The organism is Nocardia sp. NPDC050175, assembly GCF_044459885.1.
In the GTDB taxonomy this organism is placed as follows: Bacteria; Actinomycetota; Actinomycetes; order Mycobacteriales; family Mycobacteriaceae; genus Nocardia.
Window position 1 is genome coordinate 567369 of record NZ_JBITJI010000004.1, and the last position, 113832, is coordinate 681200.

Below are 113832 nucleotides of genomic sequence, written 5' to 3' on the forward strand. Positions count from 1 at the left end.
CGGGGGTGGATCGCATAGGCTCCTGGCGTGAGCTTGCCCTCCCCTACTTCTGAGAATCGTGCGGTTGTTACCGGTGCCTCGTCTGGCATCGGGATGGCGCTGGCCGCTGAACTTGCCGCGCGCGGGTATTCGTTGATCCTGGTGGCGCGGCGGGGTGAGGTGCTCACCGAGTTGGCGCAGCGGTTGACGTTGGCGCATGGGATCGCGGCTGAGGTGCGGGCGGTGGATTTGGCCGATCGGGCGCAGCGGGGGGCGCTGGTGGAGGAGTTGTCGGCGCGGGATATCGCGATTTTGTGCAACAACGCGGGGATTGCCACGTTCGGGGCGGTCGCCGAATTGGATCCGAGTTATGAGCGCTCCCAGATGGAGCTGAATGCTGTTGCGGTGCATGATCTTACGCTTGCGGTGCTGCCGGGGATGATCGCTCGTGGGGGTGGCGGCATCTTGATCAGCGGGTCGGCGGCGGGGAACATGCCGATTCCGAACAATGCCACGTACGCGGCCAGTAAGGCGTTCGCCAATACCTTCTCCGAGTCGCTGCGCGGTGAACTCAAGGGCTCCGGCGTCAATGTCACGCTGCTCGCTCCAGGCCCGGTGCGCACCGATGTGCCGGATCCGGCCGACGCGTCGATCGTGGACCGGCTGGTGCCCGACTTCATGTGGGTGTCCTCGGAGTACACCGCGAAGGTGTCCATCGACGCGCTGGCCCGCAACAAGATGCGGATCGTTCCGGGCCTGATCAGCAAGGGAATGAGCGTGGCGGGCCAGTACGGTCCGCGCGCGGTCACCGCGCCGATCGCGGGCGCCTTCTACAAGAAGCTCGGCGGCTAGGTCGTGTTTCTTAATGCCTGCCGGTAGGGTCTCGTTGTTGTCGGTGGCTGGTGGGATGCTGCTGGGTGTGGTGCGGCACACATCATTCCGGTTCTGCTTGGACCCGCCGGTCGAGCAGCAGGTGGTGCTGTCACGGCATGCAGGGGCGGCACGGTTCGCATTCAATCAATGCTTGGGCGCGGTCAAGTTGGCGTTGACCGCCCGTCAAGCTGATCCGGCGGTGTCGGTGCCGTGGTCAGGGTTCGATCTGATCAATCATTTCAATCGGTGGAAGAAGACCGAGGACGCCGGACGGGTCTTTACCGTCAATGGGGCCGGTACAGTCGTCGTCGCGGTGACCGGGCTCGTCTGGCGGGGTCGGGTATGCCAGCAGGTGTTCGAGGAAGCAGCCCTCGATTGCGCGCGTGCGTTGGCAGCGTGGTCGGACTCACGTCGCGGCACCCGTAAGGGGCGTCGGGTCGGGTTTCCCCGATTCAAGCGGAAAGCCACGACAGGCCGCTCGTTCCGGGTGCGTAACAAGGGTTCTCAGGGCAGACGAGTCTCAATCCGGGTCGGCGACAACGACTGTGCGCGGTCGGTGACCTTGCCCGGCATCGGGCTGGTCAGAGTGCACGACGACACACGACGGTTACGGCGGATGCTGGGTTCGGGTCGGGCGAAGATCTTGTTCGCCACGATCAGTCAGCGGGCCGGGCGGTGGTGGGTCACGGTCAATGTGGAGGCGGCCGAGTTGCCTCCGCAGATGTGTCATCGGACCCACAAAGCCGCCGACCGCGGTGGCTGGGTCGGGGTGGACCGAGGGCTATCGGCGTTCGTGGTCACCGCGACCGTTGATGGTCGTGAGGTCGACCGGATCGTTGACCCGCCGAAAGCGTTGGTGGCCGGGCTTGGTAAGCAGCGCCGTCTCGCCAGGTCGGTGTCGCGGAAGGTGAAGGACTCCAACAACAGACGTGCGGCGACTGCTCGGTTGGGCCGTCATCACGCACGTGTCCGTAATATCCGACAGCATTTCCTACATCAGGTCTCCACCGAGTTGGTCAAAACCCACGACCGACTTGTTCTCGAAGACTTGAACGTCGCAGGGATGCTGCGCAACCGGTGTCTGGCGCGGGCGATCAGCGACGCGGGCTGGGCTGAATTCGCACGCATGGTCATCTATAAGCAGACCTGGCGCGGCGGGACAGTGGTTGTGGCTGATCGCTGGTATCCGTCTAGTCAGCTCTGTTCACGCTGCGGCACTCCCAACAGCACACTGACTCTCACCGACCGGGTTTTCCGGTGCGGATGTGGACACGAACTCGACCGCGACCGTAATGCCGCGGTCAACCTCGCCGCCTGGGGCGAGCAACATCATGTATCCCAGGTCCGGGAGCGCGAAGCACGAGCCCCGGTCACCAACGTCCGCCGACGGGAAGGCACTGGCCCACACATCTGTGTGGGTGAAACCGGCCCGGATGACGCGGAAACCAACGCTCGCGCTGTACTAGCGTGAGCCGAGGACGTCGGAGAACGACGGTGACTGCCAATCTCACAGATTGGGAGACACGCTGCAGGGAGACCCCCGTCACGACCGGGTCAGGGATCCGTCAAGATCGGGCCCCCGGTCGTCAAGCACTCGTAAGCTGGACGTTTGCCCAAGAGGAAAGCGGCGTAGTCCTGACAGCGGCCCCGCATACGGAATAGCGGGGGCGCACACAGGAGACACCGTGACGCTGCTGGAAATCTTCCCGTCGCTGAAGTCGGGGATGCCCTCACGCCTCGACTCGGCCGTATGGCCGCGCGACACGCATTACGACGACGCGGGCCGGATCACGATCGGCGGGGTAGCACTGGCCGACATCGCAGATCAGTACGGCACTCCGACCTATGTCCTGGACGAGCGCGAGGTAAGGGAGCGCTGCCGGGCCTACCGCAAGGCTTTCCCCGAGGCCGAGATCATCTACGCGGGTAAGGCGTTGATGATCCGCGCGGTCGCCAACTGGGTTTCCCAGGAGGGCCTGTCGGTGGACGTGTGCTCGTCCGGCGAACTGGCCATCGCGCTGGCCGCCGGCGTCGCCCCGCGCCGAATCATCATGCACGGCAACGGAAAATCCTTCGACGAACTGACCGCCGCGATCAAGGCCGGGGTCGGCCGGATCGTGGTCGACTCGCTGGCCGAGATCACGCTGCTCTCCGCGTTGGTCACCGACTCGCAGAATGTGCTGCTTCGCCTGTCCCCCGGCATCGACGTGCACGGGCATCCCGCGGTGCGCACCGGCGTCACCGATCAGAAGTTCGGCTTCCCGATCGGCGGCGACACCGCCGCGGAGGCGGTCGCGCGGATCATGCGGCAGCCGAAGCTGAACCTGATCGGCTTCCACTGCCACCTCGGCTCGCAGATCAGCGACCCGGACTACTACGGCGAGGCGGTGCGCCGAGTGATCGCCGAGATGGCGCGGGTCCGCCAGGACCACGGACACCTGCTCACCGAGCTCGACCTCGGCGGCGGCCACGCGGTCGCCTACCGCACCGGCGACGCCGAGATGAACCTCGGCGAACTCGCCGCCATCATCGAGGACGCCCTCGACGCGGCCTGCGCGCGCCAGCACTTCCCGCGCCCGAACATCTCGCTGGAGCCCGGTCGCGCCATCGTCGCGCACGCGGGCGTGACGCTGTACCGGGTGCTGTCGGTCAAGCACATCGAGGGCGGCCACACCTATGTCACCGTCGACGGCGGCATGAGCGACAACCCGCGGGTCGCGCTGTACGGCGCGCGCTACAGCGTCGTCGTGGCGAACCGGCACCCGACCTGCACGAGCATGACCGCGACCGTGGCGGGCCGCTTCTGCGAGTCCGGCGACATCCTGGCCACCGACGTGCAGCTGCCGGTCGACCTGCGGCCCGGCGAGGTGCTCGCGATGCCGTGCACCGGCGCGTACCACCACAGCCTGGCCTCGTCCTACAACAGCGTCGGCCGGCCGCCGATCGTCGCGGTGTACCACGGGCAGTGCCGGGAGCTGGTGCGCCGGGAGACCGTCGCGGACCTGATGTGCCGCGACATCGGCTGCTGAGCTGACCGACCCACCCCGGACCGCGCGGCATGCCCGCCGCGCGGCCGGCGTGTCAGCGATTCGTCAAGATCAGGTCGGGGGTGGTCAATGTTGCGCTAAGCGCCCTTTCCGCGCCCGGTTCCGGGGCGTAGTTCTTGGTAGGCCCCGCAGATGGAGAAAGCGGGGAGCGGATCAGGAGAGCACCCGTGACGCTTGTGGACTTCTTCGCGCCGACGCGGTCGGGCACGGCCGCGCACCTGGATTCCGCGGTATGGCCCTCCGATGCGCGCTATGACGCCGAGGGTCGGATCGTCGTCGGTGGCGTCGCGCTGACCGACATCGCCGAAACCTATGGCACCGCCGCGCGGGTGCTCGACGAGCGGGAGGTGCGACAGCGCTGCCGCGCGTATCGCAAGACCTTCCCCGAGGCCGAGATCGCCTACGCCGCAACGGCCTTGTTGATCGGCGCGGTGGCCGACTGGATCACCAACGAGGGGCTCTCGGTGGTCGTGTGCTCGCCCGGCGAGCTGGTCGCCGCGTTCGACGCGGGCGTCGATCCGCGGCGAATCATCCTGCACGCCAACGGCGTATCCCGGGAGACGCTGGAGATCGCGGTCGCCCGGCGGGTCGGCCGGATCGTGGTCGGCTCGCGCACCGAGCTCGACCTGCTCGCCGCCGTCGCCGACCGGCCGCAGCGGGTGCTGTTGCGGGTTTCGCCCGGCATCGAACGGGACTCGGCGCAGGACAACCCGGCGGGCTTCCCGCTCGGCGACGCCACCGCCACGGCCGTAGCGCAGGTGCTCGGCACGCCGATGCTCGATCTGATCGGCTTCCACTGCCACCTCGGCTCGCAGATCTACAACCCCGATCACTACGGCGAGGCGATCCGCCGGATGGTCGCGGAGATGGCGCTGGTCCGGCACGACCACGACCGCATCCTGACCGATCTCGATCTCGGCGGCGGGCACGCGATCGCCTACCGCAACGGCGACGCCGAAATGAATCTCACCGAGCTGTCCGCCATCATCGAGGACGCCCTCGACGCGGCGTGTGCGCGGCAGCACTTCCCGCGACCGAACGTCGCGCTCGAACCGGGGCGTGGGATCGTGGCGCGGGCCGGGGTCACCCTGTATCGGGTGCTGTCGGTCAAGTACAGCGACGGCGGGCACGTCTCCGTCGTCATCGACAGCGAGACCCGCACCAGGACAGGCGATTTCGCGGGCATGGTGGTGGCGAACCGGCGGGCGAGCGGCCCACTGGTGACCGCGACCGTCGCGGGCCGCGCGGGGGATGTCATCCTCGCCACCGACGCCCGGCTGCCCGCCGACCTGCGGATGGGCGAACTGCTCGCCGTGCCGTGCACCGGCGCCTATCAGCACGGGTCCCCGCGCACCCGCGTCATCGCGGTGCGCGAGGGCCACTACGCGCAACTCGTGCGCCGCGAGCCGGACCTGCTCGACCGCGACGCGAGCTGACCACCGCCGCACGCCTGCTGATTTCCCGCACCTCGAATTGCATGCGATTCCAGGTGCGGGAAATCGAGAAACGTGCGGCTGTCAGCGCTTCCGCGTGCCGAAAATGCTGCGGCTGATCTCACGGCCCGCGGCGGTCGCCGCGGAGCGCAGGAAGCTCTTGACGGCAGGGTTCTTCATGATGCGCTCGGCGGTGGAGTCCTCTTCCTTCGGCGAGCGACCCGGAGCCGGGGCGGACTGCGGGCTCTGGTCTGCCGCAGCGACTTTCGCGGCCAGGATCTCGTAGGCCGATTCGCGATCGATGGTCTGGCCGTACTTGCTGTGCAGTGAACTGGACAGTGCGCGCGACTTGATCGCGTCGTCGCCGATGGTGTCCATCAGTGAGCGCGGCGGCTGAATCCTGGTCCACGCCACCGGAGTCGGCGCGCCTTTCTCCGAAAGTACTGTCACGACAGCCTCACCGGTGCCGAGCGAAGTGAGCGCCTTCTCCAGGTCATAGGTGCTGGTCTTGGGATAGGTGCGCACCGTCTTGGACAACGCCTTCTGATCGTCCGGGGTGAAGGCGCGCAGCGCGTGCTGGATGCGCGCACCCAGTTGGGACAGCACCTGATTCGGGATGTCGGTGGGCAGCTGGGTGCAGAAGAACACGCCGACACCCTTGGAGCGGATCAGCTTGACGGTCTGCTCCACCTGATCCAGGAACGCCTTCGACGCATCCGCGAACAACAGGTGCGCCTCGTCGAAGATGAAAACCAGCTTGGGCTTGTCCACGTCACCCACCTCGGGCAGCGTCTGGAACAGGTCGGCGAGCACCCACATCAGGAAGGTGGAGAACATCACCGGGCGGGCCGCCTGCGCGCCGAGCTCGAACAGCGTGATGACGCCCTGGCCGCCCGCGACGCGCACCAGATCGCTCGGATCCAGTTCCGGCTCACCGAAGAACGTGTCGCCGCCGTCGGCCTCCAGGTTCACCAGCGACCGCAGGATGACACCCGCGGTGGCCGCGGAGACGCCGCCGATGCCCTTCAGGTCCTCCTTGCCCTCGGCGCTGGTGAGGTGCGTGATCACCGCGCGCAGGTCCTTGAGGTCGAGCAGCGCGAGGCCGTTCTTGTCCGCCCAGTGGAAGATCAGGCCGAGCGTGGATTCCTGAGTCTCGTTGAGGCCGAGCACCTTACTGAGCAGCACCGGGCCGAACGAGGTGATGGTGGCGCGGATCGGGACGCCGATGCCGTTGGTGCCGAGCGAGACGAATTCGGTCGGGAAGCCGGTCGGCTTCCAGTTCTCCGCGCCGGTTTCGGCGGCCCGCGCACTCAGCTTGTCGTTCTCCGCGCCCGGCTGCGACAGACCCGACAGGTCGCCCTTGATGTCGGCGAGCACCACGGGAACGCCTGCGGCCGAAAGCTGTTCGGCGATGCCCTGCAGCGTCTTCGTCTTGCCGGTGCCGGTCGCGCCTGCCACCAGGCCGTGCCGGTTCATGGTGCGCATCGGAATGCGCACGCGCGCAGCGGGATCCACCTCGCCGTCGACCACAACGGTGCCCAGCTCCAGTGCCACCCCGTCGAACGCGTACCCGGCGGCGATCTCCCGCGCGGCGGCCGACCCCCCGCTCGGCTGGTCCGCCGCGTCGGCGTCGGCCGTCTTCTGGTCGGCCTTGCTCGCGGCTTCGGCGGCCGCAGCGGCGGTCTGGTCGGCCTTGGCCGCCGCGCTCTCGGCCTTCGCTTTCGCCTTCGCCCCGCTCTCGCCCTCTTGCTCGGCAAGCTCGCGTTCCGCAGCTTCAGCGGCAGCCGCCGCCTCCGCCGCGACCTTTGCCGCCGCCTCCGCGGCCTTACGCGCCGCGGCCGCTTTCTCCTGGGGGCTAGTCATCGCACGTCCTCCGTCTGGTCTGACTCGAACTGCTAACGCAGTGTTTGCTGTCGTACCGAAAACGCCTGTGCCGATCTGCAGAAACTGTATCCCCGTCAGCGCCCGGTGTGGGCTTGCGACCCAGTAAGAGGGCCGCAAACACGCGGTGTCGCAGGCACCGCAAAAACAACAGAGCTAGTGTTGCTGCCGTGTCGGATAAATACGTGGTGTGGATGGATTGTGAAATGACGGGCCTGCGCCTGGACAGCGACAAGCTGATCGAGGTGGCGGTGCTCGTCACCGACAGCGATCTCAACATCATGGGTGAGGGCGTCGACGTGGTCATCCACGCCGACGACGCGGCGCTGGCCGCGATGCCGCAGGTGGTCGTCGACATGCACGCGCGCTCCGGGCTGACCGAAGAGGTGCGCCGCTCCACCGTCACCATGGCCGAGGCCGAGCAGCAGGTGCTCGACTACATCAAGCAGTACGTGCCGACCCCGGGCACCGTGCCGCTGGCCGGTAACTCGATCGCCACCGACCGCGGCTTCATCGCCCGCGACATGCCCGCGGTGGACGCCCATCTGCACTACCGGATGATCGACGTGAGCTCGATCAAGGAGCTGTGCCGCCGCTGGTACCCGCGCATCTACTTCGGCCAGCCGGAGAAGGGCCTGGCCCATCGCGCGCTGGCCGACATCAAGGAATCCATCCGCGAGCTGGAGTACTACCGCCGCACCGCGTTCGTCGCGCCCCCCGGACCGTCCACCACCGAGATCGCCGCGGTCGCCGCAGAGATCGGCAATGCCGCGACACCCGCCGAATCGGCCCAGGTCAACGCCGCGTCGGAAACCGATTAGGGACTCGACGGGGTGACACGCTAATATCGACGGCGCCGGTGTTCAAGCCGGTGATGGTGACCGTAGTTCAGTTGGTAGAGCACCAGGTTGTGATCCTGGCTGTCGCGGGTTCGAGTCCCGTCGGTCACCCTGAGAGGCCCAGGTTGTGGAGAAATCCCCAACCTGGGCCTTTTCATTTGCCCGTTCGACGCCAGGTCACAATGTGAAACACGCTTCTTCCGATTGCGGGACGGATCGGCTGACCCGTCCGTAGACTCCGGCGCGTGGGCGGTGTCGCTGGGACACCACCTCGGTTTGACCAGAGAGACAACAGGTCGTGATGCGTTCCGCGGTTATCGCAGCTTTCTTCGGCGCCAGCCTTTTCACCGCAGCTACCGGGACCGCGACCGCGGGTATCGGGCTGCCGGGGATGCCGGACTCCGGTTCGGCCTCGAGCGGGTCGGCGGGCGGGCTCGTCGGCACCGGGTCGGCGGGCAGTGGGTCCAGCGGCAAGCTGGCGTGTGTCGCTACCGGTAGCGCGATGGCCATCATCGGCGACGCGCATCTGGGCTGCAACATGCTCCCCTGAGCGAAGACGACGAACGGGCCACCAGTTTCGCACTGGTGGCCCGTTTCCGTTGTCGCTCAACGCGGGTCGGCGTTACCCGCCTTCCACTGCGGCCACGGGATGTTCCAGTCGCCCAAACCGTCTACGCCGGAAAGGGTTCCGCCGACGGTGTTCTTGACGATGGTGATGTCACCGCGCTTGGCGTTCTGATAGACCCACAGTGCGTTCGCGGGGCTCAGGTTCAGGCAACCGTGACTGGTGTTGCTGTATCCCTGCTGCCCGACCGACCACGGCGCGGAGTGAAAGAAGATGCCGCTGTAAGAGATTCGGGTGGCGTAGTCGACCGGCGTCTTGTATCCGGCCGGCGAGTTCACCGGCACGCCGTAGGTCGAGGAGTCCATGATGATCTTGTCGAACCGGTCGCTGACGATGTAGACGCCATTGTCGGTGGGCGTGCTGTCCTTGCCCATCGAGGTGGGCATGGTCCGCACCACCTGACCGTTCTGCTCGACGACCACCTCTTTGGTGTTGTCGTCGGCGGTGAAGACCATGGCGTCGCCGACGGTGAAGAACGACTGCAGATTGTCCTGACCGAACAGTCCGTTGCCGAGATCACGGCCATACACGTTCACGTTGATGGTGACCTTCGTCCCGGGCGCCCAGAAGTGCTCCGGGCGCCAGCGCACCTCACGGTTGTTCACCCAGTAGAACGCGCCTTCGACGGCAGGCTCCGTAGTGATCTTGATCGCATCCTGGGCGGCTTGGCGGTCGGGAATGGTCTCGTCGAACGAGATCGCGACCGGCTGGCCGACACCGACCACCTCGCCCTCGCCGGGCAACAGGTAGGGATGGGTCTGGCCCTTCGGCGAGCTGGTGGTGAAGTTCACGGTCGCGGAGCTCGCACCGCCGAGGCCGATCGCCTCCGCCTGCAGCCGATACGCCTTGCCGTACCCGAGCACCTCGGTGTTCTCCCACGACTGTCCGTCGGCGGCCAGCCTGCCGCCCACCGGCTGGTTCTGCGCGTTCACCAGCGTGACGTTCGTGAACTTGCCGTCCTCGACCCGGAACATCAACGGCAGGCCCGGCGAGACCCCCATCGCGCCATCCTTGATCGGGGACAACAACTTCGGCTTGATCAGCTCCAACAGCGGGTTACGGTCGATGACGACCGACGACGTATCCGGCGCTTTCGACGACGAGCACCCCGACAAGGCCAGCGCGGCCACCGCGAATACAACAACAGGTCCGGCGATATGTCGGACCCACCGACGCCGACCTCGACCAACGCTCATCTCAACCCCGTTTCAAGTCCCGGCGCACCAGAAGCACACCGATGGCTTCGGATCCCAACCGCTTACAGCTCAACGCGCCGTGCCCGCGGCGTGATCGAAACCACGTTCGGTCATTCTGCCAGCGCGAGGTCCTCGCACCAACGCGAATGCCGCGTCGACACAGACGTGTTACACGGGATAGATCCGAACTGCCGGGTTCGGCGTTAACACCCCGCCCGACCCGCTCATCAGCCCCGGTCAGGAGGCGATTTCACAACTGCCGCCTCGGCCTGTTAAGGTTTGTCCCGCACCGGAACACGGAGCAAGCGCCATTAGCTCAATTGGCAGAGCAGCTGACTCTTAATCAGCGGGTTCGGGGTTCGAGTCCCTGATGGCGCACCTTCTACCTGCGAAAGCAGGGAATCTTCACCACCGGAATTGCCCGGTTCGTGCCGTGAGCGACACGGAAACGACACGCTTTCAGCTAGCGAGTTTGTTGAGCGCGGCCGTGAAATCAGGAGCGACGTTCGGCTCATCGATATAGTGCCGCTTGGTTGTGGTGTCGTCTGAGTGACCCAACTGCTGTTGCGCGGCCCGCCGGTCGTGCCGGAGAATATGAGTCGCGGCGGGGTGGCATCCAATTCCACATCGCACCACCTGAGCGCCAGTGCCTCACCGGGACCCGGACCCGTACCGAGCTCGACGTCGGCCACATCCAGCACACGCTGGTTCCGCCGCGGGCCGTGGTATCCCCGGGTGCCGTCGCCGTCCTCCCCCGCCAGCCACTTCCTCAACTGCGCACGCAGCGCGGCCAGCGTCTCCAGGTCAGCTGCTCGCGGCTTCTCGGTCTTACGCGGAAGCCGCGCAACTTCTCGCACAGGGTTCTGGTCGATGGCGTCATGACGAACAGCCATGCCCATCATCTCCGACAGGATCACCCGCTGGCGGCGAGCTTTAGATCGATGCCCGTTCAGCAGGATCCGTTTGAGGTGAGCGTCGAGCCGCGAGGTTGTCGCTTCCCACACCCGCAGGCCACCCAGCGCCGACTTGATCTTGATGGCGTCCTTGCTGGCGCGGCAGTCGGCCGAGACCTCGATCTCGAACCGGTACAGGTCGAGCGACTGCTGTGTCACCCCCTCCTGTAGGGCCAGTGCTTCATCGAGGACACGCCCGACCAGCGCCGTGGTCAGACCGGTGGCTGAGGCGGGTCCTTCCATCGATAGCGCGATCAAGGTGTCTCTTGAATATGTTGCGCTCGCCGATGACAGTCGCCGAGATCGCCCGCCAGAACCACATGTCCGAGCGATCGCTGTACCGGCGCTGATCGAATCACTCCGAGCAATACGAGATTTCACCGCACAGCACGAACTCGACCGGCTCAGTACGGCGGTCACGACAAGCGAATGGACAACGTCACCGCAAACCGTCAACGCCTTCTACACCCCGACCTCGAACGAAGTCGTCTTTCCCGCAGCCTTCCTGCAGCCACCGTACTTCGACACAGATGCCGACCTGGCAACGAATTACGGCGCGATCGGTGCAATCATCGGTCACGAGATCGGCCATGCGGTCGACGACCAGGGTTCCAAGTACGATGGAGACGGCAATCTACACGACTGGTGGACACCCGATGATCGGGCGCCCTTCGAGACGAAGATCAGGCAACTGATCGACCAATACGAAGTGCTGGTCCCTGATGGCTTCGATGCCCCACGCCACGTCGATGGTCGGCTCACGGTCAGCGAGAACATGGCGGATCTGAGCGGCCTGCGGATTGCGATCGCCGCATACCGCGGCGCCGCGCAGCGGCGAGGAGAAGTTGCGGACCTCCGTACCCTATTTCTGTCGTGGGCACGCTGCTGGCGGATGCAACAGACACCGCAGTTCGCCGAGGCCGCACTCGCCGGCAACACGCACGCACCCAGCGAGTTCCGCACTAATCAGGTTGTGCGGAACATCGCTGAGTTCTGCTCGACGTTCGGCGTCACAGCGGACGACCGGCTGTTCCTCCCGGAGGAACAGCGGCTCGAACTGTGAAGGTTCGTGTTCCGTCTTTGGCTTCGGGGAGGACGGAGAGCTGATCGGCATCGAACTGCTCGATGCAAGCGTGCAGTTGAGTGCTGTGCTGAAAGCGATCGCCAGCGCCAGCGCCAACGCGGCGAACAATTGAGGCTGGCGGACGCGGTGAACCGCAACGCCTTCGGCCGCTACGTACCTGAACAGACCGACCGAATCGAGGAGAACCATGGCCACCACTGCAACGCACCGGGGAGCTGGCACCCGAACCCGGCGTGACCAGCCGACCCTATGGGACGTCACCGCAACCGAGCTGGCCAGGATGCGGCGTGGGTTCATCGGCTGGTTCGTCGTCCTGGTACCCGCCGTTCTCACCGTTCCGCTGTATCCGATGTCGCTGGCCTCCCCTGAGGGGAAGTCCGGGCAGACCTGGACTGTCTTCCGTGACGTCGTTCTCGAGGGATGGGGTGCGTTGATTCCGATGACGGCGGCACTGCTGGCCGCGCTGTCGGTGCGAGCCGATCACGATGCCTGGCGGCTGCTGTTGTCCTACGCCGTTCCTCGTCCGAGATATCTACTCGGAAAGTATCTGGCGCTGGCCACTCTGTCCGCAGTGTCGACTGTGCTGCTGGCCGCGTTGCTGTGTTTCGGCGCGCTGCTCAACGGTCGGCTCGGTGCCAGTGTCGCCACGATCCTCGGCGCCAGCTTCTTACCATGGCTGGCCGGATTGGGCTGCGCCGCTGTGGCTCTCGTCGTCTCGGCTATTTGGGGCCTCGGGCCGACGATTGCGATCGGCGTGGTCGGCATGATGAGCGGGATGCTAATCGCGGACAAGACCTGGTGGCTGGCGGTGCCGTTCGCCTGGCCGATGCGTGTCATTCTCCCACTCGCCGGGATCGGACCGAACGGTGTCCCGTTACCGACGGACAGCCCGATCCGCGATCACGGCGTCATTGTGCCCGCCATTGCGCTGTCGTTGGGGTTGGCCGTGCTGGCCCTCGTGCTGGGTTCGATTCATATGAAGCGCAAGGAGATATGAGCATGTTCGCACTGGAAGTGTCACGGCTGCACAAGCATTACAAGACCCACCGTGCCCTCGATGGAGTCGATCTGTCGGTTCGTGCCGGCGAGGTCTACGGGCTGCTCGGGCCGAACGGCGCCGGGAAGACCACCGTTATGAAGACGGTCCTCGGCCTGCAACGGCCGACAAGTGGCGGGATCCGCCTGTTCGGGCAGGACTACGATCGGGCACTGCTCGTCGATGTCGGCGCGTTGATCGAGACGCCCGGTCTGTGGCCCAAGCTGGATGCGTTGACGCACTTGCGCATTCACGCGAAGCTGCGCGGGGTTCCCGGAGCATGGATCGATGACGCTTTGGCTCTGGTGCAGCTGACCGATGTGCGAGAGCGCAAGGTGCAGGCCTTCTCTCTCGGAATGCGATGGCGCCTCGGCATCGCCATCGCATTGCTGGCGCGGCCGAAGCTGATTCTGCTCGACGAACCCACGAATGGTCTCGACCCGGTCGGTATTCGCGAGATGCGCGGCATCATCCGATCTCTCGCTGCCAACGGAACCACGGTTTTCATCTCCAGCCACCAACTCTCGGAAATCGCCCAGGTATGCGACCGGGTAGCGGTGCTGGTGGCGGGCAAGACCCGCTACGAGGGCGATCTTCAGGGCATCGCAGGTGACGGCGATCTGGAGGAGGGGTTCTTCCGCATCCTCGAATCCTCCGGCTCGCAGATACGCTGAAGCGCCGCAGCACAATTGCGGGTGAGGTAGATCCGGACTTCGACCTCGGATCTTTCCTCGCTTCTGCCGGCGAAACCGAACCCGCCATCGGTCTGCTGCTGTGCGACGAGGAACCCTACTGCACGAACATGTATCGGACGCGCCGACAACCCCAGTTCTGCACTTGCTTGCAGCAGGGTGGCCAGCGCGTCGAGATCGTAGCGGCGGACCGCCAGTACGAGCAATGAATCGAGCACGCCGCCCCATTCTGACGTGGCTTGGCCGGCCTCGACAGTGCTCAATCTGCGCCACAGCAACGGATCGGCAGCCAGAATGCTCATTGGCTCGAGTACCGGCGACTGCAGTTTCGCCGATTCGGATTCCCTGCTGCGGGTTGTGGTGGCGACCGACGGCGCGGCCGAGGCGAGCCAGGCAAGGGCGGCGGCCAGCGACTGGTGCACGAGCGTCCTGCCCGAATCGGTGAATTCAGCGAGCATGGTGGTGTTCTCGTTCCGCCGCAGCCATTGCCGCGACCATCGTGGTGTGGTGGCAGGTGCCGAACGCATACGCCTCGGCAAGCTCACCGTGCAATGTCGACCAACGAGCCGGGTCGTACAGTGGGCCGGGAACGGATCCATCTGCCCGTCGATGCCGTGCTAGCGCACGCCACCCGTGCGTCGTGATGGCGCAATCATCCGAACGTATCGTCAGCGTGCACAGCAGTAATTCACCCGCGAGGTCCATATTGCCGAGGGCGAGATACATCCCTAATAGCGTCCGTACCGTGTCGACCAAACCCGGCTCGTCCGACATCGGCCGAGCGGCGAAATCCGTTGCGTAGAAGACAACATGGGTGAGCGCGTATACCTCGTCGTCGCGCACGTAGAGCGGGTCCGGCGCGGCACCGACGATTGTCTGACCGACCAGGGCGTTGACCGGCGGCAGGGCGCTGACGAACCCGCCGAGTTCAAGTGCGTACTGGAGTTCCAATCGGGCGAGCGGCGTGTGCCACCCACCCATCCAGGCGCCACATCCGGTCGCGAGAACTGTGTGTACCCGGTCGGCAGCGCTCGGCACCGGATAGCCGAGGTCGGCCAACAGCGCCACCAAATATGTTCGGTAGGGGAACTTTTCGTCACCTCGGCCTATGTCGGCACGGAACGGCTCCGAGGCGACCAGCGTGAGCGCCAGTTCAATTGCACCGCTGATAAGTGGATGGTCGCGAAATCGTCCGCGGCGCAGAATCCGGCACAGCACCAGCAATTCCAGCACGGTACCCTCCGGAAACTGCCTGGCCGGCAGGAACCGATCCCATTGCTCGCGATCGAACCACCGAAGGTTGGCCGTGAGCCATTCAATCGCAGCGCCCAGAACAGGCGCGTCAAGATCGGCGTCGATCCGTGGGCCTTGCGGCCACTTCGGAAAGCCGCCGATCTGTCCACGTAACTCCTCGCCGGGGTGAAGACCGTGCACCGGCGCCTACCGTCCGACCTTCAACCGGATACCCACGGTGAAGAAGCCCGCGAGCACCAATAGCACCAACACGTCGACGCCGAGCGGGACCAGCCCGTGATCGCCACCCATCAATACCTGCCTCCCCAGATCCACCAGATAGGTCATCGGATTGATCCGGATCAGCACCGCCAGCCACGCAGGGACGTTCTCCGGCTGGAAAACCGATCCGGAAAGGAACAGCATGGGCAGCATCGTCAGCTGAACGCTCGCCTGCAGTGTCTGCATCTGCCGGAGCATGGTGGCAAGAAACAGCCCGAGCAGGCTGAAGACCACAGACCCGAACAGATAGGCCACGGTGGCGCCGGCAATCTGCCCGAGCGAAGGTGACAATCCGAATACCGGTGCACACAACAACAGCACCGAACTCTGGGCACCGACGATGACGCCGGTACCGACCACCTTCCCCGCGGGCAGGCACATTCGAGGCACCGGAGCGACGGCCATCTCTCGCAGCACCCCGAACTCGCGGTCCCAGGCGTAGGACAGCCCGGTGGCAACACCGACTGTCGCCACCGGTATGGCGATGATCCCGGGCAAAATGTAAGCGCTGAATGGAACTGAGCCGACGGTACCGACCATCGAATCGAAACCGACCGCATAGATCACGATGAAGAACAACAGCTGCGCTGCATTGCTGATCAGCATGCCTGGCCTGCGGATCTGACGCCGCAGATCCCTGCCAGCGACCACGCCGACCGCTCGGACGGCGCCGACAACCAGGCGCTCCTGCGTGGGCGCCGCACTGCCGGGCTCGCCCGCGAGTCTGTCCAGCATCGTCACGATCTTTCCTCCGCAATGAGAGTGGTCGCCGCGATGTAGACATCGTCCATCGACGGTTGGTGCACGGTAATGCTCAGTACGGGCACACCGACAGCACGAACGATGTCGGCGACTCGCCGATCCGGTTCGGCGCAGCGGATTTCGAGCTCCTCGAACCCCCTGACCACGTCGAACCCTTGGGTGAGTAAGTGCTCAGCGGCCGCAGTGTCGTCGGAAGTCCGCAGCCGCACGCAGGCGGCGTGGAGCTCGTCCTTGAGATCGACCGGCGAGCCTGATCGACCGATTCTGCCGTTGGCCATGATCACAATTTCGTCCGCGAATTCGGCTTCGTCCATGTAGTGCGTGGAGTAGAAAGTGGTGACGCCGAGTTCATCGCGCATGCGCAACAGATCACGCCAAACGACGCGACGCGAATGTGGATCGAGGCCCGTCGTCGGCTCGTCCAGAATCAAAAGTCCCGGACGATGCAGTAGGGCGCGCACAACTTCCACGCGCCTCGCGGTGCCACCCGACAGTCGCTCTACCGCCGTCCGTCGGTATTCGGTCAGCTCGAGCATCGCGAGTAGACGATCGATCTGCTCGGCCGCGTCAGCACGACGCATGCCGAAAAGTCGTGCGTGAAACCACAGGTTCTGCTCGACAGTTAGCTCTTTGTCCAGCGTCCGTTCCTGGAATACGAGGCCGAGCTGGGCGCGGGCGAGCGTCGGTGCGGTCCGAACATCGTTGCCGAAGATGTGCACGGTGCCCGATTCGGGCTTTGACGCGGTCGACAACACGCTGAGTAGACTCGATTTACCTGCACCATTCGGCCCGAGTAGCGCTGTCAAACGGCCAGGGGCCGAGCTCAGTGACACCGAGTCGACAGCCAACGTGCTGCCGTAGCGTACGACGATCTCGGCGAGTTCAAAAGCCTTGTGAGACATGAATCCTCCCTCAGCTCAATGCGAGCGTACGGTCCCAAGATCGTGACGGTGCCGACGCGTCGGGTTCGGGGCCGAGCAGCCCGGCGGGAATCACCGACATCAGCGCACACGCGACACCGGCGGATCCTTCGAGGATTCCCGCGACATCGAGCATCTTGAACTTCGAGGGACCTGGGTCCGCACGGGAGTATCGCATCGGATGACGAAAGACGAAGGGTGCGTTCGGATCTACCATCGCGAGGATCGCCTCGGTAAGCCGCGTCCGAGCATCGAGCAGCACCTCGTCCTGCTCGGCGGTGCCTATGCGATGGATCACCTGAAGCAGGCCGGCGTAGCCGTGGCATACGGTCGGCCCTGCGAGCGTCCATTTGGATTCATCCCGCGCCAGGGCGTCGTGCAGCGCACGGACCGCATGTGCACGCCATTCCGGAATATTGAGCGTGCAGCCGGCGTGATGCACGACGGCCGCGACGCCAGGCGCCCCGTAACACCATGCGGTCCTGGTGAATATCGACTCCGGTGGCGCCATTGCGATCTCGTCGTCGAAACCGACGCGACAGGGCCAGTACGTGCCTTGATCGTCAGTACGAATCCAGCGAACAAGCCACTCGACTATGCGCACCAGTGCCTCGCGTTGTCCGGTCACCTCGTACCCGCGGCGCAGCGCCAGCGAAAGAACCAATGCCGGGCCGGGAATCCCGTGCGCTAAACCGAGATTGAAGTCCCCGCGAGGGTATTCGACGCGATCCTGCTCGACAGACTGCAGATGCGCGGGGACCCACCAACCCGGCACGGTGTGACCGTCGACAGTGATCGGCTCGCTCACCGCCACCAGATGCCGCAGCGTCGCCAGCAGTGCCTGTTCAACCCGAGCGTCGTTCTCTACTGGGTCATCAACCGAATCAAGCAATAGCCGTGCCGTACCCGCCAGACCGTTGATGATGTCATAGGACTCCCAGCAAACGCCCTCTCCGTGCTGTACAGACAACCGGTCTAAGCGGGTCAGCTGGTCCTCTGCCACCCAGGCGGCCAGACGACGTCGCAGACCGGGATAGTGATCGCCACAGGTCTGTGTGGCGGCTAGCAGCGAGGCAGGCCCTGCGTGTAGTCCACGGCTCGGCTGGCTCGTCATCGCCGAGCCAGCTGCTTGCACGTGCCGATGTGTGGTGGGCGACCATGCCGGCGCTCTTCTCGCTAGCTCGGCATAGAACATCGCAGTGCCCGGCAGACCGTTGGACAACGTCATCGGCCCCCACATCATCGCGCCGTAGATGGGGTCACGGTTGTCCGGGCGACCCGCGGTATCCGCGACAACGGCGGGGTCGGCGAGCCGCTCGGCAACAAGAAGTACGATCTCCGCCGCACGGTCGACCACCGAAACCTGTTGGTGCTGCGTAACAGTGCTCATCGTGCGTGCTTTCTCTTGTTGAAGTTGTCCTGTACAGCGCCGCGGGCGATAGCGACGACTGCCCGCTCCCGGTCGGAGTCGCCGCCGAACAGCCGATTGCAGGTCATGTGCATGAGGCTGCCGATCAACCGTCGGTGTCTGGTACGGGAGCCAGCCAAGGCCGACCGCAACTCACGAACAGCCGTATCGCGGGAACGCAGTGCCTCGATGGCCGCCGCGCCGTGTTGGTCGGCGCGTAGCACGCTCCACCCGTCGTAGGGATCGATTCTGCTGCGCCATCGCTGCGCATCCACCCGGTACGCGTCCGGCAGATCGTCGCGGGATCCCGTCATCGAAAGCCACGCCATGGCCGCGTCGTCGCCCCACCGGTTATCGCCGCCAGTGTCGGAATCCGGAGGGCCGAAGGCATACGCAAGGGCCGCAACGGAAACCGCTGCGAAGGTATCAAGAGAATAGGCGCAAGACCGGTCCTCGATCAGATTCAAGAATCGGATCGCGGCGTGACTGTCCGCCTCGAAGACCCGCTCGGCCGCCGCCATCCCGGCGTCGCCACCGTAACGTTCGACTTCGGCGTCGTACTGACCGATCCGATGAGTCCTGATCAACCCTGCCTGCTGCCAGCTGTCGAGTCTCTCACCGAGTGCCCGCGCGCCGGCACCCCACAGGTCCTGGGCGGCTCCGTGGAACCGAACGCGCAAATGTGCTCCGTCTGGACCGGTATAGCGGATGAAGAACCAACAATCGCAACCGTGTTCGCGCGCCTTCTCGACCAACGCAGGTAGTTCGCTGCGAATAAAATCGCTCTGGCACGAGTAAGGCAGGTACAGCTCGAGGAAGAGCCAGTCGCTACCGAGTCCGGCGGGTGCCCGACTCGTTTCGGCATAGCCGCCGTGTGCGGACCGCAGCGGACGGGTATCGCGGCGCGACATCGGTACGACCACCTCCATCGCGTGTCCGTTGATGCCGTCGTAGCAAGTGTCTTCGCCTGGTACCTCGTGCGCAACGATCGCAGGATCCTTGCGCAGCTCGTCCCACAACAATTCGAGGTGTGCCGGATCGGTCAGGTCGAACAGCAACCGCTGATCCCTCTGTACGACAAGGATTCGATTAGGTACACGCCACTCGCGACGCCACGCACCGACCGCGGCGACAAAATCTCTCTCGGGCAAGCCGATCAGCACATCCATACGCCAGACCGCGGGCGCAAGCACGAAACGGCCGTAACGGATGCGTGGCACAAATGGCATGTCCGCGAGCCCCGCCCAAGACCACGGTTCCCACAGTCGTTGGCCCTCCAGTCCAATCTCCCACAGCAGTCGAGAAATGTTGGGCGCCTGCGTCATCGGGCTGATCATGTTGTTGAGCGCCGGAACGATTTCGCGGCCAGTCGGCAGGTGTATCGCGCACATTCGCTCGGTCGTCGCGCCTACAGCGACGTCGGCGAGCGCAATCTCCTCGATGTCAGCGGCTTCGGGCAAGCCGACGCTGATCCGCTTGCCGCTATGCACGGCGGTGTGCGTCAGGTTCGCGGCCTTGCCCGATCGCGGCATGAAGGACAAGTCGACCCGGAATGCGTCGGTGACGTGCAGAGGAGTCGCCGCGGCCTCCGCCGAGATAACCTCCTGGACGTCCGGCGACAGCAGGTCAGCGAAGCGCGCCAGCGTCGCACCTGCCTGGTGGGATCCCGGGCTCGGGGCCAGCACGACCCGGAAATCTCCCGCAGACAGGGAATCCAGCGACGGTGCAAGGACATGAAAGGCAATCTCGCACGAATTCGGCACATCGGTCGCCTCCGAATCGTCGGTGATCAGCTCACCGAGCATCACGTCGGTCAACTCTACTTCCCGGACACCGTCCCGCAGCGCGATCCCTATCAGCCTGTGCATCAACAGGATTCGAGAAGTATCGCGGGCGATCGACAAATCCAGCGTCGCTTCGTCGCTGATCGGCCAGCTGTATCCGGCCGGTGCGCCCAGTCCACGCGCGGGATCGAGTAGCTCATGGATGCCGACCAGCCGATCGGTACCGTAACGTTCCAGGAATTTCTTGTGGTACTCCCGCAATGCTCTCAGGCCTAGCTTGTTCGCTGACATCCGCCACATCAGCTCGGCCGCCCGCTCGATCTCGACGCGAACCTCGTTCGGGAGCTTGGCTTCGATATCCAGTGCGGTATCGATGTGCAGCGGGGTTTCATATTCGTATAGGTCGCGAGCGATCTTGATGGTCTCCGTCAGCCCAGCGGTACCGAGCCCGAACGGCATCAGATCGCTCGAACAGCGGCGATCATCGATCTCGCGCAGCGTGCGCAACGCCCGCGCGACCGGTTCAACCTGACAGTCGGCAGCGGTAAGAGTTCCGATCAGATGCCGGAGTGGATCCCCACCGTCCAACGGCGGCCGAAGGTCGCTCAACAAGAACTCCTGTTCGACCAACGTCCGTAGCAACTCGGCGACCCGATGTTCCGGGACGCCGAACTGCGCCGCCGTCGCCGCGATCAGTTCGGTCACCGGGACGGTCTGCACAGCCGCCCGCAGCACCACATCGACCACCGGAGAATTGCGCATCGTGACGACGGCTCTGGTCTCGCTGCCGAGAGGCGCGCCCAGCGGTGAGGGGCAATCGAGCACCACTCGTTCACCACGGCGCAGTAGTGCCGGGTGTGTCCGAACCCGCAGCTGAGACAACAGCTCTGGGATCACCTGCAGTTCTTGCGCGACACCGAGCAGCCACTGCATATCGACGTGCGTCCTGGTGCGGTGCTGCGATCCGAGATCAAGCTTGGCCGACGAGTCGAAGCGCCCGGCGGCTACTCCGGACAAAACCCCAAATGGGGTAGGCCGTGTGCGCATCCTGATGTCGTATCGCAGCACGGCCAAGGCGGCGCGGCGCAGCTGGGTGGCTTTGATCCCATTGGTCTCGCCACGCTCGACCCGGTCGAGCATCTTGCCCAAGCTAGGGGTGGCCAGCGTGATCGCAGCGCGCAACTTGGGGTCCGCCACCGCAGCACGCAGCACATCGAGATGATTCCGTTTCGGCGGCAGGCCGCTCGCTCCGACTGCTAGTGGAGCCCGGAGCAGGAAGACATCCCATGCCCGGAAGATCGAATCCGACACCAGCACAATCCTTTGCGTTTTCGACGACGTGGTGTCCGGGCTGGGCAACATTGCCCAGCCCGGACGTCCGACTCAACAGCAGTGGCTGCAACCGCTGCCGCCGCCGGCGCTTTCGCACCCTGGGGTGCAGTACGACCAGCTGGTTATGGCTGCATTGCCCTGGATGTTCCCAACGCCGACGCGGATGTCGAGATCGAACAGGTCGAGTGTTTCGACCGTGTCGGCCCGTTCCGCTGTCACAGTGCTCACGGGTGTTCTCCCTTCTGAGGATGTGCATGGCCGGTCGAACGACTCAGCCCGGGGAGTCCGGCGTCCGGCCGGACTCGCCGACCGGTGCTGTTCCCCCGTAATGAGGAAAACAGCGCGCATCCACGCAGACAACCGTCCGACCGAAATCTGGCAGCATCACGAAACTGCCAACAGCGCACCGATTACGAACCGGCGTATAGATTTCCCGCGATTCGGGTTGAACCGTTTGGGGCGCACCCGCTACACACAACTGTGTGGACTCAGACGAAGCGTTGCTGGCGGCGGTGGCCAGGGGGGACCAGGCATGCTTACGTCTGCTCTACGACCGGCATGCCACGGCAATGCTGCGGGTGGTGCGGCGGATGACGGCACAAAGCGGGGTGGCCGAAGAGATCCTGCAGGAGACCTGGCTGGCGGTATGGCGTTCGGCGGACAGCTTCCGCGGTGAATCGTCCGCGCGCGGCTGGCTGTTCGGCGTCACCAAACGTCAAGCACACAACTACCTGCGAAAACCAGTGCCGCGAGCGACCGATCTGGACGAAGCCGAGGAGATCGCCGACCCAACCGGCACTGTGGAGGACATCGTCCTTGCCAACGCTGCCCGCGGCGATCTTGCCTCGGCCGTCCGTGACTTGCCCGAGCACCTTCGCGACGTCCTGTTGCTCGTGCTGGTCGATGACCTGGCCTATTCGGACGTCGCGGCGATACTTGATATTCCGACCGGTACGGTGAAGAGCCGAATGTCCCATGCGCGCAAGCGGCTTGCCCTCGCTCTGGCCGGGACCACCGCCGACCTGTCTACCAGATACGGAGGCGCGAAATGACCACTCCGGCCCCTATCGGCCCCCACCTCACGGACCATCAATTGGCGCATCGCTGGGACGCCGCCGTCGAATCCCACTTGAACCGCTGCGCAGATTGTCAGGCTCGCGCCGCCGGGTGGAAGAGGATGGCAGTCGCGGCCGGGCAGGTTTCATCAGACCTGTCGGGCGAGTTCCGCACACCGTCCTTCGACAATCTGCTCGGCGATGCCGCAGGGATGCCGTGGGCCACCCCTGCCGAGGCGCCGCGGCCGACCCTACGCGCCGCTGGCGTTCTGGCCGGGGCGCTAGCGCGGGCGCAACTGCGGTTGCTGCCGAGGCCACTCGTTCCACTCACCGTGATCGGCTTCGTCGGCTGCGTCTTATTGGCCCTAATAACAACGCGAAGCGGTTCGCCGCCAGCGATTTTCGGGCTCGCGGTCACCCTGGTGTTCCAGCTCGGGACGCTGGCCGCCTGTATGCCGGAGACCGATCCGCGGCTGGAGCTGTTCAGCACCCTGCCTATTGCCCCGGCCGTGGTATTCGCGGGCCGACTGGCGGTGGTCTTCGCTGCCGATACCGCGCTCGCGGTCCTCACCTCGATCGTAGCCAGTGAGGTGGGAGGGGCAGCTGCCTTCCCCGCTATGGTCGCGGGATGGCTCGGCCCAGCGATGTTCGCATCCGCCGCAGGCATAGTGTGCGCTGTCTGGCGTTCCACTGCGGTCGGCGCGGTGGTGGGCGCAGCGATATGGCTGCTCGGCGTGGCGGAGTCCTCCTCGGCCGCAGGGCCGGTGCACCGCATCGGTGCACTCATCGAGCCCTTGTGGTCCACATCGACGGCCACCCTGGTGATCACTGCGCTACTCCTGATCGCCGCGGTGGCCGGGATGCGCAGGCCTCGGTACAACGTCGCCGCCGCATGAACCGATCATTGCCTACTGGCTACCAGACTGGTGTGAACTCGATGTGGCTGTACGAAATTCGTCGCTGCGGACCGAGCGTCCTGGCAACCCCGATCGCGGTCGCCGCAGCAGCGGGCCTAGTGTCGCCCGCACTCGGCGTAGACACGACCATCCAGGTCATCGCAGGTAACACAGTTGCACTCGTCGCCGGGCTGGCCGCAGCCGCGGCATTGGGCGGCGAGCAGATGGTCGAACTCCAGCTGACGGTGCGGACGCCATACTCGCTGACCGTAGCGCGCCGATTGGCGCTTGTCCTCGCCGCGACCAGTTGCGCCGTACTGCTTTTCAGTGCGCTGGCGTCGAGTGCGGCGAACGCCTGGACGGGCACACTGCTTGTTGGCAACACGGCCTTCGCGCTCGCGTTGATCGGTGTCGCCACTTACATGGCGGCCGGCCACGGTTCCACGGCAGGTGCATCCACGATGGTCGTTACGGTGTGGCTGGGGAAGCTGCTCGTGCTGGACAACTTTGTCCGAGCGGTGCCGACGCAAGCAGCGGTGCTCCTCACTGTCGCGGCACCCTGTGTCTGGCTGGCCGTCCAGCGCCTCATGGACAGCGAGACCCAGATGCACGGAGCGGGCGGATGAAGCGACTGCCGGTCGCGCTAGCCGCAACCATCCATTACGAGGCACTACTGACGACCAGGCAGCGTGTGCTGTGGTTGTCGCTACTTCCACTGTGTGCGCTGATCATGCTGCTCGTTGAATTTCCACACGGCCACAACAGGACCGACGACATCGCCGCCATCGGCGACACCGCACTACTGATCAATTTCCTGGGATCGATAGGAATCGCGATAGCGCTCGCGGATAGGCTTGCCGTGCAATGCCGACCCGGGGTGCGTGAGCTGTTCGGCGCGACCCCTGCAGGACGGCATATGCGGTCGGCTGGAATCCTGCTCGGCCCATGGCTGATCGTCTCGGCACCCACCAGTCTGGTCCTGATGGTGATGGGACTGTGGCTGTCTGTGACGGGAAGCTCCGTGCGGCCGCTGGCCGCGGCGGCGATCGGATTGACGACGATAGTGCTGCCCGGCTCGCTGTTGCTCACTGCACTTGCCAACCTGATGAGCCTGCTGCTGCCTGGTGCCGTCGCGCGCGTGCTGATCGTGCCGTTCTGGTATTGGGCAACCGCGCTGACACCACTGATTCCCGTCCCGACGGTCGCGCGAACAGTGCTGTCCCCGCTCGGGGACTACCAAGCGGCGCAGTGGCTGAATGTCGCCTTGCCACAGGCAACTGGCGGTTGGCCGCACCCCACAGCAGGCCCCACCGCCGCCCTAGTATCACTCTCGATCACCATCGGTACCACCGTGCTCGCCTTTCTGATCGGCCACCAACTGTTGGCCAAGAGCCGTTGAACCGGAACGGAGTCCGATGACCATTACGCTACGGAACTTGACCAAGGCCTTCCGCGGACGCACCGTCGCCCTGGACGGGATCGACTTGACCATGACCGAGGGCATGACCGGCCTGCTCGGCACGAACGGCGCGGGCAAGACCACGCTCATCCGAATCCTTACCGGAACGCTCCGCCCGACGTCAGGCACAGTATCCGTGTGCGGTCACGATATGGCCACGACCGCAGGCCGGACCGCGGTGCAACGGCTACTCGGCTACCTCCCACAGGAACTCACTCTCTATCCGGATCTCACCGGTCGAGAATTCCTCGACTACATCGCCCTACTCAAGGGGATCGATGACAAACGGGCCAGGAGAGCTCAAATCGAGAGCTTGCTCACCCGGATCGGACTGGATTCCGTTGCCAAGCAACGGGTCGGGAGCTATTCGGGCGGTATGAAACGCAGGCTCGGCATCGCCCAGACCTTGCTCGGCGATCCGAGGCTGATCATCGTTGATGAACCGACAGCCGGCCTTGATCCCGAAGAACGGATCCGCTTTCGCACTCTGCTCGGCCAACTCGGCGGCGATAGGGTCGTCGTCCTGTCGACACATATCCTCGATGATGTGGCACACAGCTGCCCAAAGGTCGCGGTCCTGACCGGGGGCGCCCTGGCGTACCACGGCACGACCACCGGATTGGTCGAAATGGCCGAAGGGCAGACGCATGTAGTTCGCGCCACATCCGAGCCGCACGGCGATTTCACCGTCGTCAACGTGACGAGCACGGCGGAGGGGACGGAGTACCGGGTGATCAGTCCGGTGCCGCCGCCCGAATCACAGCCGGTGGCACCAACATTGGACGACGGATATATCGCGCTGTTGAGATCCACTCGAGCATCGGCGCCCTGATCAGCCGGTCTGAGTTTGCCCGATCAGCTCGGCCAGATACGCGTACTGGCCGGGGAATCGGTCACGCAGGACACAGCCGATCGCGTGCGCGTGTTCACCGGTGGTGCACCACAGCGGGAGCAGCAATGCCCACCGCTCGCTTGTCCGTGCGAAACTCAATTCCTCCAGCAGACAAGGCTTCTCGTGCGTCGCGACGTACCGGCGCAGATCGGTCTCGACTAGGTCGGGGACAACCTCGGCAGCAGCACGAAAACGACTGGTATCGACCAAAGACGCATACCAGCTGAGGATTTCGACAAGGTAGGAGGCGCGGGCAGCGGTTCGATGCGCGTCCGAGGATATGGCGTGCAGGACAAGTTCCGCAGCTGCAGAACTGTCCACATAGCCCATCACCACCGCCTGTGCCGCGCGCAGCCCGTTGCGCCGGGTGTCGGAACCCATAGTGAGCACCGCAGTGTGGGCGGCGGAGATGTTGAAATCGTGGCCGTAGCGGGCTGAGCGAAACCACAGATCCCAGTCCTCGTATCCGGCGTGCGTGGTAGTCCAGCCGCCGACATCGGCCAAGAGGGTTCGCATATGGCCGACCCGAGAAGGCTCGAACATCGCGTTGATAGTCTGCACTTCGGGGTGCCAGATCAGATCAACGAATCCGCTCCGATCCAGCTCCTTGCCTGCCTCGTTGACCCGGACACAACCGGTTGCGGCGAGTGCAGAGCCGCCTTCGAGCAAGTCGAGCAACACAGCTAGGTGTGTTGGGAGCCAACGATCATCGTGGTCGATGTAGGCGACGAACGGTGCTGTCGCCGCAGCAACCCCCATATTGCGCGGACCCCCGGGATGCCCATACCGCCCTACCCGTAGTAGCCGGACCCGCGGATCGCGATATCCCCGGACGATGTCGTCGGTATCGTCGGTGGATCCGTCTGACACGACAAGCAGCGTCCAGTCCTCGACCGTTTGCGCCAGCACGCTGTCGATCGTAGATCGGATCGCCGACGATCGGTTGAACGTCGGGCAGACTATGTCGATTCGCGCTGACCGGTAAACGGGCACAACATCTCCAGTGGATATCGGGTGGATTCCTGATCGACACTATCGACCAGCACCGCCATTCGACCTGCCAGCAGCTCACGTGAACCGAAAGTTGGCAGTACGCCACATAACTGATGATAGGGAATGCCGATGTGGTTGGAGGAAAGATGATCCCGCAGATTCGTGGGCTACTGTTCGTCGGTGCCTCGGTCGCCGGTGCTATCGCGCTCAGCGCGTGCGGCGGTGGCTCAGCGCCGAAGAGCCCGGCGTATCCAAGTCCGGTGCCCCTGCCCGAACCGACATCGACCAGCCAGGCAGTAGCCAGCGAGAACCTCGGCTATCTGTGGCCGCTCACAATAGATCGGGGCACTATCGAGTGTCGGTCCGGCGAGCAGGCGGTGTTCGTAGCACCGGACGGCAAAACATACGCACTCAACGACAAAGCCGAACAGGCCGGCACGCCCAGCGTCGACCCACTGCGCGCCACAGGCTCCGGCGACGACAAGATCAGTCTCGGATCCCTGCGCAGCCGGGCATTGCAGTTGTGCAAGTTCAGGAGTTGACGAGCGGCATTGGTTCAGCTGCAAGGGAAGTCGGCGCTGCCATGTTCCGACCACACCGTTGACTCGTTCAGAGATCCGTGTCAGCGTCGCTGCATGACATCACGTCCGGCGGATGCTGATCGCGACCTCGAACGACTCGTGTATGCGGCAGGCGCGGGGGAAGGGGCCCTCTCAGAGTCCGTCGAGCTCGTTGGCGCAGAGTCGGTCGCCCAGATCGTCATGGCGGAAGTGGCCGACCGCACCGACTTGCGCGGCTGTCCACCCGTCGCCGTGTTGTTCCGGCTACGCGCTGGTCTGTCGGTCACAGAAACCATTGTGCGCATGTCCGACAACGGCACCATGACGCTCATGCCTTCCCTAGATGGATCGGCGATACGCTTTGAGGCCACTGTCGAACAATCGCTGACCGAAGTTGTTCGCGGTGTATTCGGGCCGCGGGGCGCGGTCTCCAATTCGACGAGAGTGCTCCGCTGGCGCGATATCGGAGCTCCGGGTTCCTTCGGAAAGCCTTTGCCCGCGTTCGAACCTGTTCGGCGACTGTTGGATTCGATCGATCGGACCTATCAGGCGAGTCTCACCGAGTGGTGTGTGCGATCAGGCTCGGACAAGTGGGGTGTTCATCAGTACCCGCAACACTACGAAAGGCATTTCGACCCGATTCGGGATCGCCCGTTGACCATCCTGGAGATCGGCGTCGGTGGCTACGACGATCTGCGGCGCGGTGGCGAGTCCCTGCGAATGTGGAAGCGTTATTTCCCGCGTGCCACGATCTATGGCCTGGACATCATCGACAAGACCACGCTCTCGGAGCCCCGCCTGACGGTCCTTCAGGGAGACCAGTCCTCGCCGGCCGATCTGGAACGGGTGATCCGAGCCACCGGGCCCCTCGACATCATCATCGATGACGGCAGTCATGTCAGCGCGCACGTGATCACCGCGTTCAACACCCTATTCCCCGTGCTCCGCGACGGCGGTGTCTATGTCGTGGAAGATCTGCAGACGTCCTACTGGCCGCACTTCGGCGGACAAACCAGCGCCTACGACGACACCTCGACCAGTATGGGTTTCCTCAAGAACATGGTCGACGGCCTGAACTTCGAGGAAATCGGCGGCAGGGACCCCGCGCGCACCGACGCGAGCATCAAAGGCATGCACTTCTACCACAACATGGCATTCATCGAGAAGGCTGAGAACCGCGACGGCGGTGCGCCTTCGTGGCTCAGCCGGATCTGAGCTAGCGGCTGTCGGGGTTGTACGGATAGTCCTGCACTCAATGAAAGCCGCGGCCCAACAGCGGCAGCGAATCCAGGTCGAGTTGTTGCAGCCAGATGTCCACACGGTGCCCATCCAGCGTTCCGGACAGCTTCACGCTGTCCACTGAAACCGTATCCAGCGCCAGCGTGGAGACGGCACCCAACTGGTCGTATCGGGTCAGTTCCAGCCGGTGGCTTGGGACGTCGACCGTCGCTCTGTAGAAGCCGATCGTATCGTCCATCCGCTGGTACTTGAATTCGCCGGGATATTCGAAGAACACGCGACGCCAACGATGCGCATCCGAGACGACTGGCGCCACCTCCTGGCCATCCGATACCAGTCGCTCGACGTTCCACATGCCATACAACGGCGGTTTCGGACGCCCTCCCCCATGCTCGTTCCAGGCGGTCGCGCAGTCCAAAATAATCGGAACCGCGATCCAGATGCCAAAGGCAACCTGGGCAACCAGCGCGAGCTTGTTCGCTCGGCGGGTGCTGAACAATTGGAGCTGCCGCGAGAGACCGACTTGCCGGCGCGACAGTATTACGTCCCGCAGGCGGCCAAGTTCGGGCGCAAGCAGGAAGACACTCAACAGCAACAGATGGAACGACATGATCTTGACTGGGACGTCGTAGGTGAGGTTCAGTACAAAGACCTGACTGAGGCCGATGGTGCCGAGTAGCGCCCCCAATGTCGCAGTCCGGGGAAGGATTAGGAGCAGCCCACCGGCGGCCTCGAACCCTCCGATCATGATCTCGTAGGCGGGTGCGGCTCCTATCGAAGACCAGAGCACGCCCATCGGTGTCAGCTCACCGAACGGCGTTACCAACGTGGTCAGCGGCGGCGACGGCATTTGGGTCAGCAGTATCTTGGCAACTCCATACAGGAGGAGCTGTCCGGTCAGATTGAATCTGAGGAATACTCTGAACCACGCCAGTAGCGTCGAATAGTTCGCCCGACGACGATCCAGGATGGACCACATCAGCGTGCCTGTGGCGCCGATAACCAGCAGACAGAACAGCAGTATCCAATCAGCGGTCCGGTCGCTGCTCGCGGTCTCTACGTGTATCAGCGGCTCGCTGATGCCGAAGACGTGAGCCGCAATCCAATCCACCAGAGGATTCATCAGCTTCGCAGCACTCACCCCGGAGGATGGTCTACTCAGCATCCCGAGCAGAGTGCCGACGATCTGCGTCACAAAGCAGTAGAGGCCGAGATATAGGAAGCAGAAGCGAAAGGCAATACGGGTCAGCAGATTCCAAGTGTCAAGCGTTGGCCCGTCGCGCTGCGCGCGGTCCGGCTTCGTCGGAGTTGCCACTGTCATTCGGCGTCATCAATCCTTGGTCAAGCCGACGACGCCGAATCTGGACATCATTTGGGTCACCGACGAATTAATTTGACAGGGCCGAGGATCCAGCCCAACGGTCTAGTTCAGCGCAAGGGCCCGGGACCAGCGCGAGAATCTGATGGCAGGTCGATCACTGCTTACTGCCTTCAGGACACCCAACGCTGGTCTCCGTTGCGGTCTCCGGCATGGAGCGCCGACGGTCCAGCGCCACCACCGCTCAGAACGCCGAGCCGCTGCGAGTACATCCTGCCCCGCTGTGCCGTCTATTTTCTTGGCCCACAGCATCTTTGGCACTCAAGTGGCAGAGCTGTGGCAGTCGGTTCGCGCACGGTTCCTGACCACTGGGCTCGGCTGCCTCGGGCGATGCCCAACATGCTCACGAGTTCAATCCGCTGGACGCAAATTGTCGTTTGAATGATCCCAGGTGCGGAGAATCATCTCGGCAGGGCGCTTTCGCGCCCGTTTGATTCTGCTGTTCCCAGCCCGAATATGGTCGGCACAGCCGCGAGCTGCTGAACGATGACCGCAAGAGGCGCCTCGGCGGATCTCGCAGCCTGGTGCGATGCTGTTATCGGGATCGTCGGTGGCGATCAGGTGCCGCAGATACGATTCGTCCTAGGCAAAGACTATCTCGACCAGGCCGTCTTGCCGCTATCGTTTCGCCCACCAGGAAGGGCAGCCCCGCCGTCAGCGATCGTTGCAGCTGTCGCTCTGCGGACAGGTCATTTGGGGACACGACACGATATGAGCCCAGGCTGAACCGGGTCCGACGTAGATTCAGCCCGCCTCACCGACGCCGCTCTGGCTCATCGCGGCAGAGCCCAGACACGGCACTGGCTCGCAATCGTCGGGTCGCCGTCGGCCGCAATGCGGCCGACATCGATCAGGTCGATCAGTCGCTGCTGCAGCACATAATCCATAACCGGATACGACTGAACTGCCATAGTCTCGGCGATGACCAAACCTATCGGCGTCGGATGAGCATGGATATGGTCCAGCAGATCGCGGTCGAAATAGTCGAGGGGCACTGATCGCAACCCGGCCGCGGACATAACCCGGAACGCAGCGTTGTCCGCCTGGAGCGCAGTCCACGATCGTGCCAGTTCGTCGCGCTCGTCACCCGCAACCGGGCGCTCGGTCCCCAGCAGTCCCGCAAGGCCGACCGCCGACAACTCCGCAACAGATCCGACAGGATGGGTCCCTGTCCCTGTTGCCATCGCAGACACCGGAATTCGGGCAGCAGCAGTTCCGCCACTCCCCGCGGAGCGAAGATCCGGTTCGGTCACATCGACAACGTAGAACGCGCGCTGACCCATCTGCGCGGCGAACCATAGAAGAAACGCAACCTCCCGCGCACTCCGCCGACCGACCCATACAACTGACCGAACGTCGCCCGCTACCCGCTGCCACCAGCCTTCGGCTACGACACCATCTTCTTCCTCACGCAGCATCCGTGCGTAGTCACCCACGTATGCGGTGGCCCACCACTCCGTACGCCGCAACAGAGCGGCCGTGTCAATCGGACCGCAACTGAGGTCATCGTGGTAGGCCAGCACCTCGGCATCGTCACCGGCTACACGCAGAGCGGCCCGGATCCCATCGGCTGCAATGGCGCTGGGCGCCACATGGACGGTGCTCATGAATGTCTCACTCTCAACGGTAGTCGCGTGCAGTGCAGGCACAACGAGGCAGGCACCACCGCAGCCCCCTTCGGGACTGCGCCCTTTCAACCTAGTACGCCGCGGTTCGGCTAACCGGCGGTTACATCCTCTGACACACTGCGACCACTGCCATACCGTCTCCGGATAAACTTCGGCAGTGGTCGCAATGTCAATGCCGTCGCTCCTGTATGGCTATGAACACCGACTATTGGAGCCGACACAAGTTACATCGCGAAGTGTTACTGGGGAGGGCTAGTAATCCTTGACCAGCACCCATGTTCCGTTATGCGCGTCCTCACAATGCGTGGGATAGTGAAGGGCTTGCTTCCCCCAGTCACATTCCTGATACGAGTTGAACACCCTCACCACCTTGTCCCAATCAATGTCCGCACGCATCCGGCCCGTAATGTCACTCAGCACAGGATCCTGATGCTGCACTGCATTCGACATCAACTGATCAGAGGCGAGCAGGGGCTGCGCAGATGCGGCACCTCCGCCTATCAGGACCGCGCCCCAGATGGCACATAAAGTAACAAGAATTCTCTTCAGCATAGCTTATTGGCCTTTCTTTGGCAGTATCTGTTTTTCTTTACGCCGCGACCTATAGAGTTGGATGTATAGGTCGCTGAAATAATCTCTCCCTCTTGCGCCCCCTCGAAATGAATCGGAATTCTGATGCAACTCCATCAAAATCGGACGACTGTAGTATCACATGACCAAATCGTTTCCCGTAGGTATGAAATGTCGAATTGGCAGTACATTGTCAGACACTCCGCCGGAGTGCCCAGTGCTGCCATCGGCAGCTCGAATATTGCCCCGCTGTCCAAACCCCGCGATCTGCCGTCGAAAGGTCTAGCCCTGCCCGTCGCAGGATGGCGAGGAAGGAGGCATCCGGTGGCGGCGGGCCAAAGCGGCGGTTTGCGCCGAAGTACAAGCTGACGATAGTGGCCGCGTACGATCCGGTTGACCGAGCCGGGTGCCGCACAAGCCCTCGGAAATGCCTTCCAAGAGCGGGGCTTCGAGATCAGCCGAGCGAAGCTATCGATGCAGCATTGGCCGAGCTGAAGGTTGGTGATCCGTATCGCTGCCTAGCGGATGCTTCCAGGCGTTCGCAACGGTTCGCTCGTCCCAGAGGCCGAATGCTCTGCCAGCACTCTTCTGCTACCAAACACGGCTTTCCGGTATCGGATTGCTCACTCCCACAACCGTTAACGACGGCACTGCCGGCATTCCTCCCGCGATCGGTTGGCAGTCAGGGCATTACCCGGGCGTTCGTTGCAACCGCCCGGGTAGGGATTGGTGCGGGCACCAGCAACAGGCCGAACGCGAGTTACCGGACAGTGCCGAAGGGCCCTCGCCGCAATATTTTTAGGCAATTAGCAAACCAGCCGGTTGCCACCGCATTGTTGCGGGACAGCGGTGAAGCAACCAACAGTCCGGTATTTGCTGGGCTTTTCGCGCCGTTCTGGCCGGTAGGGGTCGTTGGTCCCTAGCGGGGCATTCCCATTCCTGCCAGAGTGATTCGCGATCGAGGTAGCCGTGAGCGAAAGGTGTGTGGAAAGTGTCCGCGCTGATATGGATCATGTTGCCCTACAGCGCTTTCCTCTCCTTCGTCCTAGGCCACGTGTGGCGGCTACAGCACGACGGATTCCGTCGCTACACCAGCGGAACGGGGTTGGATCGGGCCGAACGCTTCGGGGCGACAGCATTCGGGCTCGCGGTCGGTCTGCTCGTGGTTGCGCGGCTCACTGATCTGGCGGCGTCGGGACCCCACACCTATCCAGCCGGCACCGTCCGTCTCGCCATCACCGTCATTGAGATTCTCGCTGTTGCTCCCGCGATCATCGGGGCCACGTTACTGCTGGTCCCGAATTTGATCACAGCCACCGCTGGATCACCGATCACACCGCTCGACCGCGTGACGTTCCCGCTGCTGACCGCAGGCCTGCTGTCCAGGGTCGCTATCCACGTGGACCCGAACTCCGACGACAGCCGATATCGCAGCGCCGAAACGCTGTTCACCTGGTTCCGTTCCTTGTTCACCGCCCACCCACACGTCGAAATGATGCAGCACGCTCCGCTGCTCTACCAGACACGCGCACTGATCCTGTTACTACTCATAGCGATCTGGCCCTACACTCGCCTCGCCGGCACCTTCGCCCGACCGATCTGCCGCACGATCAAACACCTCGCCTCGCACCCGACCCACCCAGCACGGGCCGCTGCGGCACCGGGTGGTTACCGACTTACTCAAGCCAGCACACCGCAGCGCAGCGAATAAACACCATCGAGATCCCGACGGAAAGGTGCCAACGGATCGGGTGTGCGCCTTCAGATCCGCAAACCCCTGGCTTCTCTCACCGAAGCCGTTGCGCTGCAAGACCTTCCGCACAGCCACGCTCGAATCTCAGGTACGTCCAGGAAGAGCGGCGAGTCTGAACCGCAACAGGATTCGTGGCGGGTTTCACTTCACGCGGTGTCCGGCTGGGCAGGGACTTTTGCACTGCTGGCGCGACCGTCCAGCCACCGGCGGCGCGTGGCCTCTAGAGTGTTTGAGTCGGTTCGAACAGCCAGCACTGATTCACGCCGCTGTACTGCTTCCACAGCTGTATCGGTGTGCCTGGGGTGGGATTTCCCTGGTCCGAGAGCTCGGCGTTGTAGGTGGTGCCGGGAACGAAAAGGCGATAGGACCCCGGATCCCGTTCGTCACGTCGCAGGGCCCATCTGAACGGGGAAGACCCCACGACGATGCGGGATCCGTAATCTTGAACCACCCCAGGCCGGTCCTGTTCCGCCGATCAGACCGGTCACTGGACCGAATTCGAATGAGCCCTTCGGGCTCCGAGGTGGTCGGCTGGAGCCGATGCCATTGACCTCCGCTGGCCGAGTGCCCGTCGTCTACGGGTCGGTATTGCTCAATCCTGCCGGGCGCTTCGCCGAGCGCGCGCTGCTCTCGTCATTGGGTTGGGCAACTACCAGCAGATCTACGACTTCATCGACTCCGACCTGGATCCCGCACAGATTTGCCATGCGCTGGGCATATCCGAATAGCTCCGGATAGCGAACAGCCCCAGCGGATCTTGGCCGCTGGGGCTGTTCGCATCCGTGCGCCGAAACCTCGACGTGCGGCGTCCCGCGCATACGAACATCCGCTACGCCGCCGAGCGCGCGTTCCGAGCGGACAGTGGCGGCCTCCGACCGGTCGGCCACCAACGCTTCTGGAACGTCCGGATCACCGCATGCCGCGCGTTGGTCAGTCGCCCAGATCCGTTGGTCGACAAGACTTCCCAACGCGCTCTTATGCTGATGAGCGCGCCCGTACCATTGCGTCGTCGGCCTAGAGGAGGAAGCCGTTGGATCACACGGATCGGCTGGCGGCAGTCACGACGCTTTTCGAGGCCCACAACGAGGCGCCGTTCCCGAGCCGGTGGCGAGGTGCCGACGTGGCAGGCTGGTCGAGATGGTCGCTCAGGTCCAGCAGATCCGGGCTCTGCTCGAGTGCGTGTGGCCGGCCGCGCTCGAGGCCGCTGCGCAGCAGTTCAAGTCCCGGACCTGGATTGCGGCATTGCGGGTGATCTGCGGCCGTGATGGTGGCAATCTTGTGCGCAGCCGTTGCCGTCACTCAGATAGCCCGCGCCATCGAAGACTGACCGCCCCGGAAAACCGAACACCCGCATTCCGCCGTCGTCGGTGATGCCACCGGAGAGGGTAGCGTCCGCGCGGCCCAGGCCACTTGATCTCCACCCGCAGACTCCTGCGAGCTTCTTCTGCTAGAGATGCTTGCACTCTCCTGCCTAGAGTGCTAGAACAAATATGTGCCAGCGGGCACAGGTTATCTAATCTCACTGATGAAGAATGGAGTGTGTTGGAGGTGGCGACCATGCTGATGCGTACCGATCCATTCCGTGATCTGGACCGTCTCACGCAGCAGGTGTTCGGCACGGCAGCCCGTCCCACGGTGATGCCGATGGACGCCTGGCGCGAGGGCGATGAGTTCCTTGTCGAGCTCGATCTGCCCGGGATCGACCCGAAATCCCTCGACCTGGATATCGAACGCAATGTGGTGACCGTGAAAGCGACACGCCCTGAACTGGATTCAGGTCGGTCGATGATCGCGGCGGAACGCTCCCGCGGCGTGTTCAGCCGCCAGCTGTTCCTCGGCGAGGGCCTCGACACGGACCACATTCGCGCCGACTACACCGATGGTGTACTGCGTCTGGCGATTCCGGTCGCGGAGAGGGCCAAACCGCGCAAGATCGACATCGAACACGGCAACAGCAACCGACACCAGGCCATCAACGCCTGACCCCACTCGGCCCGGCGCTTCTCTCAGGAGGCAGCGTCATGACTACGAACACCATCCCCGCGGGATCATTCGACACCCTGCACACACAGCTGCTCGTGCTCGACCCCGACCTCGAGCCGTTGTTCGCCGAGGTCGAGGAGATCCTGCAGAAGCGAGGTGATGCTCTTATCCGAACAGTCGCACTGCACTCCGCTGATGGCGATGCCGTCACTCCTTGCCTCGGGCGCGGTCGAGAACAGCGATAACCAGTTGTACGCGCACCACTACACCGGTAGCCCACCGGGTTAGGACGTCATCGCCACCGCGGTATATCTCGAATGTCACGTCACTCTTCCTCAACCCTGGGGTGGGCCCGGACCGGCAACCGGGCCCACCCCACTCACAACGACGCCGACTACCTCGAACAACTCACCGTCGTCCACGACGCCGACCACGAGACCGGTTGGGATACCGAGATATCGGCCCCGCCGGCCGAGCGCTTTCGCGCCGCACTCGACGCCGTCGACACCACCGACCGATTCGAACAATCCCTGATCACTGCGATACCCGATGACGACTACTCCTTCGCTCACTGACACCGCCGCCACTCAGACGCTGTCATCGCAGTGTCACCAACGAGCCGGTAAGTCCGACTCGGAACCGCTACGAGTACGTACCCGCGCCCCTGGTCGGCAAAATGGGCTCCGGTGGCCATCACACCCCGACAACGATCGAGTGGGGAGACCAGACCGTGCGGCCGGTTGTGTCCACCACGTACGGCAAAATCATCCGGCGATGAAGTGTGGGTCCGACGGGCAATGCCATTGGGACCCTACGTAGTTCGTGCCGAAGATCAGCGAATGGCCGGTGCAAGGCAGCATCCGATACATCGGGGCGGGGCCGACCCGAGAGAAACGGCGCGCCGACCTTCCCCACTCGCGAATCTTGACCGGGCAAGCGGCCGAGCCGCAGATTTGGTTTCCGAGAAACGAAACACCGTTTCTCACAGTGAAACACCGGAGTTACGTTGAGCATCCAACGCCTGCTGGTCGCCCTCGGCTTGATCGCCGCCGCCACCGCATTCACCCTTCCCACCGCGACCGCCGATACCGCGATTACCAAGGTGGAGAACACCGTCGAGATCCGCTGTGCGTTCACCACATTGCGGCAGAGCAGCGACTGGTACTTCCCCGCGGAGACACCAAAAGCACTGCTGTGGCTGCAACACGGCTTCGCCAGCTCCAACGACTCGGTCGAGGACACCGCGAAAAAGTTTGCCGCACAGGGCTTTCTGGTATTCGCACCCACCCTTCCGACGGCGAACGCTCTCGGCTGCACCCTGGAGAACCTCGGCAACAACACCAACTTCCTGCACAACGTGGCCGATCTGTTCGGCAAGGCCGCCGACCCCGGCGACAAGCTCGGCCGCAGCTTCGCCGATGCGAAGAACAAGGCGAAACGCCCGGAGCTCACCCTCCCGAAAGCCATGGTCTTCGCCGGACATTCGGCCGGCGGTGAGGCCGTTCCCTACGTCACCCAGGCGCTGCGCGCCGATTACTCCGCGGCATTCGCCTCGGTGCGTGGCCTGATCCTGTTCGATCCGGTCAAAAGCTTCGTCGGCAACAACCTCGGCAGCGCACTCAACCACCTCAGCAACACCACACTGCCGATTCTGGCCATCTCCTCTCCGCCCTACACCTGCAACCGCAACGCCAGCGGCACCAACGAACTGATCGGACAAATCTCCCGGCCGTTCCTTGGGGTCCGGCTCACCAGCGGATCGCACATCGATGTCGAAGCATCGAGCGCACCGGCCCCGGACAAGGTCGCCTGCGGTACACCGCAGGCGAAGAATGTCTCGGCACTACAAACATTGTCGGTCACCTGGGCCGGTGATTTCGTCACCGGAACAACCAGCGCCGACTACTACCCTGGCGGCGCCTATTACGAAGCCCAACGGTCGGCCGGCACCGTGCAAACTCTGCCTTGATCACCCCGGATACGTGGCGGCCATCGGATCTCCGATGGCCGTTGCCATGTGCGGTCAGTGCGCGCCCAGCAGTCGCCCGGCTCCCTCGACTCGGTCATCGAACCCGTGCTCACGCAGCGCATGCCAGAGTGTGGCGGCGTTGATCGCGATGACGGGTTTGCCGAGTTCACTTTCCAGTTGGTCGGCCAGTCTGACGAACGACAGGTTGGTGCCGACCTGGACGATCGCTTCGACGTCCGGTCCGTCGATCGCGGCGACGATCTCCCGCAACCGGTCGTCGCCGACCCGGGCGATGTCCATGGCGGTCGGGCAGCGCAGTCCGGTGATCGCGGCGACGTCGAAGCCCGCCTCGGTGAAGAACCGGCCCACCTCGACGTCGGCGACCGGCTGATATGGCGAAAAGACCGCGATGCGACGGCAGCCGAGTTCGTGCAAGGCGGCGCGGCAGGAACTAGCGCCCGTGGTCACGGGCAATCCGGTGCGGTCCCGGAGTCGCTGCTCGAAGACCGCGTTGCCGGCGACCCCGCCCCAGAATGTCTCGGCGGACATGCCCATGACCATTCGATCGGGTTCGGCGGTGAGCACATCGCGCACCGCGGTGTCGATCGAGGCGCGGATCTGTCCCAGCAGAGCGCGGAAGTCGTCGTCGTTGCCCATCACCGGATCCTGGATGTACATCGAGCCAGCGCGATAGGCCACCCCGGACAATCCGGCCCGCCAATAGTCGTGTTCGACAACGGTATTCGTGCTCGGCACGATCACACCGAAGACAGCTCGGGGGCCGACCGCGTTGGTCATCGGATCGAGCTCACCAGCCGGGCCAGCACATCGTCGACCGCGCGGTGGGCTCGTTCCCGCCCGGCGGCTCGGTCGAGCAACAGCGTGTCGACGAGCAGCGGCGAAACGATGGCCATGGCCGCCTCATCGATGTCGTCTTCGCCGGTGAGGCCTACCGCGCGAACCGATCTGCGGATCGGTTCGAGGAGATCCAAGACATAGCGCTGACGCAACGGCACACATTCCGCATCGGTCGACGAGGCCGTCACCAGTGCACGCAGAAATGCGCCAACCGGCTTGTCCCGCAGTCGATCACACAGCAGATCCACTTCGGCGCGCAGGTCGGCGACCGGATCACCGCTCGGCTCCGCCGCCTGATGCGGAGCGACCGAGATGAGGGCCGCGAGAACGTCGCGCGGCGTCGGCCAGTGCCGGTAGATCGTCGTCCGGGCGACGCCGGTGACCGCATGCAATCGCTGTGGCGTCAACGCCGACCCCCCTTCGCTCAGTACGAGTTCCAAGGCAGCGGTCAACACGATCTCCTCGGTGTCGGCGGCGGGGCCGACGGGGCGTCCGGGCTTGCTCACCCAATAAACGATACATCTTGTTTTGGATATTAATAATCAGTACATTTTGTATCGGTATTACCGCTCGCCCAAGGAGGACCCATGCGTCCACATGTCGAACTCATCGACGAACGCGATCTGATCCAGCACACCGCCGAGTTCCAGCACGCCACCGGCAGCGCCGAACAGCGCAACCTCAGCTACGACGAGGAGGACGGATCCGCCTCACTCAAGGTTCGTTTCACCAGCGATTGGTCGCGGCCGGCCGGCGTGCACCACGCCGAGACCGAATGGTTCGTCCTGTCCGGGCAGGTCACCATCGGCGACACCGAACTCGGCCCCGAAGGCTTCTGGATGGCGCCGAAAGGTGTCTGGACACCGCCGATTTCGGTCACCGCCGACACCGAGATCCTGCTGTTCCGGGAAGGCGGAGCCTACGGGTTCGAGCCGGCCGACGGTGACCGTGACTTCGTCCGCGACGACCAGCAACTGGTCGTGCTCGACACCGCGACCATGCCGTGGATCGACGTCAAGGACGGCAGCCCGATGCGCTTCGATCTCGGCGGTACTCCGGTCCCCGGGCTCTATATCAAGCTCCTGCACCGCGACCAGCAGACCGGCTTCTACACCCGGCTCATCAAGGCCAAGCCAGGGTGGCGCGAAGAACCCTTGGCTCATCACCCGTGCAGCGAGGAGGCCTATTGCCTCGACGGCGGATTCGACTACAACTTCGGAAAGATGTGGCCCGGCACCTACTTCTGGCGGCCCGCGCGCATTCGCCACGGCGACTTCACCGCCCACGCGGAGCAGGGCTGCACCTGGATCGTTCGGTCCGATGCCGACCTGGTGGACTGGTATACCGACAACGCCAAGATCGAGGTCTCCGGCACCCCGACGAACTGGGGCCCGGACCTGCCGCACAGCCTCGCACCGCGCCCCGTCGAACCGGTCCGCTCCCGCTCGATCGGGCAGTGGGCCGACCCCACCTATCAGTAGTCGTTGCCCGCGCTCACGGCCGGCCGCGGCGCAGGTACCGGCCGTGCGCGCCATCTTGCACTTCGCCGTCCCGGAGAACGTGGTTGCCGCGCAGGAACACGTCGGTGACCGCGGCATTCATCTCGAAGCCTTCGAAAGGTGTGTATTCCTGCGCGGATTCGGAGTCCGCTGCCCGCACCGTCCATCGCGCGGCCGGGTCGACCAGCACGATATCGGCGTCGAACCCCACCGCGAGGGCTCCTTTGCGTGCCAGTCCATAGCGCCGGGCCGGGTTCGCCGCGGTCAGTTCGGCGATCCGGCCCAGCGGCAGGCCGCGTTTCATTCCCTCGCCGACCAATCCGGGCAGCAGATACTCCGCGCCGCCGAAACCGGATCTAGCCAGGAACACGTCGTCGCGGTCGGCGCCGAACTTCTGCTCGTCTCGGCAACACGCGTGATCGCTGACCACCCAGTCGATATCGCCGGCCAGCAGATGCCGCCACAGCGCCTCCACGTCGGCGCGCTCGCGCAAGGGTGGATTCACTTTGCCGCCGACGCCGTGCGCGGTGTCGACGTCGGCGAGCAGATGACCGATGGTGACCTCTCGGCGAAAGTTCACTCGCGGGAAGGCTTTTGCCATCGTCAACGCGGCTTCGACCGCCTTGGCCGAGGACAGGTGGAGCAGGTTGATGTCGGCCAGGCCGGTCTCGTGCGCGAGATAGGACGCGATGGTGATCGCGAGACCCTCGGAATGCGGCGGACGGGAGTCGCTGTAGGCGCGCAGCCCGCTCCTGGTGCCGTCCTGTTCTACCAGCGTCGTGTAGGCGGCCATGATCTCGGCGGTCTCGCAATGCAGCGACAACGAGAGGTGATCACCGAACCGCTCGCGGGCACGCTGGATGCCGCGCATCACGAACTCGAAATGGGCCAGGTCGTAGCGTTCGTCCGGCGGGATCATCAGGAACTCGGACTGGTTCGATGACCGGCCGTGCAGGCCGTGGCCGCCGTAGAACATGAAAATCTTGAACGACGTGACACCGAATTCCTCGACCAGGTACGGAATTTCGGCGATGTGCTCGGCCGTCATCGGCGCCAGATGCAGGCCGTAGTCCACCAGCGACCGTCCCGCCATCCGATCGAGGACCTCGGGCACGAAATCCCGATACGAACCACCACGATTGAGGTAGTAGCGGCCGGTCCGTAGATAACTCAGCGACGTCGTCACGCCCCCCTGCGCACAGGCGCGGCTTTCGCTCGCGGTGTCGGCGGCGAGGTCACCGTAGATGCCCCAATGCTGATGCGCGTCGACGACACCAGGAAAGGCGAGCAGACCGGCCGCGTCTACCACCTCCGTCCGTTCGCCGGCGGGCAGAGCGGGGCCGATCGCCTCGATCGCACCCGCCGAGACAGCGATGTCGAGTAGTTCGCGGCTGTTCGGCGAAGCGTCACTCGCACGGACGACACGGGCATTGCGAATCAGGAGTTCGGGCACGACACGCTCCAGTTTCTCTGTACGAAACACTGTTTCCAATTTTGCGATCTTCGCAGTACGATGCCCTGGTAGTCAACGCCGCGAGTCCACACCAACGTTTCGGTGCGGGAAACACATTGCGGCGCAAGGGAGGACCGATGACGCCACAGCCATTGGCCGGAATCCGCGTACTCGACATCGCGACACTGTTCGCCGGCCCATTGGCGGCCACACTGCTCGCCGACTTCGGCGCCGAGGTCGTCAAGATCGAGCATCCGGCGGGCGACCCGGTCCGCGGCCACGGCGCCCAGCGGGCCGGGGTCGGCCTATGGTGGAAGCTACTCGGCCGCGGCAAGAAGTCGGTGACGCTGTATCTCGGTGAACCACGCGGGCAGGAGATCTTCCGGCGCATGGTCGCCGACGCCGACGTCGTGATCGAGAACTTCCGTCCCGGCACCCTGGAACGGTGGGGCCTGGGCTATCCCGAACTGCGCGCGCTCAATCCGCGGCTGGTCCTGGCCAGGGTCACTGGATTCGGCCAGTTCGGACCGTATGCCCGGCGTCCCGGCTTCGGCACTCTGGCCGAGGCGATGAGCGGATTCGCGGCCGTGACCGGCGAACCGGACGGGCCGCCGACCCTGCCTCCGTTCGGCCTCGCCGACGGAATCGCCGCATTGACAACCGCTTTCGCGATCATGGCGGCCTTACGGGCACGCGAACGCGACGGCACCGGACAGCAGATCGATCTGGCCATCATCGAACCGATCCTCACCCTGCTCGGCCCGCAGATCATCGCCTATGACCAACTCGGCGAACTCCAGCCGCGCATGGGCAACCGATCCTCGAACAACGCCCCGCGCAACACCTACCGCACCGCCGACGGCGACTGGGTCGCGGTTTCGACCAGCGCGCAATCGGTGGCCGAGCGGGTGCTGTGGCTGGTCGGACGCCCCGACCTGATCGAGCAACCCTGGTTCGCCACCGGCGCCGAACGGGCAGCGCACGCCGACGAATTGGATGCCGCGGTCGGCGCCTGGATCGGCAGGCACAGCACCAAGGAGGTGCTGACCGCGTTCGACAAGGCCGAGGCCGCGGTAGCGCCGATATACACGGCCGCCGACGTATTCACCGACCCCCAGTTCCAGGCCCTCGGCTCGATCATCGCCCTGCCCGATGCCGAACTCGGCCAGGTGCGCATGCAGAATATCCTGTTCCGGCTATCGGACACTCCAGGCGAAATACGGTGGACCGGGCCCCCTTTGGGCGCCCATACCGACGAAGTACTCGAGCATTACGGTGTCGACGAGGCCGGGCTGGCCGAACTGCGGGCCGCCGGAGTGATTCGATGACCGGCACCGAACCCACGCAGGAGCAGAACACACCCGATCTCGACGCGGACGACCGTGATCCGTTGATCACCGCGGTCCGCGGCAACCTGCGGTTGATCGAATTGGGTCAGCCCTTCTTCACCGGCATGCCGTGCTCGCCGAATCATCCTGGCTTCCGAATGACGCTGGCGCGCAGGCACGGTGACACCGTGCGTCCGGACGGCGGTTCGGCGGCCAACGAGATCATCGTCACCGGCGGGCATGTCGGCACCCACATCGACGCCCTCAGCCATGTCAGCCAGAACGGTGCACTGTACGGCGGGGTTGACGCGCACGAGGCCCAGCGCGGCGGCGGGTTCAGCACGTACGGCGCTGAGCACCTGCCGGGCCTGCTGCGCCGCGGCGTGCTGCTCGATATCGCCCGGCTGCACGAGGTCGACACGCTTCCCGGCGGTTACGAGATCACCCCGCACGATCTGGAAGCGGCAGTCAGGCAGGCGGGCGTCCGGGTGGGAATCGGCGACGTCGTGCTCATCCGAACGGGCTGGTCGCGACTGTTCGACGATCCGAACGCGTACCTGGGCGCCGAAACGGGCGTGCCGGGGCTCGGTGTCCAAGCGGCGCACTGGCTGGCCGTTCGCGATGTGATCGCGACCGGGTCGGATACCACTGCCTACGAGTGCATTCCGCCTGGCGACGGTCACCGCGTTTTGCCGGTGCACCGGGTTCTGCTGGTCGAGTTCGGCATCTACATCATCGAACATCTCGCGCTCGAAGATCTCGCCGCGAGCGGCCTTTGCGAGTTCGCCTTTCTGCTCGCTCCATTGCGCATCGTCGGCGGCACCGGCTCCCCCGTGCGTCCGCTCGCGGCGGTGAGTCGATGAGCCAGGCCACGATCGTCCAGCGGCTGGCTGCCTTCGCCGCATCCGCCCGCGACAGCGGCCTCGACGACGAGCTACGTGCCGACGCCGCACGCCGAATCCTGGACGTGCTGGGCAACAGCGTGGCCGCGTTCGGCACACCGACCGCCGCCGCGGTGGCCGCTGTGGTCGAGGAGTGGGGCGGCAAACCACAGTCGACAGCACTCGGACTGACCGGGCGATGGCCTGCCGCCAGCGCCGCGCTACTCGGCGGAACCCTCGCGCATGCCCTGGATTTCGACGACACACACCTGCCGTCGGTATTGCACCCGTCGGCGACGGTGGTTCCGGCCGCGCTCGCCGTCGCCGAGTCGAGAAACGCCAGCGGCGCCGCCCTGCTCGACGCCGTCGCGGTAGGGGTCGAGATCGCGGTCCGAGTCGGTATGGCTGGTTATGACGCCACACTGGGCAATTCGATCTTCTTCGAACGTGGCCTGCACGCGACCGCGATCTGCGGCACGCTCGGCGGAGCCGCCGCGGCGGCGATGCTGGCCGGCGCCGATGCGGCGGTCATCGGGCACGCGCTCGGTATCGCGGCGAGCATGGGTTCGGGACTGCTGGAGGCGAACCGAACCGGCGGGACCGTGAAACGGGTGCATTGCGGGTGGGCCGCACACGCCGCGGTGGTCGCGGCCCAGCTCGCGTGCGCCGGACTGACCGGGCCGCCGACCGTGTTCGAGGGGAGATTCGGTCTACTCCAGGCGTTCTGCGGTGAGCGGAGCAATTCGGCCGCGATTGTCGATGGCCTCGGTGCGCGGTGGGAGTTGCCGACGGTGTTCTTCAAGCCCTATCCCTGCAACCATTTCACCCACGCGGGCATCGATGCGGCGCTGCGGATGCGGGCCGGTGGCATCGCCGCCGAGGACATCGAGCGGCTCGAACTCGGCGCCCCGACCGTCGTGCTGCGCACCATCGGCGAACCGCGTGCGGACAAGATCCATCCGGAATCCGGTTACCACGCGGCGTTTTCCGGTCCGTACACGGTGGCCGCCGCATTGCTCGGTGGCGGTGGTCTGGGCGTATTCCATCAGGACTTCACCGACCGGGCTGCCGCCGCCCCGGAGCGGCTGGCCTTGGCCGACCGCGTCACCTGTGTCGCGGACGCTCGATGCGACACGATATTCCCGCATCAGTTCCCCGCCGTGCTCACCGCGTGGCTGCGCGACGGGCGGGTGCGTACGGAACGAGTGGAGGTGAACCGCGGCGGTCCGGGAAATCCGCTGTCCGCCGACGAGCTCGCCACCAAATTCCGGCTGAACACCGAGCAGGCGCTGTCCGGGGGCCGAATCGATCGGATCACCGAGGTCATGCTGGATCTCGCCGGACAACCACACCTGGTCGAGCTGATGTCGCTGCTGCGGACCTGAACGATCAGCGAGGCGGGAACAGACCCGCCCGGCCGAGCAGCGCGGGCGCCGGCTTGCCGAGCAATTCGCCCAGCCACACACCTGTTTCGATCACCGGCTCGATCCGCACGCCGGTCTCGACGCCCATCCGGTTCAGGGTGTACAGGACGTCCTCGGTCGCGATATTGCCGGTCGCCAGCGGCGCGAAGGGGCAACCGCCGATACCCCCGGTGCTGGAGTCGAGCACCCGGACTCCGGACTCCAGCGCGGCTATCGCATTGGCGTAGCCAGTATTTCGCGTGTTGTGGAAGTGGCATCGCAGGGTCGCCTCCGGCGCGATCCGCGCCGCGCCGACAACGAGCGCCCGGACCTGATCCGGCGTGCCGACGCCGATCGTGTCGGCCAGCGCGATCTCGTCCGGTTCCGCCGCGGCGACGCGGCGGATCAGTTCCAGGACAGTAGCTTCAGGCACTTCCCCGGCGAACGGACATCCGAATGCCGCCGCGATCGTCACCGTGCGGAACAGCCCCGCCGCCCGCGCCCTGGCCGCCAACTTCGCCCACCGCTCGACTCCCTGCGCGGTCGAACACCCTTGATTGCGCAGGCTGAACGAATCCGTCGCCACCACAACGACATTGATCTCGTCGACGCCGGCCTCCAACGCCCGGTCCAGGCCGCGGTCGTTGAAGATCAGGCCCGCGTAGGACACACCATCGACACGTGGAACACCGGCCATGACCGCCTCCGCGTCCGCCATCTGTGGCACTCGCCGCGGATCGACGAAGCTGACCGCCTCGATCCGGCGCAAACCCGCGTCGACGCTGCGGTGTACCAGTCGAATCTTGTCGGTCGCGGACACGATCTCGGATTCGTTCTGTAAGCCGTCTCTTGGTGCGACCTCGACCAACGTGACCTTCACTGCCCCTCCATCGTTGGGCTCGTCTTGCGCCTTTGTTTCACTGAGGGATACATTGTATCCAATTTCGCTGATCGTGATCCGCCCATCGCGGAATCGACAAGGGCGTCCGGGTGCGCAACAGGATGGAGACTGCGAGATGGCAGCCGAAGCGACGAAATCGACAGGGCCGCTTACCGATCTGCGAGTGGTCGAAATGGGACAACTACTCGCCGGCCCGTTCTGCGGTCAGTTACTCGGCGATCTCGGCGCCGAGGTGATCAAGCTGGAATCCCCCGGCACCGGTGATCCGATGCGTCAGTGGGGCCGCGACCAGTCGCAGGGCAAGTCGCTGTGGTGGCCGGTCGTGGCCAGGAACAAGAAATCGGTGACCTGCAACCTGCGCGAAGCCGCCGGGCAGCGGCTGGCGCGACTGCTGATCGGGCACGCCGACATCGTCATCGAGAACTTCCGGCCCGGCACCATGGAACGCTGGGGTCTCGGATTCGATCAGCTGCGCGCGGACAATCCCGGACTGATCATGACCCGCGTCACCGGCTACGGCCAGACCGGACCATACGCACCGCGCGCCGGATACGGCTCGATCGGCGAGGCCATGGGCGGAATACGCTATGTCACCGGCGATCCCGATCACGCACCGGCCAGAGCCGGAATCTCCCTCGGCGATTCGCTCGCCGCGGTGTTCGCCACCATCGGCACCCTCGCGGCGGTGCACCATCGAACCAATACCGGACGCGGCCAGATGGTGGACTCGGCCATCTACGAGGCGGTACTGGCCATGATGGAATCACTGCTGCCCGAATGGGCCATCACCGGCTATCAGCGCGAACGCACCGGACCGGTGCTGCCGAATGTCGCCCCCAGCAACGTCTATCCCACGGCGGGCGGCGAGATGATCCTGGTCGCCGCCAACCAGGACACCGTCTTCGCCCGGTTGGCCGGGGTCATGGGCCGCCCCGAACTCGCAAGCGACGCACGATATTCCACCCATATCGCCCGCGGTGCGCGGATGGCCGAACTCGACGACCTGATCGGCGCGTGGACCGCGACCATCGAGACCGACCGGCTGCTCGATCAGTTGCACACCGCAGGCGTGCCCGCCGGACGGATCTTCACCGCACGAGACATGTTCGCCGACCCGCATTTCGCCGCACGCGAGGCCATCGTCCGGCTCGCCCACCCGGAGTTCGGTGAGCTGCCGATGCACAACGTGTTCCCGAAGCTGAGCGAAACCCCCGGAGCCATCCGGCATCCCGGCCCCGAGCTCGGCGAGCACAACCAGAACGTCTACGGCGGACTGCTCGGACTCGACGCCGACGCCATCGGGCAGCTCGCCGCCGACGGCATCCTCTGAGGAGACGATCACCGATGACCGAGCGCGCCGCCGACTACCGCCGTTCCGGCTACAGCGCCCGCCTCGGCGCGGGACGCTCCCCCGCCGTTCTGGTGGTAGACATCTGCGCGGCCTATCTCACCGATGGCTCGCCGCTGCGCGCGCCGGTCGATGCCGCCGTGCGGGCCGCCGCCGAAATCGTGGCACAGGCAAGGCATTCCGGCCTGCCGGTGATCTTCACCCGGGTGCGCTTCGAGCGCGGCGGCCCCGACGGCGGGCTGTTCCGCCGCAAGGTGCCCGCGCTGCGGGTGTTCGAGGCGGGTGATCCGCTCGGCGACTTCCTCGACGACCCCGCCCCGGCACCCGGCGACACCGTGATCACCAAGCAGTACGCCAGCGCCTTTCACGCCACCCCACTTGCCGCGATGCTGGCCGCCGACCGCATCGACACGCTCGTCATCGTCGGCCTCACTACCAGCGGATGCGTGCGCGCGTCCGCGACCGACGCGTTGCAGCACGGTTTCCGGCCCCTGGTCGTCGCCGACGCCTGCGGCGATCGGGCCGCCTCGCTGCACGAAGCCAGCCTGCTCGATCTGGACATCAAATACGCCGACGTGCTGAGCCTGGACGAGGGCCTCGCGGTCTTGCGTTCGGCCGCCACCGACAACAACACACCACTGACCGCCGAGACCGCCGCGAACGCGGAACTCGCTTAGCGACAAGAGGATTCCATGGGTCAACACCCGCACGGTTGGTGGATCGTGCTGCATCTGGTGCTGTTCGTGTTCTGGCTCGGCGGCGACCTCGGTGTGTTCTATTCCAGCCGGTTCGTGATCGATGCCGAGCTCAGCGCCTCGGCCCGAGCGACGGCGCTGGCGATCATGAGCGGCTTGGATCTCGGACCCAAAGTCTGCCTGGTCCTGTTCCTGCCCAGCGGCGTCACGCTGATGGCGTTAGCGCCGCACGGTGCGACGTTGTTCGGAATCGACTTGTTCCCTTGGTGGTTCGTCGTCCTGGTATGGATCTTCGGTGCCGGATGGCTGGCCCTGACCGTGCTCACGCACCGCACGCACGGTCGGCTCGCCGCGGTCCGGCGAGCCGATCTCTTCATTCGGGTCGCGGTCATCGCCGCGCTGGCCGGTACCGGCGGATACGCCCTGCTGGCCCACGACCCGTTCGGCGTGACGACCAACCCACGCTGGCTCGGTGCCAAGATCCTGCTATACACGGTCGCCATTGCGGCTGGACTCGGTATTCGAATGACGTTGCGCCCCTTCGGTCCCGCGTTCGGCACCTTGATGACCGAAGGCTCCAGCGAACCCGTCGAGCGCACCCTGCGGCGCAGCGTCGACGGCTGTCTGCCGTACGTGTGGCTGATCTGGGGCAGCGTGCTCGCTGCCGCGACACTGGGCGTGCTCAAACCCGGGGCTCAGCTATGAGTCCCGGTCGCGATTACGGCGTGTAACCCAACTGAGCCGATACCGCCCCGACCGCTTTCAGCAGCATCGGGACACACTCGTCCATCCGGGGCTGGAAACGCGACAGCGGCCCGCACACACTGATCGCGGCAACGACCCCGCCGTCGTGGTCGAGGATCGGCGCGGCGATGGAGGCCGCCCCGATCTGCCGCTCCCCCAGCGAAATCGCGTAACCACGTTTCTTGGTCGCGTTCAGCTCGGTGCGCAATTTCCGCACCGAGGTGATCGTCGCGTCGGTGAACGCGGTCAATTCGTGCCGGCCCAGGTACTCGTCGATCTCTTCCTTGCGCAGCAGCGCCAGGATCACCTTGGAGGAGCTGCCGGCGTACAGCGGATACGGCACGCCGAGGGCGACCTCCATCCGCAATTCCTGTTCCGGCACAACCTGATCCACGTACATCCGGGTGTCGCCGCGGCGGATCGACAGCGTCGCGGTCTCCCCCGTCACCGAGGCCAGCCTGCGCAGCTCCGGCGCGGCCATCACCCGAAGGTCGGTGCGCGCCAGGTACGCCCGGCCGAGCGCGATGGCCGCATGCCCGAGCGCGTAACGGCGCGTGGCGGGTTCGAACGCGATGAGGTCACGATTGCGCAGCGCGGTGAGGATGCGGTGCACCGCGGCCTTGGTGATGCCCAGCTCGGTGGCGATCTCGGTGACGCCGAGATCGGCTCGGCCGCTGCGGCCGAACAACAACAGCACGTCCATGGCCCGTTCGACCGCGGCGATCGACCGGCTCTGGTTGTCGGATTCGGTTTCGGACACGTCCCGAGTGTAAGCGGTGAATTTCCCCATGGGAAACACCATCGCCATCCGCGCTCCGCTTGCGTCACGCCGTCGCCGGGCGTTACGGTGTGCGTAACAGTGTTTCCACTATCGAAACGGATGTCACGGTGGAGCCCAACTATCTCCGCACGGTATTGGCGCAGTGGGCCAGCGGGGTCGTGGTCGTCACCACGGTCCGGGCGGACGGTGGCAGGCACGGCATGACGGCCAGCTCGTTCACCAGTGTGGCGCTGGATCCGCCGCTCATCTCGGTCTGCCTGGTTTCCACGAGCACGACGTGCCGAATGATCCGTGGGAGTGGCGTTTTCGCGGCGAACGTGCTCGGGCACGATCAGCAGAACATCGGCCGGCGTTTCGCGTCCCCCGTCTGGAACGCGGCGACCGATCGCTTCACCACCGGACAGTGGGACACCGCGAGCACCGGCGCCGCCGTCCTGACCGATGCCGTCGCCTGGCTCGACTGCGTGCTCACCGCCTGCCACCCCGCCGGTGACCACACCATCATCGTCGGCGCGGTGCAGGATGCCGCCACCCCGCGGCCCATCGCGCCGCTGATCTACCACGACCGCACGTACCACGAGGGGATAGTCCGATGATCGGTGAACGACTCGTCGAGGACATGACCGACGCCGAACGCGAACGCGCCCAACGGGTCGACGCGATACTGCCCGCGCTGCGCGCGGCAGCCGAGGAAGCCGACCGGCTCGGCGCCTTTCCACCAAGCCATGTCGAGCTGCTCCGCGACGCCGGCCTGCTGGGGCTGGTGGTGCCGGAGAAATTCGGCGGGCTGGGCGGCACGCTGCGCGATCTGGCCGCGGCCACCTTTGCCATGGGCACCGCATGCCCGTCCACCGCGCTGGCGTTCTTCTTCCACAACACCAGCGCCTCGCGCGGGCTGCTGCCGCTGGAGGCGATCGACGCCGGACTGTTCGCCGACGACGAGATTCCGGTCGTGCGCGCCTTCGCCGAAAAGGTGCTCACCCGGATGGCCGAGGGCAGCTGGCTGGCGAACTTCGCCTCCGAAGCGGTCAAGACCGCCGCCGCGAACATCACCATCGCCACCACCGCACGCAAGGTCGACGGTGGCTGGATCCTGCAGGGCGAGAAGTCATTCGGCTGCGCGACCGGCGTCGCCGACTTCTATCTCACCTCGGCCAAACTCGACGGATACGACACTGCGGAAGGACTCGCGACCTTCTTCGTCCCCCGGGAAGCGCCCGGCGTCAGCGTGCGCGCCCCGTGGGACGGACTCGGGATGCGCGCCACCGCCAACAACGGCATCCGCCTGGACGAGGTGTTCATCCAGGAGGACGAAGCGTTGGCCGTACCGGGCGCATTCACCAAGATGCTCACCATGAGCAGAGGCAGTTTCGTCGGCAACCAGCTCGCCATCGCGGCGGTCTACACCGGCTGCGCACAGCACGTCTACGACGAAACACTGGCCGCGACCACCACGAAAACCTTCGCCGACACCGGCGACCCGATCGCCTCCTCGCCGGTACACCAGGTGCTCATCGGCGAGATGACCAAACAGTTGCAGACCGCCTACCTGTGGTTGCGCTATCAGCTGATGATCGAGACCACCGAACCACCGATCAAACCCAAACCCGAGGTGTTCACCCAATGGCGCTTGGGCAAGGGCGCGGTCACCGAGGCCTGCTTCCAAGTAGCGCTCGGCGCGTTCAAAGCCGGCGGGACCTCCGCCGCGGCCATGAGCGGCGTGGCGGGGCGTGCGCTGCGTGATCTGGCGATGGGCCTGGTGATGACCTTCCCCGCCGAGCGGGGCATGCTAGAAGTGGCTCGTATCGTCACCGACGCCAAGGCGAACGAATTGTTCGCCACCGCACCGGCGAGCGCGGACCGATGAGCGCCGAACTGCCTGCGGTCACCGATCTGATCGATGACGCATGGGGCACGCCGCAGATCGATCTCGGTATCGCACTACAGGATCCGGCCACCGGCCGGCCCGTCGCCCGTGCCGTCGCCACGGCCGCCGAACGGGTCGAGCGTGCGCTCGCGGTCGCCGACGCCGCCACGGGCCGGATCGACGCGAACACGCTCGACGCGATCGCCGCCGATCTGGACGCACGCTTGCCCTGGATCGCCGAACTCGACGCCCGCGCGACCGGCGTACCGATCACCCAAACGGTTCCGCTCGCCGCGATCGTGTCCGGCTCGTTCCGGCTCGCGGCCGAACAACTGCGCACCGGAGCCCTGCGCCAGGACCAAGACGGCGTCGAGGTGCATCGGCTACCGCTCGGCCCGGCCCTGTGCCTGGTTCCGTGGAACGCGCCCGCGCCCATGGCCGCGCACAAAGTGGCCAACGCCCTCGCCGCAGGCTGCCCGGTGATCCTGAAAGTCAGCGAACTGGCGCCCTACAGCTCGGTGGTGCTGGCCGAGGCGATCGCCGAGCACGTGCCCGCCGGGATGTTCCAGCTGGTGCAGGGCGGTGCGCAGGTCGGCGCGCAACTGGTCGCCTCGCCCCTGATCAAAGCCGTCTCGTTCACCGGCGGACTCACCGGCGGGCGCTCGGTCGCGACCGCGTCGGCCGCGCTGTTGCGTCCGTGTCAACTCGAACTCGGCGGGAACAATCCGCTGGTAGTCCTGCCCGACGCCGATTTCGACACCGCTACCCGGATCGCCGCCGAATTGCTGACCACGTTGAACGGCCAATGGTGCCGTGCGCTGGGCAGATTGATCCTGCCGGCCGAGCGCGCGGGCGATCTGGTGGAGGGGATCGGAAAGCGACTCGCGGCCTTGCGGGTCGGGGCGCCGATGGATCCGCTGACCGAGTTCGGGCCGCTGCTGCACGCCAACCACCTACAGACCGTGCTGGCGTCGTTCGGGGGTCGCACCGCACGCACCTTCGGCGACCCGCCGGCGGTCGGAAACTATCTCGCCCCAACACTTCTGGACGGCGACCTGACCGAGGAGGTCTTCGGCCCGGTAGCCGGCGTCGTCACCTATCGCGACCTCGAGGAGGCGGTGGCATCGGCCAACGCGGTGCCTTACGGATTGGAGGGCTACGTGTGCGGCGCCGACGAACAACAAGCGCTCGGCGTCGCGCGCCGGATCCGCGCCGGGGAGGTGAAGGTGAACGGTTCTTCGATCATGAGCCTGCACCTGATGACCCCGCGACCGGCCTGGGGATTGTCCGGACTCGGCGAGGAGGGCACCGCGGAGACACTGCGCTTCTTCACCGGCGCCCGCGTTGTCGGCGTCGAAGGCCGCTTCGCCCTGCACACGTCATGACCACCCCGGCGATTGTGGTGGTCGGCGCCGGGCCGGTCGGACTCACCGCCGCACTGACCCTGTCCCGGCGCGGCATTCCGGTCACCGTGCTCGAGCAAGGCGACGAGCTCGCCACCGAATCGCGGGCCTCCACCTTCCATCCGCCGACCCTCGAGATGCTGCGCGACCTCGGCGTCCTGGATGCGCTGCTGCACAAGGGAATCGTCGCATCGACCTTCCAATACCGCGACCGTCGCGGCGGGGAGATCGCCACCCTCGATCTCGCCGTGCTGTCCGAGGACACCCCGTTTCCGTTCCGGGTGCAGTGCGAGCAGAGCAAGCTCACCCCGATCCTGCTCGACGCCCTCGATACCGCCGACGTGCGCTTCGGCTGCCGGGTGGACGGATTGCTCAGCACCGACAATTCAGTGGTGTTGCGCACCGTACAGGGCCCGATTCGCGCGGACTGGGTGATCGGCGCGGACGGTGCGCACTCCGCGGTCCGGCACGGCTCGGGCGTCGAATTCGAGGGCAGCACCTATCCGGAGCGGTTCCTGGTTGCCTCCGTCGAAGAGGATCTCGAGCGCGCGCTGCCCGGCATCGCGCCGATCAACTACCTCTTCGACCCGGACGAATGGCTGGTGCTGCTCCGCACCCCGCACCATTGGCGGGTGCTGCTGCCGACTCCCGCCGACACCGACGACGAGTACGAATTGCGCAGACTGCCGACACGTTTGGATGCAGTCGCCGACCTGGGCCGGCCGTGGAAGGTAGCGCACGCCTCGCTGTATCGGGTGCACCAGCGAGTCGCCGACCGATTCCGGCACGGCCGGGTCCTGTTGACGGGTGACGCCGCACACCTCAACAACCCGCTCGGCGGAATGGGGATGAACAGCGGCATCCACGACGCCGTCCAACTCGCCTCCACCCTTGCCGATGTCATCGGCGGCGCCCCGGACGAACGGCTCGACGAGGTTGCGGCCCAACGCCGTATCGTCGCTGTCGAACACGTGCAACGGACCAGCCATGACAACTGGAACCGGCTGCGGGAGTCCGGCGGCAATCACCGTCAACAGCTGAAGGCACTGGCCGCCGATCCCGTCGCCGCCCGGACATACCTGCGTCGCGCCTGCTTGCTCGACTCACTCGAGCCGCGACCATGAGAATCGAGCGGGAGAACCCCGCCCACCCACGCGAGATCGTCGGCGCGGTGACCCCGACGCCGCCGGAAGCAGTCGATGCTGTAGTCCGGAATGCGCACAACACCTTTCACGAGTGGTCGCACCAGCCGACGGCGACTCGGCTCGCTGCGCTCGGCCACGCAGCGGACGCACTCGATGCCCGCAAGGTCGAGCTGGCCGCGCTGCTCGCGCGCGAATCCGGTAAGCCGGTTTCGGACTGCCGCGGTGAAATCGGCTTCGCCGCAATCTATCTGCGCTGGGTTCGCGATCGCGCGACCGATGTCCTGCAGACTTGCGGTACGGACAACTCGCAAGGTCGAATCACGCTGGCCCGCAGACCTTTCGGCGTGGTCGCCGCGATCACGCCGTGGAACGCGCCCATCATTCTCTCGATGCTCAAGCTCGGGCCCGCACTCGCCGCAGGGAACGCGGTGATCCTGAAACCGTCGCCGCTTGCGCCGCTCACCGTGTCCGTGGCGGCCGGACTCCTGCCCGCGACCACAGTTGTGCACGGCGGCCCGGATACCGTGCGGGCGCTGGTCACCCACTCGCTGGTGCGCAAGGTCGCCTTCACCGGTGGCGAGCAGGCCGGGTGTGCGATCGCGGCAGCCGCGGGCGGCGCGCTCACGCCGGTACTGCTCGAACTCGGCGGCAACGACCCCGCCATATTTCTCGACGACTTCGCGCTGACGCCAGACGATTTCGAGCGACTCGTCCTCGCCTCCTTCGCCACCGCGGGTCAGGTATGTATGGCCGCGAAACGCCTATACGTACCCGAAACCAGGCTTGCCGAGTTCGTCGAGTCGTATATCGCCGCCGCCCAGCGAATCCTGACCGTCGGTGAACCGATAGACGAAAACACCACCATGGGCCCGGTGGTCACCCGGACCGCCGCCCAGCGCGTGACCGGACTCGTCACCGACGCCAGGAACCGGGGCGCGCGCATCATCCCGCTCGCCACGGCGCCGCCCAGCGATGGCTACTTCCTGGACCCGGTGCTCGCGCTCGACGCACCCGACGACGCCGACCTGGTCCGCTTGGAACAATTCGGCCCCGCCGTCCCGATCCTCACCTATCGCGACGAGACCGAAGTCCTCACTCGCGCAAACGCTTCCGAACTCGGCCTGGCCGCGTCGGTCTGGTCCGCCGACGAAGAGCGCGCCGTCGCCGTCGCCGCCCGCCTCGAAGCCGGCTTCACCTTCATCAACACCCACAACCGCACCGGCATGTCCCTGCACGCCCCCTTCGGCGGCACCAAGAACAGCGGTTTCGGCCGCGAATACGCCGAAGAAGGTCTGCTCGAATACGTCCAGACCACGGTCACTCATGCACCCGGTGCCTTTCGCGCGGGCGGTGCCGGCCTACCCGCGGGTGCCTATCCCGACGCAACCCAAGCCAACTCGGTGTCGCGCTGACTGTGGCTATCCTCGACAGGACAGCCCGGCACTCGTCGCCGAGGTCCGGCGACTGCGAGCCGCAAAGAGCTGACAACCCGCGACCGCGCCTTCACCGGAACCGACCGAAGGATGGCTGCACCCAGACCCCACCGTGCTCATCCCGCCGTCGTACCGAAATAGTCCACCACGGCTCGGGCCACGAGCCGGGGCACCAGCCACTGTGCCAGCTCTCGGTGGGCTGGATGCTGCTGGTAGGCGGTCAGTTCCGCTTCCGAAACGTGTGTGGTGATCATGCACAGGTCATAGGAGACGGGCGTGTCGAGTTCGTCGAGCGCGACGGTCAGCGAAAGAATCTGCGGCACTGCGCCATCGAGCGCGGCCAACAGTTCGCCGGCTTGTTTCGCGTCGGCCCGATTATGGAACTTCATCAGCACCACGTGGGTGAGCCGGGGGTTATCGGTGGGCATCGGGACATAGCTCCGTCCGTGGGGTCGGGTGAACGGTCCGGGGTGGCGGGCACCCCGGACCATCCGTGACCTCAGTTGTTCCGGCTGCGGCGCCGTGCCACGAAAAAGACGGCGGCCGCGATGATCACCACTGCGGCGACGCCGAGGCCAACCACCACGGCGGTATTGTCGTCCGAGTCATCGGCGTCCACCGCATTGTTCGGTGCCGCAGCGGGTTTCGACGGTTCCGCGGCCGGTCCGAAGGTCAGCGGAACCGAGGCGATGATCTCGGTGGCGTTGGTCAGACTGGTGACGCTGATCGTGCACGCGCCGGGTGCGGCGGTGCAGTCGGTGCCACCGACGTTGGCTACCAAAGCAATCGACCGCTTATCGCCGTTGGGTTGCCACTTGCCTTGCCCGTCGGCGGTCCCGAGCATCGAACCCGGCAGGTTGCAGTCACCCGGGCTGGTGATCTGCGGTTTGCATTGGCCGACCGCCACCGCGGCCATGTTCGCGGGCAGACCGTCCAGGGTCACCGTGATCGTCTGCCCTGCAGTGAGTCCGGTGGATTGGCTCACCTGTAATGCGGGCGCGGCCAGTGCTGCGGGGGTTCCCCCGATCACGGCGATCGTGGTGAATGTTGCTAGGGCCGCAGTGTGAATTCCGGTGAGTTTCATGGTTTCCTACCCGAATGTGAGTGGAGTGGCGAGCAGGATGTTCGTGGGATTGTTCAGGCTGGTGACCGCGATGATGCACGCACCAGCCGCGGCCGTGCAGTCGACGCCGCCGATCGAACCGACCAGGGTGATTGCGTTGCTTCCGCCGTTGGACTGCCAGCGGCCCTGCTCATCGGCCTTGCCGAGCAAGGAGCCCGCGAGGTTGCAGTCCGCAGGACCGGCGACCTGCGCCTTGCACTGCCCTACCGCTACCGAACCGAGGCCCGCGCCCAATCCGTCGACTGTCGCCGAGATCGTCTGTCCCACAGATACTCCTGTCGTTTGGCTGAGCTGCAAAACAGGCGTCGCCGCGGCGAGTCCCGCACCGAACACGGTGGCGACCGATAGGACGGCGAGGATCCCGAGCCGGGTACCGATGAGCTTCATATTTTCCTCCTGATGGATTTCACAGTCGCCGCCGATCGGCGAGCGCGGAGCCGGCGACGAGCACAAGTAGGCCCGCGGTGACCGCCCACAGCACCGTGGACGGCCCCTCGGTGTCGGCCTCGGATTGCACCGCCGCGGTCGAGATCGGCGCCGTGGTCGCCGTCGGTAGCCGTGAACCCGCGAAAACCACTGATACCGCAGCGGAATTGGCGGCGATGATCGCGGGCGGCTCGGTGCCGGGCAAGGGCGCGGCGGCGATCACGCACTGCCGCTCGGCGCAGTCGATGTCGTGGAATCGGTGGTGCGCGGTCAAGGTCAGTGGGCCGAAGGTACCGTCGCCGCCGATGTTGACGAAGGTCGCGCCGCCGTCCAGGTCGCAATCCTTCAGCCCGTTGCTGAAACCCTGTTTGCACATGCCGACCGCGACCGCAGCGAGGCCGGCCTGAAAGCCACGACCGCGCACGGTGATTTGCTGCCCCTCGGTCAGGTCGGTGGCCATGCTGACCTGGATTTCGGCCTGCTCGTCAGCGGTGGCGGTGCCCGGCGACATCACCAAATATCCGCTGAGCACTCCGATTACGGCCGCACGGAGCACACCGGCGAGAATTCTCATGACACGCCTCTTTCGATTGCCGCGGGCCTCCGCCGTCGTGCACTGCGCCGGACCGACAACCACACCGCGACGAGCACGCCGAGCGCCGAAACGGTCAGCGCGGAGCCGGTTCCGATCAGCCGGCCGAGTAGATCGACCGATCCGAGCCCGGTCAACCCTGAGATCACCGCGACCGCGGCGGTGGCGCCCGCGGCGGCACTTCGATCGGCGCTTGTCGTATTGCGGCGCACGCCTTCGTCGAGCGCTGCCACCGCCCGGGAACTCGCCGAAAGAGTCAGCGCGAGACCGATAGTCAGCGTCACCGGTCCCGGCGCGACTGCGACGAGCAACGTCCCGCCTGCCGCCAGGATCATCAACATGGGCACGGCTTCCGCTCGATGCCCAGGCGCGATGACCGCGCCGACTGCCGGTGCGGCGGCGAAGGACAACCACAGGCATTGCTCGGCGCCGAATTCGTTCCAGCGGAACAGCAACAGGTGCAGTGCGGGCAGCGTAGTGCCGCCGATCGCGAGTCCGGCTGCGAGATAGTGGGGTAAGGCCGACCGGACGCCGGCACCGAGGGCGGCGAGCCGTCCAGGCGGGAGGGTCGCGGGGCCGGGCAAGGCAAGCAATCCCGTCACCAGCCCGAGGAGGGCGGTGAGCGCACCGGCGATGATCAGTCCCCCGGCGGGGTCCTCGTAATAACGACTGGCCAGCCACGCGGCGGCGGCCATCCCCACCACGACCGCCGCGCACGTGCACACCAGACCCCTACGCCCCAGCTCGAACGCGAGCGCTCGACCTATGGCAAGCAACGGCCCAGCTGCCACACCGGCCACCAGGACCGCGATCGTGAACGACACGACGCCATCGACCGAACCCGCGACAATACTTGCGCTGCCCGCGAGAACCCCACACCCACTTGCCATTCCGGCAACCGCTCCCCACCGCCATAGCCATAGTCCCGCGATGAGCAGACCGAGAACGGCGGCGGTGACGACGATGTAGCCGACCACCGCGCCGGGCAGGCCGACCACGCCGCCCAGCGGTTTTCCGAGCAAGACGAGCTGTCCACCGGCCACTGGACCGGCTGCGATCGCACAGAGCGCGGCCGCTCCGGCACCAGCGGACTCTCGCATACCGTTTCGAGTCCCGTTGGCGTGGTGTTCGATTCGATCCGATGGAGTGCGTGACGAGCGACCGCTCTCGGTGTTTCCCAGGGATGCGCGATGTCTCGTCATCCTCAACCTCCACTCGCGTTTCACTGAGGGAAACGCAGTTTCACGATTGCCATATTGAACCCGCGGCGCCGACCAGTGTCAAGGCACGCGAAAAAGGCGACGTTTCCGGGAATTACGGCCGCGTGAAATGTCGGACCAGCCCTGGACAGATCCTTCGCCGGGGTACAGAATCGAGACACCGATGGAAACATCGTTTCGTTCTACGAAACACAGCTTCGAGTGGAAGGGTCCTGGTTGATGACCCGAGTCGCGGCCGCACAACTCGCCGCCGGAACCGACGTCGCGGTCAACCTCGACGCCTGTCTCCGGATGATCGACGAGGCCGCAGGCGCGGCGGCCGAACTGGTTGTTCTTCCCGAATTCTGTAACCATCTATCTTGGTACGCGGACCGCGCACACGCGCACCGAATGGCGTGCACCGCCGGCGACTCGTTCCTCACCGCGATCGCGCAGCGCGCACGCAGGCACCGGATGTACGTGAAGATCGGTGTGACGCTGGCCCGCGCCGGCGGCCGCACCACCGGCACCGGCCTGCTGTTCGGACCCGACGGCGATCTGCTCGGCGAGTCCGACAAACAGATCCTGATGGGTGCGGAGAACGACTATCTCGACGCCGGCCGAAGCGAATCACCGGTCATCGCAACACCACTGGGCCGCATCGGCATGTACGCCTGCATGGAAGGCGTGATCAACGAGGTCACCCGGTCGCTGGCGCTGCGCGGTGCGCAGCTGCTGCTCAACAGCCTCAACTCGTTCGCCATCGACGAAGCGAGCCTGCACATCCCGGTACGCGCCGCCGAGAACAAGGTGTGGGTGGTCGCGGCGAACAAGGTAGGTCCACTCCTTCCGGCCGAGCAGCTCCCCGCGATCGCCGCCCGGCTCGGCGTGCCGCAGGACCGGCTGCACGGCGCCGGCGAAAGCCAGATCGTCGGCCCGGACGGCATTCCGGTCGCCATGGCGCCGGTCACCGGCGAAGCGATCGTGGTCGCCGATATCGAGGTCGCGACCGCCGACGACAAGCACCGCCGTGACGGCACTGACATCCTGGCCGCACGCAGGCCGGAGCTCTACGCTCCGTTGTCCGGCGCATCGGGTGAACGCCACGCACCCGCCGGGGCCTCGACGCTGTCGACCGCTGTGTCGGTCGCCGACACCACAGTGCTGGCCGGCCTCGCCGCCGACGGCGTCGACCTCATCGTGCTGCCGGAACTCGCGAACCTGCCCATTCCGGAAGTCGTTCGCGCACTGCATGACACGACGGCGCACGCGGTGCTCAGCGTGCGGGACGCCGATGCGCATCGCGGTGTGCTGGTCAACGCGGACGGGGTGGTCGGCTACCAGTCGCAGCTGCACCCGACCGAACGCCATTCGTGGCTCACGGACCTGGGCGATGATCTGACTGTCTTCGAGTTGCCTTGGGGCCGAATGATCATCGTCGTCGGGGACGACGCACTGTTTCCGGAAACGTTCCGCCTGGCCGCGATTCAGGATGCGGACGTCGTCGCGGTCCCCTGCTCCCCCACCGAACTGTGGGAACTGCGGCTCGGACTGACGGAGCGAGCGGCGGAAAACAGGCTGAATGTGGTAGCGGCGGGCACTGCCGAATCCGGCGGACTCGTCGGCGCAATATACGCGCTCAGCCCGGATTTCACCCTGTGGACCGCGTGGAGCGGACCATTCACCGGTGTGATCAGCCACCCGATCGTGACCGGCGTGCCACCGGGCTCGACGAATGTACGTGGCGTCGTACGCCCCGCCGAAGCCGTGAATCGCAACGTATCCAAAGGCACCGACCTAGTGGCCGACCGCCCGTCGTGGCGGCTGGACACCATGACGAAAGAAGCTCAGTGACAACACAACCCGGAGCGACGATGAGTGAAACCGTGCAGCATGTCGAGCAGATGGTCGACACGACTGCCAGGACAGATGTCACCGAAACCTTCCAGGAATGGCGAGAGTTGTTGAGCGGGTTGCAATCCCGGATCGCCGAGCGCTTCGAACTCACCCGGGATCCGTCCACCGAAGACCTGGACAGCTACGGCGACCCGGCCGCGGGACCTTCGGGCAGCCTGGCCGCCTACACCGGCCCCGACATCGATTGGCTCGTGCATTCCTGGATCGGCGACCCCGCAACCGGTTTCGTCAACCTGCACCTCACCGCCTGGCTCGGACCGCGGATCAGCGTCCCGCATCTCGGCATCGCATTGCTGCTGTGGCCGCAGGGCTGGTTCTACGTCGACGCGATCCCGCGCGGCGACCTGGTCGGCGACGGAGCCTACTTCGACCGCTACTACGCCGAGAACGATCCGCCGTGGTTGGCGTTCAAGGAAGACCATCCCGATTTCACCTGGTTCACCAGCCGCACCGGGTTCATCCGGGCGAGCCTGTCCCCCACCGCGTACTGCTACTCCTTCCCGGCGAACCGGGACAACCGCGATACCGTTGCCGAGCTGCTCACCGCCCGGGTCGACCAGTGGCTCGGCTGGGTCGATGCCGCCGAACCCGTCCCGGCCGAGCAGCGGGCGGCACTCGCCGACCGAGATCTGGCGATCCGGCGCAACATCGCCGAACGCGATCCGGCCAACGTCATGGGCGAGCGGATGTTCGGGCCCGACGTGACCCAGCGTCTGGTACGTGCCCTGTGGGGCGGCGATCGTGTCCTGCCGAGGCCGGTCGCATGAGTATTGTTCGTTCGCTCTGGTGGTCGGCGCGTACGGCGGGCGACGCACCCTTCGACACCGCGCACCTGAAGGTCTACTACCCCGCGATCACCACCGGTTCCGACACCGAACGACTCTCCGGAGTTTTCACGCCCGATCCGGCGACCGCACCGTATCCGGTGGTGCTGTTCCTGTCCGGAGTCAACGTCGGCCAGGATTCCTATCGCCGATTCGCAACTGCGATCGCCGAAACTGGTTTCGTGGTGGTCACTTTCGACCGGGTCGCCGAATTGTTCGGCGGCCAGCGCGGATTGACCGTCGGCGTCGACCTCGACGCGGCCCGCCCCGATGCCTACGGCACCCGCCCGACCTGTCCGACCATCGGCGCGATCCTGGCCGCGGTCACGGAATTGAACGAACAGGGTCCGCTGGCCGGCGCGCTCGACCTGAACCGCGTCGGGCTGGGCGGGCACTCCGCGGGCGGCACCGTCGTGCTCCAGTCCGCACGTTTCTTCCCCTCGGTCCGTGCGGTTTTCGCCTGGGGTGCGCACACGATGGTGGCGACCATGCTCGGCTGGCCCGCCGGTACCGTGCTGCCCGCTCAGGTCGACTGCCCCGTGCTGCTCGGGGTCGGCACCAACGACGGCGTGATCAAGGGCAGTGCCGACCGGTACGGCGAAGACGGTGATCATCGCCGTGATCCGGTGGCCAGGACGTTCGACGAAGCCTTGCCACCGGGCGATCACCTGTTCGCGGTCGTGCCGGAGGCCAACCATTTCGGCATCGCCGACGTCGACCCGACCGCGGCCCGGGCCTTCCTCGACGGCCCGGACGATGCGGACGCGCTCGCGCCGTTCGCTCGACTGAGCTCAGTGTTCCTGCGAACCCACCTCGGTGGTTCGGCGGCGGCCCGCGCCGAACTCGCCGAATTCACCGATGCGGGTGTGCTGCGACCCCAACGATCGGAGCGCGAACAATGTTGAAAAACTTTTGGTATGCACTGGAATTCGCCGATCAGGTCGGTCGAACGCCGAAAAAGGTGACCTGCCTCGGTCAAGACTTCGTGCTGTACCGCACCACGACAGGCACGGCGGTGTGTCTATCGGATCTGTGCGTACATCGCGGCGGTGCGCTCTCGATGGGCACTCTGACCGGGGACTGTATCGCCTGTCCGTACCACGGCTGGCAGTACGACGCCGAGGGCGCCTGTGTGCGCATCCCGGCGAACTCCGAGGACCGGCTCATCCCGAAGAAGGCCAGGGTCGACGCCTACCCCACCCAGGAGCGTTACGGCATGGTCTGGGCTTTCCTCGGCGACCTGCCCGAACCGCAACGCCCACCGATACCGGATATCCCGGTGCACGACGATCCGGCGTTCCGGATGGTGCAGTTCGAGATGGAGGTCGAGGCCAACTACGAACGGACCTTCGAGAACGTGGTCGACGCCTCACACACGCCCTTTGTCCACGGCACCAGGTTCGGCAACCCGGACAAGCCCGAGATCCCGAATTTCACTATCCGCAAGGATGATTGGTCCGCCGAGGCCGACATCCAGCTCAGTCCACCGCCGCCGAGTGGACTGTGGGGACTGCTGTTCCGGAACAAGCCCCGGCCCGAATTCGTGACGGTCACCAATGGCTGGTATCTGCCCAACGTGGTCAAGCTGCATATCCGGCTGCCCATCGGCGATCTGCTGCTCTACGACTTCAACATCCCGCTCGCGCAGGACCGCACCCTGGTCAAGATCCTCGGCTACCGCAACTTCTTCACCGGCCGCTGGGCCGACGCCGACACCCGCAGGAGAATCAAAGACATTCTGCTGCAGGACAAACCGGTGGTCGAATCGCAGCGACCGGAGTTGCTCCCGTTCGACCTCGCCGACGAGCTGCACGTGCGCAGCGACGCACTCCAGATCGCCTACCGGCGCAGGCGAACCCAACTGATCAAAGACGGTTGGTGGCTCGGCGACGACGACATCATCACCGGCGATGCACCGCGCCGCACCGCCACCGTCATCGCCTCACCGGCCCGCCGGGAAAACCCCGAACTCGATCAGGCCTGGGTGCACAAGGCCCGCACTGGAGGAATACCGCAATGAGCCTGCCCACCGAGCTCAGCGAGCGCACCTTGCAGCGGCTGAGCACCGCTCTGGAACTTGTTCCGGCCGAAGACATCTCGTTGACCAGCGCGATGTCGCCGGAGCCGGTCGGCAGGCTGCGGGTGTTGCGCGGTGATCCGATCGACAAGCTGGTCACCGTCGATCTCGTGGTCCCCGCGATCGGCTTGGACAGCCATATGATCTTCGCCTTCGCGCCGGCCGATTCCGCGGTCCCGCACTTCACGCTGGACTCGGTGCGGTCGGCGGAATACCACGCCATGCATCTCGATCTCATCCCTCGCGCCGATCTCGCGGTGCATCTCGACTATCTCGATGCCGCGTTCCTGCCACTGACCCCGTTGCTGGACGCGGCCTGGCAGATCGACGGGGTGTCGGCGGCGGCGGTCGGTCCGCGGCAGCGGGCGATGATGTCGCCGTGGATGGTCGTCTGCCGTGCCACCGAGCCCGCCTTCCGCGCCCTCGGCGCCACGGTTGACGACTATCTCCAGCACTGGCTCACCTTGGTGGACAAGGGGGTTCCCGCAGTAGACAGCGATGTCGCCGTCCGCGACCGCGCCAACCGGGCGAATCTGTTCAGCCCGCAGGTGGATCCGGTGTGGGCGCAGGTGACTCGACTGCTCGGCGACGAACAAGCCGAGCGGGTACGAACGGAGCTGCTGCGATGACCGCCGCCGAAGCGCCGAGCCAATGGCAGCAGCGCATCGCCGGTGAATGGGTCGGCAGGCCATCACTGTTCGCCGCGGACGGGATCTGGCGTGGCTTCGAGGACATCCGCCGGTCCTCGGTTTTCGCCGACGGGACAACGACGTACTACATGGACGGCAGCCTCACCGGCGGTGGAGAACTCGCCGGACGGTTCACTCTCGGTGCGCCGTTCGCCTTCGGAGTGGTCGACTCCGACAACGATCGGCTCTACACCGGCCCCGACTTCTACGGCGCGGGCCAGCCCTACGGCGGATTCGTCGACGCCCACTACTACGGTCCCGGCTGGCAAGTCGGCTTGAACACCTGGAATCAGACACTCGGCGATACTCAGGTGTATTCCTCGGTGCTGTACCAAGGGCCGGCCATCGTCGGCGTGTTCAACGGCGTCTACACGCGCGACCACGATCTGGCCGACGAACTCGTCGAGCACGAAACACGCTGCGGTGCAGCACCATTTATCTTGCCAACCAAGGACGAGTGCTCCTATTTAGGCGACTGCGAGCTGTGGGGCGCCGATCAGCAACGCCGCGGCACTGTGCGGATCAGCCTCGAGATCACTCCGCTGAGCCTGTTGACCGCCGAGCATCGCGTGACCTGGAGCGGGGCGCTCGACCGCACCTACGAGGCCACCGTGCGCCGCGACGGCGTCCGCTCCTTCCACGAGGGACCCGGTGCCTGGGGCAACGCGACCGCTTACGGCCGTGCCAACTATCCGATACTGCACCTGCCCGACGGCGGCAAGATCAACGGGCGAGAATTCATGGTGGACGCCGCACCCGGGATGGGTGCGGGTACCGAGCTGGCCGTGGTCTATGAACTGTTCGAGCACAACAGCCTCAGCGCCGTGCTGCACGGCGTGCTGGTCCGCCGATGAGCCGGGCTCAGTCCACCAGCACCGTCGTCGTGACCGGCGGCACCCGCGGCATCGGACTCGGCATCACCCGCGCGCTACTCGACCGCGGTCATCGAGTCGCATTGTGCGGCACCGATATCGAGCGAATGGATCGGCTGCGCGACGATCTGCCCGACACCGCGTTGCTGATGTCCGCCGACGTCACCGATCGCGCTGAGCTGCAAGCGCTCTGGGATGCGGCCACGGCCCGCTTCGGCCGGATCGATGTGTGGATCAACAACGCGGGCATCTCCCACGTCCGCGCCCCGGTCTGGGAACTATCCGCCGACGAGGCTCGAAAAGTGGTCGCTACCAACCTGGTCGGCGCGATCAACGGCTCCGCCGTCGCCATCGCGGGCATGATGGGGGCCGGCGGCGGGCACATCTGGAACATGGAAGGCCTCGGCAGCGACGGCCGAGCCGTTCCCGGGCTGTCGGTGTACGGCGCCAGCAAGCGAGCACTCACCTACCTGACCAAGGCGCTGGTCAAAGAAGTCCCATCCGGCGTCTCGGTCGGTCTGCTCAGCCCGGGCATGGTGGTCACCGATCTGCTGACCCATGGCTACACCGATCCGGCGGAACTGGCCAAGGCGCGCAAGATATTCAACATTCTCGCCGACCGGGTCGACACCGTCGCACCCTGGCTGGCCGAACGCGCGATCGCACCCGCCCGCAACGGGGCCCATGTCCGCTGGCTGACCACACCGAAAGTGATCGGCCGCTTCGCCACTGCGCCGCTTCGGCGGCGCGACCTGTTCACCGAATGACCAGTGCGGCGCGGGCTCCGCCACCGACGCGGCAACCGACACTGCATCGAGAACCAGGAGAAGAAACCGTGCCTGACGTATTGGGCTGGAGAGCGAAGTTCGGGGTACTCGCCCCCTCGACTAATACCGTCGTGGAACCCGATTTCGCTCGAATGGGCGTGCCGGGAGTGACGACACACTTCGGCCGTATCCACATCCGCGACCAGAACATGAGCGACGACGCGGGCATGGACCGCCTGCTCGACCAGATCCGCGCCGAAATGGACGCGACTTGCGCCCGCGTGCTCACCTGCGAGCCCGACTACATGGTCATGGGCATGTCGGCCGAGACCTTCTGGGGCGGCGTCGAGGGCAACCAGAAGTTCGTGCGGCAAATCCACGACGCGACCGGGCTACAGGTAGCCACCGGGGCAGAGGCATGCCGACGAGCACTGACACTGAGTGGCGCCAAGCGGATCGGCGTCGTGACGCCGTATCAACCGATCGGCGACGAAAACGTGGTCCGATTCTTCGGCGAGCTAGGTTTCGAGGTCGCCACGATCAGAGGATTACGGTGCCCCACCGCGGTTTCCATCGCCCACGTCACCGAGACACAGCTGCGCGACGCGCTGCGCGAGATCGACAGCGACGGCATCGACGCGCTCGTGCAATGCGGCACCAACCTGTCCATGGTTGGTCTCGCCGACACGGCAGAGCGCTGGCTCGACAAGCCGGTCATCGCGATCAACGCGGCGACCTGGTGGATGGCACTGCGCGACAACGATATCCACGATCGCATCGACGGCGCGGGTTCGCTCCTGCGCGATCATTGATCCCTCCACAGCGGCGCGACACTCACGGCCGAGGTCACCAGGGAACGACGCCGTCGTCGTCGAATGCGGCGCTTGCTCCGATGTCCGCGTTCCGTTCAAGCCATTGACGTCGGTTCAGCTGGGAACCCGTGCTCGACCGACCGGGAACTGAATTGTGACCTCGTCGCCGAGGCGGTGACTCTCGATGCTGTCGAGGTGCTCCTGCATCCCGGCCGGCCCGGTGCGGCGCCCTTGCCCGTAGGGCGCGCCCGCGAGCAGCATCTCGACCGCACAGTCGGCGACGTGATCGGTCGGCAATGAGCGGTCCAAGGCCACCACGATCGTGGTGATCGGCTCGAACCCGCGGCCGAGATAGTCCTGACCGAGATCCGACGGTGGGAAATCCAGGTGAGTGCTTCCGGGCCCGAACACGTTCTAAGCTGAATTTGTCAACAAGCGTCGAGCCCGCCTGATCACTGCCAAATCCACCATGCGGCCCGCGTCGTCGAGCGCGACCCCGCCCGCGGCGTCGAACCGGGCCACTAATGCTCGCGCCTGTTCGACTTCTGCCGGGTCGGGGGTGAACACCTCGTTCACGATCGCGACCTGGGCGGGGTGGATGCAGGCGCGGCCGCGAAAACCCATGCGCGCCAAGGCCATCGTCGAGGCGCGCAGCGCATCGAGGTCACCGAAATCGGTACGGACCGGGCCGAGCGGGGGCGCGATACCGGCAGCGGCGCTGGCCAGCACCACCTGCGAGCGCACGGCCCACAGCTCTCGATCGTCGGGGCTGGGGTCGACGCCGATATCGGCACACAGGTCTGCCTCGCCGAGTTGCAATCGATCAACACGCGGCACGGCCGCGATCTCACGAGCAGCCAGCACAGCCGTCGCACTTTCCAGTATCGGGCAAATCCGGATGCCACCGGGACACGGCTCGAACTCGCGCAAGATCGAGCCTGCCGTGTGGACCTGAGCGGCGGACTCGGTCTTGGCGAGACACACCGCGGACACACCCGCGAGCGCCACCGCCGCCAGATCGGTCTCGCCGATCGCGCCAGGGTTCACTCGCACCCAGATCCGTGGTCCGCCCGCGCGAATCGCGCCCAACCAGGCGGCAACCGCTGCCCGAGCCCTGTCCTTGGCGACCGGGGGAACGGAGTCCTCGAGATCAATGAGCACCACATCGGCACAACTCGACATCGCCTTGTCGAAGAGTTCGGGGCGACTGCCCGGCACATACAACGCCGATCTCACCCGGCACACCTTCCGTCCGTTGGGCATACACGTCATCCGGTGGCTCCCCCGCCGGCACGGCGACTGCACCTCACGCTAGCCAGACGGTACCCATAGGATCAACATCTTGGCAACAGTGTTTCCCTGAAAGAAACATCGGACCGAGAAGACCTTGGACCACCCAGAGCCGACCCCTCTCGAAAAATCTCCGACAGAGCAGTTGACAGCCCCCGGCGCTCGAGCGCTAATTGACTCCAGGTAAGAAACGCTATTTCGCATCAGGAAACGGCGTGCTCGTCACTGGAGTCACGATGAACCTCCGAAGTCCGGCCACGGCCGCCATCGCCCTGTGTCTCGCTCTCGCCGCCGGCCCCACTGCCCGCGCCGAACCCGCGACGATGCATGAGACCGTCCCTATCCCCTGCGCTGGAACAACTTTGCCGGTTCCGGTGGACTGGCATCTGCCCATCGGCGCACCCAAAGGCCTGATCTGGCTGCAGCACGGATTTGCCCGCAGCAGTACCAATATCGCCGGTCTCGGAACCGCTTTCGCCGAAGCGGGCTATCTGGTGTTCACCCCGAGCCTGCCGTTCATCGACTTCGCGGGTTGCACCCTGCAGAACCTCACCGGCAACACGGGGTTCCTCGGCGCGATCGCCACGCTCTTCGCCACCGCCCAGCGCCCCAACAGCGCACTCGCCCAAAGCCTTTCCCGGGCAGCAGCGCACGCGGGCCGACCGGAGCTCAGGTTGCCCGAGCAGTACACCTTCGTCGGCCACTCGGCGGGGGGCGAGGCCGTCGAGTATGTCGCCCACCGGTTGCGTATGGATCATCCCGACAACTGGACCGGGTTACGAGGGCTGGTGCTACTCGACCCGGTCAAGTCGTTCGTTGGCGACAACACCGATCGCGCTCTCGCGGACCTGGACAACACGTCGCTGCCGATACTCACCATCTCCGGTCCGCCATCGCTGTGCAACGCTTTCGGCAGCGGCACCAGCGCACTGCAGTCCCTCCTGCATCGCTCGTACGTCGGTATCCGCATCAGCACTGGTGTACACACCGACGCCGAAGGAAGCAGCGTCGACACGCTCGGCAGCTTACTTTGCGGCACACCGGAATCCGTGAATATCACCACCTTGCGCACCCTTGCCCTCGGCTGGATCGGCGACTATTTCACCAGCAGCCGCTCCGCCGACTACTACCCACCCGACGCGCCGCTCACCGACGCACAGACCGCCCAAGCCGCTGTCGCCCAGGTCGCGGCAGCGCCCGATGCCCAGATCCTGTCGGGCTCTTCCTGATCGCGCGGACAACAATCACGCGGGTCAGCAGAGTTGGACTGTCGCGGTGGCCCGACCGAAGATCTTGGATCCGTCCTGCGACGCGTGGTTGCGGTCGGGCGCAGCGCATTTCGCCGATCGGAGTGTAGGTGCTCATCGGCCCGGCGGCGGAAACGACATCGCCGCGCACCAACGCGGTCAAGGCGCCGGCGATCGCGTGGTCACGTTCGGTGGGGGCCGAGCGGGCGATGAGGCCGGTGTCCGCGACCAGCACCTGCGCACCGTGCTGGTCGGTGACCGTGTTGCGCACGACCATGAGGTCGCCGCCGAAGGCTTGCCGGAAGGACCGTAGCGAGAGGTTGCTGGTCAGTCGATCACCGGCTGGGACTCGGTAGCGTTCTGCAGCGCGTAGGCGCTCGTGACAGCGATGTCGGCGTAGCGCAGGGTCCAGGCTATCGGGAAGGCTGCGAACGGTGGCTGGTAGGGAGGTTTGTCCACCTGCTGATACCAGGTGGATCGCGATCCGGCCGCGGCCGAACCGACCAATGCAGTGGCCGCGACGCCCGCTCCGGTGCGTAACAAATATCGTGCCGACGGCCATGGCCTATTCGAAACAGCGGTCGGAGAAGTATTGTTCGACAACATATTTGGTTCACTTCCGCCCGAGGGGCACGGCGGCGTGCCCCGGATGGGCGGCGCTCAGCACGTGTCCGCCGACTCGATCGCTGGCACCACTCAGCGGGGCGAAACGGGCGATCATGCGCCCCCAGTCCAGATCTTCGATCTCGTCGAAACCGAATCCGCTGAGTTTCCCGGCGATCTCGTCGGAGGTGAACAGCGACAGCCATGGCTCGCCGAGCCGATCCATGACGTCTGCGAGCGCTTCCACGATCGCCTTGTTTTGCGGCGGTAGGGCCGAGACCGGTTCGCTGTAGTCGAGGATCAGCCGCGCGGGCGCGGGCAGTTCGGCGATGAAACGCAGCGTGGTGTCGACCGCAGCTGCGGTGAGGTACTGCACCACACCCAGCCAGAGGAAGAATGTGGGCGCGGAGTCATCGAAACCTGCCGATGCCAGTTGTTCACCGAGACTGTCGGTTTCGAAGTCCACCGGTACGAACCGCAGCGACGCCGGCACCGGAATACCCGCATCGGCGATGCGTGCGCGCTTCCATGCTTGAGTGTCGGGATGGTCCACCTCGAAGACGGACATGCCGGGGAAAGGGTTGCGCGGGCCGAAGGTATCCAATCCGGCGCCGAGCACCACCACCTGGCGAACCGTGTCGACGTGGGCCGACAGTTCGTCCTCGGCGTACCGATGCCGAATAGCGAGGAAAAGCCTTGCCTCCATGGGTATTCCGTCGTCGGCCGGCCCTTCGTCGACCACTGCGTCGACGGCCTTGGCTATCAGGACGGCGAGGGGATCCTCGAAGATCCGCGGTTCGTCCGCGTCTTGATGGAACGCTCGCGCCCGCGCGGCGCCCAACGCGGTCCGGCTCGGCTGACCCAGCTGCATGAACATCCTTCCTGAGCGGCGTACGACAGAACCAACTCTCTCAGAAACTTAACCAATTGACAATGTGCCGGGAGCGCGAGATTGGCGTTCAGCGTCGAGGACACCTGGTCGACCTGGGCGGGGACAGAATCCGACACGCCCGATACAGGACTATCGGGGCGCGATCACCTGGTCGAAATGCTCGCGCAGCGAGGCGATCACCGCGGTGAGCACACGGTGGGCAGCTTGCAGATCCTGGTCCGGGAGTTCGGCCATTGCTGAGCGGGTGCTGGCCCCCACCGGGAGAAAGAAGTCGCGCGCGGCAGCCATGCCTTGCTCGTCGTGATAGAGGATGACCCGGCGGCGGTCCGTCGCGTCGATCTCGCGGCGCAGATGGCCGGACTGGATCATTCGCTCGACCAGGTAGGTCACCGCGGCAGAGGTCATGCCCATCAAGCGGCCCAGCTGGCCGGAGGTGAGGGGTCGCCCGGCGAACTCAGCCGTGGCAATGTGCAGCAGCGCCCGGAAGTCATTGGGGCGCAAATCGTTCGATCGAGCGAAGACATGGCCGAGCTGGTCAGAGATCGCGGTCAAGGCGCGGATGTCACTCGCGATCTCGGTCTCCAGCGACTCGCGCTGCTCGTCTCGCGCGGACGCGGAGCCATGCACCGTCCAGTCAGGTTCCGTCACACCGGTAAGACTAACCCTGCCGGTTACCTCCATTGCTTAACAATTAAGTTTCTGAGAGAGTTGGCAAGCGTACCGCGTGGATTCTCCCGACGCTACCCCCGTTGACCTCGAGCTCCGGCCGACTCCCGCGGCCCATACCAATCCAGCTTTTGCATCGATTTTGCATCGTTTGTTCGCTACGGTGATGGAGGTACCGCGCCGGGATGCGCCGCCGCGGTAATCCTCAACCGCACACTAGATTTCGGTGTGCCCGTCGGGCCGGACTCCCGTATCAGCCCAGTGAAACTCGGCGGCCACACCGCAGGAGAACGCCATGAACATCTCATTCACTCGCCGCAGCGCGGCAGCCCTCCTCGGAGCAGGCACAGCAGTGTGCGCGCTCTCGCTGGCCGCACCACAAGCCGTGGCAGCCGACACCGCGTGCCCGGCACCGGGAGCAAGCACAAGTTCGGTAACGGCTGCGGGCGCACAATGCTCCGCAACCAGTGCCGGTGGCGGAGCTGCCGCAGCTTATGGCCTCGGCGGCTCGGCGTCCGCAGACGCAGCGCCGACCAGCCTGTCGCTTGCCATCGCGCAGAACGGCGGATCCGCGACATCGAGCTCCGCGCAGCTTTCCGGCCCCGCCGCGATCGCAGTAGGACCGGGCGCAACCGTGACCACGATCGGAGTACGGCCCGGCTTGGCCATCGGTATCGCCGGACCAGGCGCCACTGTGACCGTCAACGGCGTCACCGGCCCCACCTGCACCGGCGGACTCGGCTTCGCGGGCGACTTCCAAACCTTCCAGGGTTGCCTGTCGCTCGGCTGACACGCGACAACAAGTTGCCGGTGGTCCTCGTTGCCACCGGCAACTTCGTCTCCACAGGTGTAACTTGCCGCCTCGTGCGCGGGCCGGCTCCGCTGCTTCGGCTGAAGCCTTACCGCTCAACCCGTTCCGCACGAGGATCTTCCGCCTTGGCCCCTGCGAGATTGCCGACCCGGGCCAAGGGGCTCGGCCACCAGATACGAGGGCCGACCAACCGAAACAGCGCAGGGATGATCACCGTCCGCACCACCACAGTATCGAGCAGGATGCCCAGACCGACCACTATGCCCAGTTGGGTCAGGGTGATCAGCGGCAGCACACCTAGCACACAGAACACCGCGGCAAGCACGAACCCGGCGCTGGTGATCACGGCGCCGGTCGACGACACCGCCCGGACGATGCCCCGCGTCACGCCGTACGCGGGAGTTTCCTCCCGTGCCCTGCTCACCAGGAAGATCGTGTAGTCGACACCGAGCGCAACCAAGAAGAGAAAGGCGAACAGCGGCACATTGGTGTCTATCGCGGGAAAGCCGAAGAGGTGCACGCTCATCCAGCTGCCCAGGCCGAGCGCGGCCAGCGCGCTCAGCACTGTTACTGCGACCAGCAGCAGCGCCGCCGGTATCGCGCGCAGCAACGCGAGCAGGATCGCGCACACGACAACAAGGATGAGCGGGATGATCACTGTCCGGTCTCGGCTTGCGGCGGTGCGAGTATCCAACGCCTGCGCGTCACTGCCACCGACGAGCGCGTCCGCTCCGGGGACCCGTCCGAGATCGGACCGGATCGCCTCGATCACAGCGAACGAGCGATCGGACCCTGGCGCGGCATCGAGCACCACCGACCACCGCGCCAGGCCCGACAGCGAGGTACCGGTCCTGGTCGCCCGTACCACGCCCGGTGTCGCGGTGAGGGACTCGTCGACGAGCGAGGCGAGCGCAGCGCGGGCGATCACCACTGTGGGGTCGGCCGTGCCGGGCGGGAAATGCGCTGCCAATGTGTCGAAGCCGACGACCGATTCGGCGCGGACCCGGAACTGCTCGGTCTGCGACAAACCGACATCGACCGTCCACAGCCCGGCCGCACAGATCGCGAGCAAACCGGACGCGACGATCGTCACCGTCGCAGGCCTGCTGACCACCCGGGTGGCGATCGCGTGCCAGATTCCTTGCTCGGCAAGGTCTCGCTCATCCAGGCGAGGCACGAAGGGCCAGAACACATTCCGCCCGCACAGCGCGAGTGCTGCGGGCAGAGCGACCAGCACGAATAACACCGCGACCAGTAGTCCGGCCGCGGCCAGGGCACCAAGGCTCCTGGTGCTCGGCACTGAACCCAGGAGGAGCACCAGGAGCGCCGTGACCACGGTCAGATTGCTTGCCAGGATTGCCGGGCCGGCTCGGCGCACCGCGCGGCGCAACGCTTGCCGATGGTCTGGCTCGCGATGTAGTTCGTCGCGATATCGTGAAACGAGCAGCAGTGCGTAGTTGGTTCCGGCGCCGAAGACCAGCACGCTGGTGATACCGGCGGTAGAGCCGTCGAAGGTCAATCCGGTCAGCCGGGCGACGGCGGTGCCAACGCCGGTGGCGGCCCGATCTGCCGATCCGATGATCAGCAGCGGAATCAGCCACAGCACCGGCGATCGATAGGTCAGGATCAACAGCACTGCGACGACGGCGGCCGTCACCGCCAGCAGTGTGGTATTCGCGCCGGAGAACGAGTCGGCGATGTCGGCCGCGAACGCGGGCCCGCCGGTCGCCTGCAGCACCAGACCTGGAGGGAGACCATCGTCAGCGGCCTGCCGCAGGCGGTCGATGTGGTCGGTGAGTTCGGCCCCGCTCAGGTCCGCGACCACCGGAACCTGGGCGATCACCGCGGCCTGGTCGGGGGCCGCCACGAGAGGCGCCGCCGAGTCCACTCCCCCCGCCGCGCGAGTCACCGCCGCGGCTGCCGCGGCCCGGTCCGGCTCGTCGAGGAGTGCGCCGTCAGCGCGGCTCACCACAATGATCGCTGCGGCTGTCCCAGAGTCCGGGAACTGCGACAACGCTTTGTCCGCAGCCGCCGACTCGGCGATATCCGGAAGGGACCTCGGCGCTTCGCCCGCCGTGTCGTTGCTACCCATGCCGCCGATCAACAGCCCAGCGGCGGCCATGAGCGTCACTAGGAGAACCCACGACAGACGCGCGGTAACGACAGCTGCATATCGATCCCAGAGTCTCACCCCGCCAACTATTTCATTTTCTTAACTATTAAACAACTGAAAGATCAAGGGATGTGCCCGGACCGGCCACACCGCGCGGGCGTGCACCACGAAGTACAAGGTATGCAGGCTTCATCGACCGGCTTCCCTCACCGGGATCGGCGCGCTGTTATCGATGCCGGGTTCGCAGCTGATACCGCCGTTCGGCGTAGGCGAGATCGTCGCGCCACAAACGGGTAGCGGCATGGTTCATCAGCGGGCGCAGCAGGGGAAGGGTGTGATGGGTGAATCGGAAGCCGGGACGATCCGAGTTCGCGATCACGGCCTCGATCACCGCTGTGCGGGCTTGCCCGTCCGGCCCGGGACCCAATGGGGTGGCATGGGTTTCGACAACGCTGCCCGCGCCCTCGCCCGAGACGATCCGCATGATGATGGTGCGCGGGTCCGGACAGCGGAACTCCGCTTCGACGGGGACTCCGAGACGGCGGGTCAACCGGAAGGTGACGGTGAGCAGGAAGCGGTGATTTTCCTCGGTGATGCCGTCGAGCGGTGGTGACTGGGTTACGTCGAGGTGTGCGAAAGAGTAGGGGTGGAACCACGATCCATGCCAGGGGTCGAGTCGATTGGCCATGATGTCACGGGGTTCGCAGGTACCGATCAGCCCGGTCACGGAGTGCACGGTAGTATCGGCGGGTCGGCGGCCGAGAATCGGTGCGTCCGTGGGTGTCTCACCACCGACAGGATCGAGCCGGACCCAGGCCAGCACACCGTCGTCGTGGCTGGGAAACGGGCACCAGCGCGCGGCGGTGTCGGCGTCACCGACGCGTAAACCGTGCCAGCGGCAGACCAGTGCGCCATCGTCGACCTGTGCGGTGTCGAGTGGTGCGCCCAGATGCGGACATGCTCCAGGACCTATCCGCAGCGCGCCTTGCCGATCTCGCCACGCGACGATCTCGACGCCACCTATTGTGGTGCCGAAGGGCCGGTCGCGGCGGATATCGCGGCTCGCGGCGAACGCATACCAGTTGCCGCTCGGCAGCTGTTGTGACCAGCGCAGCGCCGCCGCGATCACCCGGGGATCGGCGTCCTGGTATGTGGGCCGTTGCCGCGACCACTTTTCCGGTGAAAACCGTTGCAGCGGTGAAATATTACTCATCAAAATCGCCTCTCGCGGGTGGCGAAGGTGCGCAGTAGGGCCGATCGCCCTCGGCTGGGTACGGTCTGAAGTGCGTGTCCGGCACCGTTCCATTCGCGCGACAGCAGGTCGGCGGCGAGCCAGCCGGTGGTCGCGGCGCGCTCCATCAGCGCGACCGGTAGGTCCACTCGAATCCCGTCGCCGGCCAGCATCAGCCGTCGGTGCGGCGTCTCGACACCCGGGCGCCGAGCGAAGTCGCCGGGGGCAAAGCGCGGACAGTCCTGACGCCACAGCATGTGCTCACCGACGATCCGCGCTGCGGCGGTCTCGGGATAGATCTCATGCAGCCGCGCCAGTAGCTTTCCGCGCAACGCTCGCTGCTCGGCGGGTGCGGGCGTTTCCTCGGCCGCTGCGTAAGCGTGCAGTTCCACGACGCTGCCGCCGTGCTTGTTCGCCCAGACCGCGGCTGTGTGCTCGTACCGGTCGAGAATGCTGATGTTGTCCAGCGGATCCAGATTGCCGGTTCCCAGGAAGCTCGGCCGATCAGCGCGCAGTCGACGATCCAGCCACAGCCGAAGCACGGCGAAGGCGGGAGCGCTGCCTAATTCGCCTATGCGCGTTCGCCATTCGGAGTCTCCCAGGGTCGGTGACCGTCCGACGATCGTGCGCAACCCGGTCACGTCGACGGCCAGTACCACGGCGTCGGCCTCGAGTGTCGCCCCGGTGTCGTCCCTCAGTACGAAACCGTCTGCGCTGGAATCGATCTCGGCGATGGTCACCCCGGTGTGGAATTCGACGCCGCCGGGTCGGGTGGGCGTCGCGGGTGCGGTGAGGTGATCCGCGAGCGGTGTCCAGAGGCTGACATCGAAGTTGTCTTGCGCCACATCGAATACCAGGCCTTCACTGGAGCCGAGGAAGTAGATGTGGAACATGGCCGCAAGTTCGGCCGCGGACATCTGCTGAGGTTCGACGAAAAAGCTCCGGGAGAATACCTCGAACGCAAGGTGGCGCGCGGCCTCCGGAAAGTTGATGCGGCGCAGGAACGTCTCGGCGTCGAGGTGGTCGAGCTGGTGATAGATATCTGGGACGGACACCGCCGCCAGCGGGGCGGCAGCGCGCGCATCCATGCGGACCAGATCGCGCATCCGGAAGGTAGGACTGCGCATGGCGAAGGCGAGCGCGTTCCACGGTGGTGTGCGCGGCAGGTTGCGGAAGGTGTCGCGATGGCCTGCGGCGTCGATGAGCGGATAGTCGTCGAGCCTGCGCAGTCGCGACAACCCGGGATCGCTGCGGGACAACAACTTACGCAGGTTGTAGTACTGGGCGAAGAAGGCGTGGAAGCCGCGGTTCATGCCCACCGGGGTGCCGTCGGTGAGCTGCTCGGTCCAGCCGCCGACCCGGCCGCCCAGGTGGTGCTCGCGTTCGACCACCTCGACGCGGAAGCCGCGTTCGGCCAGTCCGGTGGCCGCGGCCAGCCCCGCGATTCCCGCGCCGACCACCACGGCCGTCGGCCGATACCCGTGCTGCCCGACGTCCATCCGGCCCGGACGCGCCGGATACCGTACGCGGCGCCGGTCCCGGCCCAGCGGTGCCGCTACCGCGCCCCTCATCGCCGCGCTCCGTCCTGGCGCTGCCTGGCGCGTTCCCAGCCGAGTAACACCGCGGTCACGAGCGCGAAGCCGAACAGGAAGTCCTCGATCGGGATATTCCATGGAAAGCGAAGTCCGAGAATGTGATCCGGGTTGTATCGGACGATCTGCGCCTCGGGTCTGGTCAACCATCCATCCACCGGGATCTGGAACCCGAGGACGATGATCATCGACAACCAGTACGCGGGCCGACGCAGCAAGCCGGTACGTAACACCGACAGCTCGAGCAGGCACACGCCCGCGACCGCCGCAACGGCGGGCACGGTGTATCCGATTCCATCGATACTCATCGACCACCCTCGTCGGTACGCGCAACAAGGCCGGCGCGGCGTTTACCGCCGAGCAGCGTCTCGACCGCGACGAAGGTCAACAGCCCGCAGAGGGGGACCACGAGGAAGAACAGAAACTCCTCCAGGGGCATCGCCCCGGGGAGCCGGACGCCGAGAATATACCGCTGATCGAAACTCCAGACGCCGCCGGCGATGGCGAGCAGATCCCACGCGATGAAGACGATGATGGCGGGCAGCAGTGCGGCCAGCAGCAGGCATGGCCTGCGATACACACCGGGCCCGAGGAATTCCAGGGGTGCGGTCAGCACCAGGCAGGCGATCAAGACGAGTAGATACTGCCAATGGGCCATTTCGACTCCTAGGTCCGCTCACGCGGTTGCGAAATATCCGATGCCCGTGCGGTTTCCGGTATCTGTGCCGGCCTGCGGCGGGCCGACCAGGCCCGTAGCAGACCTGCCGCACCGATGCGCATCCGACGGCCGGTGCCGACCCGGGCCCGCTGACCGAAGACTTCGAAGTCGTTGTCCTCGATGCGGTCGAGGATCTCCGAGTACAGGGTCAGCGCGGTCGCTACGCACGGCCGCGAGCGCGGCGCGAGTCGCTCGATCCCGCCGCCCGCGTAATCGTAGATTTCCCTGGTGATTTCATGTTGCGCCGCCAGTGCCCGGCGAACTCGGGGCTCCGTTTGCCTGCGTCGGCTGCACCACGCCAGCAGGTCCCGATCGACGCCGTAGGCGGCCAGTTCGTCGGCCGGTAGGTAGACGCGGTCGCGTGCCAGATCCTCATCGACGTCGCGCAGAAAGTTGGTCAGCTGGAACGCTTTACCCAAGGCTGCCGCGTAGGGAGCTGCGGCGGAGATGGTTTCGGTCGCGCCGAGGATGGGGAGCAGTTGCAGGCCGATCACCTCGGCTGAGCCGTAGACGTAGCGGTCCAGTGCGGCGCGGTCCGGATAGTCGGTGATGGTCAGATCCATTCGCATCGAGGTCAGGAACGCGTCGAACAGATGATCATCGATGTTGTAGCGGTCCGCCGTGTGCAGCACGGCGGCGAGCACCGGATCGCCACCACTGTCGCCGACGGCGAATTGCTGTGCCAGCCCATCCAATCGGGCCGCGCGTTCGTCCATGGTGAGTATCGGATCGAAGTCATCGAGAATGTCATCCGCCCGCCGGGCGAATCCGTAGAGCGCGTGCACGGCGGGGCGTTGATCGGGAGCGAGGAGTCTGGTTGCGAGGAAAAACGTCTTGCCGTGGCGGGCGTTGAGTTCGCGACAACACCGATACGATTCGCGCAGCAGCGGGTCAGTGATGCCTGCGGCGGCTAGTTCCGTGCGCGTCATCGTCCTCCGATCAGAATGAGGTGTGCGGGGCCGGGGCGGCAGCGGCGCCGCGCCGAACGTGCGTGTGGCCGGTGATCCGGTCGGCCGCGAGCCGGCCCGAGATCAGCACCGGCGGGATCCCGACCCCCGGCACGGTGGATCCGCCCGCGAGCACCACATTGTCGATGCCACGGATCATGTTGGCCGGGCGGAACGGGCCGGTCTGGGCGAACGTGTGCGCCAGTGCGAACGGACTGCCCGCGAGCATGTCCTTGCGCGCCCAGTCGTCCGGGGTGACGATCTGCAGCAGATCGAGGTTGTGCCAGCCACGAGAACCCATCCGGCGCTGCGCGATATCGAGGATCTGCTCCGCGTAGGTCGTCCGGAACGTCGGCCAATCGATATGCCCGCGTGCCAGATTCGGTGCCGGAGCCAGCAGATAGAGCAGGTCGCGCCCGGCCGGAGCGAGGCTCACATCACCCGCCGTCGCCCGGGTCAGCAGCAAGGATGGATCGGACATGACTCGGCCGCCGTCGATGATCTCCCGAAAGGAACTCTCCCACTCGGTACCGAACAACAGCGAATGGTGCGGCAAATCCGGCCGGCCGCGGTCACAACCGATGTGCAGGACAACCGCGGACGGCGCGGCCTTGATCCCGATCGGACGTCGCGTCCGGTGCCTGAGCAGCTCATAGGTGCGATGCAGTTCGGTCGTCAAAACCACTGCGTCGCAATCGATCTGCTCGTCCTTATCAGTGTGTACAGCCGTCACCCTGCCACCAGAGCGGACCAACTCCGTGACCGTGCTCTGATAACGGAACCGCACCCCGGCGGCGGTCGCCGCGGCGGCCAGCGCGTCCGGGACCGCGCGCATACCGCCGCGCGGAAAGTAGACCCCCGACATGGTGTCCATATGCGCGATGACCGCATAAGCGGCGAGGGCTCGGTCCGGCGCGACTCCGGCGTAGAGCGACTGGAAGGTGAACACCCGGCGCAGGTCGGGATCCGAGATGAATTGGGCGACTTTGTGATCCCAGTGGCGGAATCCGCCAAGCGCCGTCAGCCGCGCCAATGCCGGCGTCAGCATCGAGAGCGGCGATTCGAAGTTCGACGCGATGAATCCGTCGAATTCGGCTCGGTACAACCGGGCCAGCCAGTCCCGCAGCCGCCGATACCCCGCTGCCTGCTCGCTACCCGCGAACTCGGTGACCGCGTGCACCATCGCGTCCTCGTCGCTGTGCACCTCGAGGGTGCGCCCGTCGGCATAGAACGCGTGGTAGGCAGGCGTGACCGGATGCAGGTCCAGCCGATCCTGGGTCCGCTCCCCCACCGCGTCGAAAACGTCGTCGAGCAGCTCCGGCATCGTCAAGACCGTCGGACCGGTATCGAGTCGATAGCCGTCGAGGTCGAGTCGGCCCATCCGGCCGCCCGGCACATCCTCACGTTCGACCACCGTGACTTGGCGGCCCCGTCCCGCGAGGTGGATGGCTGTGGTCAGGCCGGCCAGTCCGGCGCCCACCACCACTACGTGGTCGCTACGTCCGGTCACCGTGCGCATTACTTCCTCCTCATCACAGCTGCCGTGCGGTGCACAGCAGCGCCATCTGATCCAGCGCAGCGCGTCGATCTCGGTCGAGCCCGGCGGCGTCGAGTGCGGCGCGCGCCTCAGCCACCCGGTCCGCGATCATTTCTTCGATACGTTCCGGCGCCCCGGATGCCGCGATCAACTCCCGGCACCGGTCGATCGCGGCGGCATCGAGCTCAGCGAGACTGAGCAATTCGGTCAGCTGCTGCCGGATCGCGGTGTCCCCGGTCGCCAACGCGGCCACTACGACGCTGGTTGCCTTGTGCTGTCCCAGGTCGCTGTCCTCGAGCTTGCCGGTGATGGCGGCCGAACCGAAGATCCCGAGCAGGTCGTCGCGTAGCTGAAAGGCTTCGCCGATCCGAGTTCCGTAGCGGGCCAACATCATCGACGTCTGTTCCGGGCATCCGGCCATGGCGGCCCCGAGCTCCAGCGGTCGCAACACGGTGTAGTTACCGGATTTCGCGCGCGCGATGTTCAGCACGGAGTCCATGGACGGCGCGGTGCGGACATCGTTGGCCAGGTCGTGGAATTGGCCGATCGCCAGCTCGATTCGCATCGAGTCGTAGCTCGTCCACACTCGCGCCAGTGCGGCGTCGGCTATTCCACTGTCGCGCAGCATCTGCTCGGCCCACACCAGGCACATATCACCGAGCAACGTCGCTGCCGACTTGCCGAAGCGCGACGCCGATCCAGGCAGGCCGCGCTCGCGGTGTCGGTCGGTGAGCTGCACGTGTGCGGCCGGCGAGCCTCGGCGCAACAGGCCGTCATCCATCACATCGTCTTGCAGCAAAGCGAACCCGTGCAGCAGCTCTAGCGAGGCGGCCGCGCGCAAGGCCGCCGGATCAGGTTCGGCACCGCACAACCAACCCAGATACATGAACGTCGATCGCACACATTTACCGCCGACGGCATACTGGCGCAGGATCGCTTCGACACCGGCGTCACGCAGCTCCGCTATCTCCACCTTCCGCAGGAAAGTGGAGAGCTCATGCAGCACCTGGGTACGAACACCCGTATGCCAGTCCCCGAACTCCACCCCGGGACCAAGACTGGTCGAGTTCGGCCATGAGGACGGTCGCGGATCGGAAAACACTGTACTCATGCCGAACCCCCTCGCTGTCCGATCGAGATGCCGTTGTCCGGCGAGACCTCACGCACGGACGCTGCGGGCGACCGGACGATGTCGTCGAGCACTTCGGCGATGGTCTCGAACGGCGATCGCTGTGCCATCTCGCGGGCAATTCGGCCTGCCGCTTCGCTAAAGCTGTTGTCGCGCAACACGCGATCCACTGCGGCGGCTACCGCTGCGGGTCGTGGTCGGGCACCGAGGTTTATACCCGCGCCGGTATAAGCCACCCGTGCGGCGACTTCCGGCTTGTCCGCGGTCTCGCCCGCCACGATCAAGGGAATCCCGTGACCCAGCGCCTGCTGCACCCCGCCGTAGCCACCATTGGTGATCATCACGTCGACGTACGGCAGCAATCTGGAGTACGGGACGAAGTCACAAATGCGGGCGTTGGCTGGTATCTGCCCGAGCGCCGCGGGTGAACCACCCGTACTGACTACGATCAGGACATCCGAGCGATCGCCCAACGCGGACAGAGCGGGCCGGAGCAACTGATCGAAATCGTCGTTGTCCCAGGTCCCTTGGGTAACGTGCACGATCCGTTGTGGGCCATGGAGACTGTTCCACCACGGCGGGAGTCCCCGATCGGCGCAGACCGGACCCGGTATCGGTCCGGTGAACACAAGCGACGGCGGCAGGTCGCGCCGGGGGTACTCGAAGGCGGGCACCGTGAGCTGCAACAGCCGGTCAGCCAACGCCGGCCAGTCGAGCAGGTAAACCGGCGCGGTCGGGAGGTCGTGCGCGCGCAAAAGGGCGTCCAGTCGGGACTGTTCGGTGCGGAACAGGACGTGCCGCACAAACCTGTTCATCGTTGTGTAGTCGCGCTCTCGGCGCGGCTGCCACCCGATGCCGAAGGGTGGGCAGTCGGTGCTGGACAGAGTCAACGGCCCCACTCCGAATACCAGAACCGGTGGCCGGTGGCGACCGGACAACAACAGTGGGATCGTGCCGGTGAACATCGAATCCACCAGCACCGCATCGAAATTCGTGCGGGTCAGCTCGGCTGCCAACGCCGCGTGCTGCGCAGCCAGCGGCGCCAAGAACACCGACCTCAGTTCGGCCCGACCAATTCGCCAGCGCCGCAGTAAACATGGGCCTCGCTGCGATGCAACCGGGGCGACCGCCGCACCGGCCGGCAGTGTCGACATCCGAAGACCGAGATCGACAACGTTCTTCCGATACCGCGCGCCGGTCAGCACATGGACCTGATGCCCACGTCGGCGCAGCTCACTTGCCACGCTGAGCATCGGTGCGACGTGCCCAGGTATCGGACTCGCGGCGACCAAATATCGAGCCATCCTCAGAGTCCTTCGCTGTTCTGCGGTCACAGGACCGGTATCGACAACTCGTACGCGACAGGCTCGACGTTGAGCGAGAGGGGCCGGCGCACACTAAGCCACCGTCGACCGACTGTGTCGCTTCGGCCGTTTGGCTGGATGCGCTGGTGACGTATCACCACTCGTTTGCACGCAGCGGACTCGATCGGGAACACCTCTGCGGGCTGAACCCACGTCGACTCCTTCCGACTGCGCTACCGACATGATACGCGAAACGATGCACTAACGGTGCAAACCGTTGAGTCAACTCTCTCAGAAACTTAACAAAACGACAAGTGTCAAACGCCCTGGACCGAGCATCGGATTGCACCTGGAGTTGATTCGCTAGTCGGCAGCGACCGCCCGCATCAGGTATTCGACGGCGTCCTCGAGCGAATTGACATGCCGTACCCCGACTGGCAGATCACCGCCGTACCAGCCCGGTCCGGCAAGCAATACCCCCGGCGAACCACCCCACACAGCGTGGATCGCCGCGACCGGCGCCGTCGCCGCAGACTGCGACCACAACACAACAAACGGCGGCCGATCATGTCTCGACAACGCATCCGTCAGCGCATCATCGGGCACCGATGGCCCCAGGAATACCGCAAGCACACCTTGCTCTGCCAAAGCAGCCCGCAGCACCTCGAGCGGCAGCGCGTGATTCTCCGCAGCAGTGCACGCCAGCACAATCGGCGTTTGCTCAGCACGCGAAGGCGGCAACGGCACCATCCGATGCAGACCGGTCGCGACCGCCCACGACAGCAGATGCTCGACGTCGATGAACCGGTCACCACGTTCTTGACGGCCGACGATCTCGGCAAAAGCCGGACGGCACAGTCGGTTCCATGTCGCGACGACCCCGAAACGAGCGAAATGAGCGGAAACTACGGAGAGCAACTCCGTCGCGTCGAGACGCTCGGCTGCCGACAGCACCGGTGAGACCTCGCCGAGTGCCGGAGCAACCGCCATCCGCGCTGCCCGCGCCGCGCTGGCTGGACTGGCGCCCGCACGGACCAGCTCGACCATTCGCCTGATCACCGCCAGGTCGGCCTGCGCGTAATGCCGATGTCGGCCACGCTGATGCCCCGACGGTCCCAGCCCGTAGCGTCGATTCCAGCTCCGCAGAGTCGCCAGCGGAATCCCGAGTTTGCGTGCCACCACACCGACGGTGAATTCGGTCTCCGCTTCGTCGAAATCGTCGAGGCCGCTCACGTAGTGCTCACGCGGTCATTCACCATGTGTGACAACTGCTCGCCAGCACGACCGCTATGCCGATGCGCCGCTGTTGCCCGACCGTCGAACGCCACTCGCTGTGGGTGGTCGGGACAGCCGACGATCACCGTCATCCAGCCATCCTCGATCGCGCCATATACTAAGAGTAGTAGCGATGCAAAATTGATGCGCCACCCCTCGGTTTGCATAGCCTGACGAAGCGCGGTTCACCCTCCCTGGCGACCCCAATCCACGCTCAATCTACCGACAGGATGCTCCGATGACAGTGCTCGTCGCGGGATCGACCGGCTTCGTCGGCAGGCGACTATGCCCCGAACTGACCGATGCGGGCCATGAGGTCCGCGCCATGACCAGACACCCCGAGTCCTACCAAGGCAGCGGCACCCCGATCGGCGCAGACGTCGCCGATATCGGCTCGCTGCGCATCGCTTTGGCTGACTGCACCGCCGCCTACTATCTGGTCCATTCACTGGCCGAAACAGATTTCGAGCGCCGGGACGCCGACGCGGCCCGTAACTTCGGCCGCGCCGCCGCCGACGCAGGCGTGCAACGGATCATCTACCTCGGAGGCCTCGGCGAAGACAACGACGACCTGTCCGCGCATCTGCGCAGCCGGCGCGAGGTCGAGGGCTTACTCGCCGCGGCAGGCGTGCCGGTGACCACGCTGCGCGCCGGAATCATCGTCGGCCACGGCGGTATCTCCTGGGAGATCACCCGCCAACTCGTGGAACACCTGCCCGCCATGATCACACCCCGGTGGGTGCGCACCCGTACCCAGCCGATCGCGGTCGACGACGTGGTCCGTTATCTGGTCGGCGTGCTGGACAACCCCGAAACCGCCGGGCGCACCTTCGAGATCGGCGGCCCCGACATCCTCGAGTACGTCGACATGCTGCGCCGGGTCGCCAAGATCGAAGGACGCCCGTTGGCCGTGGTGCCGGTACCGCTGCTCTCACCGCGGCTTTCCTCGCTGTGGCTGTCGCTGGTGACCGATGTCGACACCACGACCGGGCGTACGCTCGTCGACTCGATGTCCAACGAAGTTGTGGTCCGGGACAACAGCATTCGCGATCTGGTGCCCTTCGAACCGCTGAGTTACGAGGACGCAGTCCGGCGGGCCCTCGGCGAGCGCGCCGAAGCCAGCCGCATTTCATGACCCGCAAACCCGCCCCAGTTCGAGCCCTGTCTGCACGTCGAGGCCGGGTTGCCGCCGTCGCGGTCGCGGGCACCGGACTACTCGGGGCCTCCTTTGCCGCCGAACCGGATTCCGCCGAGTTCTACCGCCTCACCGTCGCCACCGCGGCGACCTGGGCCTTGGGCGGCGGTACACCAGACACCAGGGCCGACAAAACGGAACACCCCGTCCTCGCTCCCATCCTGATCGGCGCCGGAACGTTCGCCGTCTTCTACGGGTGCGCCCTGATTGCCCGTCGAATCCCCTTCCTGCGCAAAGCAATCACCAGCGTCCTGCGCTACGCCGAACAAGGACCGACCCCTCAGGTGCTGCTGGTCACCCTGGCCAACGGCGCCGCCGAAGAGATCTTCTTCCGCGGCGCCGTTTACTCGGTCGCCGGCCGACACCCCGTTCTCGTCTCGACCGGTGTCTACGCCTGCACCACCGTCGCGACCCGCAACCCGGCCCTGGTCCTGGCCTCGATACTCATGGGCACCCTGTTCGGTCTGCAACGCCGAACCACCGGCAGCATCCAAGCGCCCATACTGACCCACCTGACCTGGTCAACCCTGATGCTGCGGTACCTGCCACGCGCGTTCCGCTGAGCCATCGACAGTCAGGGCCTCGCCGACCAGACAATGCCACCACCGACGATCAAGTGGCGTTTATCGTGGACGACCGTCCCTCGATGCTGCGATCCGCCGGATGCGTTCGTGCGCAAGCAATTCAGTCATTTCTGACAGTGAGTCGGCCAAGTTCGGGTGTAGTTCGGCACGGGCCTGTACGACGGCGGCTTCGATCACGAACAGCGATACTGTCGGGAATTCTCGGCCCAGCCGTTGCGCGCTCACGCGACTCGGCGTCATCGCCTCGCCCATTGCCACACCAATGCCGGTGAATGTTTGATGCCTGACCCGTTGCCAGCACCCGGCGCCCTGACCGAAGGCCCGAATGCGGCCGTGAACGGCGAGCAGGTTCATCGTCACGGAATGACATTCCTCCTGTTCACAGCTATCACGAACCGAGCGACCCGTCATGTCCGAATCAGCTGGTCCAACCGAACTGGGCAGTTGCTAGGCGCCAGAGACGCCTCTCAGTAGCCGCCCGAATGCACGGACGATCCGGCGCGACGGGTCGCCACCTCTTCGAGCCAGGCCACCGGGCGATCGCGGAGTTGGCCTGGGCCAGCGCCGTTCCGAACCGGTTGGTGGACAACGTCTTCGACCAGCATGTGCTCGCAGCGGCCCGAACGATCACACCCCCGCCGAACTGGACCGCGCGAGTAGTCTGCAGATCACCGCGCCGATCTCAGCGAGTGGAACTACGAAGTCAACGGATCCAGTGTCCACCGCAGACTGGGGCATACCGGCGAACTCGGCAGTCTCCGGATCCTGAACGATCACCGTGCCGCCGCGCGACTTCACACCTCGAACCCGCCAGGTTCCGACGTCGGGACAACCAAGGAAATGGTCTGGGCATCACCGACCGGCGGGGCATCCCCCGCGGCACAGCCGGACCAGGTCACTCCACCAATGCCCGGCCAGAGCCATGGGACCTCCCTCGATTCCGCCAACCAAATATATGTTGTCCGATTTGGCAGTTCAATCTTCGTAGACCGACCTGGCGAAAGCCCTGCGCGGCACCGCCGATTCCCGCTCCGACGATGCCGTCAGCAGAATCGAGAACGGCCCAGGTGTGCCGTCGAGGCCGATCGACGGTTCCGGTAAGTCAGCCTTGGTAGGTCGAGAGGTTGTAGACGGTGGTGGATCCGATGGTTTCGGGTTTGAAGTTGGTTGTTACCCAGGTGGTTATGTCGGTGTGGCCGCGGCCGAAGCCGGGGGTGCTGCCTGGGGAGGGAGGGCCGGGGGCCGGAGTGGGGTTGTCGGATGCCGGAGTGCCGGGGGTGCGGGCGGGGGTGCCGTTGGGTCGCGTTGTGCCACTGGGGTTTTCGGGCGTGTTTGGGCGGGCGCCGTTGCCGCCGCGGTTGTTGTTCTGGACCAGATAGTAGGTGATCTGATGGTTCTTGACGTAGTCGATGAACTGGTTCAAGGTGGGTGCCGGGTCGCTGCCACTGAAGCCGCCGATCGCCATTACCGGTGTGTTGGTGGATAATTCGAGGCCGGCCGCGGTGGATGAGCCGTTGGTGGCTGCCGACCATTTGGTTGTCGTGTGTTCCAGCATGGTGTCCAGTTGGGGGTTGTCCTGGCTGGTGCCGAATCCGCCGCGGTTGCCGTGCGGGTCGGCGGGGCCGACGGTCGGGCCGCCACCGAGGTGTGGCGTGCCGACCGTTTCGACTGCGTAGGCGGCTGAGCCGCCGATGGCGCCGAGTAGGCCGGCGATGAGCGCCACGGTCGTTATTCGCTGCCGGAGGCGTGGTCTCCACGGGATCAGGAGTGCGGCGGCTGCCAGCACGGTGACGACGAGGATTGCCACGCGGAGTTCGGGCTGCCAGGCGGAGTTGCGTTCGAGCAGCCAGAAACTCCAGATGCCGGTGACCGCGATGAGGGCCGCCAGGCCGATGCGGCCGAACCAGGTCTGCCTGGTCTGCCACATCTCGAAGACGCCGATGGCGAACAGGCCGGCGATCGCGGGGGCGATGGACAGGCTGTAGTAGGGGTGGATGGTGCCCTGCATGTAGCTGAGGACGAGGCCGTCGATGATCGTCCAGCCGCCGAAAACGATTGCGCCCGCGCGTATTAGATCGGTGCGTGGCGCTTTGCGCCTGGCGATCAGGACCAGGACGAAGGCCAGCAACGCGGCAGGCAGCAGCCAGGCGATCTCGAAACCGAACTCGCCGCCGAACAATCGGCTCAAACCGTGGCTTTGGCCGCCGCCGAAACCGCCGAAACCGCGCTGGGCCCCAGGGTTTTGACCAGGTGTCGCACCAGGGACTTGGCCGGGATCGAGGGGGTTCTGTCCGGGGACAACCGAATTCGAACCAGGTGCCGCACCCGGACCTTGCCCGGGGACAACTGGATTCCGACCGGGCGTCGGGCCCGGCCCACCACGTCCCTGCCCGTGGTTCCGCCCGAGGACACGCGCGAATCCGTTGTACCCGAGCACCAGATTCATGAAGTTGTTGTCCGTCGAACCCGCGATGTAGGGCCGCGACGAGGCCGGCCACAGCAAGGTGACCAGCACGTACCAGCCGGACGAAACGATCAACGCCACCGCGGCGGCGACCAACTGCAGCAGGCGGGTCCGGATCGGGTTCGGCGCCGCGATCAGATAAGCCAGCCCGAGCGCGGGCAGCACCATCAAACCCTCGAGCATCTTCGCCAGGAACGCGAAGCCGAGGGCGACGCCGGCCAGCGTGATCCACAGCGTCGACCCGCGTTGCAGCGCGCGCACCGTGCAATACGCGCCCGCCATCATCAACAGCACCATCACCGCGTCGGGATTGTTGAATCGGAACATCAACGCCGCCACCGGTGTCAGCGCCAGGCACGCGCCTGCGAGCAGTCCGGCGGTGCGGCCGCTGATCCGGGTGACCGCGCCGTAGAGCAACGCGACGGCGGCGACCGCCATCAGCGCCTCCGGGATGAGCATGCTGGCACTGCTGAATCCGAAGATCTGCCCGGACAGCCCCATCACCCACTGCGAGACCGGCGGCTTGTCGACGGTGATGAAGTTCTCCGGGTCGACGGCGCCGAACAGCAGCGCCTCCCAGTTCTTCGAACCCGCTTGCGCCGCACCGGCATAGAACTGGTTGCCCATGCCGTTGCTGGTGATGTTCCACAGATACAGCACCGCGGTCCCCACGAGCAGCACCACCAGCGCGATCCGGTCCCGGACGGTGCGATCCCGGTCGATTCGCGGCGGTGTCGCACTCTCGGGCGTCGTCCCGATGGTTGTAGTCACCTGACCATTGACGCAACCGGGACGGCGAACGCCCTGGGAGCCCGCCGTGAAGTTGCTGGGAGCCACGGCGGACGCCCGGTCGAACGTTCCGCCGGATAGCTAGGCATCTTGTCAAACCACATCGTGGTTACGGCAGGCATTCTGCGCAGGTTGCGCGGGAGACGCTAGGCAGGTTGCGCGGAAATCGTCGGGAATTCACAGTTGCTGACAGAACGGGTGCCGTTCGGCTCGGCCCACTCTCGAGTTGGGTTGCCGCCCTGCCCCTTTGCTCGACGCCATGGTCCGAACGGTGAGGAATACGCACATGAAGAACCTGCTTGCCCAGTTCGAGGAGAAGGCCCCCGAGATCGTGTTCGAGTGGCAGGACTCCGAGACCACCGCGAAGGGCTGGGTGGTGATCAACTCGTTGCGCGGCGGCGCGGCGGGCGGCGGGACTCGGATGCGCTGCGGACTCGACCGCAATGAGGTCGAATCGCTGGCCAAGACCATGGAAATCAAGTTCACCGTGTCCGGGCCCGCGATCGGCGGCGCGAAATCGGGGATCGATTTCGACCCGCGCGATCCACGCAAACGCGAGGTGCTCAGCCGGTGGTATCGGGCGGTCGCGCCGCTGCTGAAGGCCTATTACGGCACCGGCGGCGATCTCAACGTCGACGAGATGGCCGAGGTGGTGCCGATCACCGAGAGTTACGGGCTGTGGCATCCGCAGCAAGGTGTGGTCAACGGGCACTACGGCACCGATGATCGCGAACTCGTCCAGCGGGTCGGTCAGCTTCGGCTCGGGGTGGCGAAGGTGGTCGAGGATCGGCGCTTCACGCCGAATCCGAATGGCAAATACACTGTCGCGGACTTGATTACCGGCTGGGGCGTCGCCGAATCGGTCCGCCATTTCTACCGGATCTACGGTGGCGATCTCGCCGGGAAACGCGTGATCGTCCAGGGCTGGGGCAATGTCGGCGCGGCCGCGGCCTACTACGCGGCGCAGGCGGGCGCGCGGATCGTCGGCATCATCGACCGCGACAGCGGTGTGCTCAACCCGGCAGGCTACACCCTCGAGGAAACCCGAGAGTTGTTCTCCACCAAGCAAGGTAACGCGCTGCACGCCGACGACGCGCTGCCGTTCGACGAGATCAACGACCGCATCTGGAATCTCGGCGCCGAGGTGTTCCTGCCGTGCGCGGCGTCGCGTCTGGTCACCCACGACCAGATCGATCGAATGACCGCGAACGGTTTGCAGGTGATCGCCAGCGGCGCCAACGTGCCGTTCGCCGACTCCGAGATCTTCTACGGGCCGATCTACGAACACGCCGACAAGAGCGTCGCGGTGGTGCCGGACTTCATCGCCAACTGCGGTATGGCACGCGCCTTCGCGCTGCTGATGCAAGGCGATGTCGAGGTGTCGGACGAGGCCATCTTCGGCGATATCTCGACCACCATCGCCACCGCCCTGGACCGCTGCTACGCCCGCTCGAACCTGACTACGAATGTGGCGAGCACGGCCTTCGAGATCGCTCTGGACCAACTCGTCTAGCGCAGCAAACGTTCTTGGAACACCTTGGCATCAGCCAACTTTCACCCTCAGTGGGAATCCCGCGCGACACAGACCAAGCGTTCGTCGTCGTACCAAGCTTCGTCGGCGCAGCGGAATTGGTAGGTGGCCATGCGGTGGGTACGGGACGTCAGGCAGCGGTAGAAGACGGCTCGGTCGTCGGGGTCGGCGTAGTAGCCCTCATCCTTGGTCTGGCAGAAGTCGGAGGGGGCGGCGATGGGGACGACGGCGTATTGGCGGGCGGCGATGTCCCGGCCGGTTCCGGCGGGCAGGTCCACTGCGGCGAGGGTGCCGAGTGTGAGGGCCGCGACACCTAAGGACGGCAGCACCGCGATCACGGTTCCGGCGGCGAGGGCGCCGGTGCGGCACACCAGGCTGTTCGAGTTCATGGACGGGAATTCCCTGTCTCCCCGGTAAAGGGGCGTCGACGGCTAGCTGCTCCCCTGTATTCGGTCCCGTGCACCCGCCGGATCGATTCCGGCGAAAACCATCTGGTCGAGCCGTGGCCGCGGCGGTCTCACGGGTCCCAATCCGGACCAACACCGCGCTCCGACAACAGAAGTGGGTTGCGTTACCCGAAAACTTCTGTGACGTGGCGCACATTGGGTTTAGCAGCAAACTCCCTGCTTAGGTAACGGTTCGGCAACTAGCCGGGGCGCATTCCAAGATCGGTTGCGCCTTGCATTCACCGTTCGTTCACCTCACGTTAACTTACTGTGACCATTCTGCGATCAGGTCATAAAGCGACCTGGAGTTTGGTAACACCGAGGAGTTTTTCACCCACATTCGGAAAACGACCGCAACGGTAGGCCCTATGCCCGCCGCGGTCGGCGGATCGGGATCCGGCAATGGACCCGCTAACCCTGACCTTCCGCCGAATGGGCGCGCCGAGAGGCCGCTTTCTCTCCGCATCGAGATGCGGAGTCCCGCGCGACATCGCGGCCGGGCTCGCAGTTGAGCGCCCCGGCACCGCACCACTGAACGTCGCGTTCCGGGGACCCAGAGCGTCCCCCACAACAAAACCCCACAACAGCACATCAGCCCGTACCTGCGAGCGCCCACCGCGCGCCCGCCCTGGATCCGTGCTGCCTGCGCGCGCCCGGATCGAAACCTGTCCCCGACAAAGGAACCGATTTCGTAATGCCTGACAGACGCTTTTCTTCTCTTCGCCGCTCGACGCTTCGCGAGGGCGTAACTTTCGCCATCGCCGCCGCGGGCGTCGTGGCCGTTGCCGCTTCTTCGGCGGTATCGGTGGCCGACGACAGCGTTCCGTCTCGCATCGCGATGGTGGCCGAGGTGCACAAGGCCGCCGCGCCCGCCGCCGAGGTGGCGGCCCCCGCGCCCATGCCCGCGCCGCTGCCGCTCCCGATTCCCGTGCCCGCGCCGATTCCGGCGCCGATGCCCGCGCCGGCCCCGAGCTACCCGGACAACCTCGACGGCTGGATCCGCCAGGCCCTCGACATCATGCAGTCCAACAACATCCCCGGCAGCTACGACGGCATCCACCGCAACGTGATGCGGGAGTCGACCGGTAACCCGCACGCGATCAATCTGTGGGACTCCAACGCCGCCGCGGGCATCCCGTCCAAGGGCCTGCTCCAGGTGATCGACCCGACCTTCCGCTCGTACCACGTCGAGGGCACCTCCTGGGACATCTACGACCCGGTCGCCAACATCGTCGCCGCCTGCAACTACGCCGCGCGGACCTACGGCTCGATGGACAACGTCAACAGCGCATACTGAGCCACGCATCGACGACGCCTCCCCGCCCGAGCGCGGGGAGGCGTCGTCGCATCCGGCCCGACCTCCGGCTAGGGTCGTTCACCACCGACCTTTGGACTCCCGCGATGACCGATTACGCGCACAGCGATACGGCGGCCAAGAGCCGCGCCGAGAAGGCCCGGCGCCTCGCGAGCTATGTCTGGCACCTCGGCATCACCGGGCCCGAGCTGCTGGCGATGCCCGCGGCGACGCGACGCAAGCTCGCCAGGGCGGCCGACACGAATCCGCCGAGCACCGAGGAGACCTGGGTGACGGTGGCGGAACTGCTCGCTGAGAAGGACGACTGGGCCGCCAGGCACCCTGATCATCCCGCGGCACGGCGCACGCACACCGACGAGAAGCTGATGTGGGTGAAGCCGCCGATCACGCCTTGGTCGTGACCCGTTGCCGGACAAGCGGGTTCGGCGCTTTCGGTATCATGGTGGTAATGCACCCGCCCCGTCAAAGGTGACGAGATGACCGAGCGCAAACCAGCGAACCTGGACTTCGAATCGTGGATCGACAAGCAGATCCGCGAGGCGACCGATCGCGGTGAATTCGAGAATCTGCCCGGTGCCGGCAAGCCCATTCCGCGCGGTAGCGACGACGAGAACTGGTGGCTGAACGGCTATCTCCGGAAAGAAGGCGTGAGCGGCGATGCGCTGCTGCCGCCGTCACTGCTGCTGCGCCGGGATATCGAGCGGGTGCCGGAGACGGTGCGCGAGCTGAACTCCGAGCGCGCGGTCCGCGAGACGGTGCGCGAACTCAACAAGCGGGTGGTCGAGTGGCTGCGCCTACCGCACGGCCCGTACGTCCGCATCGCGCCGGTCGACACCGAGGAGGTCGTCACGCAGTGGCGCGCGGAACGCCGGCCGGAACCCCCAGCCCCGCCGACAACCACCCCGCCGCAGCCGAACCGCCCTGCCAGCCGATGGCGCACCCTCTTCCGCAAACGCCGCGTCACCTGACCACACCCCGGTTACCGGCATCGAGCCGAGTCAAATGGTCGCTAGATGATCTCCACCAGCGACCATTTGACTCGACTCGATCAATCACCCCCCGCTCTGCGTGCCCGCGGACTGGCGAAGCCCGTTGCGGGGTTCACCGAGCGTGCACACCCTTCACAAGGGGTACAGGCGCTGTGGAGGGTACGGGCGGTCTGTGAGATCAACTCCTTCGGCGGTTCAGGCGCCGATTGCTGGTTGGGTTGATTCCTCCACTGCCACAACGACTTTGTCGGATAGTGTCTGCATCGCACGGGCTTCTGCCGGGGTGATGCAGTCGATGAATACCTCGCGTACCAGTCGCACGTGGTTCGGGGCGGCGCGTTCGAGTAGGCGGCGGCCCGCTGCGGTCAGTTGGACGAGCACTCCGCGTGCGTCCTCGGCCACCGGCTGGCGGTCGACCAGCCCGCGTGCGTCCATCCTGGCCAGATGTTTGGATAACCTGCTCTTCTCCCAGCACACCTCGGCCGCGAGGTCCTTGGCCCGCAGGCAGTCGCCGGGCGCGGCCGACAGGGCGACCATCAGCTCGTAGTCCGCCGCGGACAGGCCGTCCTTGGTCAACCCGGCGGCGATCACCGCGTCCAGTCGCTGCCGTAGGCGGATGTATGCGCCCCACGTCGCCTGTTCGTCGTCGCTCAGCCACTCCATGGGAATGAAGTCTACCCACCTTTGGTTGACATGGACACCAACTCCCCTCCCAGGAGGTTCCGATGCCAGCCATCACCGTCCCCGACCTCATGGTGCTGCCGCGCCTGCCCAAGCCCACCGAGACCATGCGCGAGCGCCCGGTACGCACCGTGGTCAGCGCGCCGAAACAGCGCGAGGGCGCGGGCTTCGAAGTGCGCAGGCCGTTCCCGAGCGTGGACCTGCGTACCGCAGACCCGTTCATCCTGCTCGACCAGATGGGCCCGGTCGCCTACGAGCCGCACGAGGCCAAGGGCGCGCCGTGGCATCCGCACCGCGGCTTCGAGACCGTCACCTACGTGATGGACGGCGCCATGGTGCACCACGACTCCAACGGCGGCGGTGGCGTGATCGGCGAGGGCGACACGCAGTGGATGACCGCGGGCTCCGGCATCCTGCACGACGAGCTGCCGACCGAGCACCTAGTAACGACCGGCGGCTGGTTCCACGGCATCCAGCTCTGGGTGAACCTGCCGCGCGCGCTCAAGTTCGCCGCGCCGCGCTACCAGGATCTGCGCGGAAGCGAACTGACCCTGGTCAGCTCGCACGACGGCGGCACACTGGTCCGCCTCATCGCGGGCACGGTCGGCGGCTTCGACGGCCCCGGCTCGACCTACACGCCGATCGCCTACGCACACGCCTCGATCAGCCCGGGCGGACAGCTGGAAACGCCATGGCCGCAACACTTCACGGCGATGGTGTACGTGCTGTCCGGCAGCGGGACGGTCGGCGCCGAGCGCAGGCCGCTGCGCGAGGGGCAACTGGCGGTTTTCGGCCCCGGCGACGCGATCACGGTGAGTGCCGATGTGCGCCAAGACAATCGGAGCGGCGACCTCGAGGTGCTGTTGCTCGGCGGACAACCGATTCAGGAACCCGTTGTCCAATACGGGCCGTTCGTTATGAATACTCGCGCCGAAATCATCCAGGCAATGGACGACTACCAGGCAGGACGCATGGGAAACATCCCCGCCGAGCACTTGGCGGGCCATCGTCTCGGCGAGTGAACGTCATCCCCTAATGCCCTAGTTCTCCGGCGATGCGGTTGACAAGCGGGCGAGGCGTCACGACAGTGGATGCGGCGTCCGGTCGGACGCCCTATCCACCGCAGCAACTATCTAGAGGAATACATGAACGTTCGTCGGCTTACCTTCAGCGCTGCCGTCGCGGGACTGACCCTCCTTGCAGCACCGACCGCGCTGGCCCAGCCCCCCACGGGTTCCTCAGGGACCGGCTCATCCGCCGTCGACAGCGGCTCGGCCGCGACCGGCTCAGCCAATTTGTCCCAGACCGGTTCCGCCGGTGGCGGCTATGCGAATTGCGACGAAGCGCACCGCCTCAACGGAAACCAGCCGCTCTTCCGTGGGCAACCAGGGTTCCAGCCGGGGCTCGATCCGGATGGCGACGGATTCGCCTGCCCTACAGTCTGATTCCTGTGAAAAAAGAACACCCGGTGTGCCAGGCACACCGGGTGTTCTGCTGCTCGGCGACGAGTCAGCGGAAGATCTTGAGCAGCACCAGCCCGACCACCAGGGCCGCCGCGCCGATCAGGCTGTACTTCACCTTGGGCTCGTTCAGCTTCCGCAGCACGATCTGCTTGCTGTCGCTCGCGATCCGCTGCGGATCCGCACGCACCGCGAGTTCGTCGAGCGTGCTCGCCAGCCGCGTGCGCGCGGCCTCGATCTCCTGCTCGATCCGCTCGGTATCCTTCGCCACGTTCAGGCCTCCTGTGTTTGATGTGCCGCGCCAGGGCTCGAATCGCGGTGCGTGTTCGGCCTTCGCGGGTCACCCTCAGCTCCCGGACGAGTCTATCGGTCCGCGCGGAGTTGCCCCGGGTCTGTCCTTCCGCACAGTGCTTCGGGCTGCTGCGCGGTGCCGGTCTTGTCGGTCCATACAGTGTCGTTCGGTCTATCCCCGTGATGTCCGAGCCGTCGGTTACGGTGCAGGACGTGACCGACAACCAACGACTCTCCCCCGGCGACACCGCCCCCGATTTCACGCTGCCCGACGCCGACGGCAAGGACGTGTCGCTCGCCGACTACCGCGGCCGCAAGGTGATCGTGTATTTCTATCCCGCCGCGAGCACGCCCGGCTGCACCAAAGAGGCCTGCGACTTCCGGGACAACCTCAGCGACCTCGACGGCGCGGGCATCGACGTCCTGGGCATCTCGCCGGACAAGCCCGCCAAGCTGGCCAAGTTCCGCGACGCCGAGCAGCTCACCTTCCCGCTGCTGTCGGATCCGGACCGGGCCGTGCTCACCGCGTGGGGCGCGTTCGGCGAGAAGATGATGTACGGCAAGACCGTCACCGGCGTCATCCGCTCCACCTTCCTGGTGGACGAGGCAGGCAAGATCGAGGTCGCCCAGTACAACGTGCGCGCCACCGGCCACGTCGCCAAGCTGCGCCGCGACCTGTCGGTCTAGGCCTGACACTCGTACGGGCGCATGAACTGCTCGTCTATGTCGAGTAGCGGGTCGAGGCCGAACCCCAGGTCAGCGTCGTCCCACTCCACGTCGGCCTGGGCATCCAGCTGGCTCACACAGGTGGCGCAGCGGCGAGTCAGGCCCCGGTTTACCGGGGCCTGACCGGCTTTCAGCGCGAGATCATTCGCTCTCACACCTGTTTCCGGACCACCTCCAGAGGGGTCCGCGATCCTCGCACTCCTTCTTCTTCCTCTCGTTGGACGCCTTTGGGTCGTTATGTTTCTTGCCGTAGCAGTCCTTGAAGATGTCGTATGTGGCCGACCCCTGAAGACAGGTTTCTACTTCTTGGGGACTGGCGTAGGCCGTTGGAGCGGCGGCTACCCATGCGCCTGCTGTCAGAACAGCAGCGGCGAGTAAACCGGCGGTTCGAGCACGATCAAGGCGCATGCGATCCCATCCGTCGAAGGTGGACCAGCTGATCCGGTTCACCGTATCCCCACGTATTCGAACCAGAGACAACTCCGGATGGGAGTGTCACGCTCGTCTCGAAAACCGTCTAGGACTTCTCCTCGTACGCGTGGAGGAACTGCTCGTAGCCGTCGAGCAGGCGGTCCAGGCCGAAGCGGAGGTCGGCGTCGTCCCAATCCACGTCGTCGTCATCGAAGGCCTGGGCGGACAAGGCGCGGGTGAGTGCGGGGAAACGCTGCGGGTCGAGTACCTGGCTCAACAGGGCCGGGTACTCGTCGGTCTCGCCGCCGTCGGCCATCTCCTTGGCGACGCGCATCCGGCCGATCACGTACAACGAAACATTCAGTACGAGTTGCAGTTTGACCGGCTCGGGCACGGCGGTCTCGGCGAACAGGGCCAGGCCCGCGTCCAGCCAGGCCATATTGCACGGCCCCATCGGGGGCGCGCCCAACGGCAGATCCAGGTACCAGGGATGCCGGCGCATCGACCCGGCCACGCCCCACGCCCACGCCTCGATCCCGGCCCGCCAGCCGACGTCGGCGGGCAGCTCCGGCGGTAGCCCGATCGCCCGATCCGACACCAGAGTGAGCAGGGTGTCCTTGCTGTCGACGTACCGGTAGAGCGACATCGCGGTGAAGCCGAGCTGCTTGGCCACCCGGCTCATCGACAGTGCCGTGACCCCTTCGGCATCGGCCACCTCGATCGCCGCGTCGATCACCTGATCCAGACTCAGCCCGCGCTTCGGCCCGCGAGTTCCCGGCTCGGCCAGGCCCCACATCAGCGCGAAGGACTTGGCTGTCGCCGATGTGCCGCTGTCCGCCGCCGGCGTGTCCACCACTTTCGACCCCTCTTCTCGATTGCCTCTTGCCGCGCGCCGAAAACTGTGTACCGTTTAAACAAAGTTTAGCTCATACACAGTTTCGATGCGAGGAACCCCATGACAGTCCCATCCATCCCAGCCGTCAGCATCAGCGGGTTGACGAAAACCTTCGGGGACCAGACGGTGCTGGCCGGAATCGACCTGGAAGTCGCAGCGGGAACGGTCTTTTCGCTACTCGGCCCGAACGGGGCGGGTAAGACGACCATGGTCCGCATTCTGGCCACCTTGGCCGACGCCGACCGCGGCGAGATCCGGGTGGGCGGCCACGATCTCGCGCACGAACCCGACGCGGTCCGCCGCATCATCGGCGTCACCGGGCAGTACTCGGCGGTGGACGACGTCCTGACCGGTGCGGAGAATCTGCGGCTGATGGGTCGGCTGCTGCACCTGGACAAGCCGGAAATCGCCCGCCGCACCGCGCGACTGCTCGGGCAATTCGAACTCACCGAGGCCGGCGATGCACGCGTCGCGACCTACTCCGGCGGCATGCGCCGACGGCTCGATCTGGCCATGAGCCTGATGGGTACACCGCGGATCATCTTCCTCGACGAACCGACCACCGGACTCGATCCGCGCAGCCGCCGCGAACTCTGGCAGGTGATCCGGAACCTGGTGGCCGACGGCGTGACGATCTTCCTCACCACGCAATACCTGGAGGAGGCCGATCAACTCGCCGATCGGATCGCGGTGCTGCACCACGGCAAGATCGTCGCCGAGGGCACGCCGGGCGATTTGAAGCAGCTCGCCCCCGGCGGGCACATCCAGCTGCGGTTCGCCGATCAGCAAGGGCTGGCCGCTGCGGCCCTGTCCATACCCGACGCCGAGATCGACGCCGAGCAGCTGATGCTGCTGGTCCCCTCGGACGGCAGCGTCGGCACCCTCAAGCAGCTGCTGGATCAGTTCGACGATCAGGCGATCACCATCGACCAGCTCGCCATCCACACCCCCGACCTCGATGACGTGTTCTTCGCGCTCACCGGGCACCCCACCACGCAGAAAGCAGCGGCGCTGTGACCATCGCGATCACCAACTCCCGCCTGGCCGTGCAGGATTCGGCCACCATGTTGAGCCGCAACCTGCGCCACACGCTCCGCAGTCCGGACACCATGCTCTCGTCCATCATGTTGCCGGTGCTGATCCTGTTGATGTTCGTGTACGTGTTCGGCGGCGCGATGAACGTCAACGGCGCGTACATCGACTACGTGGTGCCCGGCATCATCCTGCTGTGTGCCGGATTCGGTTCGGCGACAACGGCGGTGAGCCTGGCCACCGATCTGACCAACGGCATCATCGATCGCTTCCGCAGCATGGCCATCGCCCGGTCGTCGGTGCTGACCGGGCATGTGGCGGAGAGCCTGCTGCGCAACCTGATCACCACCACCGTGGTGATCCTGGTTGCCGTCGCGATCGGCTTCCGACCGACCGGCGACCCGCTGCGCTGGCTGGCCGCCTACGGCATCATCGCGATGTTCGTGCTCGCGATGTCCTGGCTCGCGGCCGCGTTCGGACTGCTGGTGCAGAATCCCGAAGCGGCGAATCTGTGCCTGTTCTTCTTCATGTTCCTGCCCTACGTGAGCAGTGCGTTCGTCCCGACCGAGTCGATGCCGAGCGCATTGCACTGGTTCGCCGAGAACCAGCCGGTCACACCGGTGATCGAGACCATGCGCGGCCTGCTGATGGGCACCCCGATCGGCAACAGCGCGCTGCTGGCGGTGCTGTGGTGCGGCGGGATCGCACTGGCGGGATATCTCGCCGCGGGCGTGCTGTTCCGGCGCAGGACACGAGACTGACCTGATCGAGCAAACAAGGTCAGGCCCGGCGCCAGAGGGGAGCGCCGGGCCTGACCCCGCAGGGGGTTCCCGCTCAGGCAGGCATGATCTGCTGGGCCGCCCACTGCAGCATCATGCGGAAGTGGTTGTCCCACCAGGTGTACGACGCGGTGGTGAAGGCCTCCGGCGGCGCCGTCTCGCCGGGGAACAGCAAAGCGCCGTTCGGTGCGCCGACCTTGTTGGTCGCCGCCGGGATACCCGAGCCGGACAGTAGCGAGGACGAGGCATTCGTCTCGGCCTCGTGCGCGGGTTCGGCGGGCACCAGCGACTCCGGCCGATCCTGCTGGCTGCCCCACCGCTGCACGGAGTACTCCGGCTTGGCGTCGGCAGGATCGATGGTGACGATCGATATCTCCGAGTCCGACACGGCGACCGGAGCGCGGCGGTCCACCACCGGGCCGTCGACACCGCGCGGATCGTTGCGCACTTGATCCGGCTTGACACTCGAGTCGCCCCGAACAACCTTCGACTCCGCGGTGACGTGCGCGTCTTTGAGAGCCGCACCCGGCAGCGTCCGCGCCGAACCGCCCGCCGCGTACACACCACCGACCACCAGCCCGCCCGCGAGCACGCTGGCCGCCGCGACCACCGCGGCACCGCCACGCACCCGGCGCACCCGCTCTTCGGTCTCGCCGACGCCGTCCACGTCGGCCATGGCGTACAGCGCGGCACCGGCCGCGGACGCGGCGGCCGAGGTCTTGCAGGGGATCACCGGCGCGCCGAAGGCGTCCACCGCCGCGACCACCGCGGGCTTGCCCGCGGCCGAGCCGATCAGCACCACCGCGTCCGGCCGGACCGCCGCCGCCTCGAACTGATCCCAGGCCGCCGTCACCGCCGCACCCATCGACTCCGCGGTCGAGCCGCCCGCCTGGCTGGTCGAGGCGAGAATCTTGCGACGGTCGCGATCGATCAGGGTGAACGCCTGATACCCGGGCACCACCTCGCAGATCAGCAGGTCGTCGAATTCGTCGAGCCAGGTCATCATTCCGGCCACGCTGAGATGGGCCGACTTGGACGACACCAGGGAGGCGGTGTGCCACCGGCCGGTCGCCAAGCGGGTGACGATGGCACGCCGCTCGGCGGCGTCCCGGTAGGCGACCGCGGCACCGGCGATCTCATGGTCCGGGCCGAGTTCGGTGGCGAGTTCGTCCATCGCCAGCTCGACCGCTTCGGCCAAGTCCGCCTTGGTGTCGCCTGGCGTCCGTTTCACCCGATGCAACAGCACGCGCTCGGGTAGCCGGGCGCCGATGTCGGCGAAAGCTACCGCGTGCACGGCGCCGCGTTCGGTGGAAACGCCGAGAGTTACCACTGATCGAGCTACCACTGGTCGCGCCTTCCTGGTCCGTTCGCGCGTCAGAAGCCACGCGCGCTCGGTATGTGTTCGGTGCCAGATTCGATCTGGATGGGTGGTGAATTCGGACAGAAGATGAACACGCAGTAGCCGTGCGCGTGTCGTGTGTGTGTCCGTACCGTTAGCCTGGATACGTGGAAGTACGCGCGGAGGCCAGGTCGAAGCAACGGCTGGACCCTGCGTTGGAGCTGCAGGACGACCCACAGGAGCTCATGCCGCGGCGACGGCCGACGCAGGAACGCAGCAAAAGGAAGTTCGACGCGCTGTTGCAGGCGTCAAGGGAACTACTCGTCGAGGTGGGGTTCGAGTCGTTCACCTGTGAGGAAGTGGCGGCACGCGCCGAGGTTCCGATCGGCACGCTCTACCAGTTCTTCGCCAACAAGTACGTCATCGTCTGTGAACTGAATCGGCAAGACCTCGTTGCCGTTTCGCGGGAACTCGCCGATTTCCACGGCGAGATCCCGTCGCTGGACTGGCTGCGGCACATGAACCAGTTCGTCGACCATATGGCGAACCTGTGGATGACCGACCCGTCCCGGCGCGAGGTGTGGCTCGCCATGCAGTCCACGCCGTCGACGCGGGCGACGGGCGCTATCCACGAGAAGGAGTTCGCCGAGGTCGTCGCGCAGATGCTACGCCCGCTCACGCCGCGCACCCCGCGGCCGCGGCGCACCATGATGGCCGAGGTGCTCGTGCATGTCGTCTATTCGATGCTGAACTTCTCCGTCCAGGACGAGCAGAGCAACGCCGAGGCGGTGTCCGAACTCAAGCGGCTAATGGTCGCGTATCTGCTGGTCGCGGAGAAGGAGTCGCGCTCGGCGAGTGGGCGCTAGGCGGTCTGCTCCCCCGACGATCGGGTAGCCGAGACGCCGTCCAGAATAGTGTTCGCGACCAGTTCCGGGTTGTCCCACATGGGCATGTGGCCGCAGTCGGGCAGCGTGACCCACTTGGTGTGCGCCGGCAGCTGATCGCGGACCTGAGAGGTACTCGGCGGCAGCATCCGGTCCAGCGTGCCGAACGCGATGGTGACCGGCACGGTGATGCCCTGCCCGCCCTCGAAACGCAGCTTCTTCGCGATCTTCAGCGCGCGGCGCAGCGTCGGTCCGGATCGGTCGAGATCGCGTGCGACGCCGATGGCCTCGGCGGCCGTCATCCGCTCGGGGTGACCGACGGCGGGCCACAGGACGACGGACCTGGCCCGGCCGATCACCGATGCCGCCGGTGTCCGCGTCAGCAGCGCGCCGGCGAGACCGACCTGGAACTGCGCCCGCAGCGCCAGCGGCATCTGCTTGTGCCACAACGCGACCGGAGCGAGGCCGACGAACGAACTGGCCAGGCCGCGCTTGGTCGCCTCGAGGCCGATCAGGCCGCCCATGGAGTTGCCGACCAGATCGACCGGTGCGTCGATCCCGAGCCGCTGCAGCTCGGCGGCCAGTCCGTCGACGATCCAGTCCATGCTGACGTGCACCTCGCGCCCCGGGGCCGGGGTGCGCCCGAAGCCGGGGAAATCCAGTGCGATTGCGCGCCGATCCACGCTCAGCCGGTCGAGCACGGGCAGCCAACACCGTGCCGACGCGCCGCCACCGTGCAGCAGCACCAGTGGCCGTCCTTCGCCACGTTCGATGCGATTCCATCCGGTCATCGACAACCCCTTCGTCGTCCGATCGAGCACAACCTCGATCCGCCTGCGCTGTTCGACAACGACCGCCGCGTTTGTCCGAAAATACAACCGCACCACGTGGCATCATTGCCGACTCTTCAGTATTACGCGATAAACACCAGCTGACTATGGTGCAACCGTCGAAGTTGCCCACCATCCTTTGTTGCTGAGTCCAATCGGGACTACCCTGCACAGTAATGGTCAGCCGTCCACCACCCGCGGATCGCCGTGCCCTATTGGCTCGGTTGTTCTCGCACGCCACCGAACTGACCGCGAAAACGATCGACAAGATGCGCGCCGAGATACCGACCTACGCGCGGATCGATCCGACCGTATTGCTACCGGACGCGGTGCGCACCGTCCAGCAGTTGTTACGGACCCTTGCCGCGGAGCGCGACCTGACCGACAGTGAGCTGGCCGTCTTCACCGCGCACGGCGAAACCCGTGGCCGCCAAGGGATTCCGGTGACCGAGATGTTGCGCGGCTGGCGGCTCGCGGTCCGGATCGCGGTGGATGAGGTGGTCACGACGGGCCGCCGCCTCGGTTTGTCGGATGGTCAGCTGCTGGAACTGACCAATGACATACTCGCGCTGACCGATACGGCGATTCTGGCGGTGGCCCGCGGCCACCTCGACGCCGAATTCCAGCAGACCCGCCACGACCAGCAGCACCGCACCGACCTGGTCCGCGGCATCCTGTTCGGCACGCTCGGCCCCGGCGAGATCCGGCTGCAGGTAGAACGCTACGGCTTGGATTCCTACCGGGAATTCCACGCGATCCGGGCCAGGCCGAGCGCCGACCTGGCCGCCGACCCGCTGGCCAAGCTGCTCGAGCCGGTCGGCGGCGACCGGCCGCACGGGCTGCTCGCGGTCATCGACGGCGACGTCGCAGGCATCGTCGATGCCGCCCCCTCGACCGATATCGAGACGGCGGTCGGCATCGGCCCGGCCGCCCGGCTGGACCGGATGGAGCCGTCCTTCCGCCGCGCCACCCGCGCGATGGCGACCGCCGATGCCTTCGACATGACCGGCGTGCACGAGCTCGCCGATCTCGGCCTGCTGCCCGCGGTATTGGCCGACACCGAAGTCGGCGAGGAACTGTTCCATCGCTACATCACGCCGCTCGGCGAAAGTGACGGCGCCACAGCGCTACTCGACACCGCCCAGCAGTATCTGAGCAACGGCATGCGGGTGGATCACGTCGCCGAGGAGATGCAGCTGCACACCAACACGGTGCGCTACCGGCTGCGCCGCTACCAGGAGCTGGTCGGGATCGATCTCGCCGATCCCGACCGCGCCCTGGAAGCCTGGTGGGCGCTGCAGCGCAGGCGGCTGCGGCGCGCCCACCGAGAGTGACTGTCCGCCTTACCCTTCGCGGCCCTCGATCAGGTCGACCAGCTCGCCCGGATCTTCCAGCACCACCATGGCGGCGGCCGTGTCACCGTCGTGCGTCAACGACAGGTGAACCCTTGCGCGCGGCAGGAATTCGGCGGCCAGGCCGTGCAGCTTGATGCTCGGCCTGCCCCATGCGTCGTTGACCACCTCGATCAGCGGGTAGGGATTGTCGCCGATCTGCGGGCGGCGAGCGAAACGTGATGCGGCCCAAGCCTTGATCACCGCTTCCTTCGCCGCCCAGCGCACCGCGTAGCTGCGCGCCGGATCGGTCCCCTTGCTCTGACAGTAGCGTCGCTCGCCCGCGGTGAAACTCTCTCGGAGCATGGTTGTTCCGGCGCGTTCGAGCTGTTCGGCGAACTCGGAGATGGTCACCAAGTCCAGGCCGATACCGAGGATCGTCATAGGCCGGGAGCCTACGACCTGGTCTGGCGGTCGGTGCGTGAACTGTCCGCAATGTGGCCTGCGCCGCAACCGAAGCCGTCGGCCCGGTAGGCGCCGTCGCCACCGAGGCGAGCCTCGGCCGACAGCAACACATCCGCTTCCAGCTGACGCGCCTGCTTGGCAGGCGTGCCGTCACCGCCCATCCGACGGTCCGCAGGCCGCTCGTACAGCGGCGCCCCGCCGCACATCGCCTCGGTGAACCGCTGCCGCCCGGCGAGCTGACGCTGCTGCGCCCGCTCCTGGTAGGCCGCGCGCCGCTCCGGGTCGATCGCCTGGATGAACGCCTCCGGATGCACCACCGCGAGCAGGCCGTTGACGTGCCCGAAGCCGAGCGAGGTCAGCAGGCCGGCCTTCAGCGCGAACTTCTCGCCGAAGCGCAGCGGCTCGCGCGCCCACACCAGGTGCGGGTAGGCCTGCATCTTCTCGTCGACACAGTCCAGGCTCCGGTTCGGCGGCACCACACCGTTTTCCAGCACCTGGCACAGGCCGATCAGCTGGAACGCGGCCGCGCCGCCCTTGGCGTGTCCGGTCAGGCTCTTCTGCGAGACGACGAACAGCGGCGCGCCGTCGGAGCGGCCGATGGCTGTGGCCAGCCGGGTGTGCAGCTCGGACTCGTTCGGATCGTTGGCCGCCGTTGACGTGTCGTGCTTCGAGACGACCGCGATGTCGTCCGGCCCGACCCCGAGCTTGCGCAGCTCGGCCGCGAACCGGGATTCGCGCCCGCCACGCCCCGCACCGAGCGCGCCGAGACCGGGCGCCGGGATGGAGGTGTGCACGCCGTCGGCGAAGGACTGGGCGAAGGCGACCACGCCGAGCACCGGCAGGCCCATCTCCACCGCCACATCACCGCGGGCCAGCAGCACGGTGCCGCCGCCCTGCGATTCCACGAACCCGCCGCGACGGCGGTCGTTGGCGCGGGAGAAGTACCGGTCGCTGATGCCCTTGGCGCTCATCGCCGCCGAGTCCGCGGTGGCCGACATGTCGCCGAAGCCGACGATGCCCTCGATGCCGAGATCGTCGAAGCCGCCGGCCACGACCAGCTCGGCCTTGCCGAGACGGATCTTGTCGACGCCCTCTTCCACCGACACCGCGGCGGTGGCGCAGGCCGCCACCGGATGCACCATCGCGCCGTAGCTGCCGACGTAGGACTGCACCACGTGCGCAAGCGCCACGTTCGGCAGCGCCTCCTGCAGGATGTCGTTGGCCCGCGACTCGCCGAGCAGGTTGTCGACGTAGAGCGAGCGCATCGAGGACATGCCGCCCATGCCGGTGCCCTGGGTGTTGGCGACCAGGCTCGGGTGCACCCAGCTCATCAGCTCGGCCGGACTGAAGCCGGAGCTGACGAACGCGTCCACCGTGCAGACCACGTTCCAGAGGGCAACGCGGTCAACCGAATTCGCCATCTCCGCGGAGATGCCCCAGATGGTCGGATCCCAGCCGGTCGGGATCTGGCCGCCGACGGTGCGCGACAGCTTGGCCCGGCGCGGCACCCGAATCTCGGTGCCCGCCTTGCGCGTCACCGTCCAGTCGGCCGAATCCGCCACCGGCACAATGACCGTGTGCTCGGGGTCGGCCGCGTGGAAGGCACGGGCCTCGGCCTCGCCGCCGACGGTGAACGTCAGGTCCTGATCGAGGAACACCGACGTCATCAGCGGTGCTGTGACATTCCCGTCTGCGCCGGCGACCATGGCGCCGTCGTCGCCGTAGCGGCGCACGCCGCAGCGGGCGACCACCGCGTCGTGGTACTTGTCGGCCAGCTCGGCTTCGGGGACGTAGTCACCGGATTCGGCGTCGTACCAGCCGGGCTTGGGATCGTTCTCCCAGGTGACCAGGCCGGTGGTCCAGGCGAGCTCGAGCACGCCCGCGGCCGAGAGCTGGTCTTCGACCTCCATCTCGAACCGGGTGCGCGCCGAGCCGTACGGGCCGAGCTCACCGGCGCCGACGATCACGATCATGTCGGCGAGATCGGTGGTGACGGTGCCCCATTCGGGCACCGGCAGCACGGAGGACAGGGTCGGCGGGGCGGGCAGCGCCGAAATCGTCACCGCCGCATCGTCTTCCAGGATCTCCTCGGCGGCAGCATCTTCCGCTGCCTGCTTGGCCAACGCGGGCAGATCGAGCTTGGCCCTGGCCAATCCGCCGGTCAGGTCGATCTGCTGCGGGCCGGTCGCGGTGACCTGGCGCGCACGCGAGGTGCACCACTTGAGCAGCTCGTCGGCCATCTCGGTGGTGGACCAGGTGGTCACGCCCGCCTTCTCGACCGCGGCGACCATCGGGTCGTTGTGGCCCATCAGCCCGGTGCCACGCACCCAGCCGATCATCGCGTGCACCAGGGTGACCCGGGTCGACCACGACTTCTCGGCCCGCCACTTGGCGACCACCGCGTCGAGCGCGGCCTTCGACTCGCCGTAGGCGCCGTCGCCGCCGAAGAGGCCGCGGTTGGGCGAACCCGGCAGCACCACATGCAGTTTCGCGTCGACGTCGTGATCGGCGCCGACGGTGGACAGGCCACCGATCAGCCGCTCCACCGACCAGAGCAGCACGCGCATTTCCATTTCCGCGCGGGCACCCGCGTCGGCGAGGTCACCGGCCACCCGCGGCGCCGCGAACGGCAGCAGCATGGTCGGCGTCATCGCGTCCTTGGTCTTGACCTTCGCGCCACCGGCGTTGTCGACCTGTTCGGTGCCGACCCACTCGATCAGCGCGTCGATGTCCTGGTACGACGCCATGTTCGCGGGGACCACCCAGAGGGCGGCACCGTGGCGGGCGTTGTCCCGGTACAGCTTCCGGTAGAAGCTCAGGCGATCGTCGTTGAGGCTCGACGTGGTGACCACCACGGTCGCGCCGCCGCCGAGCAGCCGCCCGGTGACCGCCGCCGCGATGGAACCCTTACTGGCACCGGTGATCACCGCGATATCCGCGGACCAGATGCCGCGGTCGTCGCTGCTCAGCGCGGCCTGGGCGATGCGCTCGTATACACCGGCCAGCACCGAACGCGCCTCGTGCTTGGCCCGCTCGCGCCACCAGTTGGCCTGCGCGGCAACGGCTTCGCCCGCACCGAGGTAGCCGGCCACCGGCAGTTCCGCGGTCTCGGCGTCGTCGCCGAGCCAGAGCCGGGCCAGATCCTCGCGGGCCGTGGCCCACCGGTCGTCGAGCAGTACGGCCTTGCGGGGGTCGAAGGCGGGCGCGACCAAACGCGGCCAGTCCGAACCCAATTCGGCCGAGACCAGGTCGACGAGGGAGTTATCGGTCGCCTCCGGTGCGGACACCTGCTCGGCCAGGCCGAGCTGTTCGAGCACGACCCTGGCCGCGGTGGCGAGCACGCCGTCGCGACCGGTGATCTGCTCGGTGAATTCACCGAGTGCGGCCGCGTCGACGGTGCCACCGCCGCCACCACCCGCGGAGGGCAGCGAGACCGCGACGCCGCGGCGGGCCGCGACGGCCTGCACAGCGGTGTCGATGGCCGCGTCGACCGAGGCGGCGTCGCCCAGCGCGCCGGAGACCAGCCCGCCGAGGTCGCCACCGCGGACGCTGGCGCCTTCGCGAGTGCCGAGGGAGACCTCGGCGGTGACGTGGTTGGCCCAGCCGTCGCCGAGCTCCCAGACCTTCTTCACCCGCTCGGCGATCGCGGCCGGGCGCTTGCCGGACGGACCGAAGACCTTGCGCAGGTGGTCACCGATGGAATCGGAGAGCACCGAGCCGAAGGGCTTGTAGGTGCGGGCGAGCCGCTCGACGGTGACCGAGAGCGCACCCATGTCCGCGTCGGCGGCACCGTCGATGGCGCCGAGGGAGAGCTCGGAGCCGAGGTCGACCAGCAGCTGGTTGCGGCGCGAGGAGACGCCGTCGCACAGGCCCTCGATGGTGTCGACCGGGCCGATCTGGTCCAGCCGCAGCTTGGTCCACAGCGCGATCAGCACGCGGGTGGCGTCGGCGGCGGTGAACGAGATGTCGTCCGGACGCGGTCCGCCCGAGCTGGCCACCGGTGCGGCGGCCGCCACGGGGGCCGCGGCGGGCGTTGCGGCCGAAGCGGTTTCGACGGTCTCGTCGGCGGGTTCGTCGACCGGTGCGGGATCGGTATCGGTCGAGTAGACGATCCCGGCCTCGCGCTCGATGTTGAGCACCTCCACCGTCGCGGCGCTGAACGCGGGCAGCTTCAGCGTCTGGGTGGCCAGGTTGGCCACGGTAGGTGTTGCGCCCAAACCGATTTCGACGAAACGCTCGACGCCGAGACCGCCGTGCGCGGTGTCGGTGAACAGCAGGTCCTGGGTCTCGATCCAGCGCACCGGGCTGGCGAACTGCCACGCCAGCAGTTCGACCAGCACGACGCGGCACAGCTCGACCGGTCGCGCCGACCAACCCTCGAAGTCGGCGAGCACCGCGGCGAGCGGCTCGGACGGCACCAGATCCGCGATCTCCTGGATGAATTCACGTTCCAGCGAGAACGGCTTGGGCACCAGGTTCGGCACGTAACGACCGATCAGGACTTCCGGATGCAGGTCCGCGGGCAGCAGCTGCTCGAGCTTCTGCCGGAACTCCGGCACCCCCTTGCGCAACACGGTGGAGTGGAACGGCACGTCGATACCGGGCACCACGATGAACGCCCGCTTGCCACCGAATTCCGCACGGCGCCGGTCGATCTCGGTCTCCAGCGCCTCGAGTCCGGCGACGGTGCCTGCGATCGCGTACTGCGAACCACGCAGGTTCAGGTTGACGACCTCGAGGAACTCCCCCGTCGCCGTGCCGATGCCGGTGACGAAGTCGATCACCTCGTCGTCGGGCAGCCCGATCTGCGAGGGGCGGATGGCCGCCAACCGGTAGTCGCTGCGGCCCTGGGCATCCCGCGGCACCAGCTCGTGCATCGCGGAGCCACGCTGGAACACCACCTCGAGCACCGCCTCCAGCGGCAGCACCCCGGCGGCCGCGGCGAGCGCGTTGTATTCACCGACCGAGTGGCCGGCCAGCATCGCGCCCTCGACGAACGCACCGGCCTCACGCAGCTCGGCGACCTGGGCGACACCGAGGACCGCCATGGCGACCTGGGTGAACTGGGTCAGGTGCAGCACGCCGTCCGGATGCCGGTGTTCGACACCGCGCGCCTTGAGGTAGGTCGGGTTGTCCCGCACCACAGCGAGAATCGAGAAGCCGAGCGCGTCGCGGGTGTGCTTGTCGGCGCGGTCCCAGATCGCCTTGGCGGCCTTCGAGCGGGTCCGCGCGTCCAGGCCCATGCCCTTGCGCTGGATGCCCTGGCCGGGGAACGCGTAGACGGTCTTCGGTGCGGCCGTGCGACCGGTCGCGGTCATCACCAGATCGCCTGCGGCGCGGCAAGATACCTCGACGATCTCGCTGCCCGCGTCCACCGCGATCCGCTCGACGCGCACGTCGATCTCCGCGCCGGGGCGAACCATGCCGAGGAAACGGGTGGTCCACGCCGTCACGGTGCGGGCCGGGACCGCGCTGTCCGGGTCGACCGCCGAGACCGCGTGCTGGGCGGCGGCCGAGAGCCACATGCCGTGCACGATCGGGCTGCCGAGACCGGCCAGCTTGGCGGCGGAATCGCTGGTGTGGATCGGGTTGTGGTCGCCGGAGACCGCGGCGAACGCGTGCATGGTGCGCGGCGCGACGACCGTGACATCGCGGCGACGCCGGCGCGGGGTGTCGGTGGCTTCCTCGGACACCGTGCCCGCCGCGCGCGGCGGATCGGTGAGCTCGCCCGCGCCGTTGCGGCCGCGGATGGCGAACCGCTCGGTGAGGGTGGCCACGGTCGGCATGGACAGCCCGGTTTCCGGCCGGTCCAGCAGGCCCGCGATGTGCACGCGCACCTCGACGACGCGGCCGAGGTCGGTGTCGAGCGTCTCGCCCGCCTCCGCCCGCACCGCGAGAACACTTGGGCTGCTGGGCAGTTCGCCCGCCAGCTCGATCTGATGGTCCAGGTGGACCAGGTCAAGCATGCCTTCGATAACGCTCGCACCATCTGCCGCACGCGAGGCGCCGAGCACGGCGAACACGGCGGGCCAGCAGGCGCCGACCAGCACGTCGGGGACCGTACGGCCGAGCGTGCTCAGTGCCGCGGGCAGACCCGAGCCGGTCACGCCGGCATGGTCGGCGACCAGGTCCGGCGACCACGCGATGTTGAGGTGGGCGATGTTGCCCTTCACCTCGGGCAGCTCCTGCCCGGCGGCGACGGCGAGCAGCGCGCCCATCGCCTCGTGCGCGTCGGCCTCGGTGACGACCGGAGCGCCGCCGTTGTAGGTGGCGGTCGGCACTGTGACGCGGATGCGAACCACCTTGCCGCCCAACAGCGGAACGGTCAGCTCGACGTAGGAGTTGTCGGCGTCCGGTCCGGTGGTCTCGGTAAGCGTGGCACCACTCGGTGGGTGCACCGCACCCTTGCCGTCGACGGTCCATTCGGCGAGATCGCCGAGCCGGTGTACCGGGTTGACGGTGGTGCGACCGGACCATTCGATGTCCGGCGCGGCGATCACCGTGTCGATCGGGCCGGTGGTGACACCGGCGACGCGACGCGCGTCGATGGCTACCGGCACCACACCGGCGCGCACCAGCGAGTACGCCGTGTCCTGCTCGAACCGGTCGAGCAGTTCGCCGACGGGCTCGTCGACGCGGGTGATGCCCGCGACGGCGACGGTGCCGGGGATGACACACACCTGGTCGGCCGAGTAGCGCGGATCATGGGCCTGCCACAGCGAATCCGAGCGCCACCAGCGACGCACGTCGCCGTCGACGACCGGCACGAAGTTGACCGGCTTGCCCGGGGTCTTGCACAGCGTGACGAAGAACGGGACGTCGGCCGGGTGCAGCAGCGTCTGCTCGGCGACCGGGTACCGCTCCTTCAGTGCGCACAGCGCGCCGACCGGGTTCTCGAACTCGGCATCGCTGGCGAACAGGGTCGGGATCTCGCCGCGATCGGCCGCGTGCAGCCGAGATTCGGTGCGCCGCATCATTTCCGCGAAACGGTCACGCCAGGTGATGTCGAGCCACACCGAGCGGGTCGCGTCGGTGATCGCGTCACCGATGTCGCTGCCGCAGTCGAAGTCCTTGCGGCGGTCCAGGCCGACCGCGAGCTCGACGTAACGCTCCAGCCAGTCCAGGTAGGTCATCGCGGCCACATCGCCGAAATACGGCTTGGCCGTGGCGTTCAGCGCCTCGATGATCTCCGCGCGGCGGGCCGCGACGGCGTCGGCGTCACCGGCGACCTCGTCGAGCAGGCGCCCGGTGCGCGAGGCGGCATTGTCGATCTCGTGGATGTCGGCGCCCAATTGGCTACGGCCCGAGGCCATTCCGCCGGACGCGGTACCCGCACCGACCCAGTCGGGGGTGCCGGGGGTATCGACGAGCAGCTGCTTCACCTCGGGCGCGGTGGTCGCCTCCAGCGTGGCCATCGCGGCCGTGCCGACCAGCACGCCGTCCAGCGGCATCACCGGGTAGCCGTGCGGGGTCGCCCACTCGCCGGTCAGGTATTCCGTTGCGCGCTCAGGGGTTCCGATACCGCCGCCGACGCAGACCACCACGTTGTCGTGGTTGCGCAGTTCGGCATAGGTCTCCAGCAGCAGGTCGTCCAGGTCTTCCCAGGAGTGGTGCCCGCCGGCCCGGCCGCCCTCGATGTGCATGATCACCGGGTAGTCCGGCACCTCGGCGGCGATCCGCAGCACCGCGCGGATCTGCGCGACGGTGCCCGGCTTGAACGCGACATGCGAGATGCCGACCTCGGTGAGTTCCTTGATGAGCGCGACGGATTCGTCGAGTTCCGGGATGCCCGCCGTGACGATGACGCCGTCGAACGGCGCGCCCGCGGTGCGGGCCTTCTGCACCAGTCGCTTGCCGCCCAGCTGGAGCTTCCACAGGTACGGGTCGAGGAACAGCGAGTTGAACTGGACCGCGCGGCCCGGCTGCAGCAGTGTCTTCAGCTCGGCGACGCGATCGGCGAAGATCTGCTCGGTCACCTGGCCGCCACCGGCCAGCTCCGCCCAGTGGCCCGCATTCGCCGCCGCCGCAACGATTTTCGCGTCGACGGTGGTAGGTGTCATGCCCGCCAGCAGAATCGGCGAACGTCCGGTCAGCTTGGTGAACGCGGTCTCCACCACGATCCGGCCGTTCGGCAGCCGAACCGGCCGCGGCGCGAACGCCGTCCACGGTGCGGCCGTCTCCGGCGCGGCACCCGGGGTGAGCAGGCTGCGCTGCCCCGCCCTGGTCGCGGCGGCGACCATGCCGACGCCGGTGCCCTTCAGCGAGCCGCCGGTCACCCGGGACAGCAGGTCGCCGGGGCCGAGATCCAGAATCCATTGCGCGCCAGCGGCAACCACGCCGTCGACGATCTCCACCCAGTCGATCGGATCGACCAGGATCTCCTGCGCCAGCGAACCGGCCAGCGCCGCGTCCAGCCCGCACTGGTTGGCCCACGAGGTCACCAGATCCACCGTGTCGGCCAGCGCCGGGTGGTGGAACGCGACATCGACGGCCACGTCCTCGAAGACCGGCGCGAAGATGGCGCCGCCACGGAGCTTGGCATCGCGTTCCCGCGACTGCTCGTCATGAATCTGACTGCAGCGCTGACGGACTCGCTCCAGCTGGGCGGGCGTGCCGGACAGCACCGCGCGCCTGCGTCCGTTGCGAATGGACACCACCGCGGCGGCCGCCGGGTCGACGCCCTCGGCCACCTCGGCAACCACGGCGCGCAGCTGCTCGGGATCGACGTTCGACACCGCGACCATCGGCGAGCGCTCGCCGACCGGCATCAGCCCACGCCGCCGCGCCACCAGACCGGCGGCCGCGCCGATCAACTGCGCGATCGCCAGGATCTCGGCGTCGCGCTGCCCGCCGGACTCCACCGCGGTCGCCGCCAGGCGGCCCTGCGAGTGGCCCACGATCGCCACCGGCGCGTGTTCGGTCGGATCCAGGCCCTGCAGTCGCAGCGCGCGCATCGCGGCCACCTGAGAGAGCAGCACACCCGGCATCGACACGGCGGCCGAACGCAACTCCAGCGCCGACGGCGCCTCGGACACCTCACCCTGGTCGGTGTCGACCAGTTCGTCCTCGAGCATCCACCCGATCGGGTCGAAGCCGACGGGACGGACCACAAGCAGTTGTGCCGCAACGGGTTCCAGCAGCGCTTCCGCCTCGTTGACCAAAGCGGTCAATTCGGGCTCCAGCGCGCTGTCGCGGCCGATCTCTTCCAGTTCGTCGAGCCACTGGGCGCCCTGTCCGCCGAAGGCGAGCGCGTACGGCGTCCCGCTCAG

107 protein-coding genes, 2 tRNA genes and 2 pseudogenes (1 of these 111 cut by a window edge) are annotated in these 113832 nt (G+C 66.1%); 61 read left to right on the plus strand and 50 right to left on the minus strand.

Annotation, left to right across the window (positions count from 1 at the left end; genetic code table 11):
• The first annotated feature begins 27 nt into the window (after positions 1–27).
• The 4 genes from cmrA to ACIBK2_RS16930 all read left to right on the plus strand — a co-directional run bounded on the left by cmrA (position 28) and on the right by ACIBK2_RS16930 (position 5335).
• Entirely contained in the window at positions 28–831 is an 804-nt protein-coding gene (gene cmrA / locus ACIBK2_RS16915; RefSeq protein ID WP_396968155.1) for a mycolate reductase, read from the plus strand.
• A gap of 55 nt (positions 832–886) precedes the next feature.
• Positions 887–2323, plus strand: coding sequence for an RNA-guided endonuclease TnpB family protein (locus ACIBK2_RS16920; RefSeq protein ID WP_396968484.1), 1437 nt, complete (start codon positions 887–889; stop codon positions 2321–2323).
• A 214-nt stretch (positions 2324–2537) separates the two neighbouring features.
• Positions 2538–3881 carry a diaminopimelate decarboxylase gene (gene lysA, locus ACIBK2_RS16925; RefSeq protein ID WP_396968157.1) on the plus strand — a complete coding sequence of 448 codons (1344 nt, stop codon included), beginning with the start codon at positions 2538–2540 and terminating at the stop codon, positions 3879–3881.
• Between the two features lie 185 nt (positions 3882–4066).
• Positions 4067–5335, plus strand: coding sequence for a diaminopimelate decarboxylase family protein (locus tag ACIBK2_RS16930; protein WP_396968159.1), 1269 nt, complete (start codon positions 4067–4069; stop codon positions 5333–5335).
• An 81-nt stretch (positions 5336–5416) separates the two neighbouring features.
• Here the strand turns inward: ACIBK2_RS16930 and ACIBK2_RS16935 are convergent, their stop codons facing one another.
• On the minus strand, positions 5417–7195 hold the full coding sequence (locus ACIBK2_RS16935) for a helicase HerA-like domain-containing protein (protein WP_396968161.1): 1779 nt from the start codon (positions 7193–7195) through the stop codon (positions 5417–5419).
• A 188-nt stretch (positions 7196–7383) separates the two neighbouring features.
• Here ACIBK2_RS16935 and orn point away from each other — a divergent pair, with 188 nt between their 5' ends.
• The 3 genes from orn (at position 7384) to ACIBK2_RS16950 (ending at position 8602) form a co-directional block, all read left to right on the plus strand.
• Positions 7384–8034 carry an oligoribonuclease gene (orn, locus tag ACIBK2_RS16940; protein ID WP_396968163.1) on the plus strand — a complete coding sequence of 217 codons (651 nt, stop codon included), beginning with the start codon at positions 7384–7386 and terminating at the stop codon, positions 8032–8034.
• 56 nt (positions 8035–8090) lie between these two features.
• A tRNA-His gene (locus ACIBK2_RS16945) sits at positions 8091–8163 on the plus strand.
• Between the two features lie 190 nt (positions 8164–8353).
• On the plus strand, positions 8354–8602 hold the full coding sequence (locus ACIBK2_RS16950) for a hypothetical protein (protein ID WP_396968165.1): 249 nt from the start codon (positions 8354–8356) through the stop codon (positions 8600–8602).
• 56 nt (positions 8603–8658) lie between these two features.
• Here the strand turns inward: ACIBK2_RS16950 and ACIBK2_RS16955 are convergent, their stop codons facing one another.
• Positions 8659–9873: an Ig-like domain-containing protein gene (locus ACIBK2_RS16955; protein ID WP_396968167.1), complete on the minus strand. Its 1215-nt coding sequence runs from the start codon at positions 9871–9873 to the stop codon at positions 8659–8661.
• A 305-nt stretch (positions 9874–10178) separates the two neighbouring features.
• Here ACIBK2_RS16955 and ACIBK2_RS16960 point away from each other — a divergent pair.
• From ACIBK2_RS16960 to ACIBK2_RS16975, 4 genes are all read left to right on the plus strand, one after another.
• Positions 10179–10251 (plus strand) — tRNA-Lys (locus tag ACIBK2_RS16960).
• A gap of 795 nt (positions 10252–11046) precedes the next feature.
• Positions 11047–11889, plus strand: coding sequence for a M13-type metalloendopeptidase (locus tag ACIBK2_RS16965; RefSeq protein WP_396968169.1), 843 nt, complete (start codon positions 11047–11049; stop codon positions 11887–11889).
• A gap of 208 nt (positions 11890–12097) precedes the next feature.
• Positions 12098–12907 carry an ABC transporter permease gene (locus tag ACIBK2_RS16970; RefSeq protein WP_396968171.1) on the plus strand — a complete coding sequence of 270 codons (810 nt, stop codon included), beginning with the start codon at positions 12098–12100 and terminating at the stop codon, positions 12905–12907.
• A gap of 2 nt (positions 12908–12909) precedes the next feature.
• Positions 12910–13620 carry an ABC transporter ATP-binding protein gene (locus tag ACIBK2_RS16975; protein ID WP_396968173.1) on the plus strand — a complete coding sequence of 237 codons (711 nt, stop codon included), beginning with the start codon at positions 12910–12912 and terminating at the stop codon, positions 13618–13620.
• Here ACIBK2_RS16975 and ACIBK2_RS16980 read toward each other — a convergent pair.
• From ACIBK2_RS16980 to ACIBK2_RS17010, 7 genes are all read right to left on the minus strand, one after another.
• Positions 13542–14096 (minus strand): hypothetical protein, encoded by a 555-nt coding sequence (locus ACIBK2_RS16980; protein WP_396968175.1) that lies wholly within the window; start codon positions 14094–14096, stop codon positions 13542–13544. The genes ACIBK2_RS16975 and ACIBK2_RS16980 overlap by 79 nt on opposite strands.
• Positions 14086–15072 (minus strand): DUF6895 family protein, encoded by a 987-nt coding sequence (locus ACIBK2_RS16985; RefSeq protein WP_396968177.1) that lies wholly within the window; start codon positions 15070–15072, stop codon positions 14086–14088. Before ACIBK2_RS16985 ends, ACIBK2_RS16980 begins: the two co-directional genes overlap by 11 nt.
• Positions 15073–15078: 6 nt before the next feature.
• Positions 15079–15888 carry an ABC transporter permease gene (locus ACIBK2_RS16990; RefSeq protein WP_396968486.1) on the minus strand — a complete coding sequence of 270 codons (810 nt, stop codon included), beginning with the start codon at positions 15886–15888 and terminating at the stop codon, positions 15079–15081.
• Between the two features lie 2 nt (positions 15889–15890).
• Complete coding sequence (locus tag ACIBK2_RS16995; protein WP_396968179.1) at positions 15891–16817, minus strand: ABC transporter ATP-binding protein; 927 nt, start codon at positions 16815–16817, stop codon at positions 15891–15893.
• 10 nt (positions 16818–16827) lie between these two features.
• Entirely contained in the window at positions 16828–18225 is a 1398-nt protein-coding gene (locus tag ACIBK2_RS17000) for a lanthionine synthetase C family protein (RefSeq protein WP_396968181.1), read from the minus strand.
• A complete protein-coding gene (locus ACIBK2_RS17005) occupies positions 18222–21338 on the minus strand; it encodes a lantibiotic dehydratase (protein ID WP_396968183.1) in 3117 nt (1038 codons plus the stop codon). Before ACIBK2_RS17005 ends, ACIBK2_RS17000 begins: the two co-directional genes overlap by 4 nt.
• Positions 21339–21410: 72 nt before the next feature.
• Positions 21411–21587 (minus strand): gallidermin/nisin family lantibiotic, encoded by a 177-nt coding sequence (locus ACIBK2_RS17010; RefSeq protein ID WP_396968185.1) that lies wholly within the window; start codon positions 21585–21587, stop codon positions 21411–21413.
• Between the two features lie 254 nt (positions 21588–21841).
• On the opposite strand from ACIBK2_RS17010, the gene ACIBK2_RS17015 reads away from it, so the two are divergent.
• The 5 genes from ACIBK2_RS17015 to ACIBK2_RS17035 all read left to right on the plus strand — a co-directional run bounded on the left by ACIBK2_RS17015 (position 21842) and on the right by ACIBK2_RS17035 (position 25601).
• Complete coding sequence (locus ACIBK2_RS17015) at positions 21842–22411, plus strand: RNA polymerase sigma factor (protein WP_396968187.1); 570 nt, start codon at positions 21842–21844, stop codon at positions 22409–22411.
• 125 nt (positions 22412–22536) lie between these two features.
• The gene (locus tag ACIBK2_RS17020) at positions 22537–23310 is read left to right on the plus strand and encodes a hypothetical protein (RefSeq protein WP_396968189.1); all 774 of its coding nucleotides are present in this window, start codon (positions 22537–22539) and stop codon (positions 23308–23310) included.
• A gap of 32 nt (positions 23311–23342) precedes the next feature.
• Complete coding sequence (locus ACIBK2_RS17025) at positions 23343–23936, plus strand: hypothetical protein (RefSeq protein WP_396968191.1); 594 nt, start codon at positions 23343–23345, stop codon at positions 23934–23936.
• A complete protein-coding gene (locus tag ACIBK2_RS17030; protein WP_396968193.1) occupies positions 23933–24709 on the plus strand; it encodes a hypothetical protein in 777 nt (258 codons plus the stop codon). The genes ACIBK2_RS17025 and ACIBK2_RS17030 overlap by 4 nt, the downstream gene beginning before the upstream one ends.
• A gap of 37 nt (positions 24710–24746) precedes the next feature.
• Positions 24747–25601, plus strand: coding sequence for an ABC transporter ATP-binding protein (locus ACIBK2_RS17035; protein ID WP_396968195.1), 855 nt, complete (start codon positions 24747–24749; stop codon positions 25599–25601).
• Here the strand turns inward: ACIBK2_RS17035 and ACIBK2_RS17040 are convergent, their stop codons facing one another.
• The gene (locus ACIBK2_RS17040) at positions 25602–26654 is read right to left on the minus strand and encodes a glycosyltransferase family 2 protein (protein WP_396968197.1); all 1053 of its coding nucleotides are present in this window, start codon (positions 26652–26654) and stop codon (positions 25602–25604) included.
• A gap of 146 nt (positions 26655–26800) precedes the next feature.
• Between ACIBK2_RS17040 and ACIBK2_RS17045 the strand changes: the two genes are divergently transcribed.
• The 3 genes and pseudogenes from ACIBK2_RS17045 (at position 26801) to ACIBK2_RS17055 (ending at position 28429) form a co-directional block, all read left to right on the plus strand.
• Positions 26801–27196, plus strand: a complete 396-nt coding sequence (locus tag ACIBK2_RS17045; protein WP_396968199.1) for a DUF2511 domain-containing protein — start codon at positions 26801–26803, stop codon at positions 27194–27196.
• A gap of 93 nt (positions 27197–27289) precedes the next feature.
• A pseudogene (locus tag ACIBK2_RS17050) lies at positions 27290–27646 on the plus strand (hypothetical protein); the annotation flags it as partial.
• Positions 27647–27868: 222 nt separating this feature from the next.
• Complete coding sequence (locus ACIBK2_RS17055; protein ID WP_396968499.1) at positions 27869–28429, plus strand: class I SAM-dependent methyltransferase; 561 nt, start codon at positions 27869–27871, stop codon at positions 28427–28429.
• Between the two features lie 37 nt (positions 28430–28466).
• On the opposite strand, the gene ACIBK2_RS17060 is transcribed toward ACIBK2_RS17055, so the two are convergent.
• The 3 genes from ACIBK2_RS17060 to ACIBK2_RS17070 all read right to left on the minus strand — a co-directional run bounded on the left by ACIBK2_RS17060 (position 28467) and on the right by ACIBK2_RS17070 (position 32011).
• Positions 28467–29774 (minus strand): DoxX family protein, encoded by a 1308-nt coding sequence (locus ACIBK2_RS17060; protein WP_396968201.1) that lies wholly within the window; start codon positions 29772–29774, stop codon positions 28467–28469.
• 830 nt (positions 29775–30604) lie between these two features.
• The gene (locus tag ACIBK2_RS17065) at positions 30605–31438 is read right to left on the minus strand and encodes a DUF3658 domain-containing protein (RefSeq protein WP_396968203.1); all 834 of its coding nucleotides are present in this window, start codon (positions 31436–31438) and stop codon (positions 30605–30607) included.
• Between the two features lie 273 nt (positions 31439–31711).
• Positions 31712–32011, minus strand: a complete 300-nt coding sequence (locus ACIBK2_RS17070) for a hypothetical protein (protein ID WP_396968205.1) — start codon at positions 32009–32011, stop codon at positions 31712–31714.
• 1009 nt (positions 32012–33020) lie between these two features.
• On the opposite strand from ACIBK2_RS17070, the gene ACIBK2_RS17075 reads away from it, so the two are divergent.
• The 6 genes from ACIBK2_RS17075 (at position 33021) to ACIBK2_RS17100 (ending at position 37734) form a co-directional block, all read left to right on the plus strand.
• On the plus strand, positions 33021–33740 hold the full coding sequence (locus ACIBK2_RS17075) for a respiratory nitrate reductase subunit gamma (protein WP_396968207.1): 720 nt from the start codon (positions 33021–33023) through the stop codon (positions 33738–33740).
• A 683-nt stretch (positions 33741–34423) separates the two neighbouring features.
• Positions 34424–34510, plus strand: coding sequence for a hypothetical protein (locus ACIBK2_RS17080; protein WP_396968488.1), 87 nt, complete (start codon positions 34424–34426; stop codon positions 34508–34510).
• A gap of 829 nt (positions 34511–35339) precedes the next feature.
• Positions 35340–35765: an Hsp20/alpha crystallin family protein gene (locus ACIBK2_RS17085; RefSeq protein ID WP_396968209.1), complete on the plus strand. Its 426-nt coding sequence runs from the start codon at positions 35340–35342 to the stop codon at positions 35763–35765.
• Between the two features lie 38 nt (positions 35766–35803).
• Complete coding sequence (locus ACIBK2_RS17090) at positions 35804–36010, plus strand: hypothetical protein (protein ID WP_396968211.1); 207 nt, start codon at positions 35804–35806, stop codon at positions 36008–36010.
• Between the two features lie 72 nt (positions 36011–36082).
• Complete coding sequence (locus ACIBK2_RS17095) at positions 36083–36340, plus strand: hypothetical protein (protein ID WP_396968213.1); 258 nt, start codon at positions 36083–36085, stop codon at positions 36338–36340.
• Between the two features lie 431 nt (positions 36341–36771).
• Positions 36772–37734: an alpha/beta hydrolase gene (locus ACIBK2_RS17100; RefSeq protein WP_396968215.1), complete on the plus strand. Its 963-nt coding sequence runs from the start codon at positions 36772–36774 to the stop codon at positions 37732–37734.
• Positions 37735–37788: 54 nt separating this feature from the next.
• Here the strand turns inward: ACIBK2_RS17100 and ACIBK2_RS17105 are convergent, their stop codons facing one another.
• Both ACIBK2_RS17105 and ACIBK2_RS17110 read right to left on the minus strand, forming a co-directional pair.
• A complete protein-coding gene (locus tag ACIBK2_RS17105; RefSeq protein ID WP_396968217.1) occupies positions 37789–38532 on the minus strand; it encodes an arylmalonate decarboxylase in 744 nt (247 codons plus the stop codon).
• Positions 38529–39098, minus strand: coding sequence for a TetR/AcrR family transcriptional regulator (locus tag ACIBK2_RS17110; protein WP_396968219.1), 570 nt, complete (start codon positions 39096–39098; stop codon positions 38529–38531). Before ACIBK2_RS17110 ends, ACIBK2_RS17105 begins: the two co-directional genes overlap by 4 nt.
• 81 nt (positions 39099–39179) lie before the next feature.
• Here ACIBK2_RS17110 and ACIBK2_RS17115 point away from each other — a divergent pair, with 81 nt between their 5' ends.
• On the plus strand, positions 39180–40073 hold the full coding sequence (locus tag ACIBK2_RS17115; RefSeq protein WP_396968221.1) for a DUF4437 domain-containing protein: 894 nt from the start codon (positions 39180–39182) through the stop codon (positions 40071–40073).
• A gap of 13 nt (positions 40074–40086) precedes the next feature.
• Here the strand turns inward: ACIBK2_RS17115 and ACIBK2_RS17120 are convergent, their stop codons facing one another.
• The gene (locus tag ACIBK2_RS17120) at positions 40087–41544 is read right to left on the minus strand and encodes a dihydroorotase family protein (RefSeq protein WP_396968223.1); all 1458 of its coding nucleotides are present in this window, start codon (positions 41542–41544) and stop codon (positions 40087–40089) included.
• Positions 41545–41681: 137 nt separating this feature from the next.
• Between ACIBK2_RS17120 and ACIBK2_RS17125 the strand changes: the two genes are divergently transcribed.
• The 3 genes from ACIBK2_RS17125 to ACIBK2_RS17135 are packed head-to-tail and all read left to right on the plus strand — an operon-like array spanning position 41682 to position 45138.
• A complete protein-coding gene (locus ACIBK2_RS17125; protein ID WP_396968225.1) occupies positions 41682–42872 on the plus strand; it encodes a CaiB/BaiF CoA transferase family protein in 1191 nt (396 codons plus the stop codon).
• Positions 42869–43735 (plus strand): cyclase family protein, encoded by an 867-nt coding sequence (locus ACIBK2_RS17130; protein WP_396968227.1) that lies wholly within the window; start codon positions 42869–42871, stop codon positions 43733–43735. The genes ACIBK2_RS17125 and ACIBK2_RS17130 overlap by 4 nt, the downstream gene beginning before the upstream one ends.
• On the plus strand, positions 43732–45138 hold the full coding sequence (locus ACIBK2_RS17135) for an MmgE/PrpD family protein (protein WP_396968229.1): 1407 nt from the start codon (positions 43732–43734) through the stop codon (positions 45136–45138). Before ACIBK2_RS17130 ends, ACIBK2_RS17135 begins: the two co-directional genes overlap by 4 nt.
• Positions 45139–45142: 4 nt before the next feature.
• Here ACIBK2_RS17135 and ACIBK2_RS17140 read toward each other — a convergent pair whose 3' ends face one another.
• Entirely contained in the window at positions 45143–46036 is an 894-nt protein-coding gene (locus tag ACIBK2_RS17140; protein WP_396968231.1) for a hydroxymethylglutaryl-CoA lyase, read from the minus strand.
• Between the two features lie 136 nt (positions 46037–46172).
• Between ACIBK2_RS17140 and ACIBK2_RS17145 the strand changes: the two genes are divergently transcribed.
• Genes ACIBK2_RS17145 through ACIBK2_RS17155 form a run of 3 tightly spaced genes read left to right on the plus strand, consistent with a single transcriptional unit; the run spans position 46173 to position 48805 of the window.
• Positions 46173–47387, plus strand: a complete 1215-nt coding sequence (locus tag ACIBK2_RS17145; RefSeq protein WP_396968233.1) for a CaiB/BaiF CoA transferase family protein — start codon at positions 46173–46175, stop codon at positions 47385–47387.
• 14 nt (positions 47388–47401) lie between these two features.
• Entirely contained in the window at positions 47402–48082 is a 681-nt protein-coding gene (locus ACIBK2_RS17150) for an isochorismatase family protein (protein WP_396968235.1), read from the plus strand.
• Positions 48083–48097: 15 nt separating this feature from the next.
• On the plus strand, positions 48098–48805 hold the full coding sequence (locus ACIBK2_RS17155) for a hypothetical protein (protein WP_396968237.1): 708 nt from the start codon (positions 48098–48100) through the stop codon (positions 48803–48805).
• 13 nt (positions 48806–48818) lie between these two features.
• On the opposite strand, the gene ACIBK2_RS17160 is transcribed toward ACIBK2_RS17155, so the two are convergent.
• Positions 48819–49604 carry an IclR family transcriptional regulator gene (locus tag ACIBK2_RS17160; RefSeq protein ID WP_396968239.1) on the minus strand — a complete coding sequence of 262 codons (786 nt, stop codon included), beginning with the start codon at positions 49602–49604 and terminating at the stop codon, positions 48819–48821.
• Positions 49605–49732: 128 nt separating this feature from the next.
• Here ACIBK2_RS17160 and ACIBK2_RS17165 point away from each other — a divergent pair, with 128 nt between their 5' ends.
• Genes ACIBK2_RS17165 through ACIBK2_RS17185 form a run of 5 tightly spaced genes read left to right on the plus strand, consistent with a single transcriptional unit; the run spans position 49733 to position 55452 of the window.
• Complete coding sequence (locus ACIBK2_RS17165) at positions 49733–50221, plus strand: flavin reductase family protein (RefSeq protein ID WP_396968241.1); 489 nt, start codon at positions 49733–49735, stop codon at positions 50219–50221.
• The gene (locus ACIBK2_RS17170; protein WP_396968243.1) at positions 50218–51492 is read left to right on the plus strand and encodes an acyl-CoA dehydrogenase family protein; all 1275 of its coding nucleotides are present in this window, start codon (positions 50218–50220) and stop codon (positions 51490–51492) included. The genes ACIBK2_RS17165 and ACIBK2_RS17170 overlap by 4 nt, the downstream gene beginning before the upstream one ends.
• Complete coding sequence (locus ACIBK2_RS17175; protein ID WP_396968245.1) at positions 51489–52877, plus strand: aldehyde dehydrogenase family protein; 1389 nt, start codon at positions 51489–51491, stop codon at positions 52875–52877. Before ACIBK2_RS17170 ends, ACIBK2_RS17175 begins: the two co-directional genes overlap by 4 nt.
• Positions 52874–54019, plus strand: coding sequence for an FAD-dependent oxidoreductase (locus tag ACIBK2_RS17180; protein ID WP_396968247.1), 1146 nt, complete (start codon positions 52874–52876; stop codon positions 54017–54019). The genes ACIBK2_RS17175 and ACIBK2_RS17180 overlap by 4 nt, the downstream gene beginning before the upstream one ends.
• Positions 54016–55452 carry an aldehyde dehydrogenase family protein gene (locus ACIBK2_RS17185; protein ID WP_396968249.1) on the plus strand — a complete coding sequence of 479 codons (1437 nt, stop codon included), beginning with the start codon at positions 54016–54018 and terminating at the stop codon, positions 55450–55452. The genes ACIBK2_RS17180 and ACIBK2_RS17185 overlap by 4 nt, the downstream gene beginning before the upstream one ends.
• A 137-nt stretch (positions 55453–55589) precedes the next feature.
• Here ACIBK2_RS17185 and ACIBK2_RS17190 read toward each other — a convergent pair whose 3' ends face one another.
• The 5 genes from ACIBK2_RS17190 to ACIBK2_RS17210 form a co-directional block, all read right to left on the minus strand.
• Complete coding sequence (locus ACIBK2_RS17190) at positions 55590–55901, minus strand: Dabb family protein (RefSeq protein ID WP_396968251.1); 312 nt, start codon at positions 55899–55901, stop codon at positions 55590–55592.
• 71 nt (positions 55902–55972) lie between these two features.
• Positions 55973–56557, minus strand: a complete 585-nt coding sequence (locus ACIBK2_RS17195) for a neocarzinostatin apoprotein domain-containing protein (protein ID WP_396968253.1) — start codon at positions 56555–56557, stop codon at positions 55973–55975.
• 6 nt (positions 56558–56563) lie between these two features.
• Positions 56564–56983: a neocarzinostatin apoprotein domain-containing protein gene (locus ACIBK2_RS17200; protein WP_396968255.1), complete on the minus strand. Its 420-nt coding sequence runs from the start codon at positions 56981–56983 to the stop codon at positions 56564–56566.
• Positions 56984–57002: 19 nt separating this feature from the next.
• Positions 57003–57596, minus strand: a complete 594-nt coding sequence (locus ACIBK2_RS17205) for a GPS-CTERM domain-containing protein (RefSeq protein WP_396968257.1) — start codon at positions 57594–57596, stop codon at positions 57003–57005.
• A complete protein-coding gene (locus tag ACIBK2_RS17210) occupies positions 57593–58714 on the minus strand; it encodes a hypothetical protein (protein WP_396968259.1) in 1122 nt (373 codons plus the stop codon). Before ACIBK2_RS17210 ends, ACIBK2_RS17205 begins: the two co-directional genes overlap by 4 nt.
• Positions 58715–59053: 339 nt before the next feature.
• On the opposite strand from ACIBK2_RS17210, the gene ACIBK2_RS17215 reads away from it, so the two are divergent.
• The 8 genes from ACIBK2_RS17215 (at position 59054) to ACIBK2_RS17250 (ending at position 66771) form a co-directional block, all read left to right on the plus strand.
• A complete protein-coding gene (locus tag ACIBK2_RS17215; RefSeq protein ID WP_396968261.1) occupies positions 59054–60667 on the plus strand; it encodes a nitrilase-related carbon-nitrogen hydrolase in 1614 nt (537 codons plus the stop codon).
• A 20-nt stretch (positions 60668–60687) separates the two neighbouring features.
• A complete protein-coding gene (locus tag ACIBK2_RS17220) occupies positions 60688–61497 on the plus strand; it encodes an oxidoreductase (RefSeq protein ID WP_396968263.1) in 810 nt (269 codons plus the stop codon).
• Positions 61494–62459: an alpha/beta hydrolase family protein gene (locus ACIBK2_RS17225; RefSeq protein ID WP_396968265.1), complete on the plus strand. Its 966-nt coding sequence runs from the start codon at positions 61494–61496 to the stop codon at positions 62457–62459. Before ACIBK2_RS17220 ends, ACIBK2_RS17225 begins: the two co-directional genes overlap by 4 nt.
• The gene (locus ACIBK2_RS17230; protein WP_396968267.1) at positions 62453–63574 is read left to right on the plus strand and encodes a Rieske 2Fe-2S domain-containing protein; all 1122 of its coding nucleotides are present in this window, start codon (positions 62453–62455) and stop codon (positions 63572–63574) included. The genes ACIBK2_RS17225 and ACIBK2_RS17230 overlap by 7 nt, the downstream gene beginning before the upstream one ends.
• Positions 63571–64260, plus strand: a complete 690-nt coding sequence (locus tag ACIBK2_RS17235; RefSeq protein ID WP_396968269.1) for a hypothetical protein — start codon at positions 63571–63573, stop codon at positions 64258–64260. Before ACIBK2_RS17230 ends, ACIBK2_RS17235 begins: the two co-directional genes overlap by 4 nt.
• Complete coding sequence (locus ACIBK2_RS17240; protein WP_396968271.1) at positions 64257–65174, plus strand: hypothetical protein; 918 nt, start codon at positions 64257–64259, stop codon at positions 65172–65174. The genes ACIBK2_RS17235 and ACIBK2_RS17240 overlap by 4 nt, the downstream gene beginning before the upstream one ends.
• Positions 65171–65959, plus strand: a complete 789-nt coding sequence (locus ACIBK2_RS17245) for an SDR family oxidoreductase (protein ID WP_396968273.1) — start codon at positions 65171–65173, stop codon at positions 65957–65959. Before ACIBK2_RS17240 ends, ACIBK2_RS17245 begins: the two co-directional genes overlap by 4 nt.
• A 68-nt stretch (positions 65960–66027) precedes the next feature.
• Positions 66028–66771 carry an arylmalonate decarboxylase gene (locus ACIBK2_RS17250; RefSeq protein ID WP_396968275.1) on the plus strand — a complete coding sequence of 248 codons (744 nt, stop codon included), beginning with the start codon at positions 66028–66030 and terminating at the stop codon, positions 66769–66771.
• 114 nt (positions 66772–66885) lie between these two features.
• On the opposite strand, the gene ACIBK2_RS17255 is transcribed toward ACIBK2_RS17250, so the two are convergent.
• Positions 66886–67182, minus strand: coding sequence for a hypothetical protein (locus tag ACIBK2_RS17255; protein ID WP_396968277.1), 297 nt, complete (start codon positions 67180–67182; stop codon positions 66886–66888).
• A 3-nt stretch (positions 67183–67185) separates the two neighbouring features.
• Positions 67186–68007 (minus strand): HpcH/HpaI aldolase/citrate lyase family protein, encoded by an 822-nt coding sequence (locus tag ACIBK2_RS17260; RefSeq protein ID WP_396968279.1) that lies wholly within the window; start codon positions 68005–68007, stop codon positions 67186–67188.
• 290 nt (positions 68008–68297) lie between these two features.
• Here ACIBK2_RS17260 and ACIBK2_RS17265 point away from each other — a divergent pair, with 290 nt between their 5' ends.
• Both ACIBK2_RS17265 and ACIBK2_RS17270 read left to right on the plus strand, forming a co-directional pair.
• Positions 68298–69290 (plus strand): alpha/beta hydrolase, encoded by a 993-nt coding sequence (locus ACIBK2_RS17265; protein ID WP_396968281.1) that lies wholly within the window; start codon positions 68298–68300, stop codon positions 69288–69290.
• A 196-nt stretch (positions 69291–69486) separates the two neighbouring features.
• Positions 69487–69621 (plus strand): hypothetical protein, encoded by a 135-nt coding sequence (locus ACIBK2_RS17270; RefSeq protein ID WP_396968283.1) that lies wholly within the window; start codon positions 69487–69489, stop codon positions 69619–69621.
• Between the two features lie 14 nt (positions 69622–69635).
• On the opposite strand, the gene ACIBK2_RS17275 is transcribed toward ACIBK2_RS17270, so the two are convergent.
• From ACIBK2_RS17275 to ACIBK2_RS17285, 3 genes are all read right to left on the minus strand, one after another.
• Entirely contained in the window at positions 69636–69914 is a 279-nt protein-coding gene (locus ACIBK2_RS17275; RefSeq protein WP_396968285.1) for a tryptophan-rich sensory protein, read from the minus strand.
• Positions 69915–69921: 7 nt separating this feature from the next.
• Entirely contained in the window at positions 69922–70782 is an 861-nt protein-coding gene (locus ACIBK2_RS17280) for a class I SAM-dependent methyltransferase (protein ID WP_396968287.1), read from the minus strand.
• 150 nt (positions 70783–70932) lie between these two features.
• On the minus strand, positions 70933–71451 hold the full coding sequence (locus tag ACIBK2_RS17285; RefSeq protein ID WP_396968289.1) for a MarR family winged helix-turn-helix transcriptional regulator: 519 nt from the start codon (positions 71449–71451) through the stop codon (positions 70933–70935).
• A 313-nt stretch (positions 71452–71764) separates the two neighbouring features.
• Here ACIBK2_RS17285 and ACIBK2_RS17290 point away from each other — a divergent pair, with 313 nt between their 5' ends.
• Positions 71765–72259 carry a DUF6764 family protein gene (locus tag ACIBK2_RS17290; protein ID WP_396968291.1) on the plus strand — a complete coding sequence of 165 codons (495 nt, stop codon included), beginning with the start codon at positions 71765–71767 and terminating at the stop codon, positions 72257–72259.
• Positions 72260–72368: 109 nt separating this feature from the next.
• Here ACIBK2_RS17290 and ACIBK2_RS17295 read toward each other — a convergent pair whose 3' ends face one another.
• From ACIBK2_RS17295 to ACIBK2_RS17340, 10 genes are all read right to left on the minus strand, one after another.
• The gene (locus ACIBK2_RS17295; RefSeq protein ID WP_396968293.1) at positions 72369–74402 is read right to left on the minus strand and encodes an MMPL family transporter; all 2034 of its coding nucleotides are present in this window, start codon (positions 74400–74402) and stop codon (positions 72369–72371) included.
• Positions 74403–74619: 217 nt separating this feature from the next.
• Positions 74620–75606, minus strand: a complete 987-nt coding sequence (locus ACIBK2_RS17300; protein WP_396968295.1) for a DUF5914 domain-containing protein — start codon at positions 75604–75606, stop codon at positions 74620–74622.
• Positions 75606–77195 (minus strand): FAD-dependent oxidoreductase, encoded by a 1590-nt coding sequence (locus ACIBK2_RS17305; protein ID WP_396968297.1) that lies wholly within the window; start codon positions 77193–77195, stop codon positions 75606–75608. Before ACIBK2_RS17305 ends, ACIBK2_RS17300 begins: the two co-directional genes overlap by 1 nt.
• Positions 77192–77518 (minus strand): lycopene cyclase domain-containing protein, encoded by a 327-nt coding sequence (locus ACIBK2_RS17310; RefSeq protein WP_396968490.1) that lies wholly within the window; start codon positions 77516–77518, stop codon positions 77192–77194. Before ACIBK2_RS17310 ends, ACIBK2_RS17305 begins: the two co-directional genes overlap by 4 nt.
• Positions 77519–77520: 2 nt before the next feature.
• Entirely contained in the window at positions 77521–77874 is a 354-nt protein-coding gene (locus ACIBK2_RS17315) for a lycopene cyclase domain-containing protein (RefSeq protein ID WP_396968299.1), read from the minus strand.
• 8 nt (positions 77875–77882) lie between these two features.
• Positions 77883–78863: a phytoene/squalene synthase family protein gene (locus ACIBK2_RS17320; protein ID WP_396968301.1), complete on the minus strand. Its 981-nt coding sequence runs from the start codon at positions 78861–78863 to the stop codon at positions 77883–77885.
• A 10-nt stretch (positions 78864–78873) separates the two neighbouring features.
• Positions 78874–80400: a phytoene desaturase family protein gene (gene crtI, locus ACIBK2_RS17325; RefSeq protein WP_396968303.1), complete on the minus strand. Its 1527-nt coding sequence runs from the start codon at positions 80398–80400 to the stop codon at positions 78874–78876.
• Between the two features lie 13 nt (positions 80401–80413).
• Complete coding sequence (locus tag ACIBK2_RS17330; RefSeq protein ID WP_396968305.1) at positions 80414–81529, minus strand: polyprenyl synthetase family protein; 1116 nt, start codon at positions 81527–81529, stop codon at positions 80414–80416.
• The gene (locus ACIBK2_RS17335) at positions 81526–82599 is read right to left on the minus strand and encodes a glycosyltransferase (protein ID WP_396968307.1); all 1074 of its coding nucleotides are present in this window, start codon (positions 82597–82599) and stop codon (positions 81526–81528) included. Before ACIBK2_RS17335 ends, ACIBK2_RS17330 begins: the two co-directional genes overlap by 4 nt.
• Positions 82600–83214: 615 nt before the next feature.
• Complete coding sequence (locus ACIBK2_RS17340; protein ID WP_396968309.1) at positions 83215–84084, minus strand: MerR family transcriptional regulator; 870 nt, start codon at positions 84082–84084, stop codon at positions 83215–83217.
• 280 nt (positions 84085–84364) lie between these two features.
• Here ACIBK2_RS17340 and ACIBK2_RS17345 point away from each other — a divergent pair, with 280 nt between their 5' ends.
• Both ACIBK2_RS17345 and ACIBK2_RS17350 read left to right on the plus strand, forming a co-directional pair.
• A complete protein-coding gene (locus ACIBK2_RS17345) occupies positions 84365–85261 on the plus strand; it encodes an NAD(P)H-binding protein (protein ID WP_396968311.1) in 897 nt (298 codons plus the stop codon).
• Entirely contained in the window at positions 85258–85884 is a 627-nt protein-coding gene (locus tag ACIBK2_RS17350) for a CPBP family intramembrane glutamic endopeptidase (RefSeq protein WP_396968313.1), read from the plus strand. The genes ACIBK2_RS17345 and ACIBK2_RS17350 overlap by 4 nt, the downstream gene beginning before the upstream one ends.
• Positions 85885–85944: 60 nt before the next feature.
• Here ACIBK2_RS17350 and ACIBK2_RS17355 read toward each other — a convergent pair whose 3' ends face one another.
• The 3 genes and pseudogenes from ACIBK2_RS17355 to ACIBK2_RS17365 all read right to left on the minus strand — a co-directional run bounded on the left by ACIBK2_RS17355 (position 85945) and on the right by ACIBK2_RS17365 (position 89140).
• Positions 85945–86265: a hypothetical protein gene (locus ACIBK2_RS17355; RefSeq protein WP_396968315.1), complete on the minus strand. Its 321-nt coding sequence runs from the start codon at positions 86263–86265 to the stop codon at positions 85945–85947.
• A gap of 267 nt (positions 86266–86532) precedes the next feature.
• Positions 86533–86712 (minus strand): annotated as a pseudogene (locus ACIBK2_RS17360) (chemotaxis protein CheB); the annotation flags it as partial.
• Positions 86713–87007: 295 nt separating this feature from the next.
• The gene (locus ACIBK2_RS17365; RefSeq protein ID WP_396968317.1) at positions 87008–89140 is read right to left on the minus strand and encodes an ArnT family glycosyltransferase; all 2133 of its coding nucleotides are present in this window, start codon (positions 89138–89140) and stop codon (positions 87008–87010) included.
• A gap of 304 nt (positions 89141–89444) precedes the next feature.
• On the opposite strand from ACIBK2_RS17365, the gene ACIBK2_RS17370 reads away from it, so the two are divergent.
• The gene (locus ACIBK2_RS17370) at positions 89445–90671 is read left to right on the plus strand and encodes a Glu/Leu/Phe/Val dehydrogenase dimerization domain-containing protein (RefSeq protein WP_396968319.1); all 1227 of its coding nucleotides are present in this window, start codon (positions 89445–89447) and stop codon (positions 90669–90671) included.
• A 47-nt stretch (positions 90672–90718) separates the two neighbouring features.
• Here ACIBK2_RS17370 and ACIBK2_RS17375 read toward each other — a convergent pair whose 3' ends face one another.
• The gene (locus ACIBK2_RS17375; protein WP_396968321.1) at positions 90719–91078 is read right to left on the minus strand and encodes a chitin binding peritrophin-A domain-containing protein; all 360 of its coding nucleotides are present in this window, start codon (positions 91076–91078) and stop codon (positions 90719–90721) included.
• A gap of 751 nt (positions 91079–91829) precedes the next feature.
• Here ACIBK2_RS17375 and ACIBK2_RS17380 point away from each other — a divergent pair.
• The 3 genes from ACIBK2_RS17380 (at position 91830) to ACIBK2_RS17390 (ending at position 93418) form a co-directional block, all read left to right on the plus strand.
• Positions 91830–92432 carry a transglycosylase SLT domain-containing protein gene (locus ACIBK2_RS17380; RefSeq protein ID WP_396968323.1) on the plus strand — a complete coding sequence of 201 codons (603 nt, stop codon included), beginning with the start codon at positions 91830–91832 and terminating at the stop codon, positions 92430–92432.
• A 104-nt stretch (positions 92433–92536) separates the two neighbouring features.
• Positions 92537–92851 carry a hypothetical protein gene (locus ACIBK2_RS17385; RefSeq protein WP_396968325.1) on the plus strand — a complete coding sequence of 105 codons (315 nt, stop codon included), beginning with the start codon at positions 92537–92539 and terminating at the stop codon, positions 92849–92851.
• 75 nt (positions 92852–92926) lie between these two features.
• Positions 92927–93418, plus strand: coding sequence for a DUF1992 domain-containing protein (locus tag ACIBK2_RS17390; protein ID WP_396968327.1), 492 nt, complete (start codon positions 92927–92929; stop codon positions 93416–93418).
• Positions 93419–93634: 216 nt separating this feature from the next.
• Here the strand turns inward: ACIBK2_RS17390 and ACIBK2_RS17395 are convergent, their stop codons facing one another.
• Entirely contained in the window at positions 93635–94102 is a 468-nt protein-coding gene (locus ACIBK2_RS17395; protein ID WP_396968329.1) for a MarR family winged helix-turn-helix transcriptional regulator, read from the minus strand.
• 62 nt (positions 94103–94164) lie between these two features.
• Here ACIBK2_RS17395 and ACIBK2_RS17400 point away from each other — a divergent pair, with 62 nt between their 5' ends.
• Together ACIBK2_RS17400 and ACIBK2_RS17405 are read left to right on the plus strand one after the other, a co-directional pair.
• On the plus strand, positions 94165–95142 hold the full coding sequence (locus ACIBK2_RS17400) for a pirin family protein (protein WP_396968331.1): 978 nt from the start codon (positions 94165–94167) through the stop codon (positions 95140–95142).
• 123 nt (positions 95143–95265) lie between these two features.
• Positions 95266–95565 carry an excalibur calcium-binding domain-containing protein gene (locus ACIBK2_RS17405; RefSeq protein WP_396968333.1) on the plus strand — a complete coding sequence of 100 codons (300 nt, stop codon included), beginning with the start codon at positions 95266–95268 and terminating at the stop codon, positions 95563–95565.
• A 64-nt stretch (positions 95566–95629) separates the two neighbouring features.
• On the opposite strand, the gene ACIBK2_RS17410 is transcribed toward ACIBK2_RS17405, so the two are convergent.
• A complete protein-coding gene (locus tag ACIBK2_RS17410) occupies positions 95630–95851 on the minus strand; it encodes a DUF3618 domain-containing protein (protein ID WP_218474887.1) in 222 nt (73 codons plus the stop codon).
• 233 nt (positions 95852–96084) lie between these two features.
• On the opposite strand from ACIBK2_RS17410, the gene bcp reads away from it, so the two are divergent.
• Positions 96085–96558, plus strand: a complete 474-nt coding sequence (bcp, locus tag ACIBK2_RS17415; protein ID WP_396968335.1) for a thioredoxin-dependent thiol peroxidase — start codon at positions 96085–96087, stop codon at positions 96556–96558.
• Here the strand turns inward: bcp and ACIBK2_RS17420 are convergent.
• Both ACIBK2_RS17420 and ACIBK2_RS17425 read right to left on the minus strand, forming a co-directional pair.
• Positions 96555–96752 (minus strand): hypothetical protein, encoded by a 198-nt coding sequence (locus ACIBK2_RS17420; RefSeq protein WP_396968337.1) that lies wholly within the window; start codon positions 96750–96752, stop codon positions 96555–96557. The two genes, bcp and ACIBK2_RS17420, sit on opposite strands and share 4 nt — an antisense overlap.
• 362 nt (positions 96753–97114) lie before the next feature.
• A complete protein-coding gene (locus ACIBK2_RS17425; protein WP_396968339.1) occupies positions 97115–97864 on the minus strand; it encodes a TetR/AcrR family transcriptional regulator in 750 nt (249 codons plus the stop codon).
• Positions 97865–97963: 99 nt separating this feature from the next.
• On the opposite strand from ACIBK2_RS17425, the gene ACIBK2_RS17430 reads away from it, so the two are divergent.
• Together ACIBK2_RS17430 and ACIBK2_RS17435 are read left to right on the plus strand one after the other, a co-directional pair.
• Positions 97964–98920 carry an ATP-binding cassette domain-containing protein gene (locus tag ACIBK2_RS17430; protein WP_396968341.1) on the plus strand — a complete coding sequence of 319 codons (957 nt, stop codon included), beginning with the start codon at positions 97964–97966 and terminating at the stop codon, positions 98918–98920.
• A gap of 47 nt (positions 98921–98967) precedes the next feature.
• Complete coding sequence (locus ACIBK2_RS17435) at positions 98968–99696, plus strand: ABC transporter permease (protein ID WP_396968492.1); 729 nt, start codon at positions 98968–98970, stop codon at positions 99694–99696.
• A 73-nt stretch (positions 99697–99769) separates the two neighbouring features.
• Here the strand turns inward: ACIBK2_RS17435 and ACIBK2_RS17440 are convergent, their stop codons facing one another.
• Positions 99770–101059 (minus strand): hypothetical protein, encoded by a 1290-nt coding sequence (locus ACIBK2_RS17440; RefSeq protein WP_396968343.1) that lies wholly within the window; start codon positions 101057–101059, stop codon positions 99770–99772.
• A 239-nt stretch (positions 101060–101298) separates the two neighbouring features.
• Here ACIBK2_RS17440 and ACIBK2_RS17445 point away from each other — a divergent pair, with 239 nt between their 5' ends.
• Positions 101299–101919 carry a TetR/AcrR family transcriptional regulator gene (locus tag ACIBK2_RS17445; protein WP_223885232.1) on the plus strand — a complete coding sequence of 207 codons (621 nt, stop codon included), beginning with the start codon at positions 101299–101301 and terminating at the stop codon, positions 101917–101919.
• Here ACIBK2_RS17445 and ACIBK2_RS17450 read toward each other — a convergent pair.
• Positions 101916–102728: an alpha/beta fold hydrolase gene (locus ACIBK2_RS17450; RefSeq protein ID WP_396968345.1), complete on the minus strand. Its 813-nt coding sequence runs from the start codon at positions 102726–102728 to the stop codon at positions 101916–101918. The genes ACIBK2_RS17445 and ACIBK2_RS17450 overlap by 4 nt on opposite strands.
• A gap of 215 nt (positions 102729–102943) precedes the next feature.
• Between ACIBK2_RS17450 and ACIBK2_RS17455 the strand changes: the two genes are divergently transcribed.
• Positions 102944–104101, plus strand: coding sequence for a PucR family transcriptional regulator (locus tag ACIBK2_RS17455; protein WP_396968347.1), 1158 nt, complete (start codon positions 102944–102946; stop codon positions 104099–104101).
• Positions 104102–104110: 9 nt separating this feature from the next.
• On the opposite strand, the gene ACIBK2_RS17460 is transcribed toward ACIBK2_RS17455, so the two are convergent.
• A complete protein-coding gene (locus ACIBK2_RS17460; RefSeq protein ID WP_379285004.1) occupies positions 104111–104542 on the minus strand; it encodes a holo-ACP synthase in 432 nt (143 codons plus the stop codon).
• A gap of 11 nt (positions 104543–104553) precedes the next feature.
• A protein-coding gene (locus ACIBK2_RS17465) for a fatty acid synthase subunit beta domain-containing protein (RefSeq protein WP_396968349.1) crosses the window boundary here: on the minus strand, positions 104554–113832 show its 3' portion. The gene runs 99 nt beyond the window's last position; only the last 9279 of its 9378 coding nucleotides appear in the window; its start codon lies beyond the right edge, outside the window; the stop codon is at positions 104554–104556.

What these genes read in the sequence shown, in the direction of transcription:
- ACIBK2_RS16920 (WP_396968484.1), top strand. Translation starts at nt 887, where the DNA reads ATGCTGCTGGGTGTGGTGCGGCACACATCATTCCGGTTCTGCTTGGAC.
- ACIBK2_RS16935 (WP_396968161.1), bottom strand. Translation starts at nt 7,195, where the DNA reads ATGACTAGCCCCCAGGAGAAAGCGGCCGCGGCGCGTAAGGCCGCGGAG.
- ACIBK2_RS16950 (WP_396968165.1), top strand. Translation starts at nt 8,354, where the DNA reads ATGCGTTCCGCGGTTATCGCAGCTTTCTTCGGCGCCAGCCTTTTCACC.
- ACIBK2_RS16955 (WP_396968167.1), bottom strand. Translation starts at nt 9,873, where the DNA reads ATGAGCGTTGGTCGAGGTCGGCGTCGGTGGGTCCGACATATCGCCGGA.
- ACIBK2_RS16970 (WP_396968171.1), top strand. Translation starts at nt 12,098, where the DNA reads ATGGCCACCACTGCAACGCACCGGGGAGCTGGCACCCGAACCCGGCGT.
- ACIBK2_RS16975 (WP_396968173.1), top strand. Translation starts at nt 12,910, where the DNA reads ATGTTCGCACTGGAAGTGTCACGGCTGCACAAGCATTACAAGACCCAC.
- ACIBK2_RS16980 (WP_396968175.1), bottom strand. Translation starts at nt 14,096, where the DNA reads ATGCTCGCTGAATTCACCGATTCGGGCAGGACGCTCGTGCACCAGTCG.
- ACIBK2_RS16990 (WP_396968486.1), bottom strand. Translation starts at nt 15,888, where the DNA reads ATGCTGGACAGACTCGCGGGCGAGCCCGGCAGTGCGGCGCCCACGCAG.
- ACIBK2_RS16995 (WP_396968179.1), bottom strand. Translation starts at nt 16,817, where the DNA reads ATGTCTCACAAGGCTTTTGAACTCGCCGAGATCGTCGTACGCTACGGC.
- ACIBK2_RS17000 (WP_396968181.1), bottom strand. Translation starts at nt 18,225, where the DNA reads ATGAGCACTGTTACGCAGCACCAACAGGTTTCGGTGGTCGACCGTGCG.
- ACIBK2_RS17020 (WP_396968189.1), top strand. Translation starts at nt 22,537, where the DNA reads ATGGCAGTCGCGGCCGGGCAGGTTTCATCAGACCTGTCGGGCGAGTTC.
- ACIBK2_RS17030 (WP_396968193.1), top strand. Translation starts at nt 23,933, where the DNA reads ATGAAGCGACTGCCGGTCGCGCTAGCCGCAACCATCCATTACGAGGCA.
- ACIBK2_RS17045 (WP_396968199.1), top strand. Translation starts at nt 26,801, where the DNA reads ATGATCCCGCAGATTCGTGGGCTACTGTTCGTCGGTGCCTCGGTCGCC.
- ACIBK2_RS17060 (WP_396968201.1), bottom strand. Translation starts at nt 29,774, where the DNA reads ATGACAGTGGCAACTCCGACGAAGCCGGACCGCGCGCAGCGCGACGGG.
- ACIBK2_RS17065 (WP_396968203.1), bottom strand. Translation starts at nt 31,438, where the DNA reads ATGAGCACCGTCCATGTGGCGCCCAGCGCCATTGCAGCCGATGGGATC.
- ACIBK2_RS17070 (WP_396968205.1), bottom strand. Translation starts at nt 32,011, where the DNA reads ATGCTGAAGAGAATTCTTGTTACTTTATGTGCCATCTGGGGCGCGGTC.
- ACIBK2_RS17085 (WP_396968209.1), top strand. Translation starts at nt 35,340, where the DNA reads ATGCTGATGCGTACCGATCCATTCCGTGATCTGGACCGTCTCACGCAG.
- ACIBK2_RS17090 (WP_396968211.1), top strand. Translation starts at nt 35,804, where the DNA reads ATGACTACGAACACCATCCCCGCGGGATCATTCGACACCCTGCACACA.
- ACIBK2_RS17095 (WP_396968213.1), top strand. Translation starts at nt 36,083, where the DNA reads ATGTCACGTCACTCTTCCTCAACCCTGGGGTGGGCCCGGACCGGCAAC.
- ACIBK2_RS17105 (WP_396968217.1), bottom strand. Translation starts at nt 38,532, where the DNA reads ATGACCAACGCGGTCGGCCCCCGAGCTGTCTTCGGTGTGATCGTGCCG.
- ACIBK2_RS17115 (WP_396968221.1), top strand. Translation starts at nt 39,180, where the DNA reads ATGCGTCCACATGTCGAACTCATCGACGAACGCGATCTGATCCAGCAC.
- ACIBK2_RS17125 (WP_396968225.1), top strand. Translation starts at nt 41,682, where the DNA reads ATGACGCCACAGCCATTGGCCGGAATCCGCGTACTCGACATCGCGACA.
- ACIBK2_RS17130 (WP_396968227.1), top strand. Translation starts at nt 42,869, where the DNA reads ATGACCGGCACCGAACCCACGCAGGAGCAGAACACACCCGATCTCGAC.
- ACIBK2_RS17135 (WP_396968229.1), top strand. Translation starts at nt 43,732, where the DNA reads ATGAGCCAGGCCACGATCGTCCAGCGGCTGGCTGCCTTCGCCGCATCC.
- ACIBK2_RS17145 (WP_396968233.1), top strand. Translation starts at nt 46,173, where the DNA reads ATGGCAGCCGAAGCGACGAAATCGACAGGGCCGCTTACCGATCTGCGA.
- ACIBK2_RS17150 (WP_396968235.1), top strand. Translation starts at nt 47,402, where the DNA reads ATGACCGAGCGCGCCGCCGACTACCGCCGTTCCGGCTACAGCGCCCGC.
- ACIBK2_RS17155 (WP_396968237.1), top strand. Translation starts at nt 48,098, where the DNA reads ATGGGTCAACACCCGCACGGTTGGTGGATCGTGCTGCATCTGGTGCTG.
- ACIBK2_RS17170 (WP_396968243.1), top strand. Translation starts at nt 50,218, where the DNA reads ATGATCGGTGAACGACTCGTCGAGGACATGACCGACGCCGAACGCGAA.
- ACIBK2_RS17175 (WP_396968245.1), top strand. Translation starts at nt 51,489, where the DNA reads ATGAGCGCCGAACTGCCTGCGGTCACCGATCTGATCGATGACGCATGG.
- ACIBK2_RS17180 (WP_396968247.1), top strand. Translation starts at nt 52,874, where the DNA reads ATGACCACCCCGGCGATTGTGGTGGTCGGCGCCGGGCCGGTCGGACTC.
- ACIBK2_RS17185 (WP_396968249.1), top strand. Translation starts at nt 54,016, where the DNA reads ATGAGAATCGAGCGGGAGAACCCCGCCCACCCACGCGAGATCGTCGGC.
- ACIBK2_RS17190 (WP_396968251.1), bottom strand. Translation starts at nt 55,901, where the DNA reads ATGCCCACCGATAACCCCCGGCTCACCCACGTGGTGCTGATGAAGTTC.
- ACIBK2_RS17195 (WP_396968253.1), bottom strand. Translation starts at nt 56,557, where the DNA reads ATGAAACTCACCGGAATTCACACTGCGGCCCTAGCAACATTCACCACG.
- ACIBK2_RS17200 (WP_396968255.1), bottom strand. Translation starts at nt 56,983, where the DNA reads ATGAAGCTCATCGGTACCCGGCTCGGGATCCTCGCCGTCCTATCGGTC.
- ACIBK2_RS17205 (WP_396968257.1), bottom strand. Translation starts at nt 57,596, where the DNA reads ATGAGAATTCTCGCCGGTGTGCTCCGTGCGGCCGTAATCGGAGTGCTC.
- ACIBK2_RS17210 (WP_396968259.1), bottom strand. Translation starts at nt 58,714, where the DNA reads ATGCGAGAGTCCGCTGGTGCCGGAGCGGCCGCGCTCTGTGCGATCGCA.
- ACIBK2_RS17215 (WP_396968261.1), top strand. Translation starts at nt 59,054, where the DNA reads ATGACCCGAGTCGCGGCCGCACAACTCGCCGCCGGAACCGACGTCGCG.
- ACIBK2_RS17220 (WP_396968263.1), top strand. Translation starts at nt 60,688, where the DNA reads ATGAGTGAAACCGTGCAGCATGTCGAGCAGATGGTCGACACGACTGCC.
- ACIBK2_RS17225 (WP_396968265.1), top strand. Translation starts at nt 61,494, where the DNA reads ATGAGTATTGTTCGTTCGCTCTGGTGGTCGGCGCGTACGGCGGGCGAC.
- ACIBK2_RS17230 (WP_396968267.1), top strand. Translation starts at nt 62,453, where the DNA reads ATGTTGAAAAACTTTTGGTATGCACTGGAATTCGCCGATCAGGTCGGT.
- ACIBK2_RS17235 (WP_396968269.1), top strand. Translation starts at nt 63,571, where the DNA reads ATGAGCCTGCCCACCGAGCTCAGCGAGCGCACCTTGCAGCGGCTGAGC.
- ACIBK2_RS17240 (WP_396968271.1), top strand. Translation starts at nt 64,257, where the DNA reads ATGACCGCCGCCGAAGCGCCGAGCCAATGGCAGCAGCGCATCGCCGGT.
- ACIBK2_RS17245 (WP_396968273.1), top strand. Translation starts at nt 65,171, where the DNA reads ATGAGCCGGGCTCAGTCCACCAGCACCGTCGTCGTGACCGGCGGCACC.
- ACIBK2_RS17265 (WP_396968281.1), top strand. Translation starts at nt 68,298, where the DNA reads ATGAACCTCCGAAGTCCGGCCACGGCCGCCATCGCCCTGTGTCTCGCT.
- ACIBK2_RS17275 (WP_396968285.1), bottom strand. Translation starts at nt 69,914, where the DNA reads ATGTTGTCGAACAATACTTCTCCGACCGCTGTTTCGAATAGGCCATGG.
- ACIBK2_RS17280 (WP_396968287.1), bottom strand. Translation starts at nt 70,782, where the DNA reads ATGCAGCTGGGTCAGCCGAGCCGGACCGCGTTGGGCGCCGCGCGGGCG.
- ACIBK2_RS17290 (WP_396968291.1), top strand. Translation starts at nt 71,765, where the DNA reads ATGAACATCTCATTCACTCGCCGCAGCGCGGCAGCCCTCCTCGGAGCA.
- ACIBK2_RS17295 (WP_396968293.1), bottom strand. Translation starts at nt 74,402, where the DNA reads ATGGCCGCCGCTGGGCTGTTGATCGGCGGCATGGGTAGCAACGACACG.
- ACIBK2_RS17300 (WP_396968295.1), bottom strand. Translation starts at nt 75,606, where the DNA reads ATGAGTAATATTTCACCGCTGCAACGGTTTTCACCGGAAAAGTGGTCG.
- ACIBK2_RS17305 (WP_396968297.1), bottom strand. Translation starts at nt 77,195, where the DNA reads ATGAGGGGCGCGGTAGCGGCACCGCTGGGCCGGGACCGGCGCCGCGTA.
- ACIBK2_RS17315 (WP_396968299.1), bottom strand. Translation starts at nt 77,874, where the DNA reads ATGGCCCATTGGCAGTATCTACTCGTCTTGATCGCCTGCCTGGTGCTG.
- ACIBK2_RS17320 (WP_396968301.1), bottom strand. Translation starts at nt 78,863, where the DNA reads ATGACGCGCACGGAACTAGCCGCCGCAGGCATCACTGACCCGCTGCTG.
- crtI (WP_396968303.1), bottom strand. Translation starts at nt 80,400, where the DNA reads ATGCGCACGGTGACCGGACGTAGCGACCACGTAGTGGTGGTGGGCGCC.
- ACIBK2_RS17330 (WP_396968305.1), bottom strand. Translation starts at nt 81,529, where the DNA reads ATGAGTACAGTGTTTTCCGATCCGCGACCGTCCTCATGGCCGAACTCG.
- ACIBK2_RS17345 (WP_396968311.1), top strand. Translation starts at nt 84,365, where the DNA reads ATGACAGTGCTCGTCGCGGGATCGACCGGCTTCGTCGGCAGGCGACTA.
- ACIBK2_RS17350 (WP_396968313.1), top strand. Translation starts at nt 85,258, where the DNA reads ATGACCCGCAAACCCGCCCCAGTTCGAGCCCTGTCTGCACGTCGAGGC.
- ACIBK2_RS17370 (WP_396968319.1), top strand. Translation starts at nt 89,445, where the DNA reads ATGAAGAACCTGCTTGCCCAGTTCGAGGAGAAGGCCCCCGAGATCGTG.
- ACIBK2_RS17375 (WP_396968321.1), bottom strand. Translation starts at nt 91,078, where the DNA reads ATGAACTCGAACAGCCTGGTGTGCCGCACCGGCGCCCTCGCCGCCGGA.
- ACIBK2_RS17380 (WP_396968323.1), top strand. Translation starts at nt 91,830, where the DNA reads ATGCCTGACAGACGCTTTTCTTCTCTTCGCCGCTCGACGCTTCGCGAG.
- ACIBK2_RS17385 (WP_396968325.1), top strand. Translation starts at nt 92,537, where the DNA reads ATGACCGATTACGCGCACAGCGATACGGCGGCCAAGAGCCGCGCCGAG.
- ACIBK2_RS17390 (WP_396968327.1), top strand. Translation starts at nt 92,927, where the DNA reads ATGACCGAGCGCAAACCAGCGAACCTGGACTTCGAATCGTGGATCGAC.
- ACIBK2_RS17395 (WP_396968329.1), bottom strand. Translation starts at nt 94,102, where the DNA reads ATGGAGTGGCTGAGCGACGACGAACAGGCGACGTGGGGCGCATACATC.
- ACIBK2_RS17400 (WP_396968331.1), top strand. Translation starts at nt 94,165, where the DNA reads ATGCCAGCCATCACCGTCCCCGACCTCATGGTGCTGCCGCGCCTGCCC.
- ACIBK2_RS17405 (WP_396968333.1), top strand. Translation starts at nt 95,266, where the DNA reads ATGAACGTTCGTCGGCTTACCTTCAGCGCTGCCGTCGCGGGACTGACC.
- ACIBK2_RS17430 (WP_396968341.1), top strand. Translation starts at nt 97,964, where the DNA reads ATGACAGTCCCATCCATCCCAGCCGTCAGCATCAGCGGGTTGACGAAA.
- ACIBK2_RS17435 (WP_396968492.1), top strand. Translation starts at nt 98,968, where the DNA reads ATGTTGAGCCGCAACCTGCGCCACACGCTCCGCAGTCCGGACACCATG.
- ACIBK2_RS17445 (WP_223885232.1), top strand. Translation starts at nt 101,299, where the DNA reads ATGCCGCGGCGACGGCCGACGCAGGAACGCAGCAAAAGGAAGTTCGAC.
- ACIBK2_RS17450 (WP_396968345.1), bottom strand. Translation starts at nt 102,728, where the DNA reads ATGACCGGATGGAATCGCATCGAACGTGGCGAAGGACGGCCACTGGTG.
- ACIBK2_RS17455 (WP_396968347.1), top strand. Translation starts at nt 102,944, where the DNA reads ATGGTCAGCCGTCCACCACCCGCGGATCGCCGTGCCCTATTGGCTCGG.
- ACIBK2_RS17460 (WP_379285004.1), bottom strand. Translation starts at nt 104,542, where the DNA reads ATGACGATCCTCGGTATCGGCCTGGACTTGGTGACCATCTCCGAGTTC.